Source organism: Noviherbaspirillum album, assembly GCF_035916955.1.
In the GTDB taxonomy this organism is placed as follows: Bacteria; Pseudomonadota; Gammaproteobacteria; order Burkholderiales; family Burkholderiaceae_D; genus Noviherbaspirillum; species Noviherbaspirillum album.
Map to the genome: position 1 here is coordinate 1 of NZ_JAWIIV010000022.1, position 94,935 is coordinate 94,935.

General features: G+C 60.7%; 72 protein-coding genes, 4 tRNA genes and 1 pseudogene. 39 read left to right on the forward strand and 38 right to left on the reverse strand.

Annotation, left to right across the window (positions count from 1 at the left end; genetic code table 11):
* Positions 1-58: 58 nt before the first annotated feature.
* The 10 genes from RY831_RS21730 to RY831_RS21775 all read right to left on the reverse strand — a co-directional run bounded on the left by RY831_RS21730 (position 59) and on the right by RY831_RS21775 (position 14,715).
* Positions 59-1,183 carry a hypothetical protein gene (locus tag RY831_RS21730; protein WP_326508475.1) on the reverse strand — a complete coding sequence of 375 codons (1,125 nt, stop codon included), beginning with the start codon at positions 1,181-1,183 and terminating at the stop codon, positions 59-61.
* Between the two features lie 389 nt (positions 1,184-1,572).
* The gene (locus RY831_RS21735) at positions 1,573-2,814 is read right to left on the reverse strand and encodes an ATP-grasp domain-containing protein (protein ID WP_326508476.1); all 1,242 of its coding nucleotides are present in this window, start codon (positions 2,812-2,814) and stop codon (positions 1,573-1,575) included.
* Between the two features lie 14 nt (positions 2,815-2,828).
* Entirely contained in the window at positions 2,829-4,298 is a 1,470-nt protein-coding gene (locus tag RY831_RS21740) for a pyridoxal phosphate-dependent decarboxylase family protein (RefSeq protein ID WP_326508477.1), read from the reverse strand.
* Between the two features lie 195 nt (positions 4,299-4,493).
* The gene (locus tag RY831_RS21745; RefSeq protein ID WP_326508478.1) at positions 4,494-6,302 is read right to left on the reverse strand and encodes a diguanylate cyclase; all 1,809 of its coding nucleotides are present in this window, start codon (positions 6,300-6,302) and stop codon (positions 4,494-4,496) included.
* A gap of 164 nt (positions 6,303-6,466) precedes the next feature.
* Positions 6,467-7,117 (reverse strand): response regulator, encoded by a 651-nt coding sequence (locus tag RY831_RS21750; protein ID WP_326508479.1) that lies wholly within the window; start codon positions 7,115-7,117, stop codon positions 6,467-6,469.
* Positions 7,118-7,126: 9 nt separating this feature from the next.
* Positions 7,127-8,590, reverse strand: a complete 1,464-nt coding sequence (locus RY831_RS21755; protein WP_326508480.1) for a PAS domain-containing sensor histidine kinase — start codon at positions 8,588-8,590, stop codon at positions 7,127-7,129.
* A 91-nt stretch (positions 8,591-8,681) separates the two neighbouring features.
* A complete protein-coding gene (locus tag RY831_RS21760; RefSeq protein WP_326508481.1) occupies positions 8,682-11,072 on the reverse strand; it encodes a bifunctional diguanylate cyclase/phosphodiesterase in 2,391 nt (796 codons plus the stop codon).
* A gap of 9 nt (positions 11,073-11,081) precedes the next feature.
* On the reverse strand, positions 11,082-11,687 hold the full coding sequence (locus RY831_RS21765; RefSeq protein WP_326508482.1) for a methylamine utilization protein: 606 nt from the start codon (positions 11,685-11,687) through the stop codon (positions 11,082-11,084).
* A 402-nt stretch (positions 11,688-12,089) separates the two neighbouring features.
* Positions 12,090-12,166: transfer RNA gene (locus RY831_RS21770), tRNA-Arg, on the reverse strand.
* Between the two features lie 134 nt (positions 12,167-12,300).
* On the reverse strand, positions 12,301-14,715 hold the full coding sequence (locus RY831_RS21775; protein ID WP_326508483.1) for a putative bifunctional diguanylate cyclase/phosphodiesterase: 2,415 nt from the start codon (positions 14,713-14,715) through the stop codon (positions 12,301-12,303).
* 387 nt (positions 14,716-15,102) lie between these two features.
* Between RY831_RS21775 and RY831_RS21780 the strand changes: the two genes are divergently transcribed.
* From RY831_RS21780 to RY831_RS21815, 8 genes are all read left to right on the forward strand, one after another.
* Positions 15,103-16,476 carry a sigma-54-dependent transcriptional regulator gene (locus RY831_RS21780; protein ID WP_326508484.1) on the forward strand — a complete coding sequence of 458 codons (1,374 nt, stop codon included), beginning with the start codon at positions 15,103-15,105 and terminating at the stop codon, positions 16,474-16,476.
* A 350-nt stretch (positions 16,477-16,826) separates the two neighbouring features.
* Positions 16,827-17,540: an energy transducer TonB gene (locus RY831_RS21785; protein ID WP_326508485.1), complete on the forward strand. Its 714-nt coding sequence runs from the start codon at positions 16,827-16,829 to the stop codon at positions 17,538-17,540.
* A gap of 29 nt (positions 17,541-17,569) precedes the next feature.
* On the forward strand, positions 17,570-18,289 hold the full coding sequence (locus RY831_RS21790) for a MotA/TolQ/ExbB proton channel family protein (RefSeq protein ID WP_326508486.1): 720 nt from the start codon (positions 17,570-17,572) through the stop codon (positions 18,287-18,289).
* Positions 18,290-18,291: 2 nt separating this feature from the next.
* Entirely contained in the window at positions 18,292-18,708 is a 417-nt protein-coding gene (locus tag RY831_RS21795) for an ExbD/TolR family protein (protein WP_326508487.1), read from the forward strand.
* An 86-nt stretch (positions 18,709-18,794) separates the two neighbouring features.
* Entirely contained in the window at positions 18,795-19,832 is a 1,038-nt protein-coding gene (locus tag RY831_RS21800; protein ID WP_437126313.1) for a Fe(3+) ABC transporter substrate-binding protein, read from the forward strand.
* A 97-nt stretch (positions 19,833-19,929) separates the two neighbouring features.
* Entirely contained in the window at positions 19,930-22,200 is a 2,271-nt protein-coding gene (locus RY831_RS21805; RefSeq protein ID WP_437126312.1) for a TonB-dependent receptor, read from the forward strand.
* A 10-nt stretch (positions 22,201-22,210) separates the two neighbouring features.
* A complete protein-coding gene (locus RY831_RS21810; protein ID WP_326508489.1) occupies positions 22,211-22,900 on the forward strand; it encodes a Fe2+-dependent dioxygenase in 690 nt (229 codons plus the stop codon).
* Positions 22,897-24,012, forward strand: coding sequence for an alpha-hydroxy acid oxidase (locus tag RY831_RS21815; RefSeq protein WP_326508490.1), 1,116 nt, complete (start codon positions 22,897-22,899; stop codon positions 24,010-24,012). Before RY831_RS21810 ends, RY831_RS21815 begins: the two co-directional genes overlap by 4 nt.
* Before the next feature lie 17 nt (positions 24,013-24,029).
* Here the strand turns inward: RY831_RS21815 and RY831_RS21820 are convergent, their stop codons facing one another.
* From RY831_RS21820 to imuA, 3 genes are all read right to left on the reverse strand, one after another.
* Positions 24,030-27,281, reverse strand: coding sequence for an error-prone DNA polymerase (locus RY831_RS21820; protein ID WP_326508491.1), 3,252 nt, complete (start codon positions 27,279-27,281; stop codon positions 24,030-24,032).
* A 182-nt stretch (positions 27,282-27,463) separates the two neighbouring features.
* Complete coding sequence (locus RY831_RS21825; RefSeq protein WP_326508492.1) at positions 27,464-28,933, reverse strand: Y-family DNA polymerase; 1,470 nt, start codon at positions 28,931-28,933, stop codon at positions 27,464-27,466.
* Between the two features lie 15 nt (positions 28,934-28,948).
* Positions 28,949-29,740 carry a translesion DNA synthesis-associated protein ImuA gene (imuA, locus tag RY831_RS21830; protein WP_326508493.1) on the reverse strand — a complete coding sequence of 264 codons (792 nt, stop codon included), beginning with the start codon at positions 29,738-29,740 and terminating at the stop codon, positions 28,949-28,951.
* A gap of 150 nt (positions 29,741-29,890) precedes the next feature.
* Here imuA and RY831_RS21835 point away from each other — a divergent pair, with 150 nt between their 5' ends.
* Positions 29,891-30,775, forward strand: coding sequence for a GIY-YIG nuclease family protein (locus RY831_RS21835; RefSeq protein ID WP_326508494.1), 885 nt, complete (start codon positions 29,891-29,893; stop codon positions 30,773-30,775).
* A 157-nt stretch (positions 30,776-30,932) separates the two neighbouring features.
* On the opposite strand, the gene RY831_RS21840 is transcribed toward RY831_RS21835, so the two are convergent.
* Together RY831_RS21840 and RY831_RS21845 are read right to left on the reverse strand one after the other, a co-directional pair.
* A complete protein-coding gene (locus RY831_RS21840) occupies positions 30,933-31,484 on the reverse strand; it encodes a hypothetical protein (RefSeq protein ID WP_326508495.1) in 552 nt (183 codons plus the stop codon).
* A 232-nt stretch (positions 31,485-31,716) separates the two neighbouring features.
* Entirely contained in the window at positions 31,717-33,396 is a 1,680-nt protein-coding gene (locus RY831_RS21845) for a RecQ family ATP-dependent DNA helicase (RefSeq protein WP_437126314.1), read from the reverse strand.
* 347 nt (positions 33,397-33,743) lie between these two features.
* Between RY831_RS21845 and RY831_RS21850 the strand changes: the two genes are divergently transcribed.
* On the forward strand, positions 33,744-33,947 hold the full coding sequence (locus tag RY831_RS21850) for a cold-shock protein (protein ID WP_088707577.1): 204 nt from the start codon (positions 33,744-33,746) through the stop codon (positions 33,945-33,947).
* Positions 33,948-34,123: 176 nt separating this feature from the next.
* Here the strand turns inward: RY831_RS21850 and RY831_RS21855 are convergent, their stop codons facing one another.
* Positions 34,124-35,026: a LysR family transcriptional regulator gene (locus RY831_RS21855; RefSeq protein ID WP_326508497.1), complete on the reverse strand. Its 903-nt coding sequence runs from the start codon at positions 35,024-35,026 to the stop codon at positions 34,124-34,126.
* A gap of 187 nt (positions 35,027-35,213) precedes the next feature.
* Here RY831_RS21855 and RY831_RS21860 point away from each other — a divergent pair, with 187 nt between their 5' ends.
* Both RY831_RS21860 and RY831_RS21865 read left to right on the forward strand, forming a co-directional pair.
* Positions 35,214-35,972 carry a sulfite exporter TauE/SafE family protein gene (locus RY831_RS21860; RefSeq protein ID WP_326508498.1) on the forward strand — a complete coding sequence of 253 codons (759 nt, stop codon included), beginning with the start codon at positions 35,214-35,216 and terminating at the stop codon, positions 35,970-35,972.
* Between the two features lie 124 nt (positions 35,973-36,096).
* A complete protein-coding gene (locus RY831_RS21865) occupies positions 36,097-36,456 on the forward strand; it encodes a hypothetical protein (RefSeq protein WP_326508499.1) in 360 nt (119 codons plus the stop codon).
* A gap of 19 nt (positions 36,457-36,475) precedes the next feature.
* Here the strand turns inward: RY831_RS21865 and RY831_RS21870 are convergent, their stop codons facing one another.
* A complete protein-coding gene (locus RY831_RS21870; protein ID WP_326508500.1) occupies positions 36,476-37,075 on the reverse strand; it encodes a MarC family protein in 600 nt (199 codons plus the stop codon).
* 108 nt (positions 37,076-37,183) lie between these two features.
* Between RY831_RS21870 and RY831_RS21875 the strand changes: the two genes are divergently transcribed.
* Complete coding sequence (locus tag RY831_RS21875; RefSeq protein WP_326508501.1) at positions 37,184-39,442, forward strand: xanthine dehydrogenase family protein molybdopterin-binding subunit; 2,259 nt, start codon at positions 37,184-37,186, stop codon at positions 39,440-39,442.
* A gap of 23 nt (positions 39,443-39,465) precedes the next feature.
* Here RY831_RS21875 and RY831_RS21880 read toward each other — a convergent pair whose 3' ends face one another.
* Both RY831_RS21880 and RY831_RS21885 read right to left on the reverse strand, forming a co-directional pair.
* The gene (locus RY831_RS21880) at positions 39,466-39,903 is read right to left on the reverse strand and encodes a thioredoxin family protein (RefSeq protein ID WP_326508542.1); all 438 of its coding nucleotides are present in this window, start codon (positions 39,901-39,903) and stop codon (positions 39,466-39,468) included.
* A 131-nt stretch (positions 39,904-40,034) separates the two neighbouring features.
* Positions 40,035-40,232 (reverse strand): YjfB family protein, encoded by a 198-nt coding sequence (locus RY831_RS21885; RefSeq protein ID WP_326508502.1) that lies wholly within the window; start codon positions 40,230-40,232, stop codon positions 40,035-40,037.
* A gap of 118 nt (positions 40,233-40,350) precedes the next feature.
* Between RY831_RS21885 and tsaB the strand changes: the two genes are divergently transcribed.
* The 4 genes from tsaB to RY831_RS21905 are packed head-to-tail and all read left to right on the forward strand — an operon-like array spanning position 40,351 to position 43,377.
* Positions 40,351-41,034 carry a tRNA (adenosine(37)-N6)-threonylcarbamoyltransferase complex dimerization subunit type 1 TsaB gene (gene tsaB, locus RY831_RS21890; protein WP_326508503.1) on the forward strand — a complete coding sequence of 228 codons (684 nt, stop codon included), beginning with the start codon at positions 40,351-40,353 and terminating at the stop codon, positions 41,032-41,034.
* Positions 41,031-41,522 (forward strand): ribosomal protein S18-alanine N-acetyltransferase, encoded by a 492-nt coding sequence (rimI, locus tag RY831_RS21895; protein ID WP_326508504.1) that lies wholly within the window; start codon positions 41,031-41,033, stop codon positions 41,520-41,522. The genes tsaB and rimI overlap by 4 nt, the downstream gene beginning before the upstream one ends.
* Positions 41,519-42,373 carry a uracil-DNA glycosylase gene (locus RY831_RS21900; RefSeq protein WP_326508505.1) on the forward strand — a complete coding sequence of 285 codons (855 nt, stop codon included), beginning with the start codon at positions 41,519-41,521 and terminating at the stop codon, positions 42,371-42,373. The genes rimI and RY831_RS21900 overlap by 4 nt, the downstream gene beginning before the upstream one ends.
* A gap of 20 nt (positions 42,374-42,393) precedes the next feature.
* Complete coding sequence (locus RY831_RS21905; protein ID WP_326508506.1) at positions 42,394-43,377, forward strand: DUF1853 family protein; 984 nt, start codon at positions 42,394-42,396, stop codon at positions 43,375-43,377.
* Between the two features lie 54 nt (positions 43,378-43,431).
* On the opposite strand, the gene lplT is transcribed toward RY831_RS21905, so the two are convergent.
* Positions 43,432-44,694: a lysophospholipid transporter LplT gene (gene lplT / locus RY831_RS21910; protein ID WP_326508507.1), complete on the reverse strand. Its 1,263-nt coding sequence runs from the start codon at positions 44,692-44,694 to the stop codon at positions 43,432-43,434.
* 154 nt (positions 44,695-44,848) lie between these two features.
* Here lplT and alr point away from each other — a divergent pair, with 154 nt between their 5' ends.
* Entirely contained in the window at positions 44,849-45,925 is a 1,077-nt protein-coding gene (gene alr / locus RY831_RS21915) for an alanine racemase (protein WP_326508508.1), read from the forward strand.
* A gap of 42 nt (positions 45,926-45,967) precedes the next feature.
* Positions 45,968-47,335 (forward strand): DNA repair protein RadA, encoded by a 1,368-nt coding sequence (radA, locus tag RY831_RS21920; RefSeq protein ID WP_326508509.1) that lies wholly within the window; start codon positions 45,968-45,970, stop codon positions 47,333-47,335.
* 11 nt (positions 47,336-47,346) lie between these two features.
* Here radA and hpnE read toward each other — a convergent pair whose 3' ends face one another.
* Genes hpnE through hpnC form a run of 3 tightly spaced genes read right to left on the reverse strand, consistent with a single transcriptional unit; the run spans position 47,347 to position 50,396 of the window.
* Positions 47,347-48,690 (reverse strand): hydroxysqualene dehydroxylase HpnE, encoded by a 1,344-nt coding sequence (gene hpnE, locus RY831_RS21925; protein ID WP_326508510.1) that lies wholly within the window; start codon positions 48,688-48,690, stop codon positions 47,347-47,349.
* A complete protein-coding gene (gene hpnD, locus RY831_RS21930; protein ID WP_326508511.1) occupies positions 48,690-49,523 on the reverse strand; it encodes a presqualene diphosphate synthase HpnD in 834 nt (277 codons plus the stop codon). The genes hpnE and hpnD overlap by 1 nt, the downstream gene beginning before the upstream one ends.
* A gap of 30 nt (positions 49,524-49,553) precedes the next feature.
* The gene (hpnC, locus tag RY831_RS21935; RefSeq protein ID WP_326508512.1) at positions 49,554-50,396 is read right to left on the reverse strand and encodes a squalene synthase HpnC; all 843 of its coding nucleotides are present in this window, start codon (positions 50,394-50,396) and stop codon (positions 49,554-49,556) included.
* A 145-nt stretch (positions 50,397-50,541) separates the two neighbouring features.
* Here hpnC and RY831_RS21940 point away from each other — a divergent pair, with 145 nt between their 5' ends.
* The 10 genes from RY831_RS21940 to RY831_RS21985 all read left to right on the forward strand — a co-directional run bounded on the left by RY831_RS21940 (position 50,542) and on the right by RY831_RS21985 (position 63,732).
* A complete protein-coding gene (locus RY831_RS21940) occupies positions 50,542-51,693 on the forward strand; it encodes an efflux RND transporter periplasmic adaptor subunit (protein WP_326508513.1) in 1,152 nt (383 codons plus the stop codon).
* Positions 51,690-54,794, forward strand: a complete 3,105-nt coding sequence (locus RY831_RS21945; protein WP_326508514.1) for an efflux RND transporter permease subunit — start codon at positions 51,690-51,692, stop codon at positions 54,792-54,794. Before RY831_RS21940 ends, RY831_RS21945 begins: the two co-directional genes overlap by 4 nt.
* Before the next feature lie 199 nt (positions 54,795-54,993).
* A tRNA-Leu gene (locus RY831_RS21950) sits at positions 54,994-55,080 on the forward strand.
* 29 nt (positions 55,081-55,109) lie between these two features.
* Positions 55,110-56,459 carry a trigger factor gene (gene tig, locus RY831_RS21955; protein ID WP_326508515.1) on the forward strand — a complete coding sequence of 450 codons (1,350 nt, stop codon included), beginning with the start codon at positions 55,110-55,112 and terminating at the stop codon, positions 56,457-56,459.
* A gap of 33 nt (positions 56,460-56,492) precedes the next feature.
* Complete coding sequence (gene clpP / locus RY831_RS21960) at positions 56,493-57,119, forward strand: ATP-dependent Clp endopeptidase proteolytic subunit ClpP (protein WP_326508516.1); 627 nt, start codon at positions 56,493-56,495, stop codon at positions 57,117-57,119.
* Positions 57,120-57,279: 160 nt separating this feature from the next.
* Positions 57,280-58,548 carry an ATP-dependent Clp protease ATP-binding subunit ClpX gene (gene clpX, locus RY831_RS21965; RefSeq protein WP_326508517.1) on the forward strand — a complete coding sequence of 423 codons (1,269 nt, stop codon included), beginning with the start codon at positions 57,280-57,282 and terminating at the stop codon, positions 58,546-58,548.
* A gap of 242 nt (positions 58,549-58,790) precedes the next feature.
* Positions 58,791-61,205 (forward strand): endopeptidase La, encoded by a 2,415-nt coding sequence (gene lon, locus RY831_RS21970; RefSeq protein WP_326508518.1) that lies wholly within the window; start codon positions 58,791-58,793, stop codon positions 61,203-61,205.
* A gap of 282 nt (positions 61,206-61,487) precedes the next feature.
* Positions 61,488-61,563 (forward strand) — tRNA-Val (locus tag RY831_RS21975).
* 24 nt (positions 61,564-61,587) lie between these two features.
* Positions 61,588-61,664: transfer RNA gene (locus RY831_RS21980), tRNA-Asp, on the forward strand.
* A 145-nt stretch (positions 61,665-61,809) separates the two neighbouring features.
* Positions 61,810-63,732, forward strand: coding sequence for a SurA N-terminal domain-containing protein (locus tag RY831_RS21985; protein ID WP_326508519.1), 1,923 nt, complete (start codon positions 61,810-61,812; stop codon positions 63,730-63,732).
* Between the two features lie 138 nt (positions 63,733-63,870).
* Here the strand turns inward: RY831_RS21985 and RY831_RS21990 are convergent, their stop codons facing one another.
* Positions 63,871-64,458 (reverse strand): arylesterase, encoded by a 588-nt coding sequence (locus RY831_RS21990; protein WP_326508520.1) that lies wholly within the window; start codon positions 64,456-64,458, stop codon positions 63,871-63,873.
* Between the two features lie 61 nt (positions 64,459-64,519).
* On the opposite strand from RY831_RS21990, the gene RY831_RS21995 reads away from it, so the two are divergent.
* The gene (locus RY831_RS21995) at positions 64,520-65,203 is read left to right on the forward strand and encodes an ABC transporter ATP-binding protein (protein ID WP_326508521.1); all 684 of its coding nucleotides are present in this window, start codon (positions 64,520-64,522) and stop codon (positions 65,201-65,203) included.
* A gap of 80 nt (positions 65,204-65,283) precedes the next feature.
* Here the strand turns inward: RY831_RS21995 and RY831_RS22000 are convergent, their stop codons facing one another.
* The 5 genes from RY831_RS22000 to RY831_RS22020 all read right to left on the reverse strand — a co-directional run bounded on the left by RY831_RS22000 (position 65,284) and on the right by RY831_RS22020 (position 71,462).
* The gene (locus RY831_RS22000) at positions 65,284-66,177 is read right to left on the reverse strand and encodes a DMT family transporter (RefSeq protein WP_326508522.1); all 894 of its coding nucleotides are present in this window, start codon (positions 66,175-66,177) and stop codon (positions 65,284-65,286) included.
* A gap of 150 nt (positions 66,178-66,327) precedes the next feature.
* Positions 66,328-67,878, reverse strand: a complete 1,551-nt coding sequence (locus tag RY831_RS22005; protein WP_326508543.1) for an NAD(P)H-hydrate dehydratase — start codon at positions 67,876-67,878, stop codon at positions 66,328-66,330.
* Positions 67,879-67,971: 93 nt separating this feature from the next.
* Positions 67,972-69,087: an NAD(P)/FAD-dependent oxidoreductase gene (locus tag RY831_RS22010; RefSeq protein ID WP_326508523.1), complete on the reverse strand. Its 1,116-nt coding sequence runs from the start codon at positions 69,085-69,087 to the stop codon at positions 67,972-67,974.
* A complete protein-coding gene (locus RY831_RS22015) occupies positions 69,080-70,333 on the reverse strand; it encodes a D-amino acid dehydrogenase (RefSeq protein WP_326508524.1) in 1,254 nt (417 codons plus the stop codon). The genes RY831_RS22010 and RY831_RS22015 overlap by 8 nt, the downstream gene beginning before the upstream one ends.
* Positions 70,334-70,535: 202 nt before the next feature.
* Positions 70,536-71,462, reverse strand: coding sequence for a LysR family transcriptional regulator (locus RY831_RS22020; protein ID WP_326508525.1), 927 nt, complete (start codon positions 71,460-71,462; stop codon positions 70,536-70,538).
* Between the two features lie 151 nt (positions 71,463-71,613).
* Here RY831_RS22020 and RY831_RS22025 point away from each other — a divergent pair, with 151 nt between their 5' ends.
* A complete protein-coding gene (locus RY831_RS22025) occupies positions 71,614-72,633 on the forward strand; it encodes a zinc-binding alcohol dehydrogenase family protein (protein ID WP_326508526.1) in 1,020 nt (339 codons plus the stop codon).
* A gap of 75 nt (positions 72,634-72,708) precedes the next feature.
* Here RY831_RS22025 and RY831_RS22030 read toward each other — a convergent pair whose 3' ends face one another.
* Positions 72,709-74,037: an amidase gene (locus RY831_RS22030; RefSeq protein ID WP_326508527.1), complete on the reverse strand. Its 1,329-nt coding sequence runs from the start codon at positions 74,035-74,037 to the stop codon at positions 72,709-72,711.
* Between the two features lie 365 nt (positions 74,038-74,402).
* On the opposite strand from RY831_RS22030, the gene RY831_RS22035 reads away from it, so the two are divergent.
* Positions 74,403-74,693: a hypothetical protein gene (locus RY831_RS22035; protein WP_326508528.1), complete on the forward strand. Its 291-nt coding sequence runs from the start codon at positions 74,403-74,405 to the stop codon at positions 74,691-74,693.
* 150 nt (positions 74,694-74,843) lie between these two features.
* On the forward strand, positions 74,844-78,863 hold the full coding sequence (gene purL, locus RY831_RS22040; protein ID WP_326508529.1) for a phosphoribosylformylglycinamidine synthase: 4,020 nt from the start codon (positions 74,844-74,846) through the stop codon (positions 78,861-78,863).
* A gap of 305 nt (positions 78,864-79,168) precedes the next feature.
* On the opposite strand, the gene RY831_RS22045 is transcribed toward purL, so the two are convergent.
* The 7 genes from RY831_RS22045 to RY831_RS22075 form a co-directional block, all read right to left on the reverse strand.
* Positions 79,169-82,885, reverse strand: a complete 3,717-nt coding sequence (locus RY831_RS22045) for a hypothetical protein (protein ID WP_326508530.1) — start codon at positions 82,883-82,885, stop codon at positions 79,169-79,171.
* Between the two features lie 1,025 nt (positions 82,886-83,910).
* Entirely contained in the window at positions 83,911-84,687 is a 777-nt protein-coding gene (locus RY831_RS22050) for a peptidylprolyl isomerase (protein WP_326508531.1), read from the reverse strand.
* Positions 84,688-84,777: 90 nt separating this feature from the next.
* Entirely contained in the window at positions 84,778-85,053 is a 276-nt protein-coding gene (locus tag RY831_RS22055; RefSeq protein WP_326508532.1) for a BolA family protein, read from the reverse strand.
* A 33-nt stretch (positions 85,054-85,086) separates the two neighbouring features.
* Complete coding sequence (locus RY831_RS22060) at positions 85,087-85,704, reverse strand: septation protein A (RefSeq protein WP_326508533.1); 618 nt, start codon at positions 85,702-85,704, stop codon at positions 85,087-85,089.
* A 46-nt stretch (positions 85,705-85,750) separates the two neighbouring features.
* The gene (gene msrB, locus RY831_RS22065) at positions 85,751-86,146 is read right to left on the reverse strand and encodes a peptide-methionine (R)-S-oxide reductase MsrB (RefSeq protein WP_326508534.1); all 396 of its coding nucleotides are present in this window, start codon (positions 86,144-86,146) and stop codon (positions 85,751-85,753) included.
* Positions 86,143-87,648: a protein adenylyltransferase SelO gene (locus RY831_RS22070; protein ID WP_326508535.1), complete on the reverse strand. Its 1,506-nt coding sequence runs from the start codon at positions 87,646-87,648 to the stop codon at positions 86,143-86,145. The genes msrB and RY831_RS22070 overlap by 4 nt, the downstream gene beginning before the upstream one ends.
* Complete coding sequence (locus RY831_RS22075) at positions 87,645-88,448, reverse strand: Crp/Fnr family transcriptional regulator (protein ID WP_326508536.1); 804 nt, start codon at positions 88,446-88,448, stop codon at positions 87,645-87,647. Before RY831_RS22075 ends, RY831_RS22070 begins: the two co-directional genes overlap by 4 nt.
* 151 nt (positions 88,449-88,599) lie before the next feature.
* Between RY831_RS22075 and RY831_RS22080 the strand changes: the two genes are divergently transcribed.
* From RY831_RS22080 to RY831_RS22095, 4 genes are all read left to right on the forward strand, one after another.
* Positions 88,600-89,376 (forward strand): class II aldolase/adducin family protein, encoded by a 777-nt coding sequence (locus RY831_RS22080; protein WP_326508537.1) that lies wholly within the window; start codon positions 88,600-88,602, stop codon positions 89,374-89,376.
* A gap of 91 nt (positions 89,377-89,467) precedes the next feature.
* Positions 89,468-90,055: an HD domain-containing protein gene (locus RY831_RS22085; protein ID WP_326508538.1), complete on the forward strand. Its 588-nt coding sequence runs from the start codon at positions 89,468-89,470 to the stop codon at positions 90,053-90,055.
* A gap of 121 nt (positions 90,056-90,176) precedes the next feature.
* Positions 90,177-91,829, forward strand: a complete 1,653-nt coding sequence (locus RY831_RS22090) for a 3-(methylthio)propionyl-CoA ligase (protein WP_326508544.1) — start codon at positions 90,177-90,179, stop codon at positions 91,827-91,829.
* Between the two features lie 102 nt (positions 91,830-91,931).
* Positions 91,932-93,179 (forward strand): branched-chain amino acid ABC transporter substrate-binding protein, encoded by a 1,248-nt coding sequence (locus RY831_RS22095; protein WP_326508545.1) that lies wholly within the window; start codon positions 91,932-91,934, stop codon positions 93,177-93,179.
* An 8-nt stretch (positions 93,180-93,187) separates the two neighbouring features.
* On the opposite strand, the gene RY831_RS22100 is transcribed toward RY831_RS22095, so the two are convergent.
* Complete coding sequence (locus RY831_RS22100) at positions 93,188-93,325, reverse strand: hypothetical protein (RefSeq protein WP_326508539.1); 138 nt, start codon at positions 93,323-93,325, stop codon at positions 93,188-93,190.
* A gap of 143 nt (positions 93,326-93,468) precedes the next feature.
* On the opposite strand from RY831_RS22100, the gene RY831_RS22105 reads away from it, so the two are divergent.
* Both RY831_RS22105 and RY831_RS22110 read left to right on the forward strand, forming a co-directional pair.
* Positions 93,469-94,713, forward strand: a complete 1,245-nt coding sequence (locus RY831_RS22105; RefSeq protein ID WP_326508540.1) for a branched-chain amino acid ABC transporter substrate-binding protein — start codon at positions 93,469-93,471, stop codon at positions 94,711-94,713.
* Positions 94,714-94,807: 94 nt separating this feature from the next.
* Positions 94,808-94,935, forward strand: a pseudogene (locus RY831_RS22110) (branched-chain amino acid ABC transporter permease); the annotation flags it as partial.

Sequence of the window (94,935 nt, forward strand, 5' to 3'; positions counted from 1 at the left end):
TTGCACTTCGTAGCCTTCGTCTGCCTCATGCTGACTAAGACACTCAACACCTTCGGTCTTAGTTCATAACACGTTCTAGCGCCTTTGCCGTTAGATCCAGTGCCGCAATTGCCCTTTTTGCCACTTCGGCTTCACCGAGCGAGGCGGCTTCGACGACCTGGCGTGCGCCAATACATATCCTGAGGGCGCTGACCTCGACGCCATCGATATCGGCGCAGATCACCGGTTGCCCAAGCTGGCAGCGGGCGGGTAAGAGGGTGCCCGGTTGGCGGGTCTGCAATGTTTGGTGTATTGATACGGTTTCCGCGTGACCGAGCGGTACCGGCTTCCGATCTGCGGAACGTCGCATGAGGAAGAACGGGTAGATTGTCTGCAGGCTGTCCCATTGCATTGGGGTGTGCAAGCCGCGATCGATGCGTGGGACGGGAAGCGGCTGGAAACCCGGCTGCATGGACAATTGCTTTTCGATGACGGCACCCAGACGGCCCACAATGCCGTACACCTGGTCGGGTGGAATGGCGCGAAACCGTTTCAGTTCGCAGAGCGCCGCTTCCCAGCGCAGCAGGAGGCCGAAGTTTGCCGCATTGGCAAGCGTGGCTGCGCCGGTCCAGTGCTTCGGCCAGTCGGCGCGGGACGTGTAGGCCGACAAGGCTGTCGGAAGCACCTCGGCGCGATAGCGCAGGGAAAGCGGTTTGGGAACCAGCAAGGCCCCGCAGAAGCTGGGGCCGGTGACGAATTTTGAGCCGGTTAGGGCCACCATCGCTCCCCTGGCGATATACGTGTGCAGGCTTGGCGGAGCCAAGCGGAACTGGCAGGCGTCGATCATGACGCCGATCCTGTCGGGATTGGTATCGCGGAGGTGGAATGCGCATTCCGGGCTCGGCGCAATCATGCCGGTTTTTGATACATCGACAACGATCAGCAGGATGCGGCGACTGGACCGAATCGCTTCTTGCGTCAGGCTTGCCACTTCCGAATCAATCTCCTGCACGGGACGAGGCGTGCCGTCACCGTTGCGGATCGGTACGCTTGCAAACTCGATTTTTGTGCCCGTGCCGATTTGGGTGTTCTTCTCGACCGCACGACCCAGCGCGGACCGATTCGAGAAGTGACGGCCGGTTGCCGCCATCGGGACTCCGTTTCCGGTTTCGTTCGCGCCAGCCATGATGATACGCAGCGGCATTGGGTCGCTACCTGCCGAGAGCTGAGCTGCGATCAAGTGAAGGTCGGTGCCTGATGCCGCAAAAATGATATCGGGGGCGCTGCGGGTAGTGAACTCGCAAAGTGCCGCGAGTTCATGCCGTATGCGTTGCATGTGCTCAGCGTACAGCTGCTGCTTTTGCTGCTGCGTGCAGGCTGCATGCGTTTGCAAGCGATCGTGCAGGATTTCCGCAGCACGAAAACCTGCTTCGGAGACCGGCGTCGCCGTCGATGATCCGAAGGCAAGCAGGCCCGAATCGGGGTGCGGGGTACAGCCATACCGGTTTCGTCCTGTGGAAGGGACGATGTCGATGCGCTCGTCGCCGCCGGCAGCGAGCACTTCAGCCGTTGTGCTGCGCATCGGACTGTCGATCAGGCTGCGCCGCCGGCGGCCGCATCGACAAGCATCCTGCGGAATGCGGCGAACAGCTTGTGCATCTGCGGCTGCTTGTACGGGAACATGTCGACCGGATCCATCGCATGCACGATCATGTCGCTGTCCGCTTCGAAAATCAGCAGCCTGCCGTCCACGGCTTCCCCGCAGTCGAGGCCTACGTAATCGAGGCCCAGATTTTCGCTGATGGACTGAAAAGCCTGCGCATGGCGTACCGCAAAGCCGTCGTCGAAACCGGCCATGAAGCGCTCTTCCTCGTTGCGTTTCTCCTGGCTATCGGTCATCCCTGCATTCAGGTAATGAATCATCCAGTGCGATGAAATCGCCATGTGGCTGACATAGGGTTTGCCGTCGATGAGAATGATCCGGTACTTGCGAAACTGGCCGTCGGCGCTGCGGTAGTCGACAAAGCGCGCAATATAGAACTCGGCATTCTGATGGGCTTCCAGATAACGGGCGGCTTGTTCCACCGATTCGATCTTGTCCAGCCCGTGTCCGGCATGCGATCCGACCGGACGTACGATGATGGGGAACTGCGCATCCTCGAGAAGCTGCTGCAACGGCATTTTCGCCTCTGCTATTGCCTCAAGCTTGTCGCGCGAGACGCGCAGGGACTGCGGCATGGCGACGCCGGCGGCGTCCTTCAGCAGCGCGCATGCGCGGTCGCGCGACAGGTTGGCGATGCGCTCGGGCCTGTTCAGGACCGGCCGCGGCCAGGTGGAGGCAACGGACGCCAACTGCTCCAGCAGCGGCCGGTTCTCGTCGGATTCGCCGATGGCGACAAACATCACGTCATGGTCGGGCAGTTCCGACAGGCCTTCCATGCCCGGCGTGAGATACAGCATGTCGAGCTGGATATCCGATTGCTCGATCAGGAATTCCAGCGGCGTGTTGGCCATCAGATCCCCTGGCGCCATCAGGGCGAGCAGGCGGATCGCCGGTATAGGCGTCGATGCGGGTATCCGGTAGACCTGCTGCAGCTGCAGCGCCTGCGCTTGCATCGCCATCGCGATGTCGCGGTTGCCGGTGAGCTGGAGCACCGTCGCGAGATCCATCATGGCATGCGCATCGTCGGGCCGGCGTGTCGACTGCTCGATCAGGCTGGTTCCTAACGGCTTGAGATCGACACCGGAGAAAGCTTGGCGCATCAATGGCGCAAGCCCGATGAAGGGCGATGTTGCCTGGTTTTCGGACGGAGGCATGGCGGTATTGTGGTTCATGTGAGGCTGTTGTATCAGGAGCGGGCCGCTTCGGCGCCCAATTCGAGCACCGCATTGAGCATGGCATCGATATGAGTGGCGTTGGTGCGATGGTTGAACAGCGCCACGCGGATGGCGAGGCGCCCGTCAATGATCGTAGTCGACGGCGCGGCGATGCCGGATTCCTGCAGCGCGATGACGATGTCGTTATTGATGCGATCGAGGCGGGCAGGGTCCGTGATTGCGGAACCGTCCTGCCCGCGATAGCGGAAGCAGACGATGCTGAGCGAAACCGGGGCCAGCAGTTCCAGGCGCGTATCGTCTTGGATGCGGTTACCAAGATATCTGGCCAGCGCGCAGGTTCCGGAAATGACCTTGCCCAGCCTTTCCGCGCCGTAGGTCTTGATGGCGAACCAGGTCTTGAGCGCCCTGAAGCCTCGCGACAGGTCTGGTCCGAAGTCGCAGGGCCAGGGAGAATTGGCCGCCATGCCCCGGGTTTCGCGCTGCAGGTAGGCGGCCGGCGATGCGAACGTGTCGTAGTGCATGCTGCCGTCGCGAACCAGGATGAAGCCGGCGTCGTACTGGATCTGCGCCCATTTGTGGAAGTCGAATGCAATCGAGTCGGCCCGCTCGATGCCCGACAGGCGCGGCGCCACGTCGGGAGCCAGCATGCCGAGCGCGCCGTAGGCGCCGTCGACGTGGAACCAGAGTTTCTCTCGTTGCGCGACGTCGGCAAGTGCCGACAGATTGTCCACCGCGCCGGTGTCGACCGTACCCGCATTGCCTACGATAAGAAACGGCGTATAGCCGTTTTCGCGGTCATGCTCGATGGTGCTTTGCAGGATGTCGAGATCGATTTCGCCGTGGCGGGTGAAGGGAATGCTGCGCAGGGCGTCGATGCCGAGGCCGGACAGGTCCATGGCTTGCGTCACGCAACCATGCGCGGCTTTTGATGCGTAGGCCACCAGCCTGGTGCCGTTCACCCGCAGTCCGGTCTTGCGTGCGTCGGTGCCGAGCGCGGAGGTCCTGGCAACGAGCACGCCGATCAGGTTGGCCAGCGATGTGCCGGTGACGAAGATGCCGCTCGCGGTATCCGGGAAACTGAAAAGTTCGCGCACCCAGCGCACGACCTGGCGCTCGACTTCGACCGGAATCTGGTCGCGCCCGCCGACGTTGGCATTGATGCCGGCTGCCAGCATCTCGGCCAGCATGCCGACCGGCGTCCCGCCGCCCTGGACCCAACCCATGAAGCCGGGATGCGCATTGCCTATCGCATAGGGAAGGATGTTGCGCAGGAAGGATCGATGAACCTGGTCCAGACCGGTTTGCGTCTTCGGCAGCGCTTCCTTGAAAACCTGCCTGACTTCGGCGGGAGCCGGCTGCCATACCGGGCCGTCGTTCAGGCGCTGCATATGGTCGAAAATATCATCCAGCATGCGGTGCCCCTGGGCCCGCATGTCGTCCCAGTTGTCCGGGTCTAGCGTGTGTTCAGATTGGTTTTGCATTCAATTCTCCAGCATGCGGTGCATTATCAGCGTTCGCTGGGAATTGCAAAATGGGAATAGGGGGGATTTCGCGGTTTTTTTACAAATAAACCGATGGCCGCGCCGGATTTCGGCATTGCTGCCTTGCGTTCCATGTCACTTTGCAATCCGTTCCGCTCAACATGCGAAACACAAGAACAATGGACAATGCAAAAATCAGGACGCCGCCACGACCCGGTTCTTCCCGGCCCGCTTGGCTTCATACAACGCTTCGTCTGCCCGCTTGATCAGATCGGTCTGCGCTTCATCATCCCGCCGCAGCGCCACGCCGGCGCTGAAGGTGATCAGCAGTTTCTGGTTGTCGTGCATGAATATCTGCTTGGTCAGTTCGCGCTGGATGCGTGTGACGGTCTGCACTGCTTCGTCGAGCGGCGTCTCGGGCAGCACGATCAGGAATTCCTCGCCGCCGAAGCGCGCGATGACATCCATGGTGCGCAGCGTATCCTTGATCACGCGTACCAGATGGATCAGCGCCCCATCGCCGGCGGTATGGCCGTAGGTGTCGTTGAGGCGCTTGAAGTCGTCGAGGTCGAGCAGGGCGACGCACAGCGGCGTCTTGCGGCGCGTGGCGCGCGCCACCTCGCGTTCGTAGGCATCATCGAGCCCGCGCCGGTTGAGGCTGCCGGTGAGCTGGTCTTCGCGCACCAGCTCGCTCATTTCCTGCAGCTTGGATTCCAGTTCGTGGATGCGATTCTCGGCCTCCTGCACTTCCTGACGCACCGCCATCATTTCATCGCGCGAGCGCAGCGCCTCGGCCTGGGCCTGCTTGGTGTCGCGCATCACGTCATCCAGAATGGCATTGAGTTCGATGATGTTCTTCGCCTGGCTTATCTTTTGGGTATAGCCGCCCATCCTTTCATGGAAATCACCGGTGGTGGCGGCCACCGCGCCGAGACGGTCGATGAAGGTGATCATCATGTTCTTCACCGTGACCTTGGCTTCCTTGAGGCTATGCTTGAGCACGCCCTGCTTGTAGATCACTTCCTTCAGGCTGCGCGTGGCTTCGAGCAGCGCGCTGCGGCTGAGCGGGCCGGCCAGCAGGTCTTGCACATTGGCGACCTGGCCGCTCAGCCAGGAGTCGTCTTCCAGCAGTTCGCCGACGTTTTCCAGCAGCAGTTGGAAGAGGCGCAGCAGCAGTTCATGTTCTTCGGCGAGATCGTCGGCTCGAAGTTCGATCTTGAAGCAGAGCTGCTTGAGACGGGCGCTGATATTGTTGAGTGCGGGTTCAGTATTCGCATTCCGGGTGGATGACGCCAGCATCTCCGATTCTTCGACGAGATCCGGGGCATTGCGCAGCAGCGAGCCCAGCGCCAGCGTGAGGGTGCGCACCAGCAGGTCGCGCAGCAGTTGCAGCTGCTTCGATTCGGGAGCAGGCACAGGAACGGGAACAGGGACGGCTGAAGATGCCCCGGAAACCTTGGGTGTTGCATCGACCAGTGGAATCCCGGCGCTTTTCAGGCCGGCCGGCGGCGTGGCCTCAATCTCGTCAACCAGCGAAATGCCGCGGATGGGGCTCACCTTTGGCGGTGCTTCGTCGACCAGGGAAATGCCCGCGCTCCTTGGAGGGATGCCTGCCGGAGCGGAGACAGTCGGTGCCACGGCTTTGTCGGGCGTCGCGAGATCGGTGGAAGCCTTTGTCGCCGGTTCCAGGGCGCCGGGAACAAGATGAAGTTCCACCAGCTTCGACAGGTTATTGCCGTAGTCTTCCCAGTCGCGCTTCTGCAGTGCGCGGTTGAAGTGGACAGCCAAGTCGCCTGCGTCGGATCTCAGGTTCGCCAGACTGCTTGCGAATTCGGCAAGTATCTTTTCGGGTCCGGATTCGGACCGGGCGCCGGTGATTTCTTCATAGACGTCGCGATAGGCGTCCGGAGTCGGCGCTACGCGCCGCATCGCAAGACGGCGAAACGTTTCGCGCGCGATGTCGGCAGGGCTTTGCGTTTCCGGTTTCTTGTCTTTGTCTTGCATGGCGGCTGTCGTCGCGGGCGTAGAAATGATTGCGGCAGGGAGCCATAGTATCGCCCGAGAAAGCCGGTTGGTGATCTCGCCGGATTAAAAAAAACGCACTTTGCAAATTCGGCAACGCGCCTGCAGCGTGCGCAGTCCGGCAATTCACCTGGCCACCCGGCGTTTCATTCGACCAGCTGGTTCTTGATCGCGTAATGCGTGAGTTCTGCGTTGTGGCGCAGTTTCATTTTTTGCAAGAGGCGGGAGCGGTACATGCTGATGGTCTTGACCGATAGCGAAAGCTCGCCGGCGATGTCGCTGACGGTCTTGCCGGAAGCGATCATGATCATTGTCTGGTATTCGCGGTCCGACAGGGTTTCGTGGGGCGGCACCGCCCGGTTCTCGTCGCCGACCTGGTTGGCCAATTCCTGCGCAAGCGCGGCACTGATGTATTTGCGGCCGCTGGCCACCTGGCGAATCGCGTCGACCAGTTCCGCCGGCGCGCTCTGCTTGTTCAGGTAACCGGCGGCGCCGGCCTTGAGGGAGCGGATCGCGTACTGGTCCTCGCGGTGCATGGAAAGCATGAGCACCGCCAGCCGCGGCACTTCCTTCTTGATTTGCTTGAGCACATCGATGCCGCTGCGGTCGGGCATCGAGATATCGAGCAGAAGCACGTCGGCATCGCCCTGGCGTGCCAGCTTGACGGCGTCCGCGCCGTTCTCGGCATCCCCGGAGACGACCATGTCGGCGCTGTCGGCAAGGATCTGCTTCAGGCCTTCGCGCACGATTGCATGATCGTCGGCGATGATGATTCGGATCGGGTTTTGCACGGTCATGATGCTGGATTATTCCTGTTCCTGCGCAAGCGGGATGCGCAACGCGAGTTCGGTTCCGCCGTTTGCGGCATTCGATACGGTCAATTGACCGCCGAGTGCGCTCGCGCGTTCCATCATGCCACGTATGCCGAATGATTTCGGTTTCATGCGGTCGGCTTCGGCTATGCCCCTCCCATTGTCGGCGATGAGCAGCTTTACGCTACGGTTGGTGAGCAGCAGCCTGACGGTGACCCGGGTGGCGCCTGCGTGCTTGGCGATATTGGTGAGCGCTTCCTGAAAAATCCTGAACAGCGCGGTCGCCTGGTCCGAGTGCAGGCTGATGTCTTTCTTGCTCGACCAGAAGGCGCAGGGTATGCCGGCGTTCTTTTCGAATTCCCGGGCCTGCCACTCGATCGCGGCGACAATCCCGAAATCGAGAATGCCCGGACGCAGGTCGGCGGAGACCCGGTGAATGGCTTCAATGGTGCGGTCCACCAGTGAGTCGACATAGTCGGTTTTCTCGGCCAGGTTCGTTTCGTCGGCCGGAAGGCTGTTGCGGATGCGGGCCACCGCCATCTTGATGGCGGTGAGATTGCCGCCGATGTCGTCGTGGATTTCGCGCGCGATGCGGGTGCGCTCCTTTTCCTTGACCGTTTCCACATGCGCGGAGAGTTCCGCGAGCTGCGCTCGCGACCGCCTTATTTCTTCCTGTTCGAGTTTGCCGGCGGTGATGTTGGTCATGATGCCTTCCCACTGGACGCCGCGGTCGCCGTGGTCGCCGTCGTCTGAAAGCGTGCGCGGCGTGGACCGCAGGTTGATCCACTTGATGTCATGCCATTGCTCGACCCAGATGCGGCCTTCCCAGTTCCATGCCTTCATGTCGCTGGCCGACTGCTGCATCGATTCCAGGTAGGACGGCCGGTCTTCTGGCAGGATCAGTTGCAGGAACAGCGCGGAGTCGGCGCGCAGCTTGTCCGCGCTGATGCCCAGCAAGGCATGGCAGCCTTCGCTGAGATAGGGAAAGGCGATGCTGCCGTCGCGCCGCAGCTGGAATTGGTAAACTAGTCCGGGTGTGTTGGACGCGATGGCATGGAATCTCGTTTCGCTGGCGCTGAGGGCATCCGCCGACGCCAGCCGGGCGCTGAGGTCATTGCCGATGGCGATGTACGCCGGCTCCACGCCCGATGCGCAATGGAAGAACCGCAATTCCACCGGATAGCTCGAAGCGTTCTTGCGGGTATGGATCGTTTCAAGATCGACATGAGGCGCGCGCCCCGCATGCAGCGGCAGCACGAGTCGGTCGAAGGCGTCGAGAGACAGCGCGCGCGCGATATCGAACAGATGCAGGCCTTCCAGATCGGAGGCGGTGTAGCCCAGGTTTTCGCAAGCGGCCCGATTCACATGCAGCAGCCGCAGCGTGCGGCAATCCGCAACGTAGATTTCGCTGAACGAGCCCTGCATCACAATGGGCAGCCATTCCGCCTGCAGCATCATGTCGAATTGTCTTCCTTTTGCATTTTTTGTATGTTGTCCTGCCGGTCGCAGCCGATGCTTCGCCACGGCTTGCGGGAGCAGGGCGGATATCTCATTCGGCGCCGGCCTGCAGGCTGGCCTGTTCGGCCAGGAAATGCGGCGGCTGCCAGGCGTGCAGCCACGCGCGTAGCTGATCGGCCGGCATGGGCCTGCTGATGAAATAGCCTTGACCCTCGTCGCAGCCCATTTTCTCTAGCAATTCCCATGCCGCGACGGTTTCGATGCCTTCCGCAACGACTTTCAATCCCATGTTGTGGCCGAGATCGATGGTGGACCGGACGATCTTGGTGTCGTCGACATCGCTTTCCATCTTGAGCACGAAGGATTTGTCGATCTTCAATTCATGCACCGGCAGGCGCTTCAGGTAGGCAAGCGATGAATAGCCGGTGCCGAAATCGTCGATCGACAGGTCGACGCCGATGGCATGCAGGCGCTCCAGCGTCTGCTGCGCGCGCACCGGGTCATCCATGATCGCGCTTTCCGTGATTTCAAGGCAGAACGAAGACGGATGCAGGGAGTGCCGGTCGAGGATGGCCATGAACTTCATCGGCAGATCCTGATCGAGCAGGTCGCGCGTCGACAGGTTGGCAGAGATGCGTAGCCGGATGCCGCCAGCCGCCAGTTCGCTGCACAGTGCGGCTGAACGTTCCAGCATCCACTGGGTCAGGATGCGGATGAAACCGGTTTTTTCGGCAAAGGGAATGAACTGGTCCGGAAACACCATGCCCCGTTCCGGATGCACCCAGCGCACGAGGGCTTCCACGCCGATCACCTGTCCGGTGCCGAGCCTGACTTTCGGCTGCACATACAGCCGGAACTGGTTTTCCTCGGCGGCGCGCCGCAACTCGGTCAGCAGGGACAGGCTTTCCTGGCTGCTCTTGTCGATGGCCGGCGCATAGACCACCGCTTCATTGCCGCTCGTCTTGGCGGCATACATCGCGACTTCGGCGCGGCTCAGCAGCAATTCGGCGTCGGTGCCGTGCTCCGGGAAACCTGCGATGCCGATGCCGGCGCCGAGATCGACAGTCTGGTCATCGAGCGAGATCGGAATTTCCAGCGATTTGAGGATGCGGGCGGCGACATGCCTGGCCTCGTCTTCGCCGGCCTGAGGCAGCAGCAGGGCGAATTCGTCGCCGCCCAGGCGGGCGATCCTATGCGTCGGGCTCTGCAGCTGAGCCTGGAGACGTTCGGCCATGCGGCGCAGCAGAGCGTCGCCGAAGCTGTGGCCCATGACATCATTGACATGCTTGAAGCGGTCCAGGTCCATCATGAGCACATGGCAGGACGCCTGTTTCTGACGCGCCTCGGCGATGGCGTCATTGAGCAGGTTGATGAATTGCGCGCGGTTCGGCAGGTCGGTCAGGGTATCCCAGTAAGCCAGGCGCCGGATTTCGAGTTCACGGTTGGCGATGCCGTCGCGCATGCTGGCGAACGCCTTGGACAGTTCGCCGATTTCGTCGTCGCGGCGCATCTCGATCGGTCCGTGATAGTCGCCCTTGCCGAGTCTCCTCGCCGTTTCGCCCAGCTTGCGCAGCGGGCCGGTGATGCGCCTGGCGACGAACACGCTGCCGGTGACCGCAACCATGATGCCGATCACGGTCAGCACGAGCAGGCTGATCTGCAGGCGGCGATAGGGCGCGACCGCCTCGCTGATCGAGCGCTGCAGCACGACAATGACTTGCTGGCCGGAGTCTTGCGCCAGGTGCAGGACGCGCGCGCTGAAATCGCTGTCGCCGATCGTCAACTGCGGAAGAAAGGATTTGTCATCGGGAATGCCGCGCAGCTGGCTTGCGAGGCTGGCGGCTTCGAGGTCGGACATGGTCGAGGCCTCCGGTATCCATTGGCCTTCCGTCGTCTTGGTGAGGATGGACACTTGCAGGGACGAGAGGTCGCGCATGTCGGCGGCGATCCGCTTCTCGATCGCGAATGCCATCGCAACCCAGCCTATCGTCACGGGCGCTTTGACGGGCACCACGACAATCTGATACGGATGATTTTCCATAACGCCCGTTCCGGTGGCGCTGCCGTTGGATTCGGCGCGGTCGATCAGGCGCAGGATCGAGAGTTCGAGGCTGGCGGCATTGGTGGCCGTGGTGGTCGCCTTGATCGTGCGATCCAGTCCGATCAGCATGGTGTGCGAAGCTTCGATTCGCTCCCCATGATTGGCGAGCGCCGATTCGATGGTCTCGCGGTCATTGCTGCCGATCGCCTGCTTGAAGCCGTAGTCGGAGGCAAGCAGGCGCGCACCTTGCGTCAGGTTATGCGCGTACTGGTCGACCAGGCGCTTGAACACGCGTTCGCCAATCATGAGTTCGGCCCGGATTGCGGCGCGCGCGTTTTCCTGGATCCCGGTCTGGATGGCGAAGAACCCTGCCAGTTGCACCGCAAGGATCAGGACGAGGAAAAGAATAACGATACGGCTTTCAAGACTGCGCAAGCGCATGACGCATTCCTATCTGGCTTTCGTGTCTAGCTTGAACGATGCCGTGCTGTCGCCGGCTGACATCGCCAGTGCCTGTTCGGGAATCCGGACAGGGGCGGGCAAGCCGAAGTGCCATGCCTTGAGCTGGTATCTGCCTGCCGCCAGACCCTCGATTCTCGCCTTGCCTGTCGCGTCAGTCTTGGCGAAGTGGGGAGTCGGAACGACATGGATGTAGGCGATCATCTGGTCGTGGATGTTGCAGCCGATGACTACCGTGCCCGCCTTGTCGAAACTCACCGGATTTTCAGGCTGGCCGGTGTACAGTTTCAGGTCGAAGACCTTGGCCGGAGAAAACGAATAGACGTGATGCCGGACCGTGTCATTGTTGGGGAACGCGATGCTGGTTCCTGCCTGTATGACCGTGACTTCGGGAATGAACTTGCGTCCTTTCTGCTCGATCTCGACAATTTTCTGCTGTTTCGTGAGAGCCTGCCCCGAAGCCGGTTCCGCATACACCACCGCATCCTGCAAGGCTTGGCCATTGGCATCGGACACCTGCACCGTCAGTGCCGCCGCATGGGAAGCAAGCGCGCATGCGTGCAGGGCAATGAAGACAAGAGGGCGGATGTGCTTCACCTTGGCTCCCTAATCGAAAACCGGAAGCCTGGACGTTCCGCTGCAAAGGCGGAAGACCATGTCTTAGGTGGGAGAGGAAATGGAATCATTTATATATCGGGGCGCTACGGAAATGCTTTATTGCAATTTGGTTCGCCGACTTTAGCACAAGCTTTTTCAAAAGCAATCGTTGCATTTCATCGTGTGAACAAAACGCGGCAAACTTGCCATGCTAGTCATGCCGGCTTGCAGGCACATCAGGATCGAGATCGAGAAAAGACGAGAGGAAAGCAGCGGGTATTGCAAATTGCAAATGAAAGCAGGGATCATCGCGGTTATCTGAAGCGGCTGGGCTTGACTTGGCTCCTAGGCCTTGAAACGGAAAGGGGGCCAAACCTTTCGGTTTGGCCCCCTCGGTAACACTGGTGCGGCTGGCAGGAATCGAACCCACGACCCCTTGGTTCGTAGCCAAGTACTCTATCCAGCTGAGCTACAGCCGCGAAGAACAAGAGTATAGCACCCATTCAACAAATTTTGGAAGCTTTTTGCAAAGGCATAGGTGATTGCATCTCCATCAATCTTGCCTGCGATGCCATGGCAATCATGCCGGCCCTGCTTGGCAGCTGCTCGCGGGTCATGCAGCCAGGCATTGCGTCCTCAGCAATCGCAAGACTTCATCACCACCGACGGGACGGCTGAACAGATATCCTTGCATGATGCCGCATTGGCGCTCCCGCAGAAACGCCAGCTGCGCTTCCGTTTCGACGCCTTCGGCGATGACATCCATCTGCAGGCTGTGAGCAAGGCCAATGATCGCTGAAACGATCGCCCGGTCGTCCGGGTCGTCGGCGATGTCCCGGACGAAGGACTGGTCGATCTTGAGCACATCGATCGGCAGGCGCTTCAAATACGAGAGCGAGGAGTAGCCGGTACCGAAATCATCGATCGCGATCTTGACTCCCATTGCATGCAAGCGGTCGAGGATTGCCAGCGTCTGCTCGATGTTCTGCATCAGGATGCTTTCGGTTAGTTCTAGTTCAAGCAGATGCGCAGGCAGGCGGCATTCCTGGAGAACGGCGGCCACAAGATTCGCCAAGTCGCCGTCATGGAATTGGCGAGGCGAGACATTGACCGCCACGCGCGTAGGAAAGCCTGCGGCAAGCCATTGCTGTGCCTGCGCGCAGGCTTGCCGCAGGATCCATTCGCCGATGAGGACGATCAGGCCGGACTCTTCGGCGAGGGGAATGAAGTCTCCCGGCGACACCATGCCCAGCCTCGGTTCATGCCAGCGCACCAGTGCCTCGACGCCGGCCATCTCGCCGCTGAAGATATGGCGTTGCGGCTGGTAGACCAGTTTGAGTTCGTTGCGCTCCATCGCAACCCGCAAGCCGATTTCCATGTGAAGGCGCCCAAGCGCCATGCCATGCCGGTCATGGGTGAAGAATTCGAAGCGCCCGCCTCCCAGCGCCTTGGCATGGTACAGGGCGACATCGACATTTTTCAGCAAGGTCTCGGCGTCGGCGGCGTCGGCCGGATGGAGCGTGATGCCGATGCTGCCGCTGACGTGCAGCTGGTGTGCATTGACGATGAAGGGCTCGCGCAATGCTTCGATCAGCTTGCGCGCGAGCGGGGCCGCATGCTCCGCATCCCGCAGATCGGGGATCAGCAGTGCGAATTCATCGCCGCCGATGCGCGCAATGGTGTCGGCTTCACGCAGCGTGCGCCGCAGCCTGTGCGCTACCTGGCGCAACAGGTTGTCGCCATGCTCATGGCCTATGCTTTCGTTGATAACCTTGAACCTGTCAAGGTCCAGCAGCAGCAGTCCGACGCCGCCGGAAGCCGGGTCCGCCCGACGCGCCGTTACCTCTTGCTGCAGGCGCTGCGTGAAGAGGGTGCGGTTGGGCAGATCTGTCAGCGTGTCGTAGTATGTCTGGCGCAGCAGCCGCTCTTCCGCCAGCTTGACTTCCGATATGTCGCTGAAGACGCCGACGTAGTTGGCCAGCTGCCCATGCTCATCGGCGATTCTGCTGATGTTCAGCCATTCGGGGAAGACCTCGCCGTTCTTGCGGCGATTCCAGACTTCACCCTGCCATTTGCCGGTTTCGTTCACCATGCGCCACATCTCCTTGTAGAACGAGGCCGGGTGGCGGCCGGAATTCAGCAGTCGAGGGTTGTGGCCGATGACTTCTTGCGCCTCGTAGCCGGTGATGGCGGAAAACGCCTTGTTAACCTTGACGATATCGCCCTGCGCATCGGTGATGGCGATGCCTTCCAGCGAATTGTCGAAAACCTGGTTGGCCAGCCGCATCGAGGCTTCCGCATGCTTGCGGGATGTGATGTCGCGCAGGTTCAGCTGGATGACCGTTTCGTCGCCGACGAGGGCGGATTGCACTGTCATCTCGATGAAAACGGGCATGGCATCCGGCGCCTGGAGCGTCCATTCGAACGCATGGATGCCGGGTGCCGCGGCGGCGGCCATGATGCGAGGCCGCAAGCCGGCACAGCATCGCGCGCCATGGCCATCGGTTTCGGTATCGGTATCGATCGCCGAATTGGACGAACCGGGAACCAGGCAGCGCAACTCCTCCACGCTGGCAGCGCCGAACAACTTGAGGGCGGCCTGGTTGCAATCGACAAGGCGGTCGGCGGTCATGAGGATGACGCCTTCATTGGTGCCTTCGAACAGGATGCGGAACAGTCTGTGCCGTTTTTCCAGTTCCACCGCCTGCCGCTGCTTCGCTGACGATTGCCGATAGGTCAATGCCGCAATCACGCAAAAGAAGACTGTTGCCAGCAATGACATGGACAGCAGCAGTCGAAGTGCTAAGCCATTGTCCGCCATCGCGGCGGCAACCGTTGTGGCGGCGTTGGTGGCGATGGTATCGATGTCCGCGGAGGCCGTTGGAAGAGTTGCAATATCCGCCTGCAGGCGCGTCAGATGATGGCTTGCCTTCTGAAGCCCCCACCAGCCGGTGACGCTGACAAAAAAACCGGAAGCCGCGCCCACGAGGAACATGGCGAGCAGCAGATGGGATGTAATCCTGCGCATCGTGCCTTCTTTGATGGTTGGGCTAAAAGGATGAACGGAACTGATGAACGGCACTGACATTTCCTTTTAGCAAGTAACATGCCATTCCTGATCGGTTTTGCATTGCGCGCCTCTACGCCAGCATCCATGCGTCCGGATTGAAACAAATCCTTCCGGTCGTTTTCGAAAGTATTCCCGGGACCGGGAAAAAGCGCCCCGATTTTTCCCGATAGAAAGAAATTCCCGCTTGCCGGTTAGGAAAAAGCCGGGGCTTTGCGGTATCGTTGCAGCGTCCCTCACAATTGCATGCAACAACGCACGGCACATGAAGCCGAGGCATCCATCGTGTCAGAATTAATGAAACAAGCAGACCAAATAGACAGAACAAACCGAACAGACGAACGGATCTTGAAATCACTTGAAGTGCTGGTGGTGGACGACGAGCCGGCGATCAGGCAGATCCTTGCCGTCCGTCTCGCCAAGGCGGGATGCCGCGTGGTGCAGGCAGCCGATGCCACCGAGGCGCTGGAGAAGCTGGTGCAGGGAGGGATCGATGTAGCCATCAGCGATATTCAAATGCCGGACTTCGACGGTATCGAACTGGTGCGCAGGGCGCGTGCGGCAGGCGTCGACGCCAACTTCATCATGATGACGGCCTACGCGTCGGTCGATACCGCGATCGAGGCGATCAAGGCCGGTGCTTCCGATTACATGATCAAGCCGGTCCGCAACGATGAAGTGCTGCACCGCGTGGCCAAGATGGCGGACATGCGCCGCCTCAGCAGCGAGAACCGCGTGTTGCGCGACATGGTCAATGCTACCCAGGAAGAAGTGTTCAGCTTCGAATCGCCGCCGATGCGCGACCTTGAGCGTTTGATTGCCAAGGTCGCTCCGACGGACAGCACGGTGCTCGTCACCGGGGAAAGCGGTACAGGGAAGGGCGTGATCGCCCGCAGGATCCACCAGCAGAGCGGCCGGGCGGGCGGCCCTTTCACTCCCGTCAATTGCGGCGCCATTCCGGAAAACCTGATGGAGAGCGAACTGTTCGGCCATGTTAAGGGTTCATTCACCGGGGCGGACAAGGCACGCAAGGGTCTTTTCCTCGAAGCGGACAAGGGCACCATCTTCCTCGACGAAATCGGTGAGTTGCCGCTTGCGCTGCAAGTGAAGCTGCTGCACGTAATTGAGGAAAAATCGGTCCGCCCGGTCGGCAGCGAGCAGGCGAAGAAGGCGGATGTCCGGATCGTCGCGGCCACCAATCGCGACCTGGCGCAGATGGTGGCCGAAGGCAGGTTCCGCGAAGACCTCTACTTCCGGCTGACGGTATTTCATTTGCATGTGCCGCCGCTGCGGGAGCGGCGTCAGGATATTCCGGAGCTGGTGCGTTTCATGGTGCGGCGCGGCGCGAAGCGGTTGAATGCATCAGGCGAATTCGTCATGGAGCCGGAGGTCGAGCAGGTGCTGGGCGCCTACGACTGGCCGGGCAATGTGCGCGAGCTGGAGAATGTGGTCGACCGCGCCCTGATCCTGGCGGAGGAGGGGCGCATTACCCAGGCCGACCTGCCGCCGCAGATCGCGCGCCTGGTGCCGGCATCCGGAGTGGCGGCAGCAGGCGGCAATGGACTTCGCGACCAGGTCAGGCGTTTCGAGTGCTCGGTGATCACCAAGGCGATCGCCGATGCGGGCGGGGATCGCCGCGTTGCCGCCCGCCATCTTGGTATTGGTCTTTCCAGTCTTTACCGAAAAATCGAAGAATTCGAAGCGTTGGGTCTTCTTTCCTAAAGTCATTTCGCCCGGTGCTTTTGTTTCCCGTCAGCCTGCTGGCTGACGGATCTTGCCCTGCCATCTCCGTCCCTCCCTCTTATTTTCCCAGTCAGCGCGCAACAACGTTCAAACAGGGCGTTTGGCCGCACGACTTCGTCTATTGCATTTTGATAACTATCGGCGGCAAATGTGTACTTCTCTATACAAAAGCTTTTCAACGGATAAATTAGGACTTTCCTAAACAAATGAGAATTGTTATCATTATCGTTAATGTTAATGTTGAAACCGGATGTAATTGGTTTTGCGGCGAAATGCCGCCGTAAAACCGTAGTTGCTTTCGTCGCCGACGAAAAGCCGAAACCTAGAACATGACTCAATTTTTCAACGAAAAGTCCGGCGCGTTTGCACTGATCACTGTCTCCCACATTGCCGCCCTGTGGTTGCTGATGAACGGCTTGAACAAACCTGCATCGACTCCGCCTGCACCCCTGCCTGCGGTGATGGTCGAAATGCTTCCCGCCGTGCAGCCTGTCAAGCAGGAAGTGCCGCAGCCGAAGCCGCCCGAGCCCGTGCCGCAGCCCAAGCCCAAGGAAACGCCGAAGCCGCAGCCCAAGAAGGCGGTAGCCAAGCCGCAGCCGAAAAAGGAAACGCCGCGCACGACCACCAGCGAAAAAGCACTGACGGCGCCCAAGCAGGAAACGCCTCCGGTCCAGCCGACTCCCGCGGCTCCGCCGGAAACCAGCGCTCCGCCGTCGCCTCCGACGCCTCCCGCACCGCCCGCGCCCCCGGCTCCGCCGCCTGTGACGCCGCCGCGCTTCAATGCCGCTTACCTCAACAACCCGGCGCCGGTCTATCCGCCCATCCTGCGCCGCGCCGGCGAAGAGGGCAGGGTGGTGCTGCGCGTTCTAGTTACGGCGGAAGGCACCGCCGGCGAAGTGCAGGTGCTGCGACCGAGCAGCTCGGCGCTATTCGACGAGGCTGCCCTGTCTGCCGTGCGCAAGTGGCGTTTCGTTCCCGCCAAGCGCGGCGATACCGCCATTGCCGAGTGGGTCCAGGTCCCCATCGATTTCAAACTGAATTAACGAACCCAACCATTTTTCGAAAGCGCGTCATGAACAACCCCTACGGTATCGCCAATCTGTGGCAGCAAGGTGATTCGGTTACCCATGCTGTTGCCATCATTCTGCTCATCATGTCCATCCTGTCGTGGTACGTCATGGCCATCAAGGCCTGGAGCCTGATCCGCCTGCGTCGCCAGGCCGCCGTGGCCAGCGAGCATTTCTGGCACACCAAGAGCCTGGAAGAGGGCATGAGCCTTCTGGCGCCGGACCGCCACCACAATCCTTTCCGCGCGCTCGCCGAAGACGGCGCCAACGCGGCCATGCATCATGCGATGAGCAAGGAAGACCTGCATGGCGCGCTCAACATCAGCGAGTGGGTCACCAGCTGCCTGCGCCGCTCGATCGAGAACATCACCGGACGCATGCAAAGCGGCTTGCAGGTGCTGGCATCCGTCGGCAGCACCGCACCCTTCGTCGGCCTGTTCGGCACGGTATGGGGCATCTACCATGCGCTGGTCGGCATCGGCGTGTCCGGCCAGGCAAGCATCGACCGTGTGGCAGGCCCGGTGGGCGAGGCGCTGATCATGACCGCGTTCGGCCTGGTCGTCGCGATTCCCGCCGTGCTCGGCTACAACGCACTTACCCGCAGCAACAAGGCCATCCTGGCGCAGCTGTCAAATTTTGCGCATGACCTGCATGCATATCTGATCACCGGCGGCCGCGTGGGACAAAGCCAGAATGTCGTCAGCCTGCGCGCCAAGGGAGAATAATCATGAGCTTCGGCGCTCCCGACAAGGATGACGATGTGATGTCGGAAATCAACATGACGCCCCTGGTGGACGTCATGCTGGTCCTGCTCATCATCTTCATCATCACCGTCCCGGTGATCAACCATGCGGTCAAGCTCGATCTGCCGCGCGCCGCCAGCCAGCCCAACGATGTCAAGCCATCGCATATCGATGTCTCCATCGATAGCAACGGCGTCATCAGCTGGGGCGGCACGGCGGTCGACGAACAGGCATTGAAGGATCGCATCTCGACTGCCGCCGCGCAGTCGCCTCAGCCGGAGCTTCACTTGCGCGCCGATCGCAAGACGCCCTATGAGAATGTCGCGCGATTGATGTCCGCTGCGCAGACCGGTGGCCTCAACAAGATCGGATTCGTCACCGAGCCTGATGCGTCACGTTAGTCATTGCTTTACCAATGAACCAGCCGGCTGCTGATTGGCCGCCCGGTGCCTGTTGCACCGTTCAAGAACAAGGATTTCTCATGAATATGATCTCTAAGAAGCGTATCGCCGCTGCCGCCCTGTCCCTGCTTTGCGCAACGACCGCCTACTCGCAGGAGAAAGTCCTCAATCTCTATTCGGCGCGTCACTACCAGACCGACGATCAGCTTTACAGCAACTTCACCAAGCAGACCGGTATTCGCATCAATCGCATCGAAGCGGATGATGCCGCGCTGATGGAGCGGCTGCGTAACGAAGGAAAGAACAGTCCGGCCGACGTGATCCTGCTGGTCGATGCGGCCCGCCTGTGGCGCGCGCAGGTGGAAGGCCAGTTCCAGCCGGTGCGTTCGGCAGTGCTGGAGGAGCGAATTCCCGCCAACCTGCGCGGCGGTGACGAGGGACAAGGCGCCCAGTGGTTCGGTCTGTCCACCCGTGCCCGTATCATCGTCTACAACAAGGTGCGCGTGAAGCGTGAAGATGTCGCCACCTATGAATCGCTGGCCGATCCGGTCAACAAGGGCAAGGTATGCACCCGTTCCGGGGCCCATCCGTACATGCTCTCCATGATCGGTTCAATGATCGAGCGCAACGGCGAAGCCGCGACCGAGAAATGGGCTCAAGGCATGGTGGCCAATTTCGCGCGCCCGCCGCAGGGTGGCGACACCGATCAGATCAAGGGCGTGGCCTCGGGCGAGTGCGGCATTGCGGTGGCTAATTCCTACTACTACGCGCGCCTGCTGCGCTCGACGAAGTCCGAAGACCGCGAAATGATGAACAAGGTCGGCTTCGTATGGCCGAACCAGGAAGGCTCCGGCACTCACATCAACGTCGCCGGCGGCGCAGTCGCCAAGTACGCACCCCATCGTGAGGCCGCGGTGAAATTCCTTGAGTACCTGGCCGGCGATGAGGCCCAGGCTTATTTCGCCAACGGCAATAACGAATGGCCGGTGGTTTCATCCGCGGTGGCGAAGAACCCGGTGCTTCAGCAGATGGGTAAATTCAAGGCCGAGAACGTGTCGATCACCGCCATTGGCAAGAACCAGATCGCAGCCCAGAAAATACTCGATCGCGTCGGCTACAAATAATTTTTTGCTTTTATTTTTCACATCACTCATGTCGTAGCCAGCCAGTTCCTGTTGACAGCCAGCATAACGATAAAATTATCTACCCACAGGGATACAAATGAAGAAGAAGTCTGGAAAACGCCACGCGCCGGAGGCAGGGAATCGCGTGTCTCAAGTCCAGTCGCCGGCACAGCCGGAGACACGCCGTGCGTCTAGCCTGCCGCTCGGCGCACTGATGCTCGCAGCGTCGGTTTCCGCAACCGCTCAGAACGTCGCACAAGCCCCCGCTTCCTCCGACCAGGTGATGCCGACCGTGGAAGTGCAGGGCCAACGCGAAACGCTGAGCAAGGATTCGCTGCGCACGACCACCACCGGGATCGGCAAGGGCACCCAGGAACTGCGCGACATACCGCAGTCCGTGACGGTGATGACCGAGCGCCTGATCGACGACCGCAACCTCGACGACTTCCGCGAAGTGCTGCGCACCACCGCGGGCGTGACATTCCAGGCGGGCGAGACGGGCGAGGAAGACGTGCGCCTGCGCGGCTTTTCTCTGGGCCAGGCCGGCGATATCTATACGGACGGCTTGCGCGACGGTGCGCTGTATGAGCGTGATACCTTCAACAACGACCGCATCGAAGTGCTGAAGGGTTCGGCCTCGATGTTGTTCGGCAAGGGCTCCACCGGCGGCATCGTCAACCAGGTCAGCAAGATGCCGTTCCTGTTCAACCAGCACGAGGCGACCTACACCGTCGGCAGTGGCGACCTGCATCGTTTCACCGGCGACTTCAATATCAAGACAGGCGAGGATGCAGCGCTGCGCCTGAATGCGATGGTGCACAGTGCGGACAACTGGGGCGCCAAGCAGAAAAAGCTCGGCATCGCGCCGACCTATAGCTGGGGCATTGGAACACGTGACGAATTCACTGTTGGCCTCTTCCATCTCGATATCGACGGCCGTCCGACTTACAGCAACCCCTGGTTTCTTTCCGGCGGCAATCGCGGCACCATCATCGAGACGCTGCCTGCCAAGAACTACTACGGTTTCACCAGTGATTACCTCGATACCCGCGCCACCTACGGCACGCTGGCGCATGTGCATCGCTTCGATGACGGCAGCCAGATCAAGACCCAGCTGCGTCACGGCCGCTACGAGCGCGACCTGTGGGCCAGTGTGATTCGGTTTGCGCCCGGCACGACCAGGGATAACCTGAGCAACTCCACCGTTCTTCAGCGTACGCCGAAGGGCCGCACTGCCGTCAGCGACACGACGCAACTGTCGAGCGACTACTCCGGCAAGTTCAACTTCGGAGGCCGTCAGCATGAACTGCTGGCCGGGGTTGACTTCTACCAGGAAGACGCCAAGCGGAACAATAACTTCGCCGGCCCCGCGAGCACGTTGACGACCACGGTCGGCACGCCGAATGATGGCGACTGGCGTCCCGATACGCGCGGCAATCCGGTCTATAACGATTTTGACGCGCGCAACATCGGCCTGTATGCGCAGGATATGCTCAGCGTGACCGATACCTTCAAACTGCTTGGCGGCCTGCGCTTCGATCATTTCACGGCCAAGTACAACACCGCGGCCGGTCTGAGCAACGATCGCAGTGAAAGCCTGTGGTCGCCCCGCGTTGGCGCGCTGTTCCAGCCGAGCGACTGGGCCTCGTACTACGTGTCCTATGGCACCTCCTACAACACTTCCGGCGATACCTACCAGTTCGCCCCGGGCGCGCCGACACCCGGTTCACAGGCCGAGCGCGACGCCAATACGCCGGCGGAGAAGAGCCGCAACTTCGAACTGGGCGGCAAGTGGGAGCTCTTCGAAAAGCGCACTTCGCTTGGTCTCGCCGCGTTCTACAGCGAGAAGTACAATGAACGCAACACTGATCCGGACACTGCATCCACCCAGCAGCTCCTGTCGGGAAAACGGCATGCGTCGGGCCTGGAGTTCAACCTCGCCGGCCGCATCACGCCGAAGTGGGAAGTGTTCTTCAACCATACCTGGATTCCGCGCGCCAAGATCGACAAGAGCAATGTCGCTCGCAATGCGGCCGGCACCGGTCCACAGGTGGAGGGCGACCGACCGGGCCTGACGCCGAGGCATAGCGGCAGCCTCTGGACGACCTACCGCATCCTGCCCGAACTTCGCCTTGGCGCCGGCCTGACTTATCGCGGCCAGCAGAACCCGGAGGGTGCACGGCACGTGACGGCGGACAGCTTCACCGTTGTCGATGCGATGGCCGAGTACACGATCAATCAGACGTGGTCCGCCAAGCTGAACGTCACCAATCTGACGGACAGGCTCTATGCCGATTCCCTGTACCGCGGATTCTATGCGCCCGGTGCGCCGCGTCGCGTGGAGCTGACACTGAAGGCAAACTTCTAGGAAAGCGCCGATGCTTCTGCATCTGAAGAACGTCCTCACTCGCGACGAACTGGCAACTGCCCGGGCATTGCTCGGGCAGGGGGCGCCGTGGGTGGACGGACGGGTCAGTGCGGGCGGCCAGGCGGTCGCCCGCAAGAACAACGAGCAGCTGTCGCAGGACAGCGACGTCTCGCGCCAACTGCAAGCGCTGGTCTTGGCTGCAGTGCAACGCGACCCGTTGTTCTTTTCCGCGGCCCTGCCGCGCAAGATTTTCAATCCGCTGTTCAACCGCTATGGGGGTGACAGCAATCATTACGGCGCGCATGTCGACGGCGCCGTATTGTACTCACGCAACCCCGCGCAATGGGTGCGCACCGATCTGTCCTGCACTTTGTTTTTGTCCGAACCTGACGAATACGATGGCGGCGAGCTGGTGATGCAGGACCCGCAGGGTGAACGCCGCATCAAGCTGCCGGCCGGTGATCTGGTGCTCTATCCGGGCACGACACTGCACCAGGTGACACCCGTGACGCGGGGAACGCGTCTTGCCAGCTTCTTCTGGATCGAAAGCATGGTGCGCGGCAGCGACCAGCGCCAGCTGCTGTTCGAGATGGATATGGCGTTGCTGAAGCTGCGCGATTCCCTCGGCGAACAGGAACCTTCGGTGGTGCAGCTGACCGGCACTTACCACAACCTGTTGCGGATGTGGGCCGACACATGAGCGGAGTTCCTTCCGTTGAGCCCATCCCTCAGGGAGTTGTCAGCCTGGGGGATCATGAAATGCATGCGGCGAAGCGGCTGGATGCCAATGCATTTGCCTATTTCAGCGGAGGCGCCGCGGATGAAATCACGCTGCGCGCCAACCGTACCGCCTGGGACGGTATCCAGTTGTTTCCCCGGGTGCTGCGCAACCTGGTTGGCGGTCATACGCGCACTGCATTATTCGGGCGTACCCTTGCTCATCCCATCCTGCTGGCGCCGGTGGCGTTTCAACGCATGGCCCACCGCGATGGCGAAATGGCGACCGCCTATGCGGCCAGCATGCAGGGGGCGGGGCTGATTCTGAGTTCACAGGCCAGCGTACTGCTTGAACATGTGGCGCGGGCCGTGTTGCCGGAGCGGCAGCGCGGGCCGTTATGGTTTCAGCTCTATTTCCAGCATGATCGCGGTTTTACCAAGGAACTCGTACGCCGTGCCGAGAGTGCCGGTTATGAAGCGCTGGTCGTCACCGTCGATGCTTCCAGCAGCGGTGTGCGGGATCGGGAACGTCGTGTCGGCTTCAAGCTGCCTCCAGATGTATCGGCAGTCAATCTTGCCGGCCTGCCGGCTCCCAAACCCGTCATGCTGAACGAGCATCAAAGCCGCATGTTTGATGCGCTCCTGGCAACCGCGCCGACCTGGAAAGACATCGAATGGCTGCGCGGCATCACGCGCTTGCCAGTCATCCTGAAGGGCATCATGCATCCCGGCGATGCGCAGCTTGCGGCGCAACACGGCGCCGATGGCGTAATTGTTTCCAATCATGGCGGACGCACGCTCGATACCGTGCCTGCGACGGCAACCATATTGCCCAGGATACGCGCGGCGATGGGGCCGCAGTTCCCGATACTGGCCGATGGCGGCATACGGCGCGGCACCGATGTGTTCAAGGCGATTGCGCTGGGCGCGGACGCGGTCCTGATCGGGCGTCCTTATGTGTTCGGCCTGGCCAATGCGGGCGCCATGGGCGTGTCGCACGTGGTGCGCCTGCTTCGCGACGAGCTGGAGATTGCGATGGCCTTGTGCGGCTGCGCCACGCTCGCCGACATCAATGCGGATGCCTTGTTCAGTTAATCGGCGAACGCTCGGTTTCACGCAAAATCCCTGCTGCGGAATTGCAGCCGCCCCAGCAGGCCCGACATGTCCACCAGCCGGCCGGCAACCAGATGGTGCACATTGCTCTCGCATTGCCATACCCCATAGACGCCGAGCAACTGCGATCCCAGCAATTCCTTGCGATAGCGTTCGATCAGCGCTGGCCATACGATGACATTGACCAGCCCGGTCTCGTCTTCCAGGGTGACGAACATGGTGCCGTTGGCCGTTTCCGGGCGCTGGCGGACGGTGACGATGCCGCATGCGCGCGCAAGCTGGCGGTCCGCGAAGGTGTGCAATATGTCCGCGGGCAGGAATCTCCTTGCCGCCAGCGCGGTTCGCAGCAAGGCCAGCGGATGCCTGCCGAGCGTTACTCCGGTGGAGTGATAGTCCGCCACGATGCCTTCCCCTTCGGTTGGCGCATCGAGCCGCACCGGCTCTTCTTCAATGCCCGCGCCCCTCAGCAATCCCTTGCCCGGCTCGGATGCCACCGCATGCCACAGCGCCTGTCGCCGGTGCCCGGCCAGCGCTTCGAGCGCATTGGCATTGGCCAGCATCTCCAGGTCGTGCCGGCTCAGCTGCGCGCGCAGGGCAAGGTCCGCCAGGTCGGGGAAGGGCTTGACCGAGCGAGCTTCCTCGATGCGCCAGGCCGCCTCGCAGGACAGTCCGCGCACCATGTTGAAACCCAGGCGTACCGCGGGCTGGGCTGATTGGCCGGGATGGCTCTTCATCGACCTATTCTCCGTCCCCGCCCAGCGCGGCCCGTCGGGCATGTGCAACGCCGCCTCGCCCTCGCTCCATTCCAGCCTGGCATCCCAGTCGCTGTAGCGAATATCGACCGGACGCACCGTCACATTGTGGCGGCGCGCATCCTGGACCAGTTGCGAAGGCGAATAGAAACCCATCGGCTGGCTGTTGAGCAGCGCCGCCAGGAAGGCGGCCGGTTCATGGCACTTGATCCAGGAACTGGCATACGCCAGCAGGGCGAAACTTGCCGCATGGCTTTCCGGAAATCCGTATTCGGCAAAACCGTGAATCTGGCGCACGATGGCACTGATGAATTCCTCCTCATAGCCGTTCCTTCTCATGCCGGCGATCAGCTTGTCCTGGAATTTTCCGATGTCGCCCTTGCGCCGCCATGCCGCCATCGCACGCCGCAGCTGGTCGGCTTCGCCTGCGGTGAATTCGGCCGCAAGTATGGCGATCTGCATCACCTGTTCCTGGAAAATGGCCACGCCAAGCGTGCGCGACAAGGCCTGCCTGATCTTGTCGCTGGGGTAGGTGACCGGCTCCAGCCCTTGCCTGCGCCGCAGATAGGGATGGACCATGCCGCCCTGGATCGGTCCTGGCCGCACGATCGCCACCTGGATCACCAGGTCGTAGAATTCCCTGGGGCGCAGGCGCGGCAGCATGGTCATCTGCGCCCGGCTCTCGATCTGGAACACGCCGATGGTGTCGGCCCGGGAAATCATCGCATAGGTAGCCGGATCTTCCCGAGGAATGTCCTGCAGGTTGAAGGGTTCGCCGCGCAGGTCGGTGATGAAGTCGAGCGCGCGGCGGATCATGCTGAGCATGCCCAGCGCGAGAATGTCGACCTTCAGCAGGCCCAGCGCGTCGATATCGTCCTTGTCCCACTGCACCACGCTGCGGTCCTTCATCGCGGCGTTTTCTATCGGCACCAGGCGCGAGAGCTTGCCTCGGGAAATGATGAAGCCGCCCGGATGCTGGGACAGGTGGCGCGGAAAACGCATCAGCTTTTCCGCGATGTCGGCCCATTGCACGGCCATTAGCGAATCCTTTTCCATTCCGCATTCGGCGAAGCGCTCGGCCAGGCTGTTCTTGCCGTCCCACCAGCGGTGAGATTTCGCGACCTGGTCGACGATGCCCGCATCGACGCCGAGCGCCTTGCCGACATCGCGCAGTACGCTGCGCGGCTTGTAGCTGATGACCACGGCGGTCAATGCGGCGCGCAGCCTTCCATACTTCCCGTAGATGTACTGGATGACTTCCTCCCTGCGCTGGTGTTCGAAGTCGACGTCGATATCGGGCGGCTCGTCGCGCTCCCTTGAAATGAAGCGCTCGAACAGCAGGGTGCTGCGGGAAGGATCGACCTCGGTGATGCGCAGGCAATAGCAGACCACCGAATTGGCGGCCGAACCGCGCCCCTGGCAGAGAATGCCGACGCTGCGTGCAAAGCGAACGATGTCGTACACGGTCAGGAAATAGGCCTCGTAGCGCTTTTCCTCGATCAGCGCGAGTTCATGCTCGAGCTGCTGCTGCACGGCAGGCGGCACGCCTTCCGGGAATCGTTCCATGGCACCCGCATAGACCTCGCGCCGCAGGTAGGCGGCAGGCGTATAACCTTGAGGAACCAGTTCATCCGGATATTCATAACGCAGTTCATCCAGCGAAAATCCGCAGAGCCCGGCGATGCGCAAGGTTTCGGCCAGCGCGGCGGGCGGATAGATATTGGCAAGCCGCAGCCGCGAGCGCAGATGCTGTTCCGCATTCGGCGCGAGATCATAGCCGCATTCGGCTATCGGCTTGCCGAGCCGGATGGCTGTCAGCGTATCCTGCAGCGGCTTGCGTGAACGCACATGCATGCACACATTCCCGGTCGCCGCTATCGGCACGCCATGCCGGCCGGCTGCCTGGCCGACAAGGGCGCGATGGCGGTCATCGCCGGGATGATGGAGCAGGGTGAGCGCGATCCAGGCACGCGACGGGAAGACGCGCGCCATCCATGCCGCCTGCGAATCCAGTTCCTCGGCGTCGAGGCCATGCAAGGGCAGCAGGAGGGCAAGGCAGCCAGGCATGCCGCGCAGGTGGGCATGGTCTTGCTGCGGCGCGGTGAAGTCGTCCGGCGTGAGGAGGTAGCTTCCTTTTTGCGCGCGCGTGCGCGCCAGCGTGATCAGTTCCGACAGGTTGCCGTAGCCGTCCCTGTCGGCGGCAAGCAGGATCAGGGAAAATGCCGGCCTGCCGTCGGCGTGGGTGAGCCGGAAAAAGCTGCCGATGATGAGATGCAGCCCGCACTGCTTCGCTTCGCCATGCGCGCGCACCACGCCGGCCAGCGAGCACTCGTCGGTCAGGGCCAGCGCGGCGTACCCGAGCTGGGACGCGCGCAGCACGAGTTCTTCCGGATGCGAGGCGCCGTGCAGGAAAGTGAAATTGGAAAGGCAATGCAGTTCGGCATACTCGGGCAGCAGGGAAGGCAGATCGGAAGACTTCGATGGAGGGTCGGCGCGCACGTTGTTTTTGATAAATACTGTATAAAAATACAGTATAAATCGGCAAGCTGCCTTTTTGCCAATGCAAATGCTGTGCTTTTGCCGGACCTTGCGTTGAAGCTTGCCAAGCGTTGTTCAGCAACTGCATCCAGGCCACCGGCTCCGGATATTCCGCTGGCTTTCGATTTTTTATTTCCGAACCCTCAACCGAACAAGCCCTGCAGGAACCAGCAGGCCTCCACGCCGTGACGCTCGCGGTAGATCCAGTAGAAATTCGAGTTTTCGGCTTGCGCGACGAAATAGTCGCGCATGATCAGCCTGCCATCCCACCAGCCGCACTCGATGCGTTCCGGTCCCTTCACCATGCGCAGCGGAGAACCATAAAAAGGGCGTTCATTGCGGACAAGCAGTTCGATCGGCTGCTTGAGCAGCCAGAACGGTCTTTCCGCATAACAGGCGAGCCGGCTTGCGGCAAGTTGCGAAGCCTGGCCCGGTGCCCAGGCATTCGAAACTTCCGGGCGATGATCGGCTTGCGGCGCAGGCGCCAGCACGCCATGGTCGCCCAGCCGCGCCTTGAGAAGCTCCAGCAGGCGGTGGAAGTCGACCGGCGTTCCGCCAGGCTCGGGAAACAGCGATTCGGTAGGCGGCAGCATGGCGGAAAGCTGGACCGCTTCAAGCCGCAAGCCGATCAGCGGCGCGACAAGCTCGATGCGGCCCAGCCTTTCCTTGAGCAGGCGCGTCAGGTGCTCCTCCTGCCACACCGGTTCGGCCAGTGCGATTTCCAGCGGCGTGGGCGCAATCGCGGTGCGGCCGCGCTCATGTTCAAGCAGCAGGAGGAAGCGCGACACCGCCAGCTGCCGGGCAACCAGCCATCCAGTCATCTGCAGCAGTAGCCGCCGCGCGGCGAACAGCGCCGACTCGGCATGCTCGATGCGATCGGGCAGCTCCATCCGGACGGCAAAATGCTGCGGCGGCTGCACCCAATCGTGCAGTTCGGCGGCCTGCCCATAGGCCCGGTCGAGCGCATCCAGCACACTTTTGTCGCATCGCCGCAGCAGGCCGGCGCGAGGCAGCTTGCGCAGGCCGGCCAGCGTCCTGCAGCCGATGCCTTCGAGCCACGGCAGGTAAGGCTGTACTTGCGGCAGCAGGGCGCAAGGCAGCGCATCGAGACGGCGCGCCATGCTTTCCATGCGTATCATCCGGCGCCGCGCCGGCCTGCGGCCTGACCGGGCATAAGCCAGCAGCCATGCTGCCTGTGCCGTCGGCGCCATGCTGATCTGCGGCGTGAAACCGAGCGCACGGACGCCATGCCGCACCAGCCGGGCCAGCGCCAGGCGGCCGCCGAATGCACGCAGGCTGGCAGTCACATCGAGCAGCAGGCTGCTGTGTTCGGCAAAAGCCACTTCCGGCGTGTACTGCAGCAGGGCGAGGGCGATGCTGTCGAGCGCTTCCCGCTCCCTGGCATCGTCGCGTTCATGCAGCGTTGCATCAGGGCAGATCATCTGCACGCCGGCGGCGCGCATGCCGATACGCACGCCGGCATGCGCCGCCTGCGGACTCGTCGCCATCACGTATCCACGTTCGAGGATTACATGCCTGCCGGGTTCGCTCCAGCATGGCCGCAGGCTTTCAAGCGGAAGCCAAGGCAGATGTACGCCGATCCAGGATCGCATCGGTTCCCGCCGCGTTCAATTAACGCGATGGGCCGGGACTTCGGCAGCCATCACCCCGACAAGAGAAGCAGCAGCCGGCGCCTGCACTGCGTTCTCTGCCAATGCCCCGGCCTGGTGCCGGGAAGGAGCGCCTTGCGGGGCATTGAACGGATGCGGTGCTGCCGGCATGTCGTTCATGCGCAGGAGAATCGGATCATCGCGGAGCGGTCCGCGGCGCTTGACGATCTGGATCTGCAAGCCCTCGGCCGCGGGACGCAGGGCCAGGCGCAGCGGCGCCGGAGAAGCATCGCGCATGCAGGCCAGCGGACGCATTAGCCAGAACAGCGTGTCGCTTCCCTGCGCGGCGAGATGAAGGCGCCGCAGCGACTCGGTGCGCAGGTGCGATTGCCAGAAGAGCAGTGCACCGCAACTGCCGTTGTTAAGGATCTGCTCCGCGCTCCACAGCGCATCCGCGCTGCGAGCGGCCTGGATCCAGAGCAGGCTGTCAATCGGCAGACCCCAGTTTGCCCAGGCCGAAACGTGAGGCAGATGCGGCGGCTGTACCAGCGCGATGCGGCGCTTGCCTGCGATGGCACTGAAGGCGGAACGCAGCAGACGGATTTCGCCGATGCCCGGCTGCTCCATCATCAATTCGATCAGGCTGCCCTTCGGCCAGCCGCCGTTCGGCAGTTCCTTGTCCAGCAACGAATAGCCGGTGGCTGTTACCGCGCAATGGCCCGATGCCATCTGATCAGCTCGCCATACCGCATGGGACAGGGAGGACAGGCCTCCATCGGGCGGCCTTGCGGTGGAAACTAATGTGGGCATGCGGACCTCCTAATCTTTTCATGGCGATGCTAGGCATCAATTTATACTGTATAAATATACAGTATAACGTGGAGGCAGCTTAGTCGATTTTTGGTCAAATTTGTATGTGATTGATCTGTCTTTATTTTTTCTTAAAGATTTTTGTACCTTATGCAACCCCGTGTCACTTCCCTAGGCTTGCTGATCAAGCCTAACCCCGCCGATACCTTCGAGTATCCGCACCATATCGATCGCGCCAGTCTCGACGCCTTGCCTTCCAAGCCCGGCATTTACATCTTCCGGGACGAGAATGACCGGCCTCTTTATATCGGCAAGAGCATCAACATCCGCACGCGCGTGCTATCCCATCTCCGTACGCCAGAGGAAGCGCGCATGCTGCAGCAAAGCAGCCATGTCGAATTCCAGCGCACCGCCGGCGACATCGGAGCCCTGCTGCTGGAGTCGCGCCTGATCAAGGAAATGCAGCCGCTGCACAACAAGAAGCTGCGGCGCACGCGCGAGATGTGCTCGTTGCGTCTTGGCGCACATGTGAAATCGGTGCCGGAAGTGGTCTATGCGCGAGATCTCGATTTTGCCTGCACAACCGATCTCTACGGCTTGTTCGCCACGCGCAGGGCGGCGCAGGAAAAGCTGCGCGAAATCGTCGAGATGCAGATGCTGTGTCCGGGATTGACCGGGCTCGAAGCCGCCACGCGCGGCAGGGCCTGCTTTGCGCATCAGATATCGCGGTGCCTCGGCGCCTGCGTCGGCGTCGAGACGGCGCAAGAGCATTACCGGCGCCTCAAGGCGGCATTGAATGAAATGCGGGTGATGATCTGGCCATACGAAGGCGCGATGGGCATCGTCGAGGAATGCGACGGCTGGAAGCAAACCCATGTGGTGGACCACTGGGCCTATCTCGGCTCGATCGACCATGCCAAGGGACGAAAACCTGTCAAGCGCCCGGCCCGGCGTGCATTCGATGTCGATACCTACAAGATACTGGTCAAGCCCATGCTGCGCGGCGAATTGTTCATACAGCCGGTCCGGCTATGAAATTCGGAAGGCAGGCGCCGTTTCCTGTGCCGGGCTAGCGGGATGGAATAAGCAAATGCATGTGCAATGCATCGAACTTTTCGCCAAGGCCGCACGAAATGAAAAAGCCGTACGCCGGCATGCGCCGGGTACGGCCTTGGTCTGGATGAGGCTTCGATTATTTCGAAGCGCCGCCTGCGCTGCCGCCGGTACCGCCCGCACTGCCGCCGGAAGGGGAAGTCGTGCTGCCAGCGGAGTCGGTAGTGCCGCCTGTTGTGCCGCCTGTTGTGCCGCCTGCGCTGGAACTGGTATCGCTGCTCGTGGTGCCCGCGCTGCCGGTCGTGCCGCCTGTGCTGCCGCTGCTGCCCGGAGTGCTCGATCCTCCCGCGGTGCCGCCAGTGCTGTCAGTGCTGCCGCCAGGAGTGGCGCCTGCGCTCGAGGCATCGCTGCCAGTGCCGCCCGGTGTTGCGCCGGTGGTCCCGCCTGCAGTGCTTCCGGTGCTGCCGGCCGCGCCTGGAGTCGTGGCGCCTGTGCTGCTATCGGTGCTGCCAGTGCTGCCTGCCGCACCGGTGCTGCCTGTGGTTCCGCCAGTGGCTCCGGTGCTGCCTGTGGCACCAGCGCTGCTGCTGGTGCTGCCGGCGTCTGCGCCGGCGGTGCCGCCGTCTTTCTTGTCGCAAGCAGCCAGGGTCAGCGAGGCGACGAGCGCCGCGAGCAATACTGAATATTTCATGTTGGTTCCTCTCAAGAAAATATAGTTGTAAGCCGATACACGGCCATTGGAGAAACTTGGTTGGCTTAAGTGCCTGCACAAGCTTTGATAAATCTCAATGCGAATATGTTTTTTTCAACAAATGAACCGGATTTCAGCTTATGCATGAATGCGCATAGCGTGCATTAATCATGCAAGCTACATGAAGCCGGCCGGATAGCAGCACCGTTTCCACTTCCGCTTCCGGTGCGCCTCAGGCAGCTTTCACATAATCGCGCAGGAAGGTCTTGGTCTGCCGGTCCGGGAAGATGATGGTTACCTTGTCGCCCGCAGAGGAGACTACGCGGCCCTCCCCGTACTTCGGAACGCGCACCGCCGTACCGACATCCGGCAACGGGTCCTTGTCCTCGCGCAGCGAAGGAGGTGCATGGTCGCGTATGTGTTCGGGACTCAATGCCTGTTCCGGCGGCTGCCTGCAATTGTCGCAACCGCCGCAATGCGACCAATCGGCCTCTTCGCCGAAATAGTCAATCAGCACTTTCCAGCGACAGAAACCGGTCTGCGCATAAAACACCATGCGTTCCAGGGCTTCATGATCCCTGGCTGTCTTGTCGCGGTAAGTCTCGACGAGCTGCGCCAGATCCTTGGGCTTGGCCCGGACCCTGGTTACGCGATAGGCCAGTTCATCATTCTGCTCCTGCAGTCCGCCATCCCGTAGCAGTTTGAGCGATACCTGCAAACGCGCATCCGACAATTCTTCCAGTTCTTCATGCAGGCGCGCGAAGGACACGAAACTGCCATTGGCGGACAAGGCCTGCAAGGCCGAATAGACCGAACTCAGGTCATCAACACCGGGATAGCGGCGAGCCAGGAAAAACTGCTGTACCTGCTTGTCCTTCGCCTGGTAGAGCAGTATGCAGTCGGCCGGCTCGCCGTCGCGTCCCGCGCGTCCCGACTCCTGGTAATAGGCTTCGAGATTGCCCGGTATCTGATAATGGATCACGAACCGGATGTCCGCCTTGTCGATCCCCATGCCGAATGCATTGGTGGCGACCATGATGCGGCTTTCGCCGTTCATGAAGGCGTCCTGGTTCTGCGAGCGGATCTTCGCCGAAAGCTGGCCGTGATAATAGGTGACGCTTTCACCGGCTTCCTTCAGCGCCTCATGCACTTCTTCCACAGCCTTTACCGTCGCCGCATAGACGATGCCGGAGCCTTCCTCCTCTCGCACCAGGCGCAGGATCTGGCTCAGCTTCTCGCCATCGTCGGTCACCGCGATCGCGCGATAGTGAAGATTTGACCGGTATATGCCTGTATTTATGACATGCATGTCATCCAGGCCCAATTGCTTTGAGATGTCCGTTACCACTTCGTCCGTGGCGGTGGCGGTCAGCGCCAGCACGGTCGGATTGCCCAGTGCCTTGATGGCGGCCCCGAGATTCAGGAAGGCGGGGCGGAAGTCATGGCCCCATTGCGAGATGCAATGCGCCTCGTCGATGACAAACAGGCTGATCTGGTTGTGGGCAATGGTTTCCATGAAGCCCGGATCCGAAAGACGCTCGGGTGTCACGAATACGAACTCGTGATCCGCCTGCTTGATGCTTTCGAGCACCGAGGCCTCTTCACGCGTGGTCAGGGTGCTGTTGACCTCCGCCGCGCCTACGCCCGCGCTTTCCAGCTTGGAGGCCTGGTCCTTCATCAGCGAAATCAACGGGGATACGACGATGGTCATCCCCGGCATTTTCAAGGCGGGCAGCTGATAGCACAGGGACTTGCCGGCGCCGGTAGGCATGATGGCCAGGGTATGGCAGCGGCGCAGCACGCTGTCGATGACTTCTTTCTGCCCCGGCCGGAGTTCTTCAATGCCGAAGGTTTCATTGAGCGTCTCGTGCAATTCCGCTCTCGATATTCTCGAGGTCGAACGGCGCGCCATGAAAGAGGAGGGCGAGATTTTTCGGCCGCCACTCCTTGCCGACGGCGTGGTATGGATAGACATGAATCAGCAACTCCGAGTCAAATTGGTCCGTTGCCCGATGCAGCATTCATGCCTGGAACGATGATGCTGGAATGCATGCTTTTCCCTATGAAAAGCCACCGAAAACCTCGCATGGCCGACATGAGAAAAAACTAAAATTTATTCAACCATGGACGGCATATCGGTTACAATGACCGCACCGATTGAAGTTTGAACTAGTAGTGCAGTATTTGTCTGTCATTTCTTTCTTGCTTCAAAGGATCGACCCGGGCGCAAGCCCAATTTAACTGATAGGAATGTAAGTAATGGCAACAGGTACTGTTAAATGGTTCAACGACGCTAAAGGCTTTGGTTTCATCACTCCGGACGAAGGCGGCGAAGATCTGTTCGCGCACTTCTCCGCGATCCAGTCCAATGGCTTCAAATCGCTCAAGGAAAATCAGCGCGTTTCTTTCGAAGTCACGACTGGCCCGAAGGGCAAGCAGGCTTCCGCGATCCAGCCGCTGTAATAGCAAGCTGATCCACGCGCAATGAAAAACCCCGGCATGCCGGGGTTTTTTTCGTGCTGCGCATCATCTGCACGGTCTACCGGATTGCTTCAATACTATTCGCTACCCAGCTGGAAGTGCGATCCCGCGCATGACCGGATTCCAGTGAAAGACCTGCAATCCCGTTTCAGCATCGCTCACTTGCGCCAGTAGTCGGGCGCAGCATAGGCATGCCGCAGGAAGTCCACGAATGCACGGATGCGCAATGGCAGATGGCGCCGCTGTGCAAATACCGCATAGATATCATTGCCGGGCGCCGCGAATTCGTCGAGTACCGTGACGAGCTGGCCGGCCTCGATGGCGCTGCCCACTTCCCACATCGAGCGCCACGCAAGGCCCTTGCCGGACAAGGCCCATTCATGCAGAACGGCCCCGTCGTTGCACACCATGTTTCCGCCCACTTTGAAAGTGACATTCCTGCCATTCTGACGGAAGGTCCAGCCCCGCTGGCTCCCTTCGCTGCTCATTGCCAGACAGTTGTGCTTGGCAAGGTCGTCCAGCGACGCGGGTGTGCCATGGCGCTTCAGATAAGACGGTGAGGCCACGACAACGCGCTTGTTGTCCGCCAGTTTGACCCCGATCAGATTCGAATCCGACAATGCCGCAATGCGGATGGCCACGTCGATGCCTTCGCCGATCAGGTCCACCACCCGGTCATTCAGATTCAGCGTTACCGCAACATCGCGATGCTCGGCCAAAAAAGAAGGGATGAGCGGTGCGACGTGCTGGCGGCCGAAACCGGCGGGCGCGGAAATGAGCAGATGACCGCTGGCCCTTGCGCTGCGCTCGGATACGGCGGCTTCCGCATTTTCCAGGTCCGCCAGGATCTTCTGGCAATCGTCGAGGAAGGCGATGCCTTCGTTGGTCAGTGCAATCTTGCGCGTGCTGCGCTGAAGCAGCTTGACGCCAAGCCTTTCTTCCAGTGCATCAAGCCTGCGCCCGATCATCGCCGGCGCGATTCCTTCGGCACGCGCCGCCGCCGACAGACTGCCCTTGGCAGCGACATCCACAAACGTGGAAATTTGCTTGAACTGGTCCATGCCCGGAAGATAGGGGATTTGATATTAAAACGCAATAATAAAGTGATTAATCGTTCAGCCTTTGCTTAATTATATTTAATATACTTGCGCAAGCGGAGAAGCGGTTGAACTGGAGAAAGCAAAGCCATGGCTGCAGAACCGCGTGCCTTTGTGGAACGCAAATATTACGAAACAACGGAGATCATCAATGACAGGCTGGCAAATCGCACTCGTGGGCATCGCGGCTTTTTGCGCGGGAGCGATGAATTCGGTGGCCGGCGGCGGCACCTTCTTTTCCTTTCCGGCCCTGCTGGCCGTTGGCGTCCCGCCGGTAGCGGCGAACGCCAGCAATTCGGTGGCGCTCTGGCCGGCAAGCCTGTCCGGCGCATGGGCATACCGCAAGGAACTGGCAAGATACAAGCGCTACCTGATTCCCATGGGGATCGTTTCCTTCATCGGCGGGATCGGAGGCGGACTCCTGCTGCTCTCGACCAAGGATGCCACCTTCTCGAAGCTCATCCCCTGGCTGCTGCTGTTCGCCACGATCCTGTTCGCCTTTTCCGGGAAGATTTCCTCTTGGCTGCGCGGCACGGAATCCGGCAAGCCCGGCAACAGCCCAAGCTCGCTTGCCGGGCAGGCGGTGGTGTCGGTCTACGGCGGCTTCTTCGGGGCCGGAATGGGTATCCTGATGCTGGCAAGCCTTGCCATGGCCGGCCATGACGACGTCCACGAGATCAACGCCATCAAGAATCTGCTGTCGGCCATTATCTACAGCGTGACGGTGCTGACTTTCGTCGCGGCCGGCGCGGTCGACTGGCCCTATACCCTAATCATGCTGGCCACGGCGACGCTCGGCGGTTACTGGGGAGCCACTATCGCGCGCAAGATCCCGGCACTGTGGCTGCGCCGTTTCATCATTACCGTAGGCATGCTGCTGACGGTGTTTTACTTCTACAAGACACTCTGATTCAATCCCGGGTGATGTGATGTCACTGCGCCGGATCGACAGAAGCGTTGCGCGAAAACCGCTTAAGCCCCCTCAATGCAGCCCTTTGAATATGCGTGCAAGCTTTTGGGCAAAGGGGGGTGAAATGAATCTGCGCTCGATCGACGCCGATGCTTTGCTGCTTGCCTATGCGGATGCGCATGGTGCGGCGCCACACGAGCGCGGCAGGCTCGAAGCAGCCTTGCTGCATCCGCTCACCGTCGCCGCGGCCGGCGACGCCGACATCGCCGACATCGCCGTGGCATACATGCGCGGCATGCTGGAGTACGCGCCATTTTCGCAAGCCAATGCAGGTGCCGGCCTGCTTGCGATGGAACTCTTCCTCCTGCAGAACGGATGGGACATCTCCGCGCCGAGCGAGGAGCGGCTGCAGATGCTGCACAGGCTGGAAGCCGGCCAATGCTCCGACCGGGAATTCGGCGACTGGCTGCGCCGGAGCCTTTAGAACAATTGAACAATTCGCTTCAAAGCGACTTCACATAGGCGCGGATACCGGCAAGCAGCATCTCGACCGCCATCGCGGTAAGGATCAATCCCATCAGGCGTTCGAATGCCGTCATGACGCGGGTGCCAAGCACGCGCTGCATGCGCTCGGCGCTCAGCAGCACCACCAGCCAGATCACCGCGACCGCCAGCAGGACACCCACATGCAGCATCGTTTCCACGGTGCTGGTGGACGAAAAAAGCAGGACCGTCACCAATGCCGAAGGGCCCGCCAAGGCCGGAACGGCGAGCGGCACGATGAACGGTTCGCCCGCTTCACCACCATCGCCGAAGACCCCCCCGGGCTGCGGAAATACCATGCGCAGCGCGATCAGGAACAGGATGACGCCGCCGCCGATGCGCAAGGCGATGTCGGTAAGCTGCAGGGCATTGAGGAAATGCCGCCCGAAGAACATGAACACCAGCAGGAGCAGAAACGCGATCGCACATTCCCGGAAAATCACTTTTCCCCGTCGCGCCGGCGGCACATTGGACAGGGCGCTTGCGAACAGCGGCACGTTGCCGAACGGGTCGGTGACGAGCAGCAGAATGATGAAGGCTTGGAAAAAATTCTCGGTCATGGCTTGTTAGGCTGTTGAAATCGAACGACGCCGGGTGCGAACGTACCCTGCCGGACGGCGAATGTCGTAGCATGCCATAAAGGTCACAGAACAAAATACGGACGAGATATGCGATCCACCGAAGCAAAAAGGAAATCCCGCCGCCGGTTTCTGCTTGGCGGACTGGGCGTCGCCGGCGCGCTCGTCGTCGGCTGGGGCATCATGCCGCCGCGGCAGCGCCTGCAGCTGTCGACCCCTTTGCCCGCGAAGGAAGGCGAAATCATGCTCAACGGCTGGATTCGCATGGCGCGCGACGGCATCGTGACCATCGCCATGCCGCAGTGCGAAATGGGCCAGGGCGTGTTCACCGCCTTGCCGATGCTGGTAGCGGAAGAGCTCGATGTGCCGCTGGAACGGGTGAGGATCCAGCAGGCCCCGATCGACAGGATCTTCGGCAACATGGCGGTGCTCACCGATAGTCTGCCGTTTCATCCGGACGGCGCCGGGACTCTCAAGGAGACCATGCGCTGGTTCACTGGCAAGGCCGCGCGCGAGCTCGGCTTGATGATCACCGGCGGCTCGACGTCGGTCAAGGACGCATGGATTCCGATGCGCGAAGCCGGCGCCGCTGCGCGTGCCATGCTGGTGGCGGCGGCGGCCGCCGAATGGAATGCCGACTCCGCCGATTGCCGCACCGAGGCCGGCACCGTCCTGCATGCCGACGGCAGGCGCGCCGCCTATGCAGATCTCGCGGAAAAGGCGCTCGGCAGCCGGCCCGCCGTCATCCGCCTCAAGAGCCCAGAGCAATTCAAGCTGATCGGCACGCCGCAGCTTCGGCGCGATTCCATCGCCAAGGTCAATGGAACAGCCGCGTTCGGCATGGATGTCCGCCCGCCGGGCATGCTGCATGCCGCGGTGAGGATGGCGCCGACCATCGGCGGCACCGTGCGCGCATTCAATGCCGATGCGGTCAGGGGCATGCCGGGCGTGGTGAGCGTGGTCGATTTTTCCGGTGCGGCGGCTGGCATGGCAGGCCTGGCCGTTGTGGCAAAAACCTGGTGGCAGGCGCGGCAGGCCGCGATTGCCTTGCCGGTCGAATGGAATCCCGGCCCGCACGCCGGCCTGTCGACGGCAAGCGTGTTCCGCGAACTCGAAGCGCGCATCAATGCGGATTCGGGCTATGTGTACCATGAAGCGGGCGAGCCGGATCCGATGAAGGCCGGCGTGAAAACCGTGGAGGCGGAATACCGGGCGCCGTTTCTCGCGCATGCGGCAATGGAGCCGGTCAATTGCACCGCGCAGGTCAAGGATGGGAAGGTCACGCTCTGGGTTCCCACCCAGGTGCCCAGCCTCGCCATCAATGCGGCTGCACGCATTGCGAAAACGGATGCCGCGAACGTCGAACTGCATGTGACTTACATCGGCGGCGGCTTCGGACGCAGGCTCGAGACCGACATGATCGCCCAGGCCGTCGCCATCGCCGCGCAGGCCAATGGCCTGCCGGTGCAGGTGATATGGAGCCGCGAGGAGGACATGATGCACGACATGTACCGGCCGGCGGCACTGGCGCGTTTCACCGCCGTGCTGGACAGGGCGGGCAGGGTGGTGAGCTACCGGAACAAGCTGGCCTCGGGTGCGATCACGCATCAGGTGCTGGCGCGCACGCTGGGTTTCACCGGCATTGGTCCCGACAAGACCACGGCCGAAGGCGCATTCGACATGCCTTATGAATTCATCCACCAGAGCATAGCGCATGTCGCCGTGCCCACGCCTGTGCCGCTGGGATATTGGCGTTCGGTCGGTCATTCGCACAATGCGTTTTTCAAGGAAAGCTTCATCGACGAACTGGCGCACGCCGCCGGCAGGAATGAAGTCGAGTTTCGCCGCAGCCTCCTGCAGCGCCATCCGCAGCATCTCGCCGTGCTCGATGCGGCAGTCAGGCAGGCGGGCCATGCCGGACAGGGCAGGGCGCACGGAGTCGCCCTGCACCAGTCATTCGGTTCCATCGTGGCGCAGGTGGCCGAGGTTTCCATCGAAGATAACGAAATCCGCGTGCACAAGGTCACCTGCGCAATCGATTGCGGCCTGGCGGTCAATCCGAACATCATCGCTCAGCAAATGGAGTCGGGCATCGTGTTCGGCCTGAGCGCGGCGCTGTTCGGTGAGGTGACAATCGAGGAAGGCAGGGTGCGGCAGCAGAATTTCCACGATTATCCGGTACTCAGGATGAACCAGGCCCCGGAGGTGCATACCATCGTCATGAAGAGTGCGGCGCCGCCGGAGGGCGTGGGAGAGCCCGGCACGCCGCCGATCGCCCCTGCAGTGGCCAATGCGGTATTCAAGTTGACCGGGAAGCGCCTGCGCAGCCTGCCTCTCCGGCTGGCATAGCCGGTCGGCAAGGCAATCGGATTTCAGGCAGCGTCCGCGTTGTCCAGCAGTGTGCGCAGGTTGCGGCTGCGCTGCCATTCGCGGCGTTCCTCCGACAGGCCGGCTTCGGCTTGCAGTTGCTGCCCGCTTTTCTCGGCCTGTGCCGAGATCAGCCGGTCGGCGATCTTCATGTCCGGCAATACCGTGCCGAAAAAGGCGACATGGCCGCCGCGCTGGATCAAAAGCGTGGGAAAGTTGTCGACATCGATTTCACCGATGAAGTCGGCCTGGTCTTCGATATCTATCCATGCGAACCGCTTGTCGGGATGCCGCGCGGCCAGCTGTTCGAAGCTGGCGCGATAGGTTTCGCAAGTGCCGCACCAGGCCGCGCACAGGCAGGCGATCACCCAGGTGTCATCGTCCAGCCATTGGGCGAGTTGGGTGCGATTGTCGTCATCGAGGGTAAAGCCGGTCCAGGACATGGGAGAGAGCAGCAAGTGGCATTCAGCGGGAGCCTCATTGTAAGGCAAGGACCCGCATGCCGCTTGCCGGTGCGCCCTGCATGCATTGCGGGCACCCCGGACATCCTTTGCAAATGAACGGCCGAGGTAGATTAGGCGGTGGTGTTGATGTTCTGGCCGAGATGGGGCGGCAGGTTGGCAGACGACACTGGCGGCAGCGCCTGCAGCAGTGCGGCGGCGCTGCTGGCCTGGATATCCATTGCCTTTTTCATTACGGCGACATTCACCGCCTGCGAGGTGGCGGTCGATGCCATCGTGGTTGCGAGTCTGGCGATATCCGTGACTTCCATGCGTTTCTCCTGTGATTACCCTTGGTAACGGCACGGGAACGCCAAGCTTTAGGAAATGAGGCCGGATTCTGCTGATTGCGCGCGCCGTCGAAGCCCGGCGGCACGGTAAAATAACGGCATGCGTACCATTCTTGCCATCGAAACATCTTCCGATCTTGCTTCCGCCGCCTTGCTGCACAATGGCAGGCTCCTCGCGCGCGACAGTGCCGGCGTACAGACGCACTCCCAATCCGTGCTGCCCATGGTGCAGCAGCTGCTGGCCGAGGCAGGCATGCCGCTGTCGCGGTGCGATGCGATTGCCTTCGGCGCCGGCCCCGGATCGTTTACCGGCGTCCGTACCGCATGCGGCGTGGCCCAGGGCTTGGCCTTCGGCGCAGATCTGCCGGTGGTTCCCGTGGTGACCCTGCAGGCAATGGCGCAGGCCTGCCGTGAACGCTGCGGCGCCGATGACGTGATGGTCATGCTCGACGCCCGCATGGAAGAAGTCTACTGGGCGCAATATCGCTTCGACAACGGCTGGCAGACGGTGACCGCACCGGCACTTGCCTCCGCCTCCATCGTGGCGGCATCCGGCACGGTAACTGCGTGCGGCAACGGCCTGCTCGCCTATGCATCAGCGCTGGCGGACAAGGGCTTCACGGTCTGCGAGGGCATCGTACCGCATGCCGCCCAGGTAGCCACGCTCGCGCACGGAGAACTGCTGGCGGGCTGCAGTATCCACGCGCGCGACGCCCGGCCGATCTATCTGCGCAACAAGGTGGCCCTGACCACGGCGGAGCGCCTGGCGAAAGCTGCCGCATGAATGCCGTCTACAAGGTGGTTGCCGAATCTCCCGCGCCGGAATCCCTGCGCTTTGCGCCCATGCGGGTGGGGGATCTGTCGGACGTGCTGGCTATCGAAAATGATGTCTATCCGCATCCATGGACACGCGGCAACTTTCTCGATTCGCTCTACAGCGCTTATGAAAGCTGGACCCTGCGCGAATCATCCGGATTGCTTGCCGGCTATTTCCTGGTGATGCTTGCTGTCGATGAAGCCCATCTGCTCAACATCAGCGTACGCCGCGATCTGCATGGCCATGGCATCGGACGCATGCAACTCGACCGCATCGTTGCGCTCTCAAGGGAGAAGGGCATGGCATCGGTGCTGCTCGAAGTCAGGCCATCCAATCAGCGTGCGCTGGACGTGTACCGGCGTTACGGCTTTGCCGAGATCGGCAGACGCAAGGGCTATTACCCCGCCGCCAATGGCATGCGCGAGGATGCCATCGTCATGAGGTTTCATCTATGAGCGCAAATTCGGGGCGCCGGAACGCATTTCTCGACGAGATGGGCCTCGGTCCGTTATGGACCCGGCGCGATGCGCAGGCTATCCCGGATGCGCCACCTGTGCAGGAAGACGCATTTGCAGCGCCTGCCACTGGCCACGCTCCCGCCGTGGAAAACGCCGGCATGCAGCGCCAGGCACGGCCGTCAATCCCGTCAATCCCGGCAATGCCGGCGCAGGAGGCCGGCTTGCCCGTGCATCCAAGCGCACCGGATTCTGCCGACGTGGCGCAGATGGACTGGGCCGCGCTCAAGGCGAATGTCGCGGGCTGCGTCAAATGCGACCTGTGCCGGGGCCGGACCAGGACGGTATTCGGTGTCGGCGACGAGAAAGCGCGCTGGCTGTTCATCGGCGAAGGACCGGGCCGCAATGAAGATCTGAAGGGCGAACCCTTCGTCGGCCAGGCCGGCAAGCTGCTCGACAACATGCTGGTGTCCATGGGGCTGCGCAGGGGCGACAATGCCTATATCGCCAACATCGTCAAATGCCGTCCTACCGACGACAATGGCCGCGACCGGCCGCCGACACCGGACGAGGTGGCAGCCTGCCTGCCTTACCTGGAGCGGCAGATTGCGCTGATCCAGCCCACCATGCTGGTGGCCCTCGGAAAAACCGCCGCGCTCGCGCTGCTGGGTCTCGATGCCGATACGCCGGTATCCCGGCTGCGCGGCAAGGTCCATCGCTATGCCGGACTGCCGCTGGTTGTCACCTACCATCCCGCCTATCTGCTGCGCAACATGGCGGACAAACGCAAATCCTGGGAAGACCTTAGCCTGGCCATGGCCACCTTTGCCAGCGCAGATTTAGCCGAATGAGCCCGAATGAGCCGGATGAATTGAGCAAGTTGGCCGCGCCGCGCAGGAAACGCTTTCAAACCCAATTCCATCAGCGATGGAATCACCTCAACAATCCGCATGTCCGCACCCTGGCGTGGCTGCTCGATGCACCCGATCTTCTCGATCCCGGTGCGAAGGAATGGCAGGGCCGTGTGGCCAGCCTGGGCCCTGTCGATGGCGCTGTCCGCGCCTGGCTGACTGAACTGGATGCGCAGCCTGAAGCGCTGCACTTATGCCTGGAGCTGCATCCGCATACGCGACTGGGACGATATGCGGAACAGCTGATGGCGTTCTACCTGGAACACCACCGGCTGCTGCATGCCCATGGCGTGCAGGTGCGCGCCGCGAAGAACCAGACCATCGGCGAGTTCGATTTCCTGCTGTGGCAAGGCGATGCGCTGGTGCATTGGGAATTCGCCACCAAGCTCTATCTGCTGGAGTCGGCCGGTCACGGGCGAGAGGCTGATTACTTTGTCGGTCCCAACCTGGCCGATACGCTGGGAGCGAAGATCCGCAAGATCATGGATCAGCAATTGATGCTGTCGAAGCATCCCGCCGCACAGGAGCAATTGCCGCAACCGGTCAGCCTTGCACAGGCGCTGATCAAGGGATGGCTTTTCTATCACGGCGAAACGCCGCTGCCGGCGCAGCCCGAAGGAATTTCACACGGCCATTGCAAGGGATTCTGGTGCGCGCTGCAGGAAGCACGGCAACTGTCGGCTCGCCACTATGCGGTGCTGGCGCGGCTCGACTGGCTTGCGCCGGCGAAGCTGCCGATCTCGGCCGCATTGAGCCATGAGGTGCTGATGCAGATGCTGGATCTGCATTTTCAGAACAACAACGCGCCGGTGCTGGTGGCATTGCTGGAAGAAGATGGGGAAGGCGGGCAGGGTTGCCTGCTGGAGACCGATCGCGGCTTCATCGTGCCGGACGACTGGCGCAGCCGTGCAGAAGTTCGTATCCGGCACGCCGGATCAGCGTGATAAGCGCGACTCATACCGGGACGCTGCCGGCAGGAAAACGCCGGTCGGCGGAAATCAGTGCTTGTGTTCCCCGATCAGCGACAGCGAATCATGTTCCCGCTGATTCGCCGCATGCTTGCGCATGGCCAGCAGCATGGTGCCCGAGACGAACAGGCCGAACAGCACGATGACGATATTGATGTCGAGGTTGATCTTGACCATCAGCGCGTACAGCATGAGCATGGTCAGCACCGAGAGATTTTCATTAAAGTTCTGTACAGCGATGGAATGCCCGGCGCTCAATAGCACATGCCCGCGGTGCTGCAGCAGCGCATTCATCGGCACCACGAAATAGCCTGACAGCACGCCGACCAGCACCAGCAGTGGATAGGCCAGCCACACCGTATGCACCAGGGTCATGGTGCATACGATCAGGCCCATCGCCACGCCGAGCGGCATCACGGTCAGCGACCGTTTCAGGGGAACGAAACGGGCCGCCGCCGTTGCGCCGACAGCCACGCCGACGGCAAAGATGCCCTGCAGGATCGCAGCCTTGTCGAGCGGCATGTTGAGCGACTTTTCCGCCCACTTGAGCACGATGAATTGCAGCGTAGCGCCGGCGCCCCAGAACAGGGTGGTCACGGCAAGGGAAATCTGGCCCAGCTTGTCCCGCCACAAAGTGGTGAAGCAATTTGCAAAATCGGCGATCAGCTTGACGGGGTTGCGTTCCTGATGCGGATACCGTGCGCCGGTATCCGGAATGCGCAGGTTAAAGACCGCTGCCAGCACATAGGTCACCATGATGACCGACAAGGCCGCTTCGGCCGCTGTATCGATGCCGGTATCGATCAGCGGAAAATCGAACGCAAGCAGCGCGCTCGAAATCTGGGAGTTGACCAGCGCGCCGCCCATCACCGTGCCGAGAATGATGGAAATGACCGTCAGGCCTTCGATCCATCCGTTAGCCGCCACCAGTTTCTCGGGAGGCAGCAATTCCGTAAGAATGCCGTACTTGGCCGGCGAGTACGCCGCCGCGCCAAAGCCGACCACGGCATAGGCGAACAGCGGATGGACTTCCAGAAACATCAGGCTACAGCCGGTGATCTTGATCAGGTTCGTAACGAACATGACGCGGCCCTTGGGAAGGGAATCCGCAAAGGCGCCGACGAATGCGGCTAGGATGACATACGAGAGAACGAAGAACAGCTTGAGCAGCGGCGTCATCCACGCCGGGGAATTCATGGCTGTCAACAGTGCGATGGCCGCGATGAGGAGAGCATTGTCGGCAAGCGAGGAAAAAAACTGCGCTGCCATGATGGTGTAAAAACCGCGATTCATCCGCATATTGAGGGGTACCCATGTTTCTCAACTGTCTCCGGCTTGCTTTATACCATGAAAATCCTGGCGGACAGGCATTTGGTAGGCATGCCCGTCCGGCCGTCCAGTAGAATAAACCTTCACAAAATGTCTCACAGCCAATAGTTCCAAGCTCATGCCAAGACCGATCGTCGCCCGAATCCATCCTGCTGCAATGCGGCACAATCTAAGCATCGCCAAACAGTTGGCGCCCCGATCCAGGGTATGGGCGGTGGTCAAGGCCAATGCCTACGGGCATGGTCTGTCCCGCGCAATGCAAGCCTTCGACGCCGCAGAGGGCCTGGCCCTGATCGAGGTGGACGCGGCGCTGCGCCTGCGCGACATGGGATGGAGCAAGCCGGTCCTGCTGCTCGAAGGCTTTTTCGATGAATCGGACCTGCCCGAACTGGCCGCGCGCGAAATCGAGTTCACCATCCATTGCTGCGAGCAGATCGACATGCTGCAAAAAGCCAGCCTGGACAAGCAGGTCGACGTGCATTTGAAAATGAACAGCGGCATGAACCGGCTGGGCTTCAAACCGGATGAATTCCGGGCGGCATACCTGAGGCTGCAAGCCATCCCCGCCGTGCGAAGCATCACTTTAATGATGCACTTCGCCAATGCGGACGATGCATCCAACACCGCCATGCCGATGGCCGAACAGGTTCGCCGCTTCGAGGCGGCGAGCGCAGGCCTCGAAGGACGGCGCAGCCTCGCCAATTCCGCCGCGGTGCTCAGCCATCCGGAGGTGGCCGCGGACTGGGTACGGCCGGGAATCATGCTGTACGGCGGAACACCGGGCGGCAAAACGGCCGTGCAGTTCGGACTGCAGCCGGCAATGACGCTGGAAAGCGAAATCATTGGCGTCCAGCGCATCCAGGCGGGCGACGCGGTCGGCTACGGAAGCCGTTTCGTGGCCGACAAGGCCATGATCATCGGCGTGGTGGCGGGCGGTTATGCCGACGGCTACCCGCGCCATGCGCCGGCCGGCACGCCGGTCATGGTCGCCGGCAACCGTACCCGCCTGGTCGGACGGGTCTCGATGGACATGATTACGGTGGATTTGACCGAATTGCCCGATGCCGGCTTCGGCAGCAAGGTCGAATTGTGGGGCAGGCATGTATCCATCGACGAGGTGGCCGATGCCGCAGGGACCATCGGCTATGAGTTGATGTGCGCGCTGGCGCCCCGTGTGCCCGTTATCGAGGCATAAAGACAAGGTCAGATAAAAGCTTAAATAAAAGGTCAAATCGCAATGGCAAAGCAGAAAACCAATTACACCTGTACGGAATGCGGCGGTGTCGCCAGCAAGTGGGCCGGCCAGTGCCCGTCGTGCGGACAGTGGAACACGCTGGTGGAGACGCTCGTCGAGCCCGCCGGCAACCGTTTCTCCGGGCAGCACCAGGGGCTGGCGCAAAGCTCGCCGGTCCTGAGCCTGTCCGACATCGAAGCCATCGACGTGCCGCGCTTCGGCACCGGCATCGAGGAATTCGACCGCGTGCTGGGTGGCGGCCTGGTCGCCGGCGGCGTGGTGCTGATCGGCGGCGATCCCGGCATTGGAAAGTCGACGCTGCTGCTGCAGGCGCTGGCCAACCTCTCGCGCGTCAAGAAGACGCTGTACGTCAGCGGCGAGGAGTCCGGCGCACAGATCGCGCTGCGCGCCAAGCGTCTCGCGGTCGATGCCAGGGAATTGCAGCTGCAGGCGGAAATCCAGCTGGAAAAAATTCTCAATACGCTGGCGGAGCACAAGCCGCAGGTCGCTGTCATCGACTCCATCCAGACCATCTATTCGGATGCCCTGACGTCAGCGCCGGGCTCGGTGGCGCAGGTGCGCGAATGCGCGGCGCAGCTCACCCGTGTCGCCAAGCAGTCGGGAATCACCATCATCATGGTCGGCCATGTTACGAAAGAGGGGGCGCTGGCCGGACCGCGCGTGCTGGAACACATCGTCGATACCGTGCTGTATTTCGAGGGCGATACCCATTCCAGCTTCCGCCTGGTGCGCGCGTTCAAGAACCGCTTCGGCGCAGTCAATGAACTCGGCGTCTTCGCCATGAGCGAGAAGGGCTTGAAGGGCGTGTCGAATCCATCGGCGCTGTTCCTGTCCCAGCACGATAACCAGGTGCCGGGCTCCTGCGTCATGGTGACGCAGGAAGGCACGCGTCCGCTCCTGGTGGAAATCCAGGCACTGGTCGATACCTCGCATGTGCCCAATGCGCGCCGGCTGTCGGTCGGCCTGGAGCAGAACCGGCTGGCGATGCTGCTGGCGGTCCTGCACCGGCATGCATCGATCGCCGCCTTCGACCAGGATGTGTTCATCAACGCGGTCGGCGGCGTCAAGATCACCGAGCCGGCCGCCGACCTCGCAGTCCTGCTGGCGATTCATTCCTCGATGCGCAACAAGCCGCTGCCGCGCGGGCTGGTGGTGTTCGGCGAAGTCGGCCTCGCAGGCGAGATACGCCCCGCGCCGCGCGGGCAGGAGCGGCTGCGCGAAGCGGCCAAGCTCGGTTTCTCAATCGCGCTGATTCCAAAGGCGAATGCGCCGAAGCAGGCCATCGAGGGATTGAAGGTGATCGGCGTCGAACGCATCGACGAAGCGCTCAACCGGCTGCGGGACGAGTAAATCTAGTAGATCTAACCGGCGGCGGCCAGCGAAGCGGCACGCACGCCGCTGCGCACCGCCGATTCCAGGGTCGCAGGATAGTCGCCGGCGGTATAGTCGCCGGCGAGCAGCAGTCCTTCGACGCCAGTTTCATTCGATGGCCGCTGCAAGCCGGGCGTGCAGGCGAAGGTCGCCCGCTTTTCCGAAATCAGCTTGCTCCACAGCGGAGACGCCAGTTCGGGGCGCTGCAAGACCTCCGCCAGCTGCGCGGCGACCGCTGCCGAAAGCGCATCATGTCCATCCGCAATGGCCGCGCCGGAGGCGCTGACCACCACGGCGAGCAGTCCTGCCTGTTCCGCATCGAGATGGCCGCGGTCGAAAACGAATTGGCCCCAATGTCCGATATCGCCGTCGTCGATCAGTGCATGGAGCGGCTGCGCCAGCCGCACCTGCGGCGGGTATTGCAGGAAGCAGGTGGTGATGGGCTCATGATCAAGCGATGTCAGCGATGCCGTTTCCGCGTGACCCGCAAGCAGGCTGGCCGCCTGCCATGCGGACGTGGCTACGATGACGGCATCGAAGGTGGCACTGGACACGGCATTGGAGGCCGCGCCGCTGCCTGCCTGCGCATCGCCCATGTCGAGCCGCCATTTGCCGTCCGCGGCGATGATGCGCCTGATGGCCAGGCCGCAATGTACTCTTCCACCATGACGCTCGACGAAAGCCGCGGCATGCGCGGGAAACAGGGCGGACAGATCGACCCGCGGTATGAGCATGTCGGATGCAGCCCGCCTGGCACCAAGGCTGTCGCGCATGACATTCAGGAACACTTGCGCGGAAGCTCGTTCCGGCGGCGTGTTCAGGGCGGCAATGCACAAGGGCCGCCACATCAATTGAACCAGGCGGGCCGTCTGATCGAAGCGGTCCAGCAGTTCGCTGACGCTGCAGTCGATGTTGAGCCGCCAGTCCATCCAGCGCGCGGTGGTGGAAAAACGCGCAAGCGCCAGCTTGTCCTCGCGACGCAGGCCATTGGCACGCAGCAGCCCGATCAGCATGTGCCATGGCGCGGGCAGGCGGGGCGTGACGAAATCCATGCCGCCCTGGCCGGGCGGATAGCGCATCTGCAGGGGCAGGCGCAGCAGGACGTCGGAGGAAGCGAGGCCGACGTTGCCGAGCAGGCGCAAGGTTTCGGCATAGGCGCCAAGCAAGATATGCTGGCCGTTGTCGAGCTTGCGTCCGTTGAGCTCGACCATGCGGGCACGCCCGCCAAGGTTCCTTGCCGCTTCGAACAGCGAGACAGGCATGCCGCGGCGGGCAAGCTCGACCGCCGCGGCGCAGCCGGCCCAGCCTCCGCCGATGACCGCGACTCGTTTCATCAGGCGCGGATGTAGGTTTTCCAGGCAAGCCAGAGCTTGCGGATCGGCGTCAGCGAAATCTTCTGGTTCAGCACCTGGAAGCGGTCGCGCTCGATTTCGTCGAGCAGCGTGCGATAGATCGCGGCCATGATCAGGCCGGGGCGCTGGGCGCGCCTGTCGGCGGCGGGCAGAAGGGCGAAGGCCTCTTCATAGAGGGCCTTTGCACGTTCGGCCTGGAAAGACATCAGCTTTTCGAAATTTTCACTGTGCCGCGCATTCAGGATATCGGCTGCGGTAACGTGGAATTGCTGCAGTTCATTGACCGGCAGATAGATACGACCCTTGCGTGCATCTTCTCCCACGTCCCGGATGATGTTGGTCAGCTGAAAGGCCAGTCCGAGCTTTTCCGCGTACTGCAGCGTCTGCGGCTGGGTGGCGCCGAAAATGCTGGCGGAAAGGATCCCCACCACGCTCGCCACGTGCCAGCAATAGCGTTTCAGTCCGGGATAGTCGAGGTAGCGGGTCTGGTCCAGGTCCATTTCCATGCCGTCGATGATGGCCAGCAGATGCTTGGGGTCGAGCGCATAGGTTGCCATGTGCGGCTGCAGCGCCTGCATCACGGGATGGCTGGGCGTTCCTTTCAGCGTCGCCTGGACTTCCTGGCGCCACCATTGCAGCTTGTTTCTCGCAATGCCGGCATCGGTGCAGTCATCGACGGTATCGTCGACTTCCCGGCAGAACGCATACAGCGCCGTGATCGCGCGGCGGCGTTCCGCCGGCAGGAAGAGAAAGCTGTAATAGAAGCTGGAGCCGCTTTGTACGGCTTTTTGTTGGCAGTATTCGTCGGGCGACATGAAATCGGGGAGCTGATCAAAGCCGCTATGCTAGCCGACATGCGCCATGCGCGACAAACGTATTTTCATGCGCCCGGCTTTCCAGAGCATGGCGAGCCAGTCAACAGGCCCCAGCTGCGGACGGCGACGGAATACATCGTAATCGTTGGCTTCAATACGTTCCAGGATGCGCAGGCCGCCCTGCACGATGAGCCGCAGTTCCCAGCCGATGCGGCCCGGCAGGCGAAACGCCAGCGGAGCGCCGGACAGCATCATGCCCCGTGCACGCTCGACCTGGAACGCCATCAGGGCGCGCCATGCGTCATCCATTGTGGCGTTCTCGATATGAGATTCTGAAACTCCAAATCGATGCAGGTCTTCCAGCGGCAGGTAAACGCGCCGCTTGTTCCAGTCAACCGCCACGTCCTGCAGGAAATTGATCAACTGAAGCGAAGAACAGATGGCATCCGACTCGCGCAGGCTGGCCGGATCGGCTGCGCCGTAGAGATGAAGCATCAGCGTGCCGACCGGGTTGGCGGAACGGCGGCAATAATCGAGCAGGCTGTCGAAATCGGCGTAGCGCTTGGTTACGACATCCTGCTTGAAGGCCGAAAGCAGGTCATGGAAAGGCGCAAGCGGGAGCCGGTAATCGGCAACGACCCTGGAAAGGGCGTGAAACAGGGGCGGTATCGAAGCATCGCCATGCGCCATGGTCTCCAATGCCGCAACGTATGAATTCAAGCTGGCAAGCCGTTCCGAATCGGATGCGTCGCCCTCGTCGGCAAGGTCGTCGGCGCTGCGGGCAAACGCATAGATCGCTTCGACCGCGGGCCGAAGCCGGGCCGGCAGAAGCAGCGATGCGACAGGAAAATTTTCGTAATGTTCTACTGGCATAGGTTACGTCGGTCACTAACTGACTAAAAAGTCATATGCAAACGAAAACGAGCTGCTTATAATTACTAACCGCCTGGTCATTAAAAAGTTCCCGGATAACATTGCAAGCCAGGCAACTCAGCTCTGAATAGTAAAGGAAATCACCGTGGTCGCTTCGACAAAACCATTCGGCTCTGCACGACTTTTCCCTCAAAAGCTCGCCATTCTGGCATGCGCGGGACTTCTCCTGCTCGGCGGCTGCTCGAAACCGGTCGAGAAAACCGAGGACGTGCGCCCGGTACGGGTCATGAAGCTGGAGTCGGGCAACATCGACACCGTAGCCGAGTTTTCCGGGGACGTGCGGGCCCGCTACGAGTCGCGCCTCGGTTTTCGGGTGGGCGGAAAAATCGTCGCTCGCAAAGTCGAGGTCGGCTCCGTGGTCAAGCGCGGCCAGGTATTGATGCAGCTCGATCCGCAGGACCTGCAGTTGGCCCAGGCACAGGCAAATGCCGCCCTGAAGGCCGCCGAAAGCAACCGCGACCTCGCCCGGGCGGAGCTGAAACGCTACCAGGACCTGCGCGAAAAGAATTTCGTCAGCCAGGCGGTCCTCGATAGCAAGGAGACCGCCTTCAAGGCCGCGCAAGCCAGCTATGATCAGGCCGTGGCCGGTTATCGCAACCAGTCGAACCAGGCCGGCTACGCAGTGCTTCATGCTGATGCGGACGGCATCGTCACGAGCATCGACGCCGAAGCAGGGCAGGTGGTGGCGGCCGGCGCGCCGGTGGTACGCCTCGCGCAGGGCGGGGAACGGGAAATCGTCATCGGCATACCCGAAGACAGGGTCGAAGATTTGCGTCGCGTGACCGATGTGCGAGTACGGACCTGGGCCGAGCGGGAACGGATCATACCCGGGAAGATCCGCGAAATTTCTCCGGTCGCCGATCCGGTGACACGTACGTATACCGCCAAGGTTTCCATTCCGGCATCGGCGGAAAACGTCAAGCTTGGCATGACCGCCTATGTCGCATTTGCCGCCAAGTCCGCGAATGCCGCGATGCGCCTGCCGCTCACCGCACTGTTCCAGGATAAGTCCAATACCGCGGTATGGGTGGTGGAGAACGGCACGGTCAGGCTTGCTCCGGTGCAGGTCGCAGGTACCGCCGACAATGACATCCTGGTGTCCGGCGGGGTCGCGCCCGGGCAGACGGTGGTGACCGCGGGCGTCAATCTGCTCAAGTCCGGCCAGAAGGTGAAGATCCTCGGCGAGGAAGTCGCGGTGAGCGCGGCGAGCGGATCCTCTGCCGGAGCCGCTAAATGAAAGGCGGATTCAATCTCTCGCGCTGGGCGCTCGAACATATTCCGCTCACGCGTTATCTGATCGTCGCCCTGCTGATCGGCGGCGTCTTGAGCTATGGGCGTCTCGGCCAGGACGAAGATCCTCCCTTTACCTTCCGCGCGATGGTGGTGCGGGCGATCTGGCCCGGTGCCACATCCCTGCAGATGGCAGAACAGGTCACCGACAAGCTGGAAAAGAAGTTGCAGGAAACGCCTTACATCGACACGATCCGCAGCTATTCCAAGCCGGGGGAAACCCTGATCATCCTGCAACTGCGGGAATCGACGCCGCCGAAGGACGTGCCGGCCGCCTGGTACCAGGTACGGAAAAAGATCGGCGACATACGCAATACCTTGCCCGGCGGCGTGCTGGGACCCTTCTTCAACGATGAGTTCGGCGATACCTACGGATCAATCTTCGCCATTTCGGCCGACGGCTTCAGCTATTCGGAAATGAAGGACTATGCCGATTTCGTGCGGCAGCAGTTCCTGAAGGTGCCGTCGGTATCCAAGGTGGAAATGTTCGGCGTGCAGGATGAAAAGATCAACATCGAATTCTCGCACAAGAAATTCGCCCAGCTCGGCATCGGTTTTGACGCCATCGTCAATCAGATCAATGCGCAGAACGCGGTCGAAGCCAGCGGCGTGCTCGTCACGCCGACCGACAACCTGCAGGTGCGGGTGACGGGGGCGATGGCGTCTGCCAGGGAGCTGGAGAACCTGGAACTGCGCGCCAACGGGACCACCTTCCGCCTTGGCGATTTCGCCACCGTCAGGCGGGAGTACAAGGACCCGCCGCAGGACAAGATGCGCTTCAACGGCAAGGAAGTCATCGGCCTCGGCATCTCCATGGAGAGAGGAGGCGACATCATCGCGCTCGGCCGCAATCTGGAAGCCACCGTCGACCTGCTCAAAGCCAAGCTACCGGTCGGGATCGAACTGCAGCGGGTGTCGGATCAGCCGAAGGCGGTTTCCTCGTCCGTCAATGAATTCCTGCGCACGCTGGCGGAAGCGGTCCTCATCGTCCTCGCGGTCAGTTTCATCGCACTGGGCTTGCATACGAAACCGCTGCGTCTAGACGTACGTCCCGGCCTGGTCGTTGCGCTGACCATCCCGCTGGTGCTGGCGGTAACCTTTCTGTTCATGCGCATCTTCAACATCGATCTCCACAAGATTTCGCTTGGCGCGCTCATCATTGCGCTCGGGCTGCTGGTAGATGACGCCATCATCGCCGTCGAAATGATGGTGCGCAAGATGGAGGAGGGCTTTTCACGCTTCGACGCGGCCACGTTCGCCTATACATCCACTGCAATGCCGATGCTGACGGGCACGCTGATTACCGCGGCCGGATTTCTGCCGATCGGGCTGGCGAAATCGGCTGCCGGCGAATATACCTTTTCAATGTTTTCGGTCAACGCGCTGGCGCTGATCATTTCCTGGTTCGTGGCGGTGCTGTTTACGCCATACATCGGCTACATCCTGCTCAAGGTAAAGCCCGCTTCCGATGCGGGTGGCCATCATGAACTGTTCGACAGCCCGTTCTATAACCGCTTCCGGCGCATCGTCAACTGGTGCGTGGAATGGCGCAAGACCACGATACTCCTGACCTTGTGCGTCTTTTTGCTGGGCGTGATCGGTTTCAGGTTTATCGAGCAGCAGTTCTTCCCCGATTCCAGTCGCCCCGAGCTGATGGTGGAAATGTGGCTGCCCGAAGGCAGTTCCTTCAAGGCCACCGAGTCTCAGGCGAAAAAGTTCGAAGCCTTCATCGGCAAGCAGGACGGTGTGGAAAGCGTAACGTCCTATGTCGGCACGGGCAGCCCGCGCTTCTACCTGCCGCTGGACCAGATCTTCCCGCAGACGAACGTGTCGCAGATCGTGGTCCTGGCGCGGGACCTGAAAGCACGGGAAGCGCTTCGCCTGAAAATTGCGCAAGTATTCGAAAGCGATTTTCCAGGCGTCCGAGGCCGGGTCAAGTTGCTGCCCAACGGGCCGCCGGTTCCCTATCCGGTGCAATTCCGCGTCACCGGTTACGAGGTGGACAAGGTGCGTGCGATCGCCGACCAGGTTAAGGAAATCATGCGCGCCAATCCCAATGCGGTAGGCGTCAACGACAACTGGAACGAATCGGTCAAGGTCGTCCGCCTCGATGTCGACCAGGACAAGCTGCGCGCGCTGGGGGTTAGCTCTCAGAGTCTGATGCGTGCCGCAAATACGATCCTGACCGGCACGACGGTGGGGCAATACCGTGAAGACAATAAGCTGATCGACATCGTGGTGCGGCAGCCAGTTGAGGAACGCTCGACCATCACCGCGTTGCAGCAGGCAAACCTTCAGTCGTCCAGCGGACGCGCAATTCCGCTGGCGCAGGTCGCACGGGTGAGCTTCGTGTGGGAGCCGGGCGTCGTCTGGAGAGAGGGCAGGGAATGGGCAATCACGGTGCAGTCCGACGTGGTCGACGGCATCCAGGGACCGACCGTATCGAGCCAGATCAACCCCGCGCTCGACAAGGTACGCGCCGCGCTGCCTGCCGGTTACCGGATCGAACTGGCGGGCGCCGCCGCCGACAGCGGCAAGGCACAGGAATCCATCGCCGCCAACGTGCCGCTGGTGATCTTCATCATCTTCACCTTGCTGATGCTGCAGCTGCACAGCTTCTCGCGCGCCTTGCTGGTCTTTCTCACCGGGCCGCTCGGCGTGGCGGGTGCCGCCATGGCCCTGCTCCTGCTGCAACGTCCGTTCGGTTTCGTCGCCCAGCTCGGCGTGATTGCCTTGTTCGGCATGATCATCCGCAATTCCGTCATCCTGGTTGACCAGATCGAGCACGACATCGCGCAGGGTGAGGCCCCATGGAATGCCATCGTGGAATCGGCCGTTCGCCGTTTCCGTCCGATCATTCTAACGGCCGCTGCCGCGGTACTGGCAATGATTCCCCTGTCGCGCTCGGTGTTCTGGGGACCGATGGCCGTGGCCATCATGGGAGGGCTGGTGATTGCCACCGCCTTGACCCTGCTGTTCCTGCCGGCGCTATACGCCACTTGGTTCAGAGTCAAAAAACCGGAACCGGAAGTCGCGGTCATTCCATGAAACCAGGATGGATATTCGCCGCCGCCCGGATTCCGCTTGATGAAAAATCGGGACAGGACAGGGAAAAATCCAGTAAAATGCGCGGTTGAAGTTGAAGAGCTAATAACAAGGCACTCTGGGGGGCGACCGGATTCACTTCATGGTCGCCCTCTGCTTTTCTGCAATTCAACGCCCGTATCGGAGCACAGAGCACATTCCCGCGAGGATGGCGAAATTGGTAGACGCACCAGGTTTAGGTCCTGACGCCAGCAATGGTGTGGGGGTTCGAGTCCCCCTCCTCGCACCACAGCATATTTCATTTTTTGGACGATTCACATGGCAACTGCAGTCGAAACCCTGGAAAAACTCGAACGCCGCATCACCATCACACTGCCGCTGGCGGACGTACAGGCGGAAGTGGAAAAGCGCCTGAAAATCCGCGCGCGCACCGCAAAGGCACCAGGGTTCCGTCCCGGCAAAGTGCCGATGAAAATGGTTGCGCAGCAGTTCGGTTTTCAGGTCGAGACTGAAGTCCTGAACGACAAGGTCGGACGCGCATTCAGCGAGGCTGCCAGCGAAAACAACCTGCGTGTGGCGGGCTATCCGAAGATCGAGCCGAAGTCGGGCGACGGCGTGGCCGAGGGCACGGTTGCCTTCGATGCGACATTCGAAATCTACCCGGACGTCAAGGTCGGCGAGCTGGCCGACGTCGAAGTCGAGAAGATCAAGAGCGATGTCAGCGATGCCGAGATCGACAAGACCATCGACATCCTGCGCAAGCAGCGCGTTCACTATCACGTCAAGGGCGAGCAGGGCGCGCATGGCGATGGCGGTGCGGACCAGTCCGCGCAAAGCGGCGATCGCGTCACGCTGGATTTCGTCGGCAAGATTGACGGCGTCGAGTTCCAGGGCGGCAAGGCGGAAGACTTCCCGTTCGTGCTCGGCGAAGGCCGCATGCTTCCCGAATTTGAAGCGGCAGCGACCGGCCTGAAGGTCGGCGAATCCAAGACCTTCCCGCTGTCCTTCCCCGAGGATTATCATGGCAAGGACGTGGCCGGTAAGACCGCCGAGTTCACCATCACCGTGAAGAAGATCGAATGGGCGCACATGCCTGAAGTCGATGCCGAATTCGCGAAATCGCTGGGCATCGAAGACGGCGACCTGGGCAAGATGCGTGAAGACATCAAGGTCAATCTCGAGCGCGAGGTCAATGGCCGCGTCAAGGCGCGCACCAAGGACAGCGTGATGAATGCGCTGATCAAGGTTTCGGAACTGGACGTTCCCAAGGCGCTGATCGACCAGGATGTCGAGCGCTTGATGGAAATGGCCCGTCAGGACATGGCGCAGCGCGGCATGAACGTCAAGGACATGCCGTTCCCGCCGGAATTGTTCACCGCGCAGGCAGAGCGTCGTGTACGCCTGGGTCTGATCCTGGCCGAAGTCGTCAAAGCCAACAAGCTTGAAGCGACACAAGACCAGGTCAAGGCACAAGTGGAAGAATTCGCACAGAGCTACGAAGATCCTCAGCAGGTACTCAAGTTCTATTTCAGCGACCGCCGCCGCCTTGCTGAAGTCGAAGCTCTTGTATTGGAAGAAAACGTCGTTAACTATGTACTCGGTAAGGCGAAGGTGACTGAGAAGGCCATCCCCTTCGACGAGTTGATGGGCAACAACGCACAGGGCTAAACTCCGACCCTGCGCACTCCAAAAGGAAAGCACATGTCAGGCATGATTAGAAATTCGGCACTCGATACGGAAATGCTCGGTATGGTGCCGATGGTGATTGAACAAAGCGGCCGGGGCGAGCGCGCATACGATATCTATTCGCGCCTGCTCAAAGAACGCGTGATCTTCATGGTGGGTCCGGTCAATGACCAGATGGCCAACCTGATCGTCGCCCAGCTGCTGTTCCTGGAAAGTGAAAATCCTGACAAGGATATTTCCCTTTACATCAATTCTCCTGGCGGTTCCGTCTCGGCAGGCATGGCGATTTTCGACACGATGCAGTTCATCAAGCCGGACGTCTCGACGCTGTGCACCGGTCTTGCCGCCTCGATGGGCGCCTTCCTTCTCGCCGCCGGCGCCAAGGGCAAGCGCTTTTCGCTGCCCAATTCCCGCATCATGATCCATCAGCCCTTGGGCGGCGCCCAGGGGCAGGCGAGTGATATCGAGATTCAGGCACGTGAAATTCTTTACCTGCGTGAACGCTTGAACACCATCCTTGCAGAAAAAACCGGCCGCGACGTGGAACAAATCGCCAAGGATACAGACAGAGATAATTTCATGTCTGCTGCGCAAGCGGCTGATTATGGCTTGATTGACAAGGTGCTGACCACCCGCGTCTAAGTCGACCGTCCAAGCGAAAGAACGCCCGGACGTCTCGCGTTCGGGCGTTTTGCATTTATGACGACGAATTCGGTGTGATTCCTCAATTTCTTGAGCCGCGTCGTGACGAATTCTGAATTCGCAGGTAATATCGGATCAATCCCCACCCACACATTGCTCTATGTCTGACAAAAAATCCTCCAGCGGCGAAAAATTGCTTTACTGCTCCTTCTGCGGTAAGAGCCAACACGAGGTGAAGAAATTAATCGCAGGTCCATCCGTATTCATCTGCGATGAATGCATCGACCTGTGCAATGACATTATCCGCGACGAGGCCTCCAGTATCGAATCGGTCGCCGGTCCGAAATCCGATCTCCCGACTCCTCAGGAGATATTCGAGCTGCTCGGTCAGTACGTGATCGGTCAGGAGACTGCCAAGCGCATTCTGTCGGTTGCCGTGTACAACCACTACAAGCGACTCAAGCACCTGGGCAAGAAGGACGATGTCGAGCTCGCCAAGAGCAACATTCTCCTGGTCGGCCCGACTGGTTCAGGGAAGACGCTGCTGGCGCAGACTCTGGCGCGCATGCTGAACGTGCCGTTTGTTATTGCCGATGCAACGACGCTGACCGAAGCCGGCTATGTCGGCGAGGATGTCGAAAACATCATCCAGAAGCTGCTTCAGAACTGCAATTACGAAGTGGAGAAAGCCCAGAAGGGCATCGTCTATATCGACGAGATCGACAAGATATCCCGCAAGTCGGACAATCCCTCGATCACTCGCGACGTATCCGGTGAGGGCGTGCAGCAGGCGCTGCTGAAGCTCATCGAAGGCACGATGGCCTCCGTGCCCCCGCAGGGCGGCCGCAAGCATCCGAACCAGGATTTCGTACAGATCGATACCACGAACATCATGTTCATCTGCGGCGGCGCGTTTGACGGCCTCGCAAAGATCATTTCCAATCGCTCCGAAAAGAGCGGCATTGGTTTCTCGGCGAGCGTCAAGAGCCAGACTGAGCGCAATGCAAGCGAAGTCCTGCTCGATGCAGAGCCGGAAGATCTGATCAAATTCGGCCTCATCCCCGAACTGGTCGGCCGTCTGCCTGTCGTGGCTACGCTGAGTGAACTAAACGAGGAAGCCCTAATCCAAATATTGCTTGAACCCAAGAATGCACTTATCAAGCAGTATGCCAAGCTGCTGCAGATGGAAGGTGCGGAACTTGAGGTTCGGCCAGCAGCATTGCATGCAATTGCCAGGAAAGCGCTTGAACGCAAGACCGGCGCGCGCGGTTTGCGCTCCATTCTTGAACATGCGCTGCTGGAAGTGATGTTCGAACTTCCAAGCCAGCAGAACGTGGCCAAGGTGGTGATCGACGAAAATTCGATTGCCAACGGAGCCAAGCCTTTGCTGATTTACCACGAGCAGCCCAAAGTTTCAGGCGCAAAGTAATTGCTCAGCAATTTGAACAATATGGTTAAAAGCCCGTTTTTTCCTAGAAGCAGTACAATTTGACGGACAGGAATCACTTCAGGCTTCCAAGGTAAAGCCACCCGAGGGCGACTTCGTGTGTGGCTTTTTTTATTGCGATGTTTTAAGAGAGCAATAAAGCAAGTGATTTTTGTTGCTGTTTGGACTTGAGTTTTAGGTTGTTCGTGCCTACATCATTAACAGGCTCTTAAATAAGGTTCGCCATGACGACTTCTACAACATTAACTGAACACACCCAACTGCCGCTGTTGCCGTTGCGGGACGTTGTTGTCTTCCCGCATATGGTGATCCCGTTATTCGTCGGCCGTCCCAAGTCGATCAAGGCTCTCGAAGCGGCGATGGAGCAGGGCAAGAGCATCATGCTTGCCGCGCAAAAGGCTGCAGCCAAGGACGAACCCTCTGCCGATGACATCTATGAAATCGGTTGCGTCGCGAACATCCTGCAAATGCTGAAGCTACCGGACGGCACGGTCAAAGTGCTGGTCGAAGGAGCGCAGCGCGCACGTATCCACAACATTACCGAGCTGGACACACATTTCGTTGCCGAACTCACTCCCGTCGAGTCCGAGCCCGGAGACGAATCTGAAGTCGAAGCCATGCGGCGCGCCATCGTGCAGCAGTTCGACCAGTACGTGAAACTCAACAAGAAAATTCCGCCGGAGATCCTGACATCCCTGGCAGGCATTGATGATGCCGGCCGTCTGGCCGACACCATTGCCGCACACCTGCCGCTCAAGCTCGAGCAGAAGCAGGTCATTCTCGAAATCTTCAATGTCGCAAAGCGCCATGAGCATCTGCTCGGCCAGCTCGAGGGGGAACTGGACATCCTCCAGGTCGAGAAGCGCATCCGCGGCCGCGTAAAGCGCCAGATGGAAAAGTCTCAGCGCGAGTATTACCTGAACGAACAGGTCAAGGCAATCCAGAAGGAACTCGGCGAGGGTGAAGAGGGCGCGGATCTCGAAGAGCTCGAGAAGAAGATCATCGCCGCCAAGATGCCCAAGGAAGCCCGCGAAAAGGCCCAGTCCGAGCTCAAGAAGCTCAAGCTGATGTCGCCGATGTCCGCCGAAGCAACCGTGGTGCGCAACTACATCGACACCATGCTCAGCCTGCCGTGGCGCAAGAAGTCCAAGGTCAACAACGACCTTGCCAATGCAGAACAGGTGCTGGAGGGCGAACATTACGGCCTCGAGAAGGTCAAGGAACGCATCCTTGAATATCTCGCCGTGCAGCAGCGTGTCGACAAGGTCAAGGCGCCCATCCTGTGCCTGGTAGGTCCTCCCGGCGTGGGCAAGACTTCGCTCGGACAGTCGATCGCACGTGCAACAAACAGGAAGTTCGTCCGCATGGCGCTTGGCGGCGTGCGCGACGAAGCGGAAATCCGTGGCCATCGCCGCACCTACATCGGCTCCATGCCCGGCAAGATCCTGCAAAGCCTGTCGAAGACCGGTGTGCGCAATCCGCTGTTCCTGCTCGACGAGGTGGACAAGCTAGGTCAGGATTTCCGCGGCGATCCGTCATCCGCACTGCTTGAAGTGCTGGATCCCGAACAGAACCATACCTTCTCCGATCACTACATCGAAGTCGACTTCGACCTCTCCGACGTAATGTTCGTGGCGACGTCGAACTCGCTCAATATCCCGCCGGCCTTGCTGGATCGTATGGAGGTGATTCGCCTCTCGGGTTATACCGAGGACGAGAAAACGAACATTGCGATGCGTTATCTGTTGCCGAAACAGATTACGAACAATGGCCTCAAGGAAGATGAAATCAATGTCTCCGAGTCCGCGATTCGCGACATCATCCGTTACTACACACGTGAGGCGGGCGTACGTTCGCTAGAGCGCGAAGTATCGAAGATCTGCCGCAAGGTGGTGAAAATGCTGCTGCTGAAGAAGCAGGAGCGCAAGATCATCGTCTCGTCGAAGAACCTCGACAAGTTCCTCGGCGTGCGTCGATATGATTTCGGCATGGCAGAAAAGGAAAACCAGATTGGACAGGTCGTCGGTCTGGCATGGACCGAAGTGGGCGGCGATCTGCTGACCATCGAGGCGATGACCATGCCGGGCAAGGGTGACGTGATCCGTACCGGTACGCTTGGCGATGTCATGAAGGAATCGATCGAAGCTGCCCGCACCGTGGTGCGCAGCCGTGCGAAGCGGCTCGGCATCAAGGCCGAGCTGTTCAACAAGAGCGACATCCACATTCACGTGCCGGAAGGAGCGACTCCGAAGGATGGTCCGTCCGCGGGTATCGCGATGACAACGGCGATGGTATCGGTCCTGACCGGTATTCCGGTCCGTGCCGATGTGGCGATGACTGGTGAAATCACCTTGCGTGGCGAAGTGCTTCCGATCGGCGGGCTGAAGGAAAAACTGCTTGCCGCTCACCGCGGCGGCATAAGGACCGCGCTGATTCCCGAGCAGAATGTGAAGGATCTTGCGGACATTCCGGACAACGTCAAGAACAAGCTGGAAATCATTCCGGTGCGTTGGATTGACAAGGTGCTTGAAGTCGCACTGGAAAGCCAGCCCACACCGCTGTCAGACGTCGATACGCCGGTCGATACTGCAGTCGCGCAGGCAACCGGACAGGCGGATCCGAACATGGTGAAGCACTGAGTACTCAGGCACGCAGTCGGTGGATGCCGAAGCTGCAGGAAGCGCGCTCTCCGGAGCGCGTTTTTTTTGGCATCGCTTTGCGACTACCGCACGAAAAGGATGTGAGCCTTGTGTTTATTGGGTGAAACACCCAAACCCTTCAACAGGCGGCAGGCACTTCACCGAAGAAATTCATTCAATGCGGCAGAAAGTAGTGCGCAGGAATAAAAGATCCTATATAATTTCGACTTTCTCGACGTGGTGACAAACGTGTGAGAAGTTTGGCTGACTAAGAGTGGATTCGGGTGCTTAGCTCAGTTGGTAGAGCGGCGCCCTTACAAGGCGTAGGTCGGGAGTTCGAGCCTCTCAGCACCCACCAAGCAGTCAAACATGCAGTTGATCAGGAGTGGTAGTTCAGTCGGTTAGAATACCGGCCTGTCACGCCGGGGGTCGCGGGTTCGAGTCCCGTCCACTCCGCCAAAAAATTGAGAAAAGGCGAACGAAAGTTCGCCTTTTTTCTTATGTGGCGCCGCTTTTGGCAATGGCTTCAGCGGTACTGGCTTATGGGCCTTTCGAGTGCTAAGCTGAAACGCTGTTTTTGCAATCCGTCTTCTTGGACTGAACGATGTTTGATTTCATTCGCACGCACCAGCGCCTGATGCAGTTCCTGCTGCTGCTGTTCATCTTCCCTTCATTTGCATTCTTTGGGCTTGAGGGCTATACCCGCTTTAGCGAAGGCAACAATGCCATCGCCACAGTCGCAGGCAACCCGATCACGCAGCAGGAGTTCGATGCGGCACAGCGCGAGCAAATGGAGCGCATTCGCCAGATGTTCGGGGGGCAATTCGATCCCGCGATGCTCGATACGCCGGAAGCGCGCCAGAGCGTGCTGGATGGATTGATCGCCCAGCGCGTCATTGCCGCCGAAGCCAGCAGCAACCTTCTTTCGGTGAGCGACCAGGCGCTGCAGCAAACGATCCTCGGCATTCCCGGCATGATCGGGGCGGACGGCAAATTCGACAGCGAGCGCTACAAGTCGCTGCTGGCGGCGCAAGGAATGACTCCTGCGATGTATGAGGCCCGCCTGCGCCAGGAGTTGATCGTGCAGCAGGTCAGCAACAGCGTGCAGAACACGGCGTTCGCCCCCAAGGCCGTCGCGAACCGCTTGTCCGACTTGAACGACCAGGAAAGGACCGTGCAGGAAGCCGTTTTCAAGACTGGTGACTATGTATCTCAGGTGAAGGTGACGGACGAGATGCTGAAGGCCTATTACGAAAAGAATGCAAAGCAGTTCGAAGTTCCCGAACAGGTGAAAGCCGAATATGTCGTTCTGAACAGTGACGCGGTTGCGGCACAGATCAGCGTCAGCGACGCAGACGTCAAATCTTATTACGACCAGAATGCCGCACGCTATTCGGAAGAAGAGCAGCGCCGCGCCAGCCATATCCTGATCAAGGCGGACAAGGACGCGTCGGCGGCAGACAAGGCGGCGGCGAAGGAGAAAGCGGAAAAGCTGCTTGCGCAGGTCCGCAAGAATCCAGCGGATTTTGCCAAGGTCGCCAAAGAAAACTCCCAGGATCCAGGTTCCGCCGAACGTGGCGGCGATCTTGATTTCTTTGGCAAGGGCATGATGGTCAAGTCTTTTGAAGACGCCGCGTTCAAGCTGAAGCAGGGCGACATCAGCGACGTGGTTGAATCGGATTTCGGCTATCACATCATTCAGGTCACTGCGATAAAGCCCGCCGTCGTCAAGCCGCTCGATGAAGTGAAGGCGCAGATTGCGGCCGATATCAAAAAGCAGCTCGCTGCGAAGAAATTCACCGAGATGGCCGAGCAGTTCACCAACATGGTGTACGAACAGTCGGATAGCCTGAAGCCGGTTGCCGACAAGCTCGGACTGAAGATTGAAACCGCCGCCGGCCTGACGCGCACTCCAAATCCCGCGACGGCGCCAACCGCGCCTTATAACAATCAGAAGTTTCTGAATGCACTGTTCTCCGACGAAGCGGTCAAGAACAAGCGCAATACCGAAGCGGTTGAAATCGCGCCGAGCACATTGATCGCCGGACGAGTGGTTGAGCACAAGCCCGTTTCTCAGCGGCCGTTCGAGGAAGTACAGGCGGTCGTGCGCGAGCGCGTTACGCAGGAAGAGGCTGCCGCGCTGGCCAAGAAGGCCGGCGAGGCAAAGCTGGCTGCCGCAAAGTCCGGCGACACCGCAGGCTTCGGCGAAGCCAAGACGGTCTCGCGCACCAAGGCGCAGGGCGTTGTCCAGGCGGCGCTGCCGTCCATCATGCGTGCGGATGCGACCAAGCTTCCCGCTTACGTCGGTGTCGACCTCGGTGCTCAGGGTTACGGCGTCTACAAGATCACTAAGCTTGCACAGCCCACCAATCCCGACACGGCAAGGCGCACTGCCGAGCAGCAGCAGATCGCCAATGCACTCGCCCAGCAAGAAGCACTTGCCTACCTTGAAGTCTTGAAGAAGAAGGCAGAGGTCGAAGTGCTCAAGCCGGTCGACAGTCCGAAGGCGTCTACGGAAAACAATTAAGTCCTGAGTTTAGAAAAACTAAAAAACCGCTGAAGTCTGACTTCAGCGGTTTTTTCATTGTGCGCCCAAATTGTGCAAGCTTTCTCGACCGGTTGCTGAAAAAGGGGCGCCGAATGCGTGGTCCCGAGAGCCGCAGACTTATTTCGAAAGCAGGGGCTTGAGATGGGGCCACATGTTGTCAAGCATGATCGGCTGCGCTTCGGCCTGCGGGTGAATGCGGTCGGCCTGGAAAAGCTCTGGGCGTTCCGCAACGCCTTCGAGCAGGAAGGGAACCAGTCCGATATTGGCCTCCTTCGCAATCGTGCCGTACATGCGCGAGAATTGCCGCGCATAGTCCTGGCCGTAATTGGGCGGGATCTGCATGCCTACCAGCAGGACTTTTGCCTTTGCGGTTTGCGCAGCCTTTACCATGTCGTTTAGATTCGACATTGCCGCCTTAACCGGCAAACCTCGCAAGCCGTCGTTTCCGCCGAGTTCGATGACGACGACATCGGGGCGGTGCTGATTCAGCAGGGCCGGTAGCCGCGCCTTGCCCCCGCTGGTTGTTTCACCGCTGATGCTGGCATTGACGATGACCGCATCGATTTTTTCCTGCCTGATTTTCTTCTCGAGCAATGCCACCCAGCCGCTACCGCGTGCCAGTCCATACTCTGCGGAAAGGCTATCGCCCAGCACAAGCAAGGTTTTTGGTGCAGAATGTGCGCAAGCCGATGCAATCGTCAGCATGAATGCCAACAGCCAGTATCGTACCCCCCAACTTCCCCCAACTTTCCTCAAATCATCCTGCATGCCGGAATCTTCCTTGATAAATAATGCGATTGAAGTCGTTCAATTGAGCAAGCGAGTCTCTGATGCCACGGGCGAGCTCACCATTCTCAGGGACATTGATTTTACCGTGCAGTCCGGCGAGACGCTGGCGATCGTCGGCGCATCCGGTTCCGGCAAGTCGACCTTGCTCGGGCTGCTTGCAGGACTGGATACTCCGTCGTCTGGCGCGGTCAGGTTGGACGGCGCCGATATCTTTGCGCTGAACGAGGACGGACGCGCCGGGTTGAGGCAGGCAAAGCTCGGATTCGTGTTCCAGTCCTTCCAGCTACTGTCGCATCTGACTGCGCTGGAGAACGTGATGCTGCCGCTGGAGTTACGGCGAGATGAACAGGCTCGTGAAAAGGCGGAGGCGATGCTGGGCAGGGTAGGCTTGTCCAGCCGCCTGCGGCACTATCCTAAGTTCATGTCAGGCGGCGAGCAGCAGCGTGTCGCGCTGGCGCGTGCGTTCGTCACGGAACCGCCGTTACTATTCGCCGACGAACCGACCGGCAGCCTCGATGCCGCGACCGGCGATGCAGTCATCAAGCTGATGTTCGAACTCAATGCGGAACGCGGTTCGACGCTGGTCCTCGTAACGCACGATCCATCGATTGCGGCCCGCTGCCGCAGAACCATCACCATTTCCGCGGGACAGCTTGTCTAGGATGGCTGAATGCGGAGCTTTGCGGCGGCGAGGTAGTACCGTAGCGCCACTGTCGACATCATCAGTACGGTCTAACAAAGTCACCGATGCGAACGCCGGTGTTCGACGTACGCGGCGCCCATGCCGCTTGCGCAAATGATGGCGATGCCTGCGGTGGTAAGCATGTCGGGCAGTTGCCCGAACACCAGCCAACCCATGGTCGTTGCGGAAATCACCTGCAGGTAAAAGAAGGGCGTGAGCAGCGACGCTTCCGCATGGCGGTAGGCGGTGTTTACGAGAAAGTGTCCAAGGGTGCTGGTGACGCCGGTCGATGCAAGGATCAGTCCTTCGCGAAGAGTCATCGATTGCGTCGACCAGAAGAAGGGAACGATGCACGTGCTGGCGAGCATGCCGATGAGTCCGCCGTAGAACAGCGTCACTACCGGCGGGTCGAACTGATTCATCTTTCGGTTCAGCATCGAGACGATGGCAAAGACGCATGCGGAGGCCGCGCCGAGCATGACGCCGGTCGAGGAAATCGCGCCGCCGGGACGCATTACCACCAGCATGCCGACGAAGCCCAACCCCACCGCAATCCATCTGGAAGGATAAGACTTTTCCTTCAGCATCCAGGGCGATACCGCCAGCACGATGAGCGGTGCGCAGAAATTCATTGCCGTGCCTTCGGCCAAAGGCACTATCTTCAGGACGGAAAAGAAGACAAGGGTGGAGAGCAGCAGGAGCAGCGCGCGAAAAACCTGCAGCCCGGGATGGCGCGACCGCAGAATACTCGTCCCGGTGCGCCGCCGGTACAGTGGCGCAAGCGTGAGCGCCATGACTGCGGTGTTGATGGTATAGCGCATCCAGGCAATCATCACGACGTGATAACCGGCCTGGGCCAGCAGCTTGCCGGCGGTATCAAGCAGCGAGAGTGTCCATTGTCCGAGGATCAGGCAGGCGATGCCGATCCAGAGACTAGTGGGGCGAGTTATCAATTTGTTGGTCAACTGATAGACGAGAAGCGCGCCGATACGGCGTCGATAATGCGCGCAAAATGCTTACAAGGGAGCGGCCTTGCTCTGCTTGTTTCCTTGTCTCGACGCGATTTCGCCACATTTGCCTTCAACAAATTCCAAGTCACCGCTCTAGGCCCGGCTTGCATGCTGTTCGGTCAATTCATTGTAGATAGCCCGAGCAGCCGGAATCAGCTCGCTGGCGGTGACGCCGATAGGCCCTACACCGTCCTCGATCAGGCGGTCGGCAGCGCGTCCGTGCATCCATGCGGCGGCAAGCGCCGCATCCCAGACCGGAAGCGATTGCGCCAGCAGCGCGCCGCACATGCCGGCGAGGACGTCGCCGCTGCCGGCGGTGGCGAGCGCCGGATTGCCGGTGGCGTTGATGATGAGCTTCCCGTCCGGGCGTGCGATGACGCTGCCCGATCCCTTGAGGATGACGACACTGTTGCACTCCAGCGCGATGCGGCGCGCCGCCTCCAGGCGCGAGGACTGGACCTCGCCCGTATTAAGCCGCAGCAGGCGCGCGGCTTCCAGCGGATGCGGGGTCATCAGAGACGGCACCGACCTGGCCGCCAGCGCATCTTTCAGGTCTGCGTGCACGGCAAGCAGGTTCAATGCATCGGCATCGAGCACCAGCGGCCGGTCCGACTGCAGCGCCTTGCGCAGTACGGCAAGCGCCTGGTCGGATGTACCGAGACCCGGGCCGATGACGATCGTACCCGCGTCGAGTTCCAGGTCGCCGGCGCGCCTGCACATCAGCTCCGGCTGCGATGGATCGTAGGGCAGCACCTCGTCCAGGAAACCGATGAACACTCGTCCGGCTCCCGATTTCGCCGCCGCCCTTGCGGACAGCACCGGCGCCCCGACCATGCCGTGCGCGCCGCCGATGACGGTCACATCACCGTAGCTTCCCTTGTGCGAGCTATGAAGGCGCTTGCGCAGGCTGGACGCGAAGTGCAAGACGCTGCCTAGCCATGCGCGCGCGGGAACGAACAGTTCAGGGGCCACGTCCAGCGCCGCGACCTGGACTTCACCCGCGTGGTCGCGTCCATCGAAGGTATGCAGTCCCGGTTTGTTGCCGATGAAGGTCAGTGTATGCGTGGCCCGCACCGCGATGCCGTCCTCGCCGATCACGCGGCCGGTGTCGGCGTCGAGTCCGCTCGGTACATCCAAAGCAAGCACTGGGCAGTCGAGGCTGTTGATCGCCTCCACCAGGCTGCGCAAGTCTCCCGAGATCGGCCGCCCCAGGCCGATGCCGAACAAGCCATCCACCACCAGGTCCCAGACGACCGGATGACGCACCGCATCGGGATTCGGCGCGATGAGGCGCACGCCGACGGCTTGCGCGCGTTCGAGAGCGCGCTGCGCATCTTCCGGCTGGCGATCGGGGTCCGCGGATACCATGACGGTGGGATGCAGGCCGGCATCGGCAAGCAGCACCGCCATGACCAGCGCATCGCCGCCGTTGTTACCGGGACCGGCCACGAGAAGCACCTTGGGGGAGTCGGCGACGCGGCTGAGCAGCGCCAGCGCCACCGAGGCCGCGGCCCTTGCGGCACGTTGCATGAGCGTGCCCGGCGGAATATCGGCCATGGCTTTTCCCTCGATCGCGCGGATCTCTGCAACACTGTAGAGCGCGGTCGGATCGTGGCGGAAGGTGTTGGCGGGGGGCGATGGCATCCGGTAGCTCACTGGTGATCTGTTCATGACTGGTCTCGCAATCTTGTTGTTGTAACTTGTGTTGCCGCCTGCGGGTTGCCGTCAGGCGCCGGGTCAGGCCCTTCCCGCCATCGCTGCGGCATGCTCAGCAACGGCCAGCGCAGCAGTCAGCCCCGGTGATTCAATCCCGTACAGTCCAAGATAATGCGGACTGCCGTGGCTGCAGAACAGAAAATCGGCGGCCGGATCGCCCGGGCCGCTGATCTTGGGCCGTACACCCGAATACGCAGGCTGCAGGGCGCCATCGGCCAGTTTCGGCCAGTAGGCCCTGATCTCCCGATAAAACCGGTCCGCTCGCTCCGGGGCGACCCGGTAGTCGAGCTCGTCGCCGGGCGTGTCCAGCCACTCGACATCAGGACCGAAGCGCGCCTGGCCGCCCAAGTCCAGCGTCAGATGCACGCCGAGGCCGCCCGGTTCCGGCACCGGATACACCAGGCGTGAGAACGGGGATTTTCCGGCTAGCGAATAATAATTTCCCTTCGCGAACCAGGCGCGCGGGGTTGGACGCTGGTCCAGTCCTCCGATGAGGCCGGCGATCCGAGGCGCCCACAGTCCTGCGCAATTGACGAGCAAGCCGGTTGAGATCTCCATCTCCGTGCCATCGGAGGTCCGGACCGACAGGATGACCGTGTCCGTCTCAAGGCGCGCGGCGTGTACGCGGCTGTCGAAGGCGAATACCGCGCCCGCATTTTCCGCATCGCCTTGCAAGGCCAGCATGTAGGCATGGCTGTCGATGATGCCGGTGCTGGGAGACCACAAGGCGCCGACGCAGGAAAGCTCGGGTTCGAGATCGCGCACCTGCTGCGGGCTCAGGGGAACGACTTCATGGCAGCCGTTGGCGATGGCTTGATCATGGATCTGGCCGAGCTTTGGCAACTGCGCGTCGGAGGTGGCTACGATCAGCTTGCCGCAGCGCCGGTGCGGAATGCCGCGCTCGCGGCAGTATGCGTAAAGCGCATCGCGTCCCCGGACGCACAGGCGGGCCTTCAGGCTGCCGGTAGGGTAATACAGCCCGGCATGGATGACTTCGCTGTTGCGTGAACTCGTTTCCATGCCAATGGCGGCATGCTGCTCTACGACCAGCACTTCGCGTCCGCCGAGTGCAAGCGCGCGCGCCGTGGCCAGTCCGACCACGCCCGCGCCGATGACGATGCAATCCACTTTATCCATAGCGTGCCAAAGTCAGTCCGTCCAGGTCGATGTCGGGAGCGCTGCCGGAGACCAGGTCGGCCAGCACCTTGCCTGCGCCCGCGGCCATGGTCCAGCCGCCGGAACCGTGGCCGATGTTGATATAGACATTGCGCGCGGGTGTCGTTCCCAGCAGCGGCGGGCCGTCCGGCAGTGTCGGAAGGGCGCCGCTCCAGAAACTCGCCTTGCCGTAGATGGCGGCATGCGGGAACCAGTCGCTGCCCACCCGTGCCAGGGTCCGCAGCGCGCGGTCCTGCAATTCCTCGGTGCGCGTGCCGAACTCCGGTATGCCGGCGATGCGAATGCGCCCGCCCATGCGTGCCAGCGTGACACTGTAGGCTTCATCGATGATGGTAGCCACCGGCGCATGATCGAAGTTCTTGATGTTGGCCGTCGCCACGTAGCTCTTGACAGGGTAGACCGGCAGCTGGACGCCGAACGGTTTGAGCAGACGCATGCTGTCGGCGCCTGCCGCAATCACGACCGCATCGGCATTGAAGCGGTTGCCGCCGATGCGCAACCCGACGCCTCCGGCTTCAGGTTCGAGCGCCTCGACCGCGCTGGTGAAGTGAAACTGCACGCCCATCGATGTGCAAACGGTCTTGAGCCGCTTGGCGAACAGCGGACAGTTGCCGGCCTCGTCTTCGGGAAAGTAGACGGCAGAGTCCAGCGGCGTATGCGTCGACAGCATGGGTTCGACCGCCTGAGCGCCTTTCGCGTCCAGCATCAGGAAGGGCACGTCGTATTCGGCCAGCAGGCTGAGCGCCGGTTCGGCCAGCTTAAGGTCCTTCGCACTGCGAAACAGCTGCAGTACCCCGCGCGTCTGTTCATAGTCGATCTCGTAATGCCTGCTCATCAGTTGCAGGATATCGCGGCTGTAGGTCGCCAGTCGCTGCATGCGCAGCTTGTTGATCCTGAATCGCTCCAGATCGCACTCATCCAGCCAGCGGCTGATCCAGCGCCACAGCGCGCGGTCCGCGGACGGCTTGAAGCTGACGGCGGATTCCGACTTGAAAAGCGAGGACAGTATCTTGCGCGGCATGCCCGGCGCGGCGGACGGGCCGGAATAGGCAGGAGCCACGAGGCCGGGGTTGGTGTGGCTCGCTTCCTCGGCCACGTTATGGTGGCGTTCTATGACCACGACGTCATGACCGGCCTCGGCCAGGAAATAGGCGGTGCAGACGCCGGCAATGCCGCCTCCGATGACGGCTACTTGTTTTTGTGTCACGAATTAACCCGGGAACCTGTTGAATGCTGATGAATGTGCAAGAGCGACCGACATCATCGTAAGACAAGCCCGCCGGAAAGACATTGACGCCATCGAATCGCCGCTTCGCTTTGCGCGTCACATCGTTTCGGAAGGCGCCATTCGGCAAGGCTTGCGACCAGTCGTAGACCCCGAGGCACATATCGAGTTCGAAGGCCACATTCTAATCGTTGCCTGTATGAGGCGTGTCGGCTTCGTTGCGCTGCCGCCCGAATTTGTCTCTGAGAAACGTCACCAGGGCCCGTACCGCTGGCGAGATGACGCTGCGATGGGGGTAGACCGCATTGAGCGGAGTATCCTCGCCGGCATGATCGTCTAACAGGGTGACCAGCGTGCCTCGCTGCAGATCCGGCCACACGTCCAGCCATGACTTGTAGGCAATACCGAGACCGGCTACCGCCCATTCGCGGACGATGCCGCCGTCATCGGCCATGCGGTCGCCGCGCACCTTGATTTCGAGTGTTTCCTTGCCGGTACTGAACCGCCAGGTGTTGAACAGGCCCGGCGTGAGGTAGTACAGCAGGCAATTATGCTCGCTCAGTTCGCGCAGCGTTCTTGGCCGCCCATGCCGTTCCAGGTAGCCGGGAGATGCGACAACCACCCGCCGGTTATCGGCGATATGCTGGGATACCAGCGACGAGTCGTCCAGCCGCCCATATCGAAGGGCGATGTCCACCGGATCGCGGCGAAGGTCGATGACCCTGTCGGCGAATTGTAGGGAAAGCATGACTTCAGGATGCAGTTCCTGAAACTGGTTGAGCCATGGCAGCAGGACCTGGCGCCCCAGGTCCGACGGCGCGGACAGCCTGAGCTGGCCGCGCACCTTGTCCCGGCCGGCCATCAGCATGGCTTCGCCCTCGGACAGGAGGGCCAGCGCATTGCGGCAATATTCCAGGAAAATCTCGCCGTCCGGTGTCAGCCGCAGGCTCCGGGTGGAGCGGGCAAAGAGCAGCACGCCCAGTCTTTGTTCCAGCCGGCGAAGCGCAGCGCTCGCCGCGGCCGGCGTCTGATGCAGCATGCGGGCTGCGCGCGTCAGGTTGCCGCAGTCTGCGGTGCGGACAAAGAGTTGCAGATCGGCGGTCGAATACATTGTCAAAAACTTTTTGAAATTCAATTCATTATTGTGCTGTTTATCAAAAATCTCAACAGGACGATAATTTTCGCAATCCGGGCCGGCCGCCTCGATTGACATGCGGACAAGGCCGGCACCCATTTCCATCAAAGCGAAAATAGGAGCACAAATGAAAGCCATTGCACTGACCCGGTATCTGCCGATCAGCCATCCGGAATCCCTTTTCGATACCACGATTGACAAGCCGGCCGCCGCCGGCAGCGACCTGCTGGTGGCGATCAAGGCCATCGCCGTCAATCCCGTCGATACCAAGGTGCGGGCGCCGAAGGACACGGTCGAGGAGACGCCGCGCGTGCTGGGCTGGGATGCGGCAGGCATCGTGGAAGCGGTCGGTCCCGACGTCACACGCTTCAAACCGGGCGATCGCGTGTTCTACGCGGGAGATATCACCCGGCCGGGCACCAACGCTGAATTCCATCTGGTCGACGAACGAATCGTCGGCCGGCTGCCCGACAGCATCTCCTTCGAAACCGCAGCGGCATTGCCGCTGACCGCCATCACCGCATGGGAAGCGCTGTTCGACCGCCTGCGGGTGCCGACGCCGCCGCATGCCATGCCGCGCAAGTCCATTCTCATCATCGGCGGTGCCGGCGGCGTCGGTTCAATCGCGGTGCAGCTGGCCGCCCGGATCGCGGGGCTGGAAGTGGTCGCCACCGCATCGCGCCCGGAATCGATCGCCTGGGTGAGGGAGCTGGGTGCGCATCACGTGATCGATCATTTTGGCGACATGCCGGCGCAGCTGGCGGCGATCGGTTTTCCCGCAGTCGACTATGTGCTGATCCTGAACGACACAGACCGTCATCTTCCCGCGGCGACCAGCGTCGTTGCTCCGCAGGGAAGCATTTGCACAATCGTGGAAAACAAGCATGCGCTGGATGTGAGCCCCCTGAAGTCGAAGAGCGCCGCTTTCGTGTGGGAATTCATGTTCACGCGATCGATGTACAAGACCGACGACATGATCGAGCAGGGCAGGCTGCTGGAGGAAGTTGCCCGCCTGCTCGAGTCGGGTCAACTGAAGGCAACCGGTACCGAGGTGATCAGTCCAATTAACGCCGCCAACCTGCGGGAAGCGCATGCCCGGCTTGAAGCCGGCCACGTGATCGGCAAGCTGGTGCTGAAGGATTTCTGATCCTGCCACGCGGATGCACCGGCCATGCGTTGGCCGGTGATTGCCTTCGAGTATCGAGATAGCGGACTATTCGGACTATTGAGCCCGAAGGGGATGCAGCGCGCCTTCGATGGCTCGCGCCACGGCGAGCACCTTGCGGTCCGCCATCGCGGGGCCGGCCACCGACAGGCCGACCGGCAGCGTTCCTTCCTCGTGGCACGGCAGAGAAACCGCACATCCGTCGAGCAGGTTGATGGTGGACGGGTTGCGCAGCAAGAGTCCGTTGGCCTTGAAAAATGCATCTTCCGATGCTTCCAGTTCGGCAATCGGGGGCGCAACAATCGGCACCGTCGGCATGATCAGTGAATCGAAGGGGCCGAGCGCTTCCTCCATCCGGTTGATCCAGTTGCGGCGCTTGCGATGCAGGTCGATGTAGTCGGCCGCACTCATCGACTCTCCGGTCCTGATGCGCTTGGCAACGCGGGCGTCGTATTCGGCTTCGCTGCTGGCCAGCAGATCGCGGTGCCAGGCAAAGGATTCGGCGCCGGAAAACTTGTTCAGGGCCGCCGCCTCGGCAAGCAGGGCGAATGGAGCGTCGACGATCTTCGCGCCCGCAGCCGACAGCCGTGTCAGCGCCGCCGAGAACGATGCCGCGACATGCGGTTCGAGCGCATCGAGCGCCACGGTCGAGGGCACGGCAAGCCGCACGCCGGCCAGCGGCAGTTCCGGAATCGCCAGTTCGTTGTCGGCAATGATGCCGTCGACCAGTATGCAATCGTCGACCGAGCGCGCCATCGCGCAGATCGTGTCGAGCGTCGTCGAGAGCGGAATCGTGCCCGCAGTCGGCACCCGGCGCGCGGTCGGCTTGAAGCCGACGATGCCGCACAGAGCTGCGGGGATGCGAATCGATCCGCCGGTATCGGAACCGATGGCCGCCACGCACAGGCCTGTCGCGACCGAGACCGCGGCACCTGAAGAGGAACCTCCGGGAATGCGTGCCACATCGCTCGCCGCCGGGTTGGCCGGCGTCCCGTAATGCGGATTGAGCCCTACGCCGGAAAAGGCGAATTCCGTCATGTTGGTCTTGCCGACGATTGCCGCTCCCGCGATGCGAAGCCGCTTGACCACCGGCGCATCGGATTTCGCAATGGGCGCACCGCGCAGCACAGTCGATCCCGCCAGCGTGGTTTCGCCGGCGACGTCGATCAGGTCCTTGATCGAAACCGGCAAGCCTGCCAGCGGAGAGACTTCCACGCCAGCGGCGCGCATTGCGTCGGCGTGATCGCCTGCCGCGAGCGCGGCGCCGGCATAGAGACGCGTAAAGACCGACTGCGACTTCTGCGCCTCCTCGAGGCAGACGTCGACCAGGGAGCGGCGGGAATAGCGCGCAAGCGCGGGAATCGATTTAGAGGTGAGGGGGTTCATGCAGGATCGTACTCGCTGAAACGACGAATTGGCGTGGCAACAATAGCATATCGGCACGCCGGAGATAAGCCTGCACGGCATGCCGCACCGCAGGCATGCCGAAATGCGCCGTTTTTTCTATAGGGACGAGCCGGATTCAAGCAGGCCTTGCCTCATTAGCGACCTGATTCCGGACATGCATTTCGCATGGCGACGATCTCGGGAACCGACTTCATGCCAATTCCACTCACTTTTGTAGCATCCGATGTAGAACTGTCAACCTCCCTTTAAGAAAGAACCCTATGTCAACTTCCGTATCTAGATCTACAAGCCCGACGGCTCCCCCAAGTCCACGGCCGGGGGAAAACCATGAGCTGTCCAGAATCATGTTGCCTCCAGGTCGTGAAACAGATTTGGACGTGATAAGAAAAACGCTTCAGCGTGAGTACACCCCAGTTGAAAAACGAGAGTTTCTGTTAGACACCTTGGAGCGCCTGCGTAACGAGCCTAACAAGGACGAAACCAAGACGAATCTTACTCCCCTGTTGCAAGACTATTTCGACAAGAAGCTCAGTTCTGAAGGGCGTGGGGAACTGGAAAATATACTGGGAATCAACCTCGACGCGTTGAATTCCAGGCCAATAAAAATGTTGGAACCTGATCCTATACTTTTATAAAGCGGCGGATCTGCATTCGGCCCAGATAGGTCGCGGGCGATGCTTCTTGGCAGGATGCCATGCTGCGGCACGGGTTATAATCGCGGTTTCCCGTTATAACCCGCAGTTCGACGCCAGAAGCGTTGCCGCTGCCACACTTTTCTCGCCGCCATGTTGATTCTGCCAGGCTCCAATGCCCTGTCTGCCTTCCGTACCCAACGCCTTTTGTCACAATTGCAAGCAGTCGAGCCCGCCATTGTCGGCGTCACCGGCCGCTACCTGCATTTCATCGATGCGGCAAGCGCACCGAGCCAGGATGATGTCGGCCGCCTCGATGCGCTGCTGACCTACGGCGAACCCTTCGGCGGGAGCGCGGAGGGCGACGACTTCGTGGTTATCCCGCGTTTCGGCACGATTTCCCCCTGGGCGAGCAAGGCCACCGATATCGTGCACAACTGCGGCATGGCTTACATCAAGCGAGTCGAGCGCGGCATTGCCTACCGCGTGCAGGTGAAGTCCGGCCTGTTCGGCGGTGCGAAGAAACTGGCGGATGGCGCCATCGAACAAGTTGCAGCGCTGCTGCACGACAGGATGATCGAAACCGTGCTGCGCGACGCCAATGACGCTGCCGGCCTGTTCCGCGAGCTGGAAGCCAAGCCGCTGGAATTCATCGACGTGCTCGCCGGCGGCAAGGATGCGCTGGTGAAGGCCAACGGCGAACTCGGCCTGGCCTTGTCGGAAGACGAGATCGACTACCTGCTCAATGCTTTCACCCAGGCCAGGCGCAACCCGACCGACGTCGAACTGATGATGTTTGCGCAGGCCAACAGCGAACACTGCCGCCACAAGATCTTCAATGCCGACTGGACCATCGACGGCGTCGCGCAGGACAAGTCGCTGTTCGCAATGATCAAGAACACGCACCAGCTCAACCCCAAGGGCACGGTGGTCGCCTACAGCGACAATTCCTCGATCATAGAGGGCGCGCCAGTAATGCGCTTTTATCCGCGCGGCGCGGCCAGCGGCAACGTGTACGAAGGCTCGGAGGAGCTGACCCACATCCTGATGAAGGTGGAGACCCATAATCATCCGACCGCGATTTCGCCATTCCCCGGCGCATCCACCGGCGCCGGCGGCGAGATCCGGGACGAGGGCGCTACCGGCCGCGGCGCCAAGCCCAAGGCCGGCCTGACAGGGTTCACGGTTTCCAACCTCATGATCACGCACGCGGTGCAGCCTTGGGAGAATGCGCGCGACGCCACCGAGCCGGTCGCCTCGCGCCAGCCGCACGGCCAAGGCGGCATCTATGGCAAGCCGGAACGCATCGCTTCGCCGCTGCAGATCATGATCGAGGGACCGATCGGCGGTGCGGCATTCAACAATGAATTCGGCCGTCCGAATCTCGGCGGTTATTTCCGCACCTACGAACAGAACATCGGCGGCAAGGTGGCCGGCTATCACAAACCGATCATGATCGCCGGCGGTATGGGCAACATCTCCGCCAAGCATACGAGCAAGCACGATCTGCCGGTCGGCAGCCTGCTGATCCAGCTCGGCGGCCCCGGCATGCGCATCGGCATGGGCGGCAGCGCCGCATCGTCGATGGCCACCGGCACCAATACCGCCGACCTCGATTTCGACTCGGTGCAGCGCGGAAATCCGGAAATGGAGCGCCGCGCCCAGGAAGTGATCAATGCCTGCTGGGCAATGGGCGACAGCAATCCTATCCTGTCCATCCACGACGTCGGAGCCGGCGGCCTGTCGAACGCCTTCCCCGAGATCACCAATGATGCCAAGCGCGGGGCGATCTTCGATCTGCGCAAGGTACCGCTGGAAGAGAGCGGCATGGCGCCCAAGGAAATCTGGAGCAATGAATCGCAGGAGCGCTACGTGCTGGCAATCGCACCTGACAGCCTGCCGCTGTTCCAGTACCTGTGCGAGCGGGAGCGCTGCCTGTTCGCCGTCGTCGGCACCGCGACCGAGGAGCGTCAGCTGAAGGTGATCGATCCGGAGCACGGCAACAATCCGGTCGACATGCCGATGGAAGTCCTGCTCGGCAAGCCGCCTAAGATGCATCGTGACGTCACTCATGTGAAGAACGAATTCCCGCCGGTCGACCTGACCGGCATCGACCTGGTGGAAGCCGGAAGGCGTGTGCTGCTGCTGCCGACGGTGGCCGACAAGTCCTTCCTGATCACCATCGGCGACCGTACCGTCGGCGCCACCTCGGTGCGCGACCAGATGGTCGGCCCCTGGCAGGTGCCGGTGGCAGACTGCGCGGTCACGACCATGAGTTTCGAAGGCTATCGCGGCGAAGCGATGGCCATGGGCGAGCGCACCCCGCTGGCCGTGATCGATGCCGCCGCATCCGGCCGCATGGCGGTCGGCGAGGCGATCACCAATATCGCCGCCGCGCCGATCGGCGACCTGTCCGACATCAAGCTGTCAGCCAACTGGATGGCGGCCTGCGGACAGCCGGGGCAGGACGCGGCGCTGTTCGATACCGTCAAGGCGGTCGGCATGGAACTGTGCCCGGCGCTCGGCATCAGCATCCCGGTCGGCAAGGATTCGCTGTCGATGCGCACCACCTGGAAGGACCAGGATGGTGCCAAGGAAGTCACCTCGCCGGTGTCGCTGATCGTGTCGGCCTTCGCGCCTGTGACGGACGTGCGGCTGTCGCTGACGCCGCAGCTGCGCACCGACCTCGGCGAGACCGTGCTCATCCTGATCGACCTCGGCCGCGGCAAGAACCGCATGGGCGCCTCGGCGCTGACGCAGGTCATGCAGCAGCTCGGCAACGAGGTGCCTGACGTCGACAGCGCTGAAGACCTGAAGGCCTTCTTCAACGCGGTGCGCCAGCTCAATACCGAACGCAAGCTGCTGGCCTACCATGACCGCTCCGACGGCGGCCTGTTCGCCACCCTGTGCGAAATGGCGTTCGCCGGACGCACCGGCCTGTCGATCAACCTCGATATCCTGACCATGGAAGGCGAGCACGCCTCCGACTGGGGCGATTCCAAGAACTGGGCTTCGCAGGTGGGCGAACGCCGCAATGAAATGACGCTGCGCGCGCTGTTCAGCGAAGAGCTGGGCGCCGTCATCCAGGTCAAGGCGGAGCACAAGAGCGACGTGATGACGGTGCTGCGCTCCTACAACCTCGGCGCCTGCAGCCACATCATCGGCAAGCCGAACGAGCGCGACGTGATCGAAATGATGCGCGACGCCAAGCTGGTCTACGAACAGCCGCGCATCGAACTCCAGCGCCTGTGGAGCGAAACCAGCTGGCGCATCGCGCGCCTGCGCGACAATCCGGCCTGCGCCGATGCGGAATACGACCGCATCCTCGATAGCTCCGACCCCGGCATGAATCCGGTCATCACCTTCGACCAGCAGGTCGACATCGCAGCGCCGTTCATTGCCACGGGCGTCAAGCCGAAGGTGGCGATCCTGCGCGAGCAGGGCGTCAATTCGCATGTCGAGACCGCCTACGTGATGCACAAGTCGGGCTTCACGGCGATCGACGTGCACATGAGCGACCTGATCGCCGGCCGCGCGCGCCTCGCCGACTTCAGCGGCTTCATCGCCGTCGGCGGCTTCTCCTACGGCGACGTGCTGGGTGCGGGCGAGGGCTGGGCCAAGACCATCCTGTTCAATGCGAAACTGGCCGAACAGTTCTCAGTCTTCTTCAACCGTGGCAACACCTTCGCGCTCGGCATCTGCAACGGCTGCCAGATGATGAGCAACCTCAAGTCCATCATTCCCGGCGCCCATGCCTGGCCGAAGTTCACCCGCAACAAGTCGGAGAAGTTCGAGGCGCGCTTCGCCATGGTGGAAGTGACCAATTCGCCGTCAATCTTCTTCAACGACATGGCCGGCACGCAAAGCCCGATCGCGGTTGCCCACGGCGAAGGCTATGCCGACTTTTCACAGACCGGCAATATCGACGAAGCGATCGTCGCCATGCGCTGGATCGACAACCATGGCCGGCCGACCGAGACTTATCCCTACAACCCGAACGGCTCGCCCAACGGCATCACTTCGGTCACCACGCCCGATGGACGCTTTACCGTCCTGATGCCGCATGCGGAGCGGGCCTTCCGCACCGTCCAGCATTCCTGGCATCCGGATGGATGGGGCGAGCACGGCCCGTGGATGCGTATGTTTCGCAATGCGCGCAAGTGGGTGGGGTAATTCCGCTTTCGCCGGCGTGGCGGGGGTAAGTATCATCATGCCCGGCACCGTCGATCCTTGAATAAAACGGGCGGTTCCTTAGAGCGGATTGCGGGTGGGTGTAGAGAAGAATCGGTTTGTCTTGGGATGCAGGGCAAGGCGAGAGAAGCGCCGTGTGGCGGGCCACACAAGCGACGAACAACGCTGCCATGCGCCCAAGGCAGGCCGAGGCGAACGTACACCCATTCACAATCCGCTCTAGGGGCTGCCCGTTTTTCTTTGCGTTGAATAAACCCCGATGCGGCGTGACGCAAGGTGGTTCTGTGTTACGCCGCGTGGGCCAGTCGATCCAGTATGTCTTGCACTCGCTGCCTTCCTTCCACGGAAGTCATGGTTCCTATCAATCCAGTCATGCATTGAATTCCGCCGGAATGCGTTTCTCTTGCCATCCGGTGGATCTCATCCGCCAGAGCGACCGCCGCGTCCGCCTGCGTCGTGGGATCCGCCAGGTCTGCGATGATATCCGCGGCCCGATGGAATGCACCGGGTTGGACCTGTTCAGGAAGATGCGAGATCTGCCGAGCCAGAGCCCGGTGGGGGTTGACTTGACTACCGTGAGCGGTCAGGGGCGTAATGATGTCGACGACCCGCTGGAATGCGGCATGACGGAGGTCTGCGGGAAGATGCATGATCTGCCCGGCTAGGGCGGTCGCGGCATAGCCCTTCGCTAATGCGCTTCTCAATGGAACGACGATTTCCAACACGCTGTTGAATGCGGTGAAACGGGCTTCTTCCGGCAAATGCCTGACCTGTTGCACCAGTACGGCGGCTGCTCCTCCTTGCGCTCCGACAACTCCTGTCAGACGGGTGATCACCTCTCTTGCAAGATTGAATCCAGAGTCACGGGCACCCAAAGGAAGATGATGGATCTCTCGTGACAACCTGGCGACGGCTTCGCCAATCTCCCGCTGATCTGCGAGATGGCTGACCACCTCGGCGCTGCGCCTGAACCCGGCAATCTGGTCTGCTGGCGGGAGAAGGGCGATCTGGCCAATGAGTGCAAGAGCAGTGTCCATCTTCGACGGAACGTCTCCAAGACTGTCAATCATGGCAGCCACCTGATTGAATGCATCGAGCGCATCTTGTGCCGGAAGATTCTCAATCTGATTTATCAAAATCGCGACCGCATTGCGTCTCGCCTCGGGCGCGGTAAGTCGTTCGCTCATCCGGACAGCGCGGGTGAAGTCGTCGACATGGCCGTCTCCGGCAAGCTGGCCGAACTGAACCATTAACACCGTGATGGCGTACGATGTTAACTCGGAAGGTGGAAGACCCTCGATAATGTCGGCGATGCTGTTGAAAGCGATGATACTTCCCTCCCTGCCGGTGAGCGCGCCAATGCGGTCTATCAGGTCCGGGAGCAGTACCGCCCTTGCATCGACGCCTGACATATTTCCGATAACTCCGGCCAAGCGTAAAAAGCATTCGAGACGGCGTTCATTTCCCGGGAGGGAATCGATCATCGCAGTCAGCTCCTGAATGGATCGGACCTTTCCCTCACTGTCCGCCAGATCCTCTAGAATTCTGGCCACGTGCCCGAAAGAATCCGGCAGGCTGTCATCCGGAGGCAGGTCTATCCATCGCCGTGCCAGTTCAAGAGTGGCAAACCCTTGAGGATCTGTCACACTATTAAGTCTTTTGGCTAACGATGTGAACGCATCTACGCGGTCCCTGCCTTCAGGCAGGTTAGCAATTTGTTGCGCCAGCTTCTCACCGACGATCCCGTCGGATGGGATCGCGTCGTTAATGGTTGCGGTCAGGTTGCTGAAAGCGTCAAGTTGCGCGTCTGGCGGAAGCGAACCGATATGCCCGGCGAGAGCAATCGCGGCGTCGCCCTCTGGATCGGTCAGGTTATTAATCTCACGGAGTACTTGATTGAAGCTTTCCACCTCGCTTGGATCGTCTTTAAGACTTGAGATATTGCTCGCCAGCGCAACGACGAGTTTGGCTTTCAATGATGCGTCGCTCAGGCCGCTCATGATCAGGGCAATACCATTGAATTGTTCTGCACAAAGATCGATGGGAAGAAATTCGAGCTGGTCCGCAAGCGCTGCGGCTACCTTGACCTTCGCGGCAGGATCTGCGATGGTCTCCATCACAGCTTTGACTCTGCCGAATAGATCGGCCTCGCCGCTGGGGATATTTTCGATTTGCGTTGCAAGCGCAGCAGCAATGCTGGCCTTGCCGTCGTCCGAAGCGGAGTTCATCACCTCACTCAGCCTGTTGACGATGTCGGCGTGTTGCTCTGGGAATTGACCGCTCTGTTCTGCCAGTGCCGCCGCAATGTCGCTCTTTGCCGATGGGTCGGTGAGGCGGTCCATTACTGCGGCCATGTTGTTAAACAGGCCGATACGCTCTGCGGCTAGCGGGAAGTGATGGATTGCTCTTGCCACGGCGACGGCGATCCTGGCCTTTGCCGGGACGTCCGGCAAGGTTGCCATGGTATTGGTGGCATGCTGCAACAGTCGGCGCCATTCCTCGACAAGCTGAGGAACTTGCGCAGCCTCAACTTCAGGATCGAGAGGGGCATGCCGGCCAATCTGCTTTGCCAGTGCGGCTGCAATAATGGAGGCGGCTGCGAAGTTCGTCAGGCTGTTCATTATTTGGACTATCTGTGCATACCGGGCCTCCCGATCGGCGGCATTCTCGAACATGGCAATCTGGTCAACCAGAATTGCAGTAAGGGATGCTTTTTCTTCAGGCGACAAGTCCAAATCGCGAATCAATGAAAGTGTGCGTTCGAAACTCAGGTTTTGCCGAGGACCTGGCGCTAGAGCGGAAATTCGCTGGGCGAGTGCGGTGACGACTGTGGATTTGGCCTGCGTTTCCGTGAGGCTCTCAGCGACGTCGCAGATTCGGTCGAATCCGTCTTGAGCGTTGAATACATCAGGTTCATCTTCAACAGAAAGGAACATGATCCGACTGGCCAGCGCAACGGCAAGCCGTGCTTTTGCATTTGCATCCCCGAGGTCATCCATCATCGCTGCGATGCGCTGGAAGCCGTCGGCCGCCTCCTGTTCATTAAGGAGGGTCATCGACCGCGCCAGGCCGGTAGCGAGCATAAGTTTCGCCGCGGGGTTTTCCATGGCGTCGATAGTATCGGCCAGCGCATTGAATCGATCTGCCCGTGCCGCGTCGGTAAGGACGACCGCGATCTGTTTCGCCAGAGCAGGAGTGATTTCCTGCTCTGCAGCCGTGGTACCCAGTTCATCGACTAATCCGGCTATGCTGTCGAAGGCACGGGCGCGCTCCGGGCCGTTGGGAAGGTAGTCGATCTGGCTTGCGAGGCGGGCAGCCAGTATCGGTTTTACCGCAGGGTTTTTCAGGCCACGGAATCTTGTATTCAACGCTGGATCGCGCTGCTTTGTATCGACAATCCGAACCAGCTCGACCAGTCTATGGAAACCCGCGCTTCGTTTGGCAAGAGGAAGGAGCCTGATCAGGCGGGGAGCAGCGATGGCGGAATGGGACTTTTCCCGACTGACAAGGCCGACTTTAGGAATGGGTAAGTTGTCGGAATCAGGAAATCTGGTCTTCTTCAGCGCTTTTTTTATAAGTGCGTCGACGAGGATATCAAACCTTGCCGAGCTGGCGTCGGAATAGGGTTCGTCTTTCATTGCCTGGACATAGGTATCCAGTTTCTTGGCCAGCAGCACACTGTCGGCCATGCCGCTGGTATTGTCACGCAATGACTTGTGCGCCATTCGCAAGGCCAGGACCATATTCCGGGCTTCCTGCGGGTTGGCGACGGCGTCCGCGACCTCACGCCATATGTCTTCGGACGCGCGAAATACCGGGAGCTCGTGTTGCTGCGCAATGGGAGTCGACGGCCGGCTCGCAGGCAGTGCCGGAAGCAATGCGAATTCATTATCAAGGTGTGGCAAGGGCGGACGCGCAGCAAGCGCACCGTTGTTCGAAGGGAGCGGTGTACGCGATCGATTCTGATCAGACGGCGTATGAGATTGCGTATCGACGTCAGTCAAGGCTTCGGGACCTGGCGTACCGGCGCGCCGCACGTCTTCGACTATTGAACGCACTGAGGGCGTGTTTTGCGGCAGTCCTGGAAGCTGTGAATGCGGCGAATGCTGTGAATGACGTGGAGATGGGGTTCGCGTTTGCGGTTCTACTGACACCGGGCCGCCGCCTGGGAAGCCTTCACCGAAATTTTCGGCGTGCTGCACAGGACTGGGCGTCCTGCTGCGGGACCGCGGTGCATGTGGAGCCGCATCGGATGGGTGCGTTTGTGAAGCACGAGTCGGGGAGGGAGTCCGAGCTCTTGCCGAGAGCAGCGATACCGTGGACGCGTGCGGCCTGGGTGTGTCGCTGGCATGGATGACTGGCGCATGCGTCGGGCCGGGTTGCGTACTGACCGGCTGACCAGGCACAGCCGGGGAGACGGTTGTCATCTGCACTGCTACTGGTGCTTGCGATTCCCCGTCTGGATCTGCGCAACAACTCAATGCGCGCGTTAATGAGTTGGGAAAACAGTTGGGGATGGAAAAACGCATGGCAGGCCTCAAGGAAAAACGGGCGGAGTGCTGGCACTCGTTCCCGAAAAATGACGATGGCAATGTGTAACGAAGCGATAAGTGGCGCGACTTGAGAAACGGTTCCATGCTCAAGGAGGTGAAATCGCACGCTCTATCGGTTCTGCCATCATGGTCATGGCTCCGTCGCCGGGTGCCGGTGTTGGAAGCGGGACGGCGAGCGCATGCCGTCAGCCGCACTTCGGGAAGCGCAAAGTCGTTCCGTATCCCTTGAGTCCCAGGTAATTGCGCGGCGAGTTCTGACTGTCTGTCTTGCGGCGACGAGGAAAGGCATCCCATATCCACCATGTTTCGACTGGTATTAAATGAATGCTGGCCGCACAATTGACGCTATCGTTCGTGGCATGCATTCATTCAAGTTCAGCCGGAGCTGCCGCGATAAGTGAGGCGAGCCCTTATGCGCAACGCCATAAAAAAAGCGCTCCCGAAGGAGCGCTTTCTTAAGTTTTTCTGGCAAGACGTTACTGAATCTTGGCTTTCTTGCGCAGGTCTTCCTGGAAAGCCTGCAGCTTCTTCTGCTGCAGCGACTCGGCGATCTGCGGTTTGACTTCTTCGAGCGACGGGATCTTCGCCGCGCGCACGTCTTCCAGCTTGATCACGTGGAAGCCGTATTGGGTCTTCACCGGAGTTTCGGTGATCTGGCCCTTTTGCAGTGCCACCATCGCATCGGAGAACGGCTTGACGAAGGAAGCAGGCGATGCCCAGTCGAGATCGCCGCCGTTGGCCGCGGAGCCCGGGTCTTTGGATTGCTTCGCCAGTTCCTCGAACTTGGCGCCGCCCTTGAGCTTGCTGATGATGCTCTTGGCGTCCTCTTCTTTTTCGACCAGGATATGGCGCGCGTGATATTCCTTGTCGCCGGCCTGGGACTTGAACTTGTCGTATTCAGCCTGGATGTCGGCATCCTTGACCGGATTCTTCTTCAGGTAATCCTGCACCAGCGCACGGATGGCGATGGACTGGCGGGCAATTTCGACCTGGTTCTTGACGTCCGGCGAATTCGACAGGCCGAGCTTGTCGGCTTCCTGGATCAGGATTTCGCGGTTGATCAGCTCTTCCTTGACCATCGCGCGCAGCTGCGGGGAGTCAGGCTGGCCCTGCGCGGACAGCTGCTTGACCATCGCGTCTGCGCGCGACGAGGGAACGGGCTTGCCGTTCACAACGGCGAGGTTTTGCGCCGTGGCCGGAAGGGCGAGGGCAGCGACGAGCAGCATCAGCAGGCGAGCAGGTTTCAAGGTCATTGAAGTGTTCCTAGATTGGAAAATAATAATTTATACAAATTGGTTGATACAAATTCGGGTGCACCAGTAATCAGGACTCAGAATCAGGACTCAGCGAGTCGTTTCTGACGGTGCGATGGCGACGATGTTCAGGGCGTGGATATCGCCGGACATCATGTCGCGGAGGCAATCATACACTAGCCGGTGGCGGGCAACCCGGTTCAGCCCCGTGAAGCGGTCTGACACCAGCCTCAATTTATAATGGCCCGCGCCCGTGGCGGCGCCTGCATGGCCGGCATGCAAATGGGATTCGTCTTCGAGTTGACATTCAAGCGGCGCAAAAGTTGCGACCAGCTTGCTGTGCATTCGTTCCATGCGTTCGTTCATCTTGGCCTCCGTCTACTCGCTGTTTAATGCGAGTTAATGCGAGTCTTTCATGTACTTGGAAAGTAAAAGGCTTTGCGCAACGACGAACCCCAGCATCAGTCCGGTAAAGCCAAACAGCTTGAAATTGACCCAGAATGCCGTGGAGAAAGAGTAGGCGACATACAGATTAACGAGGCCCATGGCCACGAAGAATCCAGCCCAGGAAAGATTCAGCTTTTGCCAAACCGGGTCCGGCAAGACCAGCTGTTTTTGCATCATCAGGCGAATGAGGTTCTTGCCGAACAGCACCTGGCTGATGACCAGGGCAGCGCCGAAGGCCCAGTACAGCACGGTCGGCTTCCACTTGATGAAGGTCTCGTTATGGAAATAGATCGTGGCGCCGCCGAACAGCGTAATGATGGCGAGCGACACCCACAGCATGCCATCGACCTTGCGCCGGCGCAGCAGCAGATAGGCGATCTGACCGACCGTCGCGAGTATGGCCAGCGCCGTTGCCAGCATGATCGGAGCCTGCGCCGCCGTTGCGGTGCCCGACACGAAGCCAGACAGATACTGGTCGACCAGGCCCTGCGCCGCCTCGGGATTGTTCTCCCCCCACTTGAACATGGCAAAGAACAGGATGACGGGGAAAAGATCGAACAGAAACTTCATGGGGCGCGGGCTCTTTCGTGCTGACTGATTAAGTTGACTTGGTGTCTTACCTGGGGTCGAAACGCAGCGATGCCGAATTGATGCAGTAACGCAAGCCGGTGGGGGGAGGTCCGTCCGGGAATACGTGACCGAGATGGGCATCGCAGACGTTGCAAAGAATTTCCGTGCGTATCATGCCATGACTCCGATCGATGCGCTCGGAAACATTTTCCGGGTTAAGAGGACGGAAATAGCTGGGCCAGCCGCAGCCGGAGTCGAATTTCGCATCCGATTCGAACAGCGGCGTGCCGCAGCAGACGCAGGTATAGATGCCGTGTTCATGATGATCCCAGTACTGGCCGGTAAAGGCCCGTTCGGTCGCCGCCTTCCGGGTAACCTGGTACTCGAGGGGATCGAGCATGTCGCGCCATTCGGCATCGGTCTTGGTGACTTTCGTGGTCATGATGAGCAGCTTACCTCCAGTGTGCTTGCCCAGTCGGGCGGTAGATCGGCGTATTGTTCGTTTTCCGGTTGTTCGTCGAAAGGCTTCTCCAGGATGGAAAGCAGGCGTGCAAGCTCGGAAAAGTCCTTATTTTGCGCCTTTTCAATCGCGACCTGGGCAAGATAGTTACGCAGCACATACTTCGGGTTGACCGAATGCATGCGCGCCTTGCGGTCTTCATCCCGGCTGTTTTCCTGGCGCAGTCGGCTGCGGTACTGAAGCGCCCACGCATCGAAGGCCGGCCGATCGATGAAAAGATCGCGCAGCGGCTCGTCGGCCTGCGGGTTTTCCAGCTTCAGATTGCCGAGCTGCCGGAAAAACAGGGTGAAATCTACGTGATTGTTCTGCATCAGGCCGAACATCGCTTCGAACAGCTTGTCGTCGTCCGGCTGCGTATCTAGGAGACCGAGTTTCGCATGCAGCAGCTGGTTGAACTTTGCGTCATAGGTCGGCTTGTAGGACTCGACCGCAGCCTGTGCATCCTCGACTTCACCCACCAGGGGCAGCAGCGCCTGCGCGAGCGCAAAACAGTTCCATTGCCCGATACGCGGTTGCATCTGGTAGGAATAGCGGCCCTGGTGGTCGCTGTGATTGCAGATGTGTCGCGCGTCGAACGCTTCCATGAAACCGAACGGGCCGTAATCTATCGTCAGGCCGAGGATCGACATGTTGTCGGTGTTCATCACGCCGTGCATGAAACCGACCGCCTGCCATTGGGCCATCAGATCCGCCGTGCGTCGCGTGACTTCGGACAGCAAGGCCCGGTAGGGTTGCGCTTCATCGCGCAGCGCCGGATAAAAGCGGTCGATCACGTGGTCCGCCAGCAGCTTCAATTCCTCGTTGCGCTCATTGTAGAACCAGTGCTCGAAGGAACCGAAGCGGATGAAACTGGGGGCCATGCGGGTCACGATTGCGGCGGTTTCCACAGTCTCGCGCATGACCGGCATGTCGGACCCGGTGACGCAGAGCGCGCGGGAAGTGGGGATGCCGAGCGCTGCCATGGCTTCCGAGCAGAGGTATTCGCGGATCGATGAGCGCAGCACGGCCCTCCCGTCGCCCATGCGCGAATACGGAGTCATGCCGGCACCCTTGAGCTGCAGCTCGAGCCGCGCGGGCGGCCAGGGGTCGCGCGCGGGAACGTCGCCGAGCAGGATCGCCCGCCCATCGCCAAGCTGCCCGGCCCAGACGCCGAACTGGTGCCCCGAGTAAACCGCGGCCAGAGGCTCGGATCCGGGCAATATCGCATTGCCGGAGAAGGCATCGACCGCTTCCTGGCGCGCCAATGCATCGGCGTCGAGGCCGATCAGCGCGGCCGCATTCGCGCTGGCGCCGACCAGGTAAGGAGCGGGGACCGGCGTCGGTTGCAGGCGCGTGTGAAACACCGGCGGCAGCGCGGCAAAGGAATTGGAAAAAGGCAGCTGGTCGGCCTGTTGGCGGAGCCTGCCATCGGCGGGTGCGTTCATGATGCTTCCTTGAATGATGAATTGCCCGCCGGGTCCGACTGCTCCCTGACGGATGACAGGGAAGATCTGGCGGAGCGCTGTGTCTGGTCCGGATAGGCCAGGGCAGACAGCGCCTGGGGCTGTTTGATCGATATGCGGCCATATTTGGTCTGAATCAACCCCTTTTGTTCCCATCCATGCAGGATTTTCGAGATGCTCTGGCGCGACTTTCCGAGCAGATGGCCGAGGTCTTCCTGGGTCAGCGGGACGTCGCGGCCGCGCGCATCGACATCCGCATTCAGCGCGGAAGGCTTGATATGTGCCAGCTCGAGCAGGCGGCGCGCAAGCCGCTGCGACAGCGGCGCCACGGCGGCTTCTTCCACCATGTCGAACGTGGCGCGCAGGCGCATGCTCAGCACCCTGAGAAAGCGCTCGCCGATCTGCGGATGACTTGCAAGCAGCTTCCTGAAATCGGTTCTTGAATGAAACAGCAAGACGGTCTGGCCGGCGGCATGCGCATCATGGGAACGCGGCAATCCGTCGAACAGGGAGATTTCACCGAAACAATTCGGCGCATCCAGCACGGCGATGATCGATGCATGTCCGTCGGCAGTGGCTCGCGTGAAGCGCACCGCGCCGGAGGCAATGGTGTAGAAGCCGTCGGCCTCGGCGCCGCGCGCATGGATCAATGCGCCATCGTTGTAGGTGCGAACCGACGCGCAGGCGAAGGCGGACTGCAGAATTTCTTCAGGCAAGTCCGAAAGCCACGAACTGCGCAGCAGGGCGCTTTTGTCGATGTCCTCGGGACCGTGATTTTGCATAAGGATTGTTAAGTAGTTGACAGTCTTGTGCTGTGCGTTATAACGATACTGCAAGGGAAACACGCATGCCCTGCGTGATGCGCCGGCCGCCCGTGCTGCAGCAAAGCCCCGGTACGGCGCTCTATTCTGACAGAGAAGAGGAGAACCCATCATGAACGCCCCTGAAAAGCTGACCATCCCTTCGTTGCGAGACCGCGTCTCGGAAGAGGAATGGCAGACCCGCGTCGATCTGGCCGCGTGTTACCGGTTGGTCGCCGACTTTGGCTGGAGCGATCTGATCTTCACCCATATCACCGCGCGCGTGCCGGGCACCGAAGACCAATTCCTGATCAATCCCTACGGCATGATGTTCGACGAGATCACCGCCTCGTCGCTGGTCAAGATCGACCTCCAGGGTAACAAGATCGAGGACTCGCCGTTCCCGATCAATCCGGCCGGATTTACCATCCATTCCGCGATCCACTCGGTGCGTCACGACGCGCAGTGCGTGCTGCATGTCCACAGCATCAACGGCGTCGCGGTCTCCGCGCAGAAGAACGGCCTGCTGCCGCTATCACAGCAGTCGATCTTCGTGCTGTCCAGCCTGGCCTACCACGGCTACGAGGGCGTCGCGCTCAATGACGAGGAGAAGCCGCGCCTGGTCGCTGACCTCGGCAACAAGAACTACCTGATGCTGCGCAACCACGGCCTGCTCACTGTCGGCAAGACCATCGCCGACGCCTTCGTCAACATGTACATCTTCGAAGCCGCCTGCATGATCCAGATCCGCGCGCAGGCCGGCGGCGGCGAGCTCATCGAAATTCCACAGGCAATCATCAGCGGCGCCAAGGACCAGGCGCGCACGGTGACCAAGTCCAAGGGCGGCATGCTGGCCTGGCCCGGCCTGCTGCGCCGGCTGGACCGGATCGATCCTTCCTATAGCACCTGAGCAGCCGAACGAAAGACTGCGCCGGCCGGATTGAACGGCCGGCGCATTTTGCAGCATCAACCCGGATTTTCTAATTCCCGAGAAGAAAGACATGGAGACACTTGATCAATCCCGCGCAAGTTTTCGCGACATGCAGGAAAGCACTGCCGAGGACTGGAAGATCATCGGCCGCGAGTTCAAGCCTTTTGCAGCGGCATTGCCCGATCGCGTTCTGGCCCATCTTCGCCTGCTCGACGGCGACTGCGGCGGGTTTCCCGTGGACCGCCTGACGCACAGCCTGCAGACGGCAACCCGGGCTTACCGCGACGGCCGCGACGACGAATACGTCGTGTGCGCCTTGCTGCATGACATCGGCGATACGCTCGGCAGCTTCAATCATCCCGATATTGCTGCCGCCATCGTAAAACCATTCGTCAGCCCCGAGTACCACGCCATCGTGGAAAAGCACGGCATCTTCCAGGGCTATTACTTTTTTCACCATCTCGGCACGGACCGCAACCTGCGCGACCAATTCGCCAACGCCTCGTTCTATGACGCGACGCTGGAGTTCTGCGAAAAGTACGATGCGCCGGCATTCGACCCGGATTACGATACCTTGCCGCTGGACTTTTTCGAGCCCATGCTGCGGCGCGTAATGGCGAAGCCGAAAAATACGATCTACAAATCCGCCATCGACTGAAACCTGCCCGGGCGAGGGATGGTGCAGTGCGTCATCGAAAGTCGTTGACGGTTTTAGTACGGTCGTTCAAAAATCATGCTTCAATAAGTAGAAGAATTCCAACTACGAGGCAGGAGGCATGATGACTGAATTTCCGAAGAGCCCATTGATGGGCCAGATGATGAATCAGCCTTTGCTGATTTCCAGCATCATCAAGCACGCCGACCGTTACTACGGCAAGAATGAGATCGTCTCGCGCCGGGTCGAAGGCGACATTCACCGCTATACCTATCGCGACTGCCACAGGCGCTCGCGCCAGATGGCCAATGCGCTCGCCGGACTGGGCGTCAAAATGGGCGAGCGGGTCGCGACGCTGGCCTGGAACGGCTACCGCCACTTGGAACTGTATTACGCAATTTCCGGTTCCGGCGCGGTGATGCATACCATCAACCCGCGCCTGCATCCCGAGCAGATCGCCTACATTGCCAACCATGCCGAGGATCAATACCTGTTCTTCGACATGACTTTCCTGCCGCTGGTCGAAGCCTTCGCAGCGCATTGCAAGACGGTCAAGGGCTACATCATGATGTGCGACCGCGACCGCATGCCGGCCGAGACCAAGATACCGAATCTGCAGTGCTACGAGGAGCTTGTCGCCGCCAATTCCGATCAGTATGAATGGCCGCAGTTCGACGAAAATTCCGCCTCCAGCCTGTGCTACACCTCGGGCACCACCGGCAATCCGAAGGGCGCGCTTTATTCCCATCGTTCCACGGTCCTGCATTCCTACGCATCGGCGATGCCCGATGCATTGAACGTCTCGGCCCGCGACTCCGTGCTGCCGGTGGTGCCGATGTTCCACGTCAATGCATGGGGCCTGCCGTATTCGGTGCCGCTGACCGGCGCCAAGATGGTATTCCCCGGCCCGGCGCTGGATGGCAAGTCGCTGTTCGAACTGTTCGAGCAGGAGCAGGTGACGTTCTCCGCCGGCGTGCCTACCGTCTGGCTCGGACTGCTGACCCATGTCGGCCAGAACAACCTGCAGTTCTCCAGCTTCAAGCGCACCGTGATCGGCGGCTCGGCCTGTCCGCCCGCGATGATGAAAACCTTCCGCGAGAAGTACAAGGTCGACGTGGTGCATGCCTGGGGCATGACCGAGATGTCGCCGCTGGGCACCGCCGGCACGCTGCAAAGCCATCACATGAGCCTGCCGCCCGAGCAGCAGCAGGCCATCCTCGAAAAGCAGGGCCATGCGATCTACGGCGTAGACATGAAGATCGTCGGCGACGACGGCAAGGAATTGCCCTGGGACGGCAAGACCTACGGCAACCTGCTGGTCAAGGGGCCGTGGATCATCAGCAGCTATTTCAAGAGCGAAGGCGGCGACGTGCTGCAGGACGGCTGGTTCCCGACCGGCGACGTAGCCACCATCGACGCGGATGGCTACATGCAGATCACCGACCGCAGCAAGGACGTCATCAAGTCCGGCGGCGAGTGGATCGGCACCATCGATCTCGAGAATATTGCCATGGCGCACCCGGCCGTTCAGCAGGCGGCGTGCATCGGCGTATTCCATCCGAAATGGGACGAGCGTCCGCTGCTCGTCGTGGTGAAGAAGCCAGGAGCCGAAGTCGCCAAGGAAGAACTCATCCAGTTCTATGACGGAAAAATTGCCAAGTGGTGGACACCGGACGACGTGACCTTCGTCGATGCGTTGCCGATAGGCGCCACCGGCAAGGTATTGAAGAACCGCATTCGAGAACAGTTCAAGGAGTACAAACTGCCCACCGCATAAACTTTATCGCCCTGGAATCAGCATCAAGAGAGCCTTCGCAGAACAAGGCCGACGCAAGACCGACGTTATAACAAGCGTACCTACACAAGGATGAGACACATGATGAAGAAGATTCGCCCCCTCGTTTTGGCAGCCTCCGTCGCAGCAGCCTTCGCCGCACCGGCGTCGCATGCGGACACCATCAAGATCGCGATGATCGAGACGATGTCCGGCGCCTTCGCGCCCATCGGACAGAACCAGCTCAATACCTTCCGCATGTTCGCGGAAATGGCGAATCAGCAGAAGTGGGCCGGCAACCATACCGTTGAAGTGCAAGCCTTCGACGGCAAGGGCAGCCCGCAGGAATCGCTGAACCAGCTCAAGACCGTGATCGACCAGGGTTACCGTTTCATTGCCCAGGGCAACGGCTCCGGTGTGGCGCTGGCGCTGGTGGATGCTGTCAACAAGCATAACGAGCGCAACCCCGGCAAGGAAATCGTCTTCCTGAACTATTCGGCGATCGACCCCGATCTGACCAACAGCAAGTGCAGCTTCTGGCACTTCCGCTTCGATGCCAACTCCGACATGAAGATGGAAGCGCTGACAACCTACATGGCCAAGGACCAGAGCATCAAGAAGGTCTACATCATCGGCCAGAACTATGCGCACGGCCACCAGGTGACCCGCGCTGCCAAGGATTACCTCAAGCGCAAGCGCCCGGACGTGCAGATCGTCGGCGACGACCTGCACCCGATCGCCACCGTCAAGGATTTCGCTCCCTACGTCGCCAAGATCAAGGCCTCGGGCGCGGATTCGGTCATCACCGGCAACTGGGGCGCCGACCTCGCGCTGCTGGTGAAGGCCGCCAAGGATGCAGGCCTCACCGCCAAGTTCTACACCTACTACGGCGGCACCTCGGGCGTGCCGACGGCAATGGGCGGCGCAGTGGCCGGCATGGTCAAGCAGGTCGCGTACTGGATTCCGAACAACGAGACTTTTGCCGGCAAGGAAATCGTCGAGGCGTTCAAGAAGAAGTACAACGACGACTTCTATGTCAGCGATATCTACACCGTGGTGCAGATGGTTTCCAAGGCGGCCAAGGACACCAACTCGGTCGACCCGGTCAAGGTGGCCTTCGCCCTGGAAGGCATGAAGACCAAGGCAATCAACGGCGACGTGGAAATGCGCGCCGCCGACCACCAGCTGCAGCAGCCGCTCTACATCTCGACATGGGAAAAAGTAGACGGCAAGAAGGTCAAGTATGACCAGGAGAACACCGGCTACGGCTGGAGCATGGATCAGAAGATCGACTCCTACGTGGCGACCCAGCCGCACTCCTGCCAGATGAAGCGTCCGGCCCGCCCGTCCTGACGTTCGACTCAGTTCTGCGGCATGGCACCGAAGCGGTCCATGCCGCAATTCTGCCGCGTGGCGGCGGATAATTCCCGAGAAATCGCCTGATTGCCCTGTTCCGAAACCCCGGAGCCTGCGCCGTGCTGCGTGCCGAGCCCGTTCACATGGACTCCTGCACCAGAATGGACTCGCGCGGATAGTTTAATGCGATGCCGAATACCTCATAGATTCCTTTGCCATACGCGCTTTACACCCGATGTCGGCGCCGATATGCTGTAAACACAAAACATTTATAAGGAAGAGACAAATGGCTATCCAATTCAAATCCTTTATCATCCCGCTTTCCCTTGCCGCCGCGTTCGCAGCGCCCGGTGCCGTCCTCGCGGAGAACGTGAAGATTGCCTTCATCGATCCCTTGTCCGGTCCGTTCGCGCCGGTCGGGCAGAATGGCCTGAAGAGCTGGCAATACATCGCCGAAATGGCAAATGCCCAGAAATGGGGAGGCGAGCATACCTTTGAGGTGGTCGGCTTCGACAACAAGGCGAGTCCCCAGGAATCATTGTCGCAACTCAAGACCGTGATCGACCAGGGCTACCGATATATCGTCCAGGGCAACGGTTCCGGCGTGGCGCTTGCGCTGGTGGACGCGGTCAACAAGCACAACGAGCGCAATCCCGGCAAGGAAGTCCTGTTCGTGAACTACGCGGCGGTCGATCCGGACCTGACCAACAGCAAGTGCAGCTTCTGGCATTTCCGCGTCGACGCCAATTCCGACCAGAAAATGGAGGCGTTGACCTCCTACATGGCCAAGGACCAGAACATCAAGAAGGTCTACATCATCGGCCAGAACTATGCATTCGGCCACCAGGTCACGCGCGCTGCCAAGGATTACCTCAAGCGCAAGCGCCCGGACGTGCAGATCGTCGGCGACGACCTGCATCCTATCGGGCAGGTGAAGGACTTTTCGCCGTATGTCGCCAAGATCAAGGCCTCCGGCGCCGATACGGTCATCACCGGCAACTGGGGCGCCGACCTTGCGCTCCTGATCAAGGCCGCCAAGGATGCCGGCCTGACCGCGAACTTCTACACCTATTACGGTGCGACGACGGGCGTGCCGACCGCGATGGGCCCCGCCGGGGCGGAGCGGGTGAAGTATGTCGGCTACTGGAACGCCAACAATGAAAAATTCGTCGGCAAGGAGATCGTCGAGGGCTTCAAGAAAAAGCATAACGACGACTACTATGTAATGGCGACCTACACTGCGTTGGCCATGCTGGGCAAGGCGGTCAAGGATGCGAAGTCCACTGAACCGACCAAGGTCGCGCTGGCTCTGGAAGGCATGAAAGTGCAGAGCCTGAACGGCGAGGTCGAAATGCGCAAGAGCGATCACCAGCTGCAGCAGCCGCTCTATATCGCAACCTGGACCAAGGTCGACGGCAAGGATGTCCGCTTTGACCAGGAGAATACCGGCTACGGCTGGAGGACCGACGTCAAGCTTGACAGCTATGTGGCGAACCAGCCGACTTCCTGCCAGATGAAGCGTCCTTCCTGATTGTTGAGTCATGGCAGCGTGCCGCGTGCGGCGCGCTGCTTTTTTGCTGCACAAAAAAAGTACGGTCGTACAAGAATTTGAGAGAGGTTGCCTCGTGGAGTTCACATTAATCACCCTGCTTAACGGCCTGAGCTACGGGCTCTTGCTGTTCATGCTGTCTTCCGGCCTGACGCTGATCTTCAGCATGATGGGCGTGCTCAACTTCGCGCATGCCAGCTTCTA

What these genes read in the sequence shown, in the direction of transcription:
- RY831_RS21885 (WP_326508502.1), bottom strand. Translation starts at nt 40,232, where the DNA reads ATGGAAGTCACGGATATCGCCAGACTCGCAACCACGATGGCATCGACC.
- RY831_RS21730 (WP_326508475.1), bottom strand. Translation starts at nt 1,183, where the DNA reads ATGCCGCTGCGTATCATCATGGCTGGCGCGAACGAAACCGGAAACGGA.
- RY831_RS22035 (WP_326508528.1), top strand. Translation starts at nt 74,403, where the DNA reads ATGTTGCCTCCAGGTCGTGAAACAGATTTGGACGTGATAAGAAAAACG.
- RY831_RS21945 (WP_326508514.1), top strand. Translation starts at nt 51,690, where the DNA reads ATGAAAGGCGGATTCAATCTCTCGCGCTGGGCGCTCGAACATATTCCG.
- RY831_RS22090 (WP_326508544.1), top strand. Translation starts at nt 90,177, where the DNA reads ATGACTGAATTTCCGAAGAGCCCATTGATGGGCCAGATGATGAATCAG.
- RY831_RS22010 (WP_326508523.1), bottom strand. Translation starts at nt 69,087, where the DNA reads ATGGATAAAGTGGATTGCATCGTCATCGGCGCGGGCGTGGTCGGACTG.
- RY831_RS21745 (WP_326508478.1), bottom strand. Translation starts at nt 6,302, where the DNA reads ATGCAAGACAAAGACAAGAAACCGGAAACGCAAAGCCCTGCCGACATC.
- RY831_RS21755 (WP_326508480.1), bottom strand. Translation starts at nt 8,590, where the DNA reads ATGATGCTGCAGGCGGAATGGCTGCCCATTGTGATGCAGGGCTCGTTC.
- RY831_RS21865 (WP_326508499.1), top strand. Translation starts at nt 36,097, where the DNA reads ATGAATCTGCGCTCGATCGACGCCGATGCTTTGCTGCTTGCCTATGCG.
- RY831_RS21805 (WP_437126312.1), top strand. Translation starts at nt 19,930, where the DNA reads ATGAAGAAGAAGTCTGGAAAACGCCACGCGCCGGAGGCAGGGAATCGC.
- RY831_RS21875 (WP_326508501.1), top strand. Translation starts at nt 37,184, where the DNA reads ATGCGATCCACCGAAGCAAAAAGGAAATCCCGCCGCCGGTTTCTGCTT.
- RY831_RS21835 (WP_326508494.1), top strand. Translation starts at nt 29,891, where the DNA reads ATGCAACCCCGTGTCACTTCCCTAGGCTTGCTGATCAAGCCTAACCCC.
- RY831_RS21855 (WP_326508497.1), bottom strand. Translation starts at nt 35,026, where the DNA reads ATGGACCAGTTCAAGCAAATTTCCACGTTTGTGGATGTCGCTGCCAAG.
- RY831_RS21735 (WP_326508476.1), bottom strand. Translation starts at nt 2,814, where the DNA reads ATGAACCACAATACCGCCATGCCTCCGTCCGAAAACCAGGCAACATCG.
- RY831_RS21750 (WP_326508479.1), bottom strand. Translation starts at nt 7,117, where the DNA reads ATGACCGTGCAAAACCCGATCCGAATCATCATCGCCGACGATCATGCA.
- RY831_RS21990 (WP_326508520.1), bottom strand. Translation starts at nt 64,458, where the DNA reads ATGCTGACGATTGCATCGGCTTGCGCACATTCTGCACCAAAAACCTTG.
- radA (WP_326508509.1), top strand. Translation starts at nt 45,968, where the DNA reads ATGGCAAAGCAGAAAACCAATTACACCTGTACGGAATGCGGCGGTGTC.
- RY831_RS21860 (WP_326508498.1), top strand. Translation starts at nt 35,214, where the DNA reads ATGACAGGCTGGCAAATCGCACTCGTGGGCATCGCGGCTTTTTGCGCG.
- RY831_RS22075 (WP_326508536.1), bottom strand. Translation starts at nt 88,448, where the DNA reads ATGCAAAATCACGGTCCCGAGGACATCGACAAAAGCGCCCTGCTGCGC.
- tsaB (WP_326508503.1), top strand. Translation starts at nt 40,351, where the DNA reads ATGCGTACCATTCTTGCCATCGAAACATCTTCCGATCTTGCTTCCGCC.
- RY831_RS21785 (WP_326508485.1), top strand. Translation starts at nt 16,827, where the DNA reads ATGACTCAATTTTTCAACGAAAAGTCCGGCGCGTTTGCACTGATCACT.
- imuA (WP_326508493.1), bottom strand. Translation starts at nt 29,740, where the DNA reads ATGCCCACATTAGTTTCCACCGCAAGGCCGCCCGATGGAGGCCTGTCC.
- RY831_RS21870 (WP_326508500.1), bottom strand. Translation starts at nt 37,075, where the DNA reads ATGACCGAGAATTTTTTCCAAGCCTTCATCATTCTGCTGCTCGTCACC.
- RY831_RS21995 (WP_326508521.1), top strand. Translation starts at nt 64,520, where the DNA reads ATGCCGGAATCTTCCTTGATAAATAATGCGATTGAAGTCGTTCAATTG.
- RY831_RS21845 (WP_437126314.1), bottom strand. Translation starts at nt 33,396, where the DNA reads ATGGCGCGCCGTTCGACCTCGAGAATATCGAGAGCGGAATTGCACGAG.
- clpX (WP_326508517.1), top strand. Translation starts at nt 57,280, where the DNA reads ATGTCTGACAAAAAATCCTCCAGCGGCGAAAAATTGCTTTACTGCTCC.
- RY831_RS21795 (WP_326508487.1), top strand. Translation starts at nt 18,292, where the DNA reads ATGAGCTTCGGCGCTCCCGACAAGGATGACGATGTGATGTCGGAAATC.
- rimI (WP_326508504.1), top strand. Translation starts at nt 41,031, where the DNA reads ATGAATGCCGTCTACAAGGTGGTTGCCGAATCTCCCGCGCCGGAATCC.
- RY831_RS21900 (WP_326508505.1), top strand. Translation starts at nt 41,519, where the DNA reads ATGAGCGCAAATTCGGGGCGCCGGAACGCATTTCTCGACGAGATGGGC.
- tig (WP_326508515.1), top strand. Translation starts at nt 55,110, where the DNA reads ATGGCAACTGCAGTCGAAACCCTGGAAAAACTCGAACGCCGCATCACC.
- clpP (WP_326508516.1), top strand. Translation starts at nt 56,493, where the DNA reads ATGTCAGGCATGATTAGAAATTCGGCACTCGATACGGAAATGCTCGGT.
- RY831_RS21790 (WP_326508486.1), top strand. Translation starts at nt 17,570, where the DNA reads ATGAACAACCCCTACGGTATCGCCAATCTGTGGCAGCAAGGTGATTCG.
- hpnE (WP_326508510.1), bottom strand. Translation starts at nt 48,690, where the DNA reads ATGAAACGAGTCGCGGTCATCGGCGGAGGCTGGGCCGGCTGCGCCGCG.
- RY831_RS22085 (WP_326508538.1), top strand. Translation starts at nt 89,468, where the DNA reads ATGGAGACACTTGATCAATCCCGCGCAAGTTTTCGCGACATGCAGGAA.
- RY831_RS22025 (WP_326508526.1), top strand. Translation starts at nt 71,614, where the DNA reads ATGAAAGCCATTGCACTGACCCGGTATCTGCCGATCAGCCATCCGGAA.
- RY831_RS22020 (WP_326508525.1), bottom strand. Translation starts at nt 71,462, where the DNA reads ATGTATTCGACCGCCGATCTGCAACTCTTTGTCCGCACCGCAGACTGC.
- RY831_RS21840 (WP_326508495.1), bottom strand. Translation starts at nt 31,484, where the DNA reads ATGAAATATTCAGTATTGCTCGCGGCGCTCGTCGCCTCGCTGACCCTG.
- alr (WP_326508508.1), top strand. Translation starts at nt 44,849, where the DNA reads ATGCCAAGACCGATCGTCGCCCGAATCCATCCTGCTGCAATGCGGCAC.
- hpnD (WP_326508511.1), bottom strand. Translation starts at nt 49,523, where the DNA reads ATGTCGCCCGACGAATACTGCCAACAAAAAGCCGTACAAAGCGGCTCC.
- RY831_RS22060 (WP_326508533.1), bottom strand. Translation starts at nt 85,704, where the DNA reads ATGAAGTTTCTGTTCGATCTTTTCCCCGTCATCCTGTTCTTTGCCATG.
- RY831_RS21850 (WP_088707577.1), top strand. Translation starts at nt 33,744, where the DNA reads ATGGCAACAGGTACTGTTAAATGGTTCAACGACGCTAAAGGCTTTGGT.
- RY831_RS22070 (WP_326508535.1), bottom strand. Translation starts at nt 87,648, where the DNA reads ATGAACGCACCCGCCGATGGCAGGCTCCGCCAACAGGCCGACCAGCTG.
- RY831_RS21775 (WP_326508483.1), bottom strand. Translation starts at nt 14,715, where the DNA reads ATGCGCAGGATTACATCCCATCTGCTGCTCGCCATGTTCCTCGTGGGC.
- RY831_RS22080 (WP_326508537.1), top strand. Translation starts at nt 88,600, where the DNA reads ATGAACGCCCCTGAAAAGCTGACCATCCCTTCGTTGCGAGACCGCGTC.
- RY831_RS21880 (WP_326508542.1), bottom strand. Translation starts at nt 39,903, where the DNA reads ATGTCCTGGACCGGCTTTACCCTCGATGACGACAATCGCACCCAACTC.
- RY831_RS22055 (WP_326508532.1), bottom strand. Translation starts at nt 85,053, where the DNA reads ATGAACGAACGCATGGAACGAATGCACAGCAAGCTGGTCGCAACTTTT.
- RY831_RS21815 (WP_326508490.1), top strand. Translation starts at nt 22,897, where the DNA reads ATGAGCGGAGTTCCTTCCGTTGAGCCCATCCCTCAGGGAGTTGTCAGC.
- RY831_RS22030 (WP_326508527.1), bottom strand. Translation starts at nt 74,037, where the DNA reads ATGAACCCCCTCACCTCTAAATCGATTCCCGCGCTTGCGCGCTATTCC.
- RY831_RS21800 (WP_437126313.1), top strand. Translation starts at nt 18,795, where the DNA reads ATGATCTCTAAGAAGCGTATCGCCGCTGCCGCCCTGTCCCTGCTTTGC.
- RY831_RS21810 (WP_326508489.1), top strand. Translation starts at nt 22,211, where the DNA reads ATGCTTCTGCATCTGAAGAACGTCCTCACTCGCGACGAACTGGCAACT.
- RY831_RS21740 (WP_326508477.1), bottom strand. Translation starts at nt 4,298, where the DNA reads ATGCAAAACCAATCTGAACACACGCTAGACCCGGACAACTGGGACGAC.
- RY831_RS22105 (WP_326508540.1), top strand. Translation starts at nt 93,469, where the DNA reads ATGGCTATCCAATTCAAATCCTTTATCATCCCGCTTTCCCTTGCCGCC.
- lon (WP_326508518.1), top strand. Translation starts at nt 58,791, where the DNA reads ATGACGACTTCTACAACATTAACTGAACACACCCAACTGCCGCTGTTG.
- RY831_RS22095 (WP_326508545.1), top strand. Translation starts at nt 91,932, where the DNA reads ATGAAGAAGATTCGCCCCCTCGTTTTGGCAGCCTCCGTCGCAGCAGCC.
- RY831_RS21825 (WP_326508492.1), bottom strand. Translation starts at nt 28,933, where the DNA reads ATGCGATCCTGGATCGGCGTACATCTGCCTTGGCTTCCGCTTGAAAGC.
- RY831_RS21760 (WP_326508481.1), bottom strand. Translation starts at nt 11,072, where the DNA reads ATGCGCTTGCGCAGTCTTGAAAGCCGTATCGTTATTCTTTTCCTCGTC.
- purL (WP_326508529.1), top strand. Translation starts at nt 74,844, where the DNA reads ATGTTGATTCTGCCAGGCTCCAATGCCCTGTCTGCCTTCCGTACCCAA.
- lplT (WP_326508507.1), bottom strand. Translation starts at nt 44,694, where the DNA reads ATGAATCGCGGTTTTTACACCATCATGGCAGCGCAGTTTTTTTCCTCG.
- RY831_RS21985 (WP_326508519.1), top strand. Translation starts at nt 61,810, where the DNA reads ATGTTTGATTTCATTCGCACGCACCAGCGCCTGATGCAGTTCCTGCTG.
- RY831_RS22005 (WP_326508543.1), bottom strand. Translation starts at nt 67,878, where the DNA reads ATGCCATCGCCCCCCGCCAACACCTTCCGCCACGATCCGACCGCGCTC.
- RY831_RS22050 (WP_326508531.1), bottom strand. Translation starts at nt 84,687, where the DNA reads ATGACCTTGAAACCTGCTCGCCTGCTGATGCTGCTCGTCGCTGCCCTC.
- msrB (WP_326508534.1), bottom strand. Translation starts at nt 86,146, where the DNA reads ATGACCACGAAAGTCACCAAGACCGATGCCGAATGGCGCGACATGCTC.
- hpnC (WP_326508512.1), bottom strand. Translation starts at nt 50,396, where the DNA reads ATGCCAGTAGAACATTACGAAAATTTTCCTGTCGCATCGCTGCTTCTG.